This window comes from Halomonas aestuarii (assembly GCF_001886615.1).
Classification (GTDB): Bacteria; Pseudomonadota; Gammaproteobacteria; order Pseudomonadales; family Halomonadaceae; genus Halomonas; species Halomonas aestuarii.
Genome location: NZ_CP018139.1, coordinates 511,113 through 622,119 on the forward strand (window position 1 = coordinate 511,113; position 111,007 = coordinate 622,119).

The following is a 111,007-nucleotide window of genomic DNA, read 5'->3' on the forward strand; positions in this document are numbered from 1 at the left end:
GGAGGCGCTGGATGCCCCGGCGATAACGGGCGGCCACCTCGGCGACATCGCCGGCGAAGTCGCCGCCGCGGCTGGCCATGTCCTTGACGTTGCCCCCGGCACAGAAGGCGCTGCCCTCGCCGGTGATCACCAGCACCGAGACCGCCTCGCAGACATTCACCCAGTCGGCGACGGCGAGGATGTCGTCGACCAGGGCCGTTCCGGTCAGGGCGTTGCGGACGTCATGACGGTCCAGGGTCAGGGTGGCCACCCGCCCCTCCAGGGAGAGGCGGGCGTCGGTCAGTGACGGCAGGGTCACGCTCATCGGTCGGTCCTTGTGCTTGGGATGGGTAACGCTCCGAAGGATGACGTCAGGATGGCCCTCGATCCAGGCCGGGCGGCGATTTCCCTGCCTGACCGCGCGTCAGGGCTCGGCGAAAGGCAGGGGCTCGGTGCTGCGACGCACCTCGAAGACGTTGAGGGTCATGGCCACCAGGGCGTAGTAGCCGAAGACCCCCACCAGTTCGACCACGGCCGGCTCGCCGAAGGACGCCACCGCCTCGGCGTAGAGCGCCTCGTCGACGCGACGCGTGGTGTAGAGTGTCTTGCCCAGGCGATGGACCAGCGCCTCGTCGTCGCGCTCGAAGGCGGGCTCCCGCCCCGCCCGAAGGGCCTCGATCACCGCCTCGCTGACGCCCGCCTCGCGGGCGATGGGGGCATGGATCTGCCACTCGGCCTGGGACTGCCACCAGGCCGCGGTGAAAAGGATCGCCAGCTCCGTCAGCCGCGTCTCGAGCCGGGTCCCGTAGCGGCAGAAGGCGCCGAGTCGCTGGGCGTGATCGGCCAGTTCCGGGCTGTGGATCCAGGCCAGGAAGGGGCCGTCCAGGTTGCCGCGGGGGCCACTCAGGATGGCGTCCAGCACGCGGCGCTGATCGGGCGCCATGGTGGCCTCGTCCAGGGGGGAGAGGCGGGAATCGATCGACATTGGGCTGGGCTCCTTCAGGCGGGGTCGAAGACGGTCTGCAGGGTCGCGTCGAGCTTGTCGACGATCTCGTCCAGGTGGGACTCCTCGAGGATGAAGGGCGGGGCCAGCAGGATATGGTCGCCCCGGCGCCCGTCGATGGTGCCGCCCATCGGATAGCACATCAGGCCGTTGTCCATGGCCGTGCGCTTGACCGCCGCATGCAGCTTGCGCGACGGGTCGAACGGCGTCTTGTCGCCGCGGTCGGCCACCAGCTCGATCCCCCGGAAGAGGCCACGCCCGCGGATGTCGCCGACATGGGGGTGCTCGCCGAAACGGGCCTCCAGGCGCTGCTGGAGTCCCTCGCCCAGGCTGACGACGCGCGACAGCAGGTCACGGCCCTCGACGGCGCGCTGCACCGCCAGGGCAGCGGCGCAGGCGGTGGCGTGGCCGATGTAGGTGTGGCCGTGCTGGAAGAACCCCGAGCCCTCGGCGATGGCCCGGCGGATGGGCTCGCTGACCAGGGTCGCCCCGATCGGCTGGTAGCCGGCCCCCAGGCCCTTGGCGATGGTCATCAGGTCCGGGGTCACGCCCTCCTGTTCGGCGGCGAACAGGCTGCCTGTCCGGCCCATGCCGCACATCACCTCGTCGAGGATCAGCAGGATGCCGTGGCGATCGCAGATCTCGCGCACCCGCTTGAAGTAGCCCGGCACCGAGGGAACCGCTCCCAGGGTCGCGCCCACCACCGGTTCGGCGACGAAGGCCATCACGCTCTCAGGCCCCAGGCGCTGGATCTCGGCCTCGAGTTCCTCGGCCAGACGCTCGCCGTAGGCCTCCGGGGTCTCGCCGGGGGCCTGATCCCGATAGGCATAGCAGGGACTGACGTGACTCACCTGGACCAGCAGCGGCTCGAACTGCTGCCGGCGCCAGGCGTTGCCGCCGGTCGCCAGGGCCCCCAGGGTGTTGCCGTGATAGCTCTGACGACGCGCGATCAGGTGCTTGCGCTGGGGCTCGCCCCGCTCGATGAAGTACTGGCGCGCCAGCTTGAGGGCCGCCTCCACCGCCTCGGACCCGCCCGAGACGAAATAGACGGAGGAGAGGCCCGCAGGGGCCCGCTCGACCAGGAAGTCCGCCAGGGCCTCCATCGGCTCGTTGGTGAAGAAGGAGGTGTGGGCATAGGCGAGCCGCCCGACCTGCTCACGCACCGCCTCGATCACCTCGGCATCGCTGTGGCCCAGGCAGGAGACCGCGGCGCCGCCGCAGGCATCCAGGTAGCGGCGCCCCTCGGCATCGATGAGGTAGGGGCCGTCGCCGCCCACGGCGGTCGGGTACTGTTGATGCAGATGACGATGGAAGACGTGGCTCATGCTGACCTCACACGGGGTTTATGCAAATGACCTTGTCATTTTTATGGAAAGGAAATATTTTTGCAAATAGATTCGACACCCTTCTGACGCCACGACCGACGAGCGCTACAATGCCCCTCCCCGATCGCCCCTCTTCTCTCACTACAGGATGTGCTGAGCCCCTCATGATGACACCCGAGCCCTCTCGACCAGACACCCTCGGCGACCTACAGCGCCTGCTCGCCAAGATCGAGGAGGGCGAGAGTCCGGTACGCCTGGGCAAGCGCTCGCGTCAGGTGCTGACGGCGATGGTCACCGCTCCCCAGCAGGCCGCGGTCTCGTCGATCAGCGACCTGGCGGACCGCCTGGGCGTCAGTCCCTCGACGCTGTCGCGCCTGGCCAGGCGCCTGGGCTTCGACGGCTTCACCGGCCTGCAGGCCGTGTTTCGCCGCAACGTCACGGAGGGCAAGAGCTTCTACAGCGATCAGGTCTCCCGCCTGCTGGACAGCGAGGGGGACGGCGACGCCCTCGCCCGGCTGGCCCGGCTGGGCCGTCAGGAGAGCGCCAATATCGTCGACATGGTGACGGGCATCGACGGCGAGGCCTTCACGGGGAGCGCCCGGCTGCTGGTGGAGGCGCGTCGGGTGAGGGTGCACGGCATGCGCCAGTTTGCCTCGCTGGCCTCGTTCCTGGCCTATGGCCTCGGCATGCTGCGCTCGGATGCGGCACCACTCGACGCCGTCCGGCACGGGGTCGCGGATGCGCTGGCCCAGCTCGACGAGGGCGACGTGCTGGTGGTGGCGAGCTGCTTCCCCTATACCCCCAGCGTGCTGGCCACGGCAGAGGTGGCGGCCCGCCAGGGCATCCGCGTCATCGCCCTGACCGACTCCAGCGGCTCTCCCCTCGCCAAGGTGGCGGAGTACCACTTCGCGGTGCCCAACCACAGCCCCTTCTTCAGCAACAGCATGTGCGCCTTCATGCTGCTGGCCGAGGGGCTGCTGAGCGAGGCGGCGAACCTGCTGGGCGATGTCGGCGTAACCGCCCTCAGGCGGCGCGAGCAGTTGATCAGCGAGCTCCACGAGTCGCTGTGATCGCCGCCCGCGCCGGGAGAGGAATCAGGGCAGCAGGATAGTCGATCCGGTGGTCTGACGGCCCTGGAGGGCCTCCTGGGCCTTGCCGGCCTCCGCCAGGGGGTAGCGCTGGGCGATGTCGACCGTCACCTTGCCACTCTGGAGCATCTCGAAGAGCTCGCCGGCCATCCACTCCAGCCGCTCGCGGGTGTCGGCGTAGCCGTTGAGGCTCGGACGGGTGACGAACAGCGACCCCTTCTGGTTGAGGATGCCGATGTTGACCCCCTCCACGGCGCCGGAGGCGTTGCCGAAGCTGACCATCAGCGAACGCGGCTTCAGGCAGTCCAGCGAGGTCTCCCAGGTGTCCTTGCCCACCGAGTCGTAGACCACGTCGCACATGGCGCCATTGGTCAGCTCGCGCACCCGCTCGACCACGTCCTCCTTGGTGTAGTCGATGGTCGCCCAGGCGCCGTTCTTCTCGGCCAGCGCCGCCTTCTCCGGGGAGCTGACGGTGCCGATGAGCTTCACGCCCAGCGCCTTCGCCCACTGGCAGGCGATGGAGCCGACCCCGCCGGCCGCGGCGTGCCAGAGGATGGTCTCGCCGCCCTTGAGCTCGCGAGTCTGGCGCAGCAGGTACTGGACGGTGAGGCCCTTGAGCATGCTGGCGGCCGCGGTCTCGACGTCGATACCCTCGGGCAGCACCACCACCTTCCCGGCCGGCAGCACGTGCTGCTCGGCGTAGGCGCCCAGCGGCCCCTGGGCATAGGCGACCCGGTCGCCCGCCTTGAGGTGGGTGACGCCCTCGCCCACCGCCTCGACCACGCCGGCCCCCTCGGTGCCGAGCCCGGAGGGCAGCGAAGGCGCCGGATAGAGGCCGGTGCGGAAGTAGATGTCGATGAAGTTGAGGCCGACCGCCTGGTTCCGGACGCGTACCTCTCCGGGTGCCGGCTCGGCCGGCGTGACGTCGACGAGCTCGAGGACCTCGGGCCCCCCGGTACGGGCGAACTGGATGCGCTTGGCCATGGCTGTGGTGTTCCTTGTGCGTCTTTGCGAAATGGGCCCACCAGTCAAGCGCCGCGCGCCCCCCGGGTCAAGTCGTCCCCCGCCTCAGAGGGTGGCGGGGAAGGACTCCAGCCCGCGGATGAAGCGCGCCTTGTAGTCGTCGAAGAGCGCGCGGTCGCGCTTGAACGACTGGATCACCGAGGCCTCGTCGAAGCTCAGCGCGCGGGGCAGGTCCTCCAGGGAGGTGGCCGGGTGCTTGGGGCCGAGCCCGATCCGCACGCCGGCCTTGCCGTCCAGCCAGCGGGTGATGCCCGCCTCGCGGAAGCGCGCCTCCTGCTCGGGCCCCACGGCATCGATGCGCAGGGGCGCCTTGAGGGCCAGCTCGGCGACCAGGCGCTCGGCCGGGCGGGCCACGCTGTCGCTGTCGAGGTCGGCCAGCAGCATCACGGTCATGCTGCTGCCGACCTCGTCGAGCACCAGCAGGGCCAGCGCCACGGGACGTGACTGGTCATCCACCAGCGCCAGCACCCGGGCCGCCTCCTGCTTGACCAGCACCCCGAGGGTGCCGGCGAAGGTCGCCAGGGGCGTCAGGCCGGCGTCCTGGCCGAAGGCCTCGGCGCACAGCCGGGCCAGGCAGGCATCGCGCTGCTCGGGATTCTTGATGTGCACGACTCTCATCTCGGTGTCCTCGCATCGTCGTAGGGGCGGCGCCAGCGCCGGGATCGAAATCGCGCAGCCTACCACATCCTGACCCGATCACCGCGCCCCGGGCGACCCGTCTCCCCGGATCGGCGTTTCCCGCCGGGGGCCGATGGCGATAGGCTGTACACTCCCCTGCCGCCAGTGGACGGCGCCTCGCTGACCCGGATGTATCTGCATGCCCCATCCCGACATCGCCCTGCCCCGCCTGATCGCCCATCGCGGCCTCTCCGCCCATGCCCCGGAGAACACCCTCAGCGCCGTGCGCGCCGCCCATGCCGCGGGCATCTCCTGGGTCGAGCTGGACGTGCAGCTGCTCGGCGACGGGACCCCCGTGATCTGGCACGACGCCTCCGTCCGGCGCTGCTCCGACCGCCGCGGCCGGCTGGCCGACCTGGACCTGGCCGCGGCACGCCGGCTGGATGCCGGCGGCTGGTTCGGCGACGCCTTCCGGGGCGAGCGCATGGCCACCCTCGAGGAGATGCTGGCCCTGCTCGAGGCGCTGGACATGGGGGTCAACCTGGAGCTCAAGGTGAACCGGGGCCGCGATGCCCGGGCGCTGGTGGACGCCGCCCTGCCCCCCGTGAGGGAGGCCCTGCCGCCGTCGCGCCGGGTACTTTCCTCCTTCAACCCCACGGCCCTGGCCCAGGCCCGCACGCTGGCCGGTCCCGAGTCGCTGTCGCTGGGCGTGCTCTTCGAGGGGATCGGCCGTGACTGGCGGCGGCAGTGCGAGGCGGTGGAGGCCTACAGCGTCCACGCCGACTGGAAGCGCCTGAAGGCGCCTCGCGCCCGGGAGGTGACCGAGGCCGGCTATCGGCTGCTCTGCTACACGCCCAACGATCCCGACGCCTTCGCCCCGCGCTGGGCGTGGGGCGTCGATGCCGTGATCAGCGACGACCCGCCCCGCTTCGCGCACTGGCCCCGCTTCGCGCACTGACAGGAGAGGCGGCCATCGCGCGCGGGTAGCCACGCGGGTCGAAGCGCAGGGTGATCAGCAGCATCGCCGCGACGCCCAGCGCCAGCAGCATCCAGGCGGCGAGGAAGTCGCCGGTGGCCTCGCGCAGGGCGCCGCTGATCCAGGGCGAGAGCGCATTGATCATGAAGCCGACGCCCTGCATGAAGGCAGCCAGGCGTCCCGCCGCACGGGGATCCGACAGGTGGTCCAGCGCCAGGATCAGGCCCAGCGAGAAGCAGGCCCCCAGGCCGAAGCCGGCGAAGGCCACCCACAGCGCCGCCCCCGAACCGGGCCAGAGGATCCACCCCAGGTAGCCGATGAGCTGCGCCATCAGGCTGGTGGCCAGCAGCCGGCGACGGTCCGGGCGCGCCTGGCGCTGGGCGAGTGCCGGCATCGCCAGGGCGGCGATCACCTGGAAGACCGTCATCCAGGCCAGCAGCAGGCCGCTGGACGGGGCGCTCCAGCCGAGTTCCCGGTAATAGACCGGCAGCCAGGTGACCACGCTGGAATAGCCGGCGTTGATCACCCCGAAATAGAGCGCCAGCAGCCAGGCACGGGGCAGCCGCCAGGGACGAGGACCGGCCAGGGCCACCCAGGCGGGCTCCGGCGCGCCGCGGCGCCGGGACACCCACCACCAGGCCACCAGGGTTATCAGGGCCGGCACCCACCAGATGCCCACCCCCAGCCGCCACCCGCCCGCCTGGGCGAGCCAGGGGCTCGCCCAGGCCGCCAGGCCGCCGCCGGACATCAGCGCCGCGGAATAGACGCCCATGGCGAGCGGCATGCGCCGGCCGAAGCGGTGCTTGACCAGGCCGGGCACCAGCGCCTGGATCAGGGCGATCCCGACGCCGCCCAGCAGGGCGGTCGCCAGCAGGGTGGCCCCGCTGCCGCTGGCCTGCCGCAGCGCGCAGGCCGCGCCGATGGCCGCCAGGGCCAGGGCGATGCCTCGCTGCTGGCCGAGCCAGGCCTGCAGCCGGCCGCTCGCCAGGGCCACGCCCCCCATGCACAGGAAGGGCAAGGTGGTCAGCCAGGCCAGCACCGCGTAGCCGAGCCCGGTGGCCAGGCGAATCTCCTCCATCAGCGGGCTGGCGGCGGCCAGCAGCGGACGCAGGTTCAGGCCCAGCGCCACCAGCAGCGCCAGCCCTGCGAGGAACCCGCCGGTCGTGGAACCGGGCGGCGGGTAGTCGTTCTCTGCCGTCATCAGGATCTTGCCTCACCCTAGCGTGGAAGCATTATGGTATACATAAATATATAAATATGTATGCAATAAGTTCGCTTGCGCAGGACCCTCGGCAGGGTCTCTCCGTGCGCGACAGGGCGCCGGAGATCAAGGGAAGCTGGCCGTCGAGAGCAGTCAGCGCCGCGGCACGAACACCGGGGCCCCGTCCACCATGGCGGTGGTGAGGGGTTGGCCATAGAGCCGCTCCAGCGCCGAGGGCACCAGCATGACGTCTGCCGGCCCCCAGCAGGCCTGGCCGTCGGGATAGAGCAGCAGCAGGTGATCGCACCAGCGGGCCGCCAGGTTGAGGTCGTGCAGGCACATGATCACGCCGCGGCCCTGGGCGGCCTGCTCGGCGAGCAGCGACATGATCGCCACCTGGTGGTGCAGGTCAAGGTGGTTGGTGGGCTCGTCGGCCAGCCAGATCTGCGGCGACTGGGTCAGCACCGTGGCCAGGCTGACGCGCTGGCGCTCCCCGCCGGAGAGGGTCGACAGCTCCCGGTCGGCCAGGTGCGTGAGCTCCAGCCTGGCCAGGGCCGCCTCGGCCAGGGCCAACTCCTCCGGCCCCTCCTGCTGCCAGGGCGAGAGGAACGGGTGGCGACCGATCAGCGCGGTCTCGCGCACCGTGGCCGGGAAGTCGTCATGGTGCGCCTGGAAGACCACGCCCAGCCGCCGTGCCAGGGCGCGGCGCCCGAGTCGCGACAGGGGCTCACCCGCGAGTCGCACCTCTCCCCCGCGCGGCGCCCGCAGGCCGGCAAGCGTGTGCAGCAGGGTCGTCTTGCCGGCGCCGTTGGGGCCGAGCACTCCCCAGCACTGGCCCGGCGCCACCCGCAGGTCCAGCGGCTGCCCCCCCGCACGCCCGGGAACGTCGATGACCAGCCCGTGTGTCTCCAGGACATCCATCAGCGGCTCCGGTAGAGCAGGTAGAGGAAGCTCGGCACCCCGAGCAGCGCGGTGATCACGCCCACCGGCAGCTGCTGCGGGGCGATCAGGGTCCGCGCCAGGGTATCGGCCAGCGTCAGCAGGGTGCCGCCGGCCAGCAGGCTCGCCGGCAGGATCAGTCGCTGGTCGTTGCCGAGCCGCAGGCGCAGCATGTGCGGCACCATCAGCCCCACGAAGCCGATGCTGCCGGCGGTGGTCACCGCCATGGCCGTCAGCAGGCTGGCCAGCAGATAGAGGGTCCACTCCAGCGGGCGCACCGCCACGCCCAGGGCCATGGCCTGCAGCCCGCCCCGGGCCAGCACGTTGAAGGTGCGCCCGAGCGGCAGCACGACGACCAGGCTGAAGGCGGCCATCGACAGCACCGGCCAGGGACTGCCCGCCCAGGCCATGTCCCCCATCAGCCAGTAGAGCATGCCGGGCAGCCGCTCCACGGGGCTGAGTGCCAGCAGGAAGGTGATCAGCGCCCCCCAACCGGCGGCCATCACCACCCCCGTGAGCAGCAGGCGGGTCGGCGTCCAGCTGCCGGTGCCGTGGGCCAGGCCGAAGACGATCAGCGTCGAGGCGAGCGCCCCGCCGAAGGCCGCGCCGGCCACCAGGGTCGCGCCGAGGCCGGCCAGCATCGCCGCGAGCGCGGCCACCGCGGCGCCGCCGGAGAGCCCCAGCACGTAGGGGTCGGCCAGGGGATTGCGCAGCAGCACCTGCATCAGCGCCCCGGCCAGGGCCAGCAGGGCCCCGGTGCCGAAGGCGGCCAGCGCCCGGGGCAGGCGCAGCTCCAGCACCAGGGTGCGATGCAGGGCCTCGCCCTCCCCCGCCAGCACCTTCAGCAACGACTCGAGCGGTATGTCCACGCTGCCCAGCGCCAGGGAGAGCCCCAGGGCCAGCAGCCCGGCCAGCGACAGCAGTGCCAGGGGCGCGAGACGCGGCCGATGGCCGACGGGCCTAGCGACGCTCACGCACTACCTCCAGGTCCTCGCAGATCGCCCGGGTGCCGGCCAGCAGCCGCGGCGTGGCCCGCTGCACCAGGCTGGGGTCGACGACGAAGAGGTTGTCGCGTCGCACCGCGGTCATCTGGGCATGGTCGCGCCATGCCTCGAGCCAGGTGGCATCGCCCGGGCCCGCCCCCCCGGTGAGGATCGCCTCCGGGTCGCGGGCCAGGACCGCCTCGAGGCCGATACGCGGCACCCGGGAGGGCGCCTCGGCGAAGACGTTCTCGCCCCCGCAGAGGGCGAGCGCCTGGCTGATCCAGTGGTCGCCGTTGACGGTCATCAGCGGCTGCTCCCACACCTGGTAGAACACGCGCACCGGCGAGGCGGCGCGATACTCGGCGCGCAGCGCCCGGGTGCCCTCGCGGAAGGTCGCCGCCGCGGCGGCGGCCGAGGCCTCGCTTCCGGCCAGTCGGCCCAGGCGCTCGAGGCTCTCGGCCACGCCCTCGACGTCCCGGGTCTCGGATAGGAAGAGCGGCACGCCCAGCAGACGCAGGCGATCCAGCTGCTCCCGGGGATTGCCGCTGATCCAGGCCACCACCAGATCCGGCTCGAGGGCCAGCAGCGCCTCGAGGTCGAGACGGTCATGGCGGCCCACCCGCGGAAGCTCAGCCGCCTCCGGCGGGTAGTCGCTGAAGTCGACGGTGCCGACCAGCCGCACCCCTGCCCCGGCGGCGAAGAGCAGCTCGGTGAGGCTCGGCGACAGGGTCACGATGCGGTTCGCGGGCGCCGCCAGGCAGACCTCCCGGTCGGCGTCGTCGATGGCGCAGACCTCATCGGCAGGCGCCTGCCCGGCCAGGCCGCACAGCAGCGCGAGCCAGAACCCAGGCCAGCCGAACAGACGGCGGGGCACTGACGACGCCCTACTGGCCAAAGTGGACGCTGACAAAGGCCGCTCGGCCGGCGCTGATGTAGTCGCGGGCGGTCTCATACTCCTTGTCGAATGCATTCTCCACGGTCAAGCGGGTCGACCACATCGGTGCAAAGTCCCAACCAGCGCGCAGGTTGACGATCCCATAGCCGGGCAGTCGCTGCTGGTTGGCGCTGTCGTTGTAGCGATGATTCTGAGCGATCCAGGAAGCCCCCAACGACCAGTCACCCATTTCGCGGTCGGCATCCAGACGCAAGCTTTGACTGGCCCGACGCTGCAAACGCTTGCCAGAATCTCGGTTCTCGGGATCCGTGTAGGTCAGCGCTGCACGCAGCGTCCACTGTTCAATGTCAGCTCCAGTGGCGATTTCCATACCGCGGATACGGGCACGGCTGACATTTATTGGCGTGTCGACAAAGCCATCACCCGTCGTATCCACGTTGGTGATCAGGTCATCGATATCATTCTGAAATAGCGCCAGATCCCAATAACCTTGACCCACCTGACCACGCAATCCGAGTTCGATGTTCTTTGAGCGTTCTGCAGCGAGATCTGGATTATTGAAGCCTGGATAGTAGAGCTCGTCGAAGCTCGGTGCTCGAAAAGCGGTACCATAGCTTGCACGCAGGGTGTGGCGATCATCCAAAGCGTAGCCAAGCGATAGGCCACCGGTGACTTCATCACCATAAACTTGGTTGTGGTCAAAACGCAGGCTGGCCTGCACGGTGAACGGCGAAAAATCCAACAACCCCTGGGTAAACACGGCCTTGTTATAGCGGCTTTCAACGTCGTAGCTACCGAAGCCCGTATCGCTGCCTTCGATGCTATCGTCGACATACTCGGCGCCCATAATTAATTGGTGAAAACCTAGCGTCAGAGTGTTTTCCCAGAGGGCTGTACGAGTTCTGGTATCGAAAACCGATCCTCCGAAGCTGTCGTGATTGTCGCTCTCATCGCGAGACTCACTGAGCGTCAAGCGGCTGGACCAATCATCGGTAATGGGGAGCTCGCCATAAAGGCCGGCTACCTGCTGTGCATAATCAGTGTCCGCCGGTGTACCGAAGCGGTCGTACTCAGTGTTGCCTCGGGCCCGTAGTCCCAACATGCCGAGTTCTGCGCCGTTGTTGAAAACATGGGAAAGACGAACCAGGCCGGTCGTATTGTCGTAGCCCTTGTCCCCCTCACCATCGACGATCTCATAACCATCAGTGTCCAGGCGACTGGCCGAGAAAACATAGCGGGTTCCGCCCTCGGACCCGGAGAGCGAGGCGCTGGCGCGTTTGGTGTTGAAGGAGCCACCGCCAAAGGAAAACTGTGGCATGGGCTCGCCTTCCCCTTCCGGGGTGAACAGCTGGACCACGCCCCCCACCGCGTCGGCACCATAGAGGCTGCCGCGTGGCCCGCGCACGATCTCGACACGCTCGAACATCCTCGGTTCCAAGTATTGCCAGGCAGCACCGCCGGTAGAAGCCGATCGCAAGCGTATGCCATCAATCATCAACAGACTCTGGTTGTTCTTGGTGCCACGAATGTAGACGCTGCTGGCCTTGCCGAAGCCACCATTGGAGGAAGTATCCACCCCGGGCTGGCCGCGCAGCACCTCGGTGATGCTGGCGGGATCCTGGCGACGCAGGGTCGCCTCGTCGATCACGGTGACGGACGAGAGACTCTGGTCGGCGGTGCGCGGCGCCAGGGCGGCAGTCACGACCATCGGATTGAGCGCGACGGTGACGGCCTCCAGGTCGGCGGCGTTCGACTGGGCGTGGACGGCCAGCGGCAGGGCGGCGAGGCCAAAGGCGGCCAGGCCCCGGGCAGCGTGGTTGGTGTTGGTCATGGTATGTCCCTTGCTCACGGTGCTCACCCGCACGGCGTGATGGCGTATGGAGTACCGGGGCGGCAAGGGGGTCGAGGAAGCGGGAGGAACAAAACGGCGGCACCAGCCCTGCCTCGAGGTCGCCCACCGCACCTCGGCATGAGCTCTCGGGCCGGTCTCCGGGCTGACGAGTGGGTGGCGGGCATGAGGCAGGCCCGACGTACCGAACGACCGCCTTCCCGTGCGCTGGCACAGTGGCGTGATGGCCGTTCTCTCCTCGATCACCGTTGCGGGGGCAGCGTCGGAATGCATTCACCGACTTCCCGTTTCACTGGCGGACGCATCCACCAGCACCTGAGAGTGCGGCTAAGCTAGCAACCCCCCGATGAGGCGTCAACGCGCACCGCCGGCGGAGGGAGGATGCGCAGGCGACCCGCGAGGGGAGGCTGACAGCGCCGACGCCGGCCCATATACTGTCTATATATACAGCAAAGGTATCCCCCGATGGTCCCTACGCCGAACCGCGACGGGGTGGCCCGCAAGGGACGCGGCGCCACTTTCGATCCGCACAACCGCTTCGCCTCGACCACCTCCGAGCCGGTCGACGACGGCTGGTGGCAGGAGGAGGTCCCGGCCCCGCGCGCGACCGTGGTGGCCGAGGAGCATTCACGCAGCGCCCTGGCCTGGAACACATCTCCCGACCTGCCCTTCGACCGCTCGATCAATCCCTATCGTGGCTGCGAGCATGGCTGCATCTACTGCTATGCCAGGCCCAGCCACGCCTACTGGGACCTCTCCCCGGGACTGGACTTCGAGACCCGGCTGATCGCCCGCACCGGACTGGCGGAACGCCTGCGGGACGAACTCTGCCGGCCCGGCTACCGGTGCCGGCCCATCAACCTCTCCGGCAACACCGATGCCTACCAGCCCCTGGAGGCCCGCTACGCCACCACCCGCGCCATCCTGGCGCTGCTGCTCGAGTGCCGCCATCCGGTGACCCTGGTGACCAAGGGCAGCCTGATCCTGCGCGACCTCGACCTGCTGCGGGACCTGGCCAGGCGGCGCCTGGTACGGGTGATGGTCAGCCTCACCAGCCTCGATACCGAGCTGAAGCGCACCCTGGAGCCACGGGCCGCCTCCCCGGCCGCGAGGCTGAAGGTGATCCGCACCCTGGCCGACAACGACATCCCGGTGGGCACCCTGGTCTCGCCAGTGATTCCGGGGTTGACCGACCACGAGCTCGAGCGCCTGCTCGAGGCCGCCTCGAAAGCCGGCGCCACTACCGCCGGCTGGATGCTGCTGCGCCTGCCGCGCGAGGTCGCTCCGCTGTTCGAGGCGTGGCTCGCCACCCACTATCCCGACCGGGCCGGCAAGGTGATGAGCCTCATTCGCCAGTGCCGGGGCGGGGCGGACTACGACCCGCGCTTCGGCAAGCGCATGCGCGGCGAGGGCGTGTTCGCGGAGCTGCTGGCGCAGCGTTTCCGGCAGGCCTGCCGCCGTTTCGGCCTCAATGACCCGACGGCCGCGGCCAGCCGGCCGCTGGACACCTCCGCCTTCCGACCGCCCCATGACCAGGGGGACCTCTTCTATTAGAGAAACGAGTTTGCACCCGGCGAATCACTGCTATGCTGGAATATCGTAAGACCTGGAGTGATGGATCACTCCGACAAGACAACCACAATAATGGCCCGGCGCATGCGCACAGGACGACCCGACTCACGCACGCCAGAGCCCGCCAGGAGTGAAGCCATGACCAAGGTACCACCCGATGCCAAGACCCGCGGCATCCATGAGCTCTATGCCGAGGACCCCGAGGCCGCGGATCGAGAGCTCTGGGACCGGGAAGTCGATCCCGTCACCCGCCGGGGCTTCCTCAAGCGCTCGAGCCTGCTCGCCATGGCCGCCGCCGTGGGTGGCTCCATCCCTTTCGCCGACCGCATGCCCGGCGGCCTGATCCCGGCCGCCCTGGCCCAGAGCGACGAGCCGTTCACCCTGAAGGGCAAGGAGGGCCTCACCGTCCTCAATGACCGGCCGATCAACGCCGAGACGCCGCCCCACCTGCTCGACGACGACATCACGCCCGGCAAATACATGTTCGTGCGCAACAACGGCATCCCGCCGGCGGTGGAGAACATCGACGTGGACGCCTGGCAGCTGGAGATTGGCGGGGAGTCCTGCCAGAACCCTCAGAGCTTCTCCATCGCCGAGCTCAAGGCGAAGTTCGAGCACCACACCTACCAGCTCCAGGTGGAGTGCGGTGGCAACGGCCGCAGCGAGTACGTGCCCTCGGCCAGCGGCAACCAGTGGACCACCGGCGCGGTGGCCTGCCCGACCTTCACCGGGGTACGCCTGCGCGATGTCCTGGAGGCCTGCGGCATCAAGGACGACGCCGTCTATACCGGCTACTACGGCGCCGATGCCCATGCCAGCGGCGATCCCAACAAGGACCCCATCTCCCGGGGCGTGCCCATGGAGAAGGCCCTGGAGGACGAGTCGCTGATCGCCTGGGCGATGAACGGCGAGGACATCCCCTACCTCAATGGCCACCCGCTGCGCGTGGTCTGTGGCGGCTGGCCGGGCTCGGTCTGCGGCAAGTGGCTGCAGCGCATCGTGATCCGCAACCAGAAGCATGACGGCACCAAGATGGGGGCGCCCTCCTACAGCGTGCCCAAGCACCCGGTCGCGCCGGGCAGCAACGTGCCCATGGAGGACTTCGTCACCATCGAGTCAATGCCGGTGAAGTCCCTGGTGACCTTTCCGAAGTCGGGAATCGACCATGCCCTCGGCGAGGCCATGACGGTGCGCGGCCACGCCTGGGCCGGCGACCTGGCCGTCAAGGAGGTACACGTCTCCATCGACTTCGGGGCGACCTGGCAGAAGGCCGAGCTCAAGGCCCCGCCCAACCGGCTGGCCTGGCAGCGCTGGACCACCACGGTGGAGTTTCCCGAGCCCGGCTACTTCGAGGTCTGGGCCAAGGCCACCGACGAGAACGGGCGCTCCCAGCCCATGGTGGTGCCGGGCTGGAACCCCAAGGGCTATCTCAACAACGCCTGCCATCGCATCGCGGTCCAGGTGGCCTAGGAGGTAGCCATGAAACGCTTGCATGTGCTTGCCGTGCCCGCCCTGGGGCTCGCCCTGGCCTGCCTGCCGCTGGCGGCCGGGGCCCAGGAAAAGGACACGAATACCGGCCTGGTCATGGCGGAAGGGTGGGAAACGGTGCGCAACAACTGCACCGCCTGCCATTCCGCCAAGCTGGTCACCCAGAACAGCGGCTCCCGCAACCACTGGCAGTACCTGATCCGGTGGATGCAGGAGACTCAGGGGCTCTGGCAGTTCCAGGCCGAGACCGAGGAGACCATCCTCGACTATCTCGCCGAGAACTATGGGCCCAAGGAGGACGCACGGCGTCCACCTATCCCTAGAGCGCTCATGCCGGACAACCCCTACTCGACGGTGGCCGACTCGGACTGACCCGGAACGTGCCCATCCACGACAGGCCCCTCGCGAGGGGCCTGTCGTCGTTCAGGGGCTGACAGGGCTCAGGGAATCAGCACCGCCGCGCCGGAGAGCCGCCCTTGGCGCAGGTCCTCCAGCGCCTGGTTGGCCTGCTCCAGCGGATAGGCCCGGGTCTCGGTGCGGATCGGCACCTCGGGAGCGAGCGCGAGGAACTCCTCGCCGTCGCGACGCGTGAGGTTGGCTACCGAGCTCAGGCGGCGCTCTTCCCAGAGCAGCCGGTAGGGAAAGGCGGGGATGTCGGACATGTGGATGCCCCCGGACACCACCGCCCCGCCGGGGCGCACCGCGGCCAGTGCCGTGGGGATGAGCGCGCCCACCGGGGCGAAGAGCAGCGCGGCATCCAGGCGCTCGGGCGGGGCCTCGTCGCTGCCACCGGCCCAGACGGCGCCGAGGCGTCGGGCGAAGGCCTGGGCCCGGGTGTCCCCGGGTCGGGTGAAGGCATAGACGGCCTGCCCCCGGGCGACGGCGAGCTGGGCCAGGATGTGCGCCGCGGCACCGAAGCCGTAGAGGCCGATCCGACGGTTCGCCTCGCCGCCGGCCAGCCGCCAGGTGCGATAGCCGATCAGGCCGGCGCAGAGCAGCGGGGCGGCGGCCTGGGCATCCTCGACGGGCAGGGGAAAGCAGTAGCGGGCATCGGCCACGCAGTATTCCGCATAGCCTCCGTCGCGGGTGTAGCCGGTGAACTCGGCCCGCTCGCAGAGGTTCTCGCGGCCGGCCAGGCAGGGCTCGCACGCGCCGCAGGTCCAGCCCAGCCAAGGCACCCCGACCCGCGTGCCCGGGGCCGGTGCCTCGACGCCCTCCCCCAGCGCGGTCACCTCGCCGACGATCTCGTGGCCGAGGATCAGCGGCAGGCGGGGCTCGGTGAGCTCGCCATCGAGCACGTGAAGGTCGGTCCGGCACACCCCGCAGGCCAGCACACTCACCTCGACCTCGCCGGGACCGGGGACGGGACGGGAGACCCACTCCAGGGCGAGTGGGCCTCCCGGGGCATGCAGGCGCATGGCACGCATGGACTCGCTCATCGGCTCTCCTCCCCTCCGGCTGCTCACTCCCCTACTGCCCGCAGGATAGCCCAGGCGTCAGGCCGAGACCCTGACCTCGTACCCGGTGAACTTGCGAAGGTTGATCACGCCGCTGTCGAGGATCAGGTACTGCCCCTTGATGCCCAGCAGGGTGCCGGTGACCAGGGGGTTCTTGTCGAGGTTGTGGGAGACCACCTTGGCGGGAAATTCCAGCACCGGGTAGTCGAAGCTCAACGGGGACTCGTCGAGGACGCGGATGGCATCGGCCCCGAAGCGCTCGCGCAGGTTGGCGAGGCCGCTCCCCAGGCGTCCCAGCAGGCGATCGCGTTCGGCGGCCAGGTCAAGAAGCTCGGTGCTTCCCTTGAGCATGGCCCGCCAGTTGGTGCGATCCGAGACCTCCTCCTTGAAGAGCACCTCGACGAAGCCCGACTGCTGGCGGGTATCGACCTCGAGGATCGGCAGGGCCTGCACCGCGCCCTGGTCGAGCCAGCGCGTCGGCATCTGGCTGGCCCGGGTGATGCCGACCTTGAGCCCCGAGGCGTTGGCCAGGTAGACCACATGGGGCTGGAAGCAGTGGCGCTCGGCCCAGTCGGGCTCGCGACAGGTGCCCTCGAAGAAGTGGCAGAGTTCCGGCTTCATGATGCAGGTGTCGCACTGGGCGAGCCTCTTGAAGCACGGGTAGCAATACCCCTGGGCGAAGCTCTTCCTGGTGGCCCGGCCGCAGTGGGTGCAGGCGATGGCCCCGGTCCACTCCAGCTGCAGCGGCTTGCCGAGGCAGGCGTTGAGCTCGAGCCGGTGCTCGCCGGCCCGCAGCACATAGCGGGCCGGCGCACCGGGCTCGACGGCCATCTTGGTCAGGCAGCCCTGCAGCGTCTGGCCGCTGCCGATCAGTTGCGGCTCAGTCACTGCCGGCATCCCGGGCGAGACCCGCCAGCTCCGGGGGCACGTCGGCCCCGCTGCTGGCGCTGCCGCAGGTGCGACGCTGCAGATAGCCGACCCGCTGCTCCTCGGGCACCTGGTTCTCCAGCTCGTAGCGCATCACCGCCTCCAGGCAGAGTTCGGTCTGCTCGGCCGTCAGCATCCGGCCATCCGGCCACTTGCGCAGCGACACCGCCCGCTTGAGGCTCTCGTAGATGGACGGGGTCATCTGCTGGATCATGCGATCGAAGGACATCTCGCTCATCTCGTGTTCTCTCAGGATTGACGGCGGGCACGGCCGGAATGATACCAGCCCAGTACCAGGCCCACGACCAGCCCGCCGAGGTGCGCCTCGTTGGCCACGTTGCCGAACCCCACCATGGCGGCCATGTCGGTCATGGCGAAGACCAGCCAGCCGAGCATGAAGACCACCAGCATCTGGGGCACGAAGAAGCCGCTGCGTGGCGCACGCCGGGACATCAGCCAGACATAGGCCAGCAGCGCGAAGTCGACGCCGGACATGCCGCCGAACAGCACCGTCCCGGCGGCGTACTGGGCCAGGTTGGCGCCGATGCCGGCGATGAGCAGCAGGGTCAGCATCCTCAGGCTGCCCTGCAGGGCCTCCACCTGGCGGCCGAAGTACCATAGCCAGAGCAGGTTGAAGATCAGGTGCATCCAGCCGAAGTGCAGGAAGGCCGGCGACAGCAGTCGCCACACCTGGCCCGAGGCGAGGGTCTCGCCGAGGTTGCCGAAGGCCAGGGCGCCCTGGGCAACGATCACCGGCACGATGGTCAGGGCCGCGACCACCCGGTCACCCAGCACGCCCATGATGGCAAAGACCACCAGGCACAGCGCCAGGGCGATGGAGGTCACCGGCACCTGAAGGAAGGGGGCGAGTAGCTGACCGGACGGGGCGCGTCCTGCCTGTGGCGCGTCGGCCATCAGGGACTCCCCCCGCCGCCAGCGTTCGATCAGGCGCAGCATCGCGTCGTGCTGCGCGGGGTCGACCAGCCACAGCACCTGCCCCTCGCTCTCCTCGGTGATCCGGTGCCCGATGCGGTGGGCCCAGAGGGCCTGTCGCAACGGGCGGGTATCGACGTCGTGGGGCAGCAGGATTACCCGATACATGTTCTCTCCAACGAGGGTGTCTCCGGCGGTTGACGCAGCCGCCATGACGGCACCTGCCGGTCGCGCAAAGAAAAAGTCCGGCGGAGGGGGCCGCCGGACAAGAGCAAGGGATCATTCAAGGGAACACCTACTCTGATACCGTCGGTCAATGAGAGTTCATCGCGTTCGTCCGCTTTTATCGTAAAGAATTGTATCAATCGAAATCGATCTCCCAGGGCTGGGGTCGGGCCTCTTCCTCGCGGGGCACGCGGATCCACATGAAGTGATCGGCATCGAGCTGCTGCTCGCCGCTCCAGCGGTAGGCCACCAGACGGCCGAACTTGACGGCGCTGTAGTCCAGGCAGGCGATGTTGGCGGCGGGCAGGGCCGGAATCCCCTCGCACCAGTAGTGGCCGATGAAGAGCGGGGGCTGGTCGGGCCCATAGTAGCTGAGTCGCGACCGCTCCTCGTCGGAGAGAGCGCGGCGCTCCAGGTCGCCGGGCAGGTTGTCGGGCTGGAACACCACGTCGCCCCAGGTCCTGGGGTGTCGCGTCCAGAAGTGGGCACGGAAGCTCCGCCGGGTGAAACCGTCTCCCGACTGGATCTCCACCCCCTCGGGGAGCAGCACATGGGTTCCCCGCGTCAGGCGGTCGAGGATCCGGAACTCCCGGGTCCCGGGCCTCACCGAGGCGGCCAGGAAGTCCTCGTCGATGCGCCCGTCGGGATGGTCTCGACGCAGTTCATCGACCAGCGCCGGATCCCAGCAGGCGTGCACCACCCTCAGGCCGTCGAGTTCGAGACACAGGGGAATGTCCAGGAACCAGGCCAGCGTCTCCTCCCACTCCTGGGGATGGTCGCGATACTGCTCGAGGGTCTCCCGGATGATGCGGTTGTGCCGGGGCGTGTGCTCACGCAGCCACTCGCGGTTCATGCCGGCAGGGGCGCGGTGGCAGTAGGCCAGCGCATTGTACTCATGGTTGCCCATGACGATGTGCGCCTCCCCTGCCTCCACCATGCGCCGGGCGATGGTGACGGCCAGGCGGATACGCGGTCCCCGGTCGATCAGGTCGCCGAGGAAGATCACCTTGCGGCGTGGATGCCGATAGACCCCGCCGCGCTGATGGTACCCGAGGCGTTCGAGCAGCGACCCCAGGGTGGCACCACAGCCGTGCACGTCACCGATGAGGTCGTAGCCTTCGAGGGTGCCTTGGGGGGTGACTCGGCGAGTGCCTTGCATGCTTACCTCAGTCGCCCAGGCGATTGCTCCAGCCCAGCTTGCTGCGCAGGACCTCGAAGAAGTTGTGACCCAGCGGATGGACCAGCTGGACCCTGCGGGGCTTGCGACGGATCACCAGGACGTCGTCGGGCTTGGCCACCGCGCGCGTCTGGCCATCGCAGCTGATGTGCGGGTAGGTCTGATTGGTCTCGCCGATATGGATGCGGATCTCGCTGGCGGCATCGATGACGATGGGTCGGCTCGACAGGGTATGCGGGAACATCGGCACCAGGGTGATGACATCGAGCTTGGGATGCATGATCGGTCCACCGCCGGAGAGCGCGTAGGCGGTGGACCCGGTGGGGGTGGCCACGATCAGGCCGTCGCTGCGCTGGCTATAGACGAACTGGTCGTCGATGAACAGCTCGAACTCGATCATGCGCACCGCCTTGCCCGGGTGCAGCACCACCTCGTTGAGGGCATCGCCATTGCCGACCTGGACGCCGTCCCGGTAGAGCTCGGCATCCAGCAGGAAGCGCTCCTCGAGTTCAAAGCGTCCCGCCAGGACCTCGCCGACGCGGGCCTCGAGCTCGTCGGGCGAGATGTCGGTGAGAAAGCCGAGTCGCCCGCGATTGACCCCCAGCACCAGGGTGCCGCTGTGACAGAGGGACCGGGCGGCCCCCAGCAGGCTGCCGTCGCCGCCGACCACGATCACCAGGTCACAGAGTTCCCCCAGGAGCCGGCGACCGGCCTCGGGATGGCCATGGTCGAGCAGCACCGTGGCGGTCCTGTCCTCGATGATGACGTGGTAGCCCCCGTCATCGAGGAAGCGGATCAATCGCTTGAGGGTATCGACCACCTTGGCGCTACCCAGGCGACCGATCAGACCGATGTTCTTGAAGGTTGGCATGCAAGGGCCTCTCGCTTCGCGGCCGCTCATTATGGCGACTGGCCACGAGGCGAGCAAACGCGCTCAGGCGGCGCTGAGTCGGCGACGCTTCAGCCACCACTCGTTGAGGCCCAGGGAGCCGACGATGATGGCCCCGCCCACGCCCAGCCGAAGCAGGTCGGCGTCACGGTTCCAGATCACCAGGTTGACCAGCAGGCCCGCCGGGATCAGGAGATTGTTCATGATGGCCAGGGCACCGGCGTCGACACGAGTGGCACCGAGGTTCCACAGGAAGTAGCCCAGCCCCGAGGCCGCCAGGCCCAGCCACAGCAGGACGCCCCACTGCACGCCGGAGGTGGGCAGGCCCGCGGCATTGCCCAGCAGCGCGAAGGCCGGCACGGCCACTGCCAGGGCGCCGAGGTAGAACCACGCGAACACGCTGTGGCGCGGCAGCGACTCGGGCAGAGTCGCCGACAGCCGGCGGTAGCCCACCTGGCCCAGGGCGAAGCACAGGTTGGCCCCCTGGACGACCAGGAAGCCTGTCCAGAACCCGCTGTCGAGGCCCTGGTAGCGGATCACGGCCGCGCCCAGCACCGCCAGCGACGCGGTCACCAGATAGAAGGGGGTGAAGCGACCGAACAGGGCATCGTCGAGCAGCGCGATGTAGAGCGGGGTGAAGATGGTGAACAGCAGCACCTCCGGCACTGACAGCAGCAGGAAGGACTGGTAGAAGAAGATGTACATCACGCCCAGCTGCACCGCCCCCAGCCCCATCAGGGCCAACCGCTGAGGGCCGCGCAGCAGCGAGGGGCGCAGGAAGGGCAGGAAGACCAGCGTCGCCAGGCCGATGCGCATGAGCACGGAGAAGTAGCTGTCCACCTGGCCGGCCAGGTAGACGCCGATCAGCGAGAACGAGAATGCCCAGAGGACGGTGACGCCGACGAGAAGGCCCAAGGTAAACTCCTGGCGGGAACATGGTTGACGGCAATTATACCCACCCTGGCCGCATAACCAAGGCCTCGTTCTCGGCATGGCGCCTCAGGGCGAGGGGTGCCGCAACCACCAGAACGCATGCACGACCCCGGGCAACCAGCCGAGCAGGGTCAGCGCCAGGTTGACCAGCACGCGGGGGGTGCCCCCCTGAGAGAGCCCGACGGCCAGAGGCGGCAGCAGCACGGCCAGGGCGTGCAGGGCGACCCTGGGCTCGGGGAGGGAGACCAGGTCCCGGGGCTCGCCCGCGTCCTGGCCCTGGTCCGGCTGAGGGGGCTCGATCACCCGCTCGACCCTGACCTGCTCGCCGGCCGCCGGGGTGAAGTGCTGGACGGCCTCCCTGGCCTCGTGTTCCAGCGCCTTGCGATGCGCCTCGTGGTTGATCTTCTGCTCCAGCGACTCGACACCCTCGGCCAGGGTCTCGTGATAGCGCTCCCACTCCTCCCAGTCGAAGGGAGTCCCCGCGCGAGGCCGGTGATCACCGGCCTCCCTGGCGCGCGACCAGGCCTTCTCCTCCAGGGTGTTGGGGCGTTCCTGGTCACGCTCACCATCCAGCCCTTTTCGGGCGATGTATTCCCGGGCATCCATGAGGCCACTCCCTCGTTGGTTCCACGCCGGCAGCGCCGGTGCGTGGGCATGAGTGTGCCATATTGGAACCGGCAAGCGGTCCCGGGTTCCTGACCGACGACGCAAGGCGGCAGCCCGCGGGAGATAGCGTTGGCAGCTCCCTTACCTGAGACGGTCACGAGTCGGCTATGCTGGAGGCGAGACGCGCCTGCGTCACGGGCCGGCCCCGCGGACGCGGGAGGCGGCCCAGGCCATCACCGCCCGGCACAAGGAGACCTGCCATGCCCAACAAGGCCCCCACCATCGTGCGCGAGATCATGTCCCGCGACTGCTACCGGGTCACCGGCAAGACCTCGGTATCCACCCTGGCCGAGGGCCTCGCGCTGCATCGCCTGCCCGGCGTGCCCGTGGTCGACGATCGGGACCACCTGATCGGCTTCATCTCGGAGCAGGACGTGATGGGCAAGGTGCTGGAGAGTTCCTATCTCGGCGATGAGCCGCCGCTGGTCAGCGAAATGATGCGCAACGAGGTGCTGTCGGTGTCGCCCACCAAGAGCATCACCGACCTGGCCCAGGAGATGCTTGGTGCCAAGCCCAAGGTCTATCCGGTGGTGGAACAGGGCCGGCTGGTGGGGATCGTCACCCGCCGTGACGTGCTCAGTGCCCTGCTGCGCATGCGCCATTCCTGATTTCCGCGACAGCCCCCCGACACCCGGCCCAGTGCCGGGTGTCGTCGTATCCGGCCCAGCCGCGGAACCCGGAAGCGTACGCGCAAAGAAAAGCCGCCCCATGAGGCATGGGGCGGCAAGATCGAATGTGCAAGCCAGCAACAGTGTTAGCGACTGCTATCGCGGTGCTGCCTACGCACAATCAGACAGCGGTGTAGAGAAAAGTTCGCCGGTCGGGAAAAAATTATCGGGCCCGCCCTCTCGGCCAGCGGCGACGGCGAGGGATAACGGCCGGCAAGGCAACGGAAAACAGGGACTTAGCGCGGCAGCAACAAAAAAGGGCGCGGGCCGCTTGCAATGCCTAACCACTTGGTTTTACTATCGAAATCCCTCGCGGGTGTAGCTCAATGGTAGAGCAGAAGCTTCCCAAGCTTAAGACGAGGGTTCGATTCCCTTCACCCGCTCCAAGCTTTCCCTGCCACCCTCCATGCCACCCCGGCATGACCGGTATCCCCATCCGTCGCCCCCAGAGGGCCGACCTCCGCCCATGCATGAACGCTCGACCCCGGCACAGGGAAAGAGAAGCGGTGGAACTCAGGACGATCGCGTCACCGATGGGCTACTTTACCGCGTCGCCGACGAGCTGACGGGACACGTTCGACAGGAGGATGTGGTGGCCCGTTTCGGGGGCGATGAACTCTGCATCCTGCTGACCGAGATCACCGACAAGCGCGCTGTCCACGCCATCATCGAGACGATCCACACTGACCGGGGTGCGACCGCAGGCGCTCGAGACGGGCCCGCCAGGCCGGGTTGCCGATGCCCGTCCCGATGCGGCATGCTGACCGGTTGGCGTCACGCGCAACATCCGGCGCAGTCGTTGCCCAGGTGCGGCATCCCGATAGGTCAACCTGCTTACCGAGCCTGCCCAGGGACGGGCCGAACACACGGAGTCGTGAACCATGTCGATGTTCCTGCTGGTCCTTGTCGTCTGCCTGGTCATCTTCGGAGGCATGGTGGCCCTGCTGATGCTCTCCGGCACCCCGCGCTTTCGCACCGAGCCCGAGCACCTGCTGGAACTCTTCGACAAGGCGCTGGAAAGCCATGTCAACGAGACCGAGTGGAATACTGTCATCGGCTACCCGATCCGCCATGACGACTACCTGGAAGGGATTCGGCGCCGGGCCCAGCGGCTGATGGACGAGCATGGGCGCCATGGCCGTGTGACCCGGGGAAAGCCGCTGCTCGATAGCGAGGGCCAGGAGGAGTTGGCGGCGCTGCGTGACCACCTGGCGGCCCACACCGCGCTGCAACGCGGCAAGGAGTGACGCACAGCGTTGAAGCGCCGCCCCTCACGCTGTGGTGTCATGGAAGTCATGCACCTGACATGTCCAGCCGGAGGCCACTCATGACCAGTGCCATCCGCCAGATCCCGCTTGACACCACGATCCACCACCACGCTCACGACTTCCACCAGATCGTGATCGGCCTGAGGGGCGAGGCGCAGTTCGAGATCGAGGGATTGGGAGGGTCCATCTCGGCCTTCTCGGGCTGCATCGTGCCGGCCAACCACCTGCACTCCTTTGCCGGCACCCGAGACAACCACCAGCTGGTGCTGGACATGCCCCGCACGGCCTTCGCCATGACGGGCCACCAGGGCGACCTGGTTCGCCTGTTCGATGCGCCACGCTTCTTTGCGCTCGACAGCGCCCTGCGCCACTACCTGGAGTTCCTGCGCCAGGAACTGCGCCTGCTGGCCCGCGACGGACACGTGCCCCCCCTCCATCAGGAGCGACTGGCCGGCACCCTGCTGGGCGCCCTGCATGCCCGCCTGGCCAGCGAGCCGGCGACCTCCGGGCGCCGCCTTGACCTGGCGGCCCTGGACCGCTTCATCGACCGTCACCTGGGCGACCCGCTTCGCGTCGCCGACCTCGCCGCCGAGGCGTGCCTGAGCGAGGCGCACTTCCGCGAACGCTTCCGCCAGCGCACGGGGCTCTCACCCTGGCAGTACGTGACGCGCCGCCGACTGGAGAGCGCCCGCCACTGGATACAGCAGAGCCGGCTGCCGCTGTCCGAGATCGCCGAGCTGACCGGCTTCACCAGCCTGAGCGCCCTGTCTCGGGCGCATCGCCAGGCCTTCGGCCAGCCCCCCAGCCAGCTGCGTCGGGACCGACGCGGTCGGCTCTCCCAACGGCCCGCTCTCGCAGACGACAACGCTTAGACCAAAGTCGCAATTTCAACCGCGATACGGTCCAAATCCGTGAAATCGTTAAATTCTACCGGGAAATCGACAAGCAGGACGTCACGCGCGCTCCTACCCTCATCGGATGTCCCACGCCCGGCTGCGACAGGTCGCCGCGGGCCGGGCACCGCCCGCTGACGACGGCTCACAACCTGGGGAGTTAGATGTTAAACGCCAACACCATGCTGGCCGGCGAGACCTGGCAGCAGGAACTCGACACCCTCTTCGCACGCATCAGTGATCACTATGTGGTCGACGAAGATGCCTTTGTTCGCGAACTGGTCGACCTCCTGTCGGCCGATGAGGCGGATGTCCAGCGCACCGCCCACCAGGCGGCGGAGCTGGTGCGAGAGGTCCGCGAGATGGACACCGCCGTGGACTCCATCGACGAGCTGCTCCAGCAGTTCAGCCTGGATACCCACGAGGGCCTGATGCTGATGTGCCTCGCCGAGGCGATGCTGCGCATCCCCGACAAGGCCACCGCCGACGCCCTGATCGAGGACAAGCTGGGACCGTCGGACTGGAAGTCGTACCTCGGCCAGAGCGAGTCCTGGTTCGTCAACGCGTCCACCTGGGGCCTGCTGATGACCGGTCGCGTCATCAACATGGACAAGCCCAGGGAGGGCAAGCCCGCCCACTTCATCAACAAGCTGGTCAATCGCCTGGGTGAGCCGGTGATCCGGCGCGCCATGTATGAAGCGATGAAGATCATGGGCAAGCAGTTCGTGCTCGGCCGCGACATCAAGGAGGCGCTCAAGCGCTCCAGGCCGCTGTTCGACAAGGGCTACACCTACTCCTACGACATGCTCGGCGAAGCTGCCCGCACCCGGGCCGATGCCTCGCGGTATTTCGACGCCTATGCCGATGCCATCAGGCGCGTGGGCACGACCAGCAAGGCCCTGCCGGCGAAGACGCCGCCGCCCTCGATCTCCATCAAGCTCTCGGCGCTCCACCCGCGCTACGAGTTCGGTCGGCGCGACCAGGTGCTGGAGGAACTGGTCGGCACGGTCCGCGAACTGGCCACCCTCGCCCGCGAGCACCACGTGGCGATCACCATCGATGCCGAGGAGGTCGATCGCCTGGAGCTGTCGCTGGAGGTCTTCCGGGCCGTCTACGAGAGCCGGACCTGCCAGGGCTGGGGCCACTTCGGCCTGGTCGTGCAAGCCTACTCCACGCGCGCCATGCCGGTGTTGCACTACCTCAACCGCCTGGCCGACCTGCAGGGCGACGAGATCCCCATGCGCCTGGTCAAGGGCGCCTACTGGGACACCGAGATCAAGGAATCCCAGCAGATCGGCGCCGACGGCTATCCCGTCTATACCCGCAAGGCCAGCACCGACGTCGCCTACCTGGTGTGCGCCCGCTTCCTGCTGTCGGAGAACACCCGTGGGCGGATCTTCCCGCAGTTCGCGACCCACAACGCGCATACCATCAGCACCATCCTGGACCTTGCCAATGCGGCCGACCGTCCCTTCGAGTTCCAGCGCCTGCACGGCATGGGCGAGGCCCTCTACGACGTGGCGCTCAAGCGAGCTCCGAAGGGCACCTACTGCCGCATCTATGCGCCGGTGGGTGCCCACAAGGACCTGCTGCCCTACCTGGTGCGCCGCCTGCTCGAGAACGGGGCCAATTCCTCCTTCGTGCACCAGCTGGTGGATCCGCGCGTGCCGGTGGAGTCGCTGTGCGTCCACCCGGTGGAGACGCTGAAACCCTTCGCGACCTACGCCAACAGCAGGATTCCGTTGCCCAGGGACATCTACGGCCCGACGCGCCGGAACTCCAGGGGCGTCAACCTGAACATCAGCAGCCAGTACCGGCCGCTCATCGATGAGATGGCGACCTTCATGGACAGGGAGTACCACACCCGGCCGCTGCTGGCCTTCGATGTCGCTGAAGACGCGAGTGAATGCCACGACGTGCTCTGCCCCTTCGACCGCCAGGCCAGGGTAGGCAGCGTGCAGTGGACCACCAAGGATCAGGCCGCCAAGGCCGTGGACGCCGCCTGGGCCGCCTTCCCTCGCTGGGACGCCACGCCGGTGGCCGAGCGCGCCGCCATCATCAGCCGCCTGGCCGACCTGATGGAGGAAAACCTCGCCGAGCTGATGACGTTGTGCTCGCGGGAGGGCGGCAAGCTGTTGACCGACGGCGTCGACGAGATCCGCGAGGCGGTGGACTTCTGCCGCTATTACGCCGTACGGGCCGAGGAGTGCTTCGCCAGTCCCACCCGTCTGCCGGGGCCCACCGGTGAGTCCAACGACCTGATGATGGGCGGCAAGGGGGTATTCGCGGCGATCAGCCCATGGAACTTCCCGATCGCGATCTTCTGCGGTCAGGTGGTGGCCGCCGCCGTCTCGGGCAACACGGTGCTGGCCAAGCCCGCCGAGCAGACCTCGCTGGCCGCCCACCGCATCATCGAGCTGCTGCAGGAAGCCGGCATGCCGCGTGACGTGGTGCAGCTGCTCCCCGGCGACGGTCCCACCGTGGGCAGCGTGCTGACCGGCGACCCGCGCATCACCGGCGTGGTCTTCACCGGCGGCACCGATACCGCCCAGATCATCAATCGTGCCCTGGCGGCCCGCGAAGGCGCCCCCCTGCCGACGCTGATCGCCGAGACCGGTGGCATGAACGCCATGATCGTCGACTCCACCGCCCTGCCCGAACAGGTCGTGGCCGACGTCATCCAGTCGGCCTTCCAGAGTGCCGGCCAGCGCTGCTCCGCTCTGCGCGTTCTCTACGTACAGGAGGAGGTGGCCGACCGGGTCATCGAGATCCTCAAGGGCGCCATGGACGAGCTGCACGTGGGCGACCCGCGCCACCTGGGCACCGACGTGGGCCCGGTGATCGACGAGGAGGCCCGCCAGGGACTCACCGCGCACATCGACAGGCTGAAGGCCGAGGGGCGCCTGCTGGCCGAGACGCGACTCGATCCCGCCCACACCGCCAACGGCACCTTCGTCGCGCCGGTCGCGTTCGAGATCGATGGCGTCGAGGCCCTGGAGCGCGAACAGTTCGGCCCCGTGCTGCACATCGTGCGCTACAAAGCCAGCGAGATCGACAAGGTGGTCGACGCCATCAATGGCCGGGGCTATGGCCTGACCTTCGGCGTGCACAGCCGGAATCAGTCCTTCGCCAACGAGATCGCGAGGAAGGTCCGTGCCGGGAACGTATACATCAACCGCAACATCATCGGTGCAGTGGTGGGCGTACAGCCCTTTGGCGGCCAGGGGCTCTCGGGTACCGGGCCCAAGGCCGGCGGTCCGCACTACCTGCTGCGCTTCGCCACCGAGAAGACCGTGACGGAGAACACCGCCGCCCTGGGGGGCAATGCATCGCTGTTGACCCTGGGGGCCGAAGAGGGGTGAAGGGCGCCTGCTGTTGAAGCACTGCGGAACGACAATCGGAAACAGGAGGGACGTATCGAGATGGAAAGGCGGGCGTCAAGGGGGGACCCTTTGACGCGAACAGAAGACGACGTACAACAACAAGGTGTGTCACTACCGGATTCAACAAGGAAAATCACTGACCGGTCGGTGCCATTTCCGTCCTGACGAACTGGAGAGTTTTTACATGGCTATTGGTGTCTGGATAAGTCTTTTTGGGTACTTTGCGCTGATGATCGCCATCGGCATCTATGCGATGCGACGGTCGACGTCATCCTCCGAAGACTACGTGCTCGGTGGCCGCAACCTCAGTCCCAAGGTGGCGGCCCTGTCGGCCGGCGCCTCGGACATGAGCGGCTGGTTGCTGCTCGGCTTGCCCGGGGCGCTGTTTGTCTCCGGCCTGGGGTCGGCCTGGATCGGCATCGGCCTGCTGGTGGGGGCGTTCTTCAACTGGACGCTGGTCGCGCCGCGACTGCGTGAGCAGACCGTACACTACAACAACGCTATTACCATTCCGTCCTTCCTGGCCAACCGGTTCCCGACCCAGGCGCTCTCCCTGCGCACGGTGTCCGCGATCGTCATCGTGATCTTCTTCGCGGTCTATACCGCCTCGGGGCTGGTGGCTGGCGGCAAGCTGTTTGAAAGTGCCTTTGCCGGCATCTTCAATTTCGGTGGCCTGAGTGACTACGCCGTCGGCATCGTCATCACCCTGGGCGTGGTGCTGGCCTATACGGTGGTGGGCGGCTTCCTGGCCGTGAGCATGACGGACTTCGTGCAGGGCTGCATCATGATGCTGGCGCTGGTCATCATGCCGGCGGTAGTGCTGTTCGGTGAAGGGGGCGGCGGCTTCTCCCAGGCGTCACAGACCCTGAACGAAGTCGACCCGAACCTGCTGACATGGACTCAGGGGCTGACCTTCATCGGCTGGCTGTCGGCCGTCACCTGGGGCCTCGGCTATTTCGGTCAGCCGCACATCATCGTGCGCTTCATGGCCATTCGTACCCTGAAGGACGTCCCTGTCGCCCGCACCATCGGCATGTCCTGGATGGCCATTTCCCTGATCGGCGCCATCTCACTGGGCATCTTCGGGCGTGCCTATGCCGTGCGCAACGGCATGAACGTCGAGGACCCGGAGACCATCTTCATCATCCTGGCGGACCTGCTGTTCCACCCGCTGATCACCGGCTTCCTCTTTGCCGCCCTGCTGGCTGCCGTCATGAGCACCATCTCCAGTCAGCTCCTGGTATCCGCCTCTTCCCTGACGGAAGATTTCTACCGCCTGTTCCTGCGTAAGGAGGCGAGCGAGAAGGAAAGTGTCACCGTCGGCCGGGCCTGCGTGGTCCTCGTCGGTGCGGTGGCAGCGGTCATTGCCGCGGATCCGAACTCCCAGGTTCTGGCGCTGGTCAGTAACGCCTGGGCGGGCTTCGGTGCGGCCTTTGGCCCTCTGATCATTCTGTCGCTGATGTGGCCGCGCACCAACGGCGCCGGTGCCATCGCGGGCATGGTGGTCGGTGCCACTACCGTCATGATCTGGATCTCTCTGGGCTGGAACGCATCGTTCATGGGTGGCCCGGGCGTCTACGAGATCATTCCCGGCTTCATTGCCGCCTGGATCGCCATCATGGTGGGCAGTCTCGCCACCGCCGATGCCGGCGAGTATCAGCACATCCATCGCTGAACGATCACGTGCCACGCGATCGCCTTCGTCAAGGGGCTCCTGCGGGAGCCCCTTTTCATGCCATGAGGATCGACAAGGGGTCGACGCCCTCAACGAGCGAGGCTATGGTCCGAACGTCTGCGCACAAGGCGGGAACCCGCCCTTCCCCAACAAGATGGCGGGGCCGCTTTGCCACCGGGCAGAGCCTGATGGAGCACACCACCCCCCCGGGTGGCAACACATCATGCGTTGACAGCGGGTACCGAAGCGGTTTGGTGGGCGCCTTGCTATTGAAGCACGGCGGAACAACACTGAAACGGCAGAAGGAAGGTGTCGAGATGGAAAGGCTGGCGTCGAAGGGGCTGTCGCCCCTGGACGTTCACAGCAGAGAGCGTACAAGAACAAGGCGTGCCACTACCGGATTCAACAAGGAAAAGCACTCGGCGGTTGGAGCGGTTTCCGCCCTGACGAACTGGAGAACTGGAGAACTTTCATGGCTATTGGTGTCTGGATAAGTCTTTTTGCATACTTTGCGCTCATGATAGCCATCGGCTTTTATGCGATGCGCAAATCCACGTCCACGTCCGAGGATTACATGCTGGGTGGCCGACAACTCAGTCCACAGGTGGCGGCCCTGTCGGCCGGGGCCTCGGACATGAGCGGCTGGTTGCTGCTGGGGTTGCCCGGGGCGATGTTCGTCTCCGGCCTGGGATCTGCCTGGATCGGCATCGGCCTGCTGGTGGGGGCGTTCTTCAACTGGACGCTGGTCGCCCCCCGCCTTCGCGAGCAGACGCTTCACTATAATGATGCGATCACCATCCCGGAATTCCTGGGAAACCGCTTCCCGACCCAGGCCATCCCGCTGAGGACGGTATCCGCGATTGTCATCGTGGTCTTCTTCGCGGTTTACACGGCGTCGGGCCTGGTGGCAGGCGGCAAGCTGTTCGAGAGCGCCTTCGCCGGCATCTTCAACTTCGGCGGCCTGAGCGACTACTCTGCGGGCGTCATCATCACCCTGGGCGTGGTGCTTGCGTACACGGTGGTGGGCGGCTTCCTGGCCGTGAGCATGACGGACTTCGTGCAGGGCTGCATCATGATGCTGGCCCTGATCGTCATGCCGGCGGTGGTGCTCTTCGGCGAGGGGGGCGGCGGTTTCTCCCAGGCATCACAAACCCTGCGTGAGGTCGATCCCACGCTACTCTCGTGGACGGAGGGACTGACCATCGTCGGCTGGCTGTCGGCGGTGACCTGGGGGCTGGGGTATTTCGGACAGCCGCACATCATCGTGCGCTTCATGGCCATCCGGTCACAGAAGGATGTTCCCATTGCCCGTAACATCGGCATGAGCTGGATGCTCATCTCCCTGATCGGCGCGGTCTCCCTGGGTATCTTCGGACGCGCCTATGCCGTGCGCAACGGCATGAACGTTGAAGATCCAGAGACCATCTTCATCATCCTGGCGGACCTGCTGTTCCATCCGCTGGTCACCGGCTTCCTCTTTGCGGCCCTGCTCGCCGCAATCATGAGTACCATTTCCAGTCAGCTCCTGGTGTCATCCTCTTCCCTGACGGAGGACTTCTATCGCCTCTTCCTGCGCAAGGAAGCGAAAGAGAAAGAGATCGTCGCCGTTGGCCGGCTTTGTGTCGTGGCGGTGGGGCTGGTGGCCATCGTCATCGCGTCCGACCCGAACTCCAAGGTGCTGGGGCTGGTCAGTAACGCCTGGGCAGGCTTTGGTGCGGCGTTCGGCCCGCTCATCATCCTGTCGCTGATGTGGCCGCGCACCAACGGCGCCGGCGCCCTGGCGGGGATGGTGGTGGGTGCCGTCACCGTCATGCTCTGGATTTCACTGGGCTGGAACGCATCCTTCATGGGGGGACCCGGCGTGTACGAGATCATTCCCGGCTTCATCGCGGCCTTCATTGCCATCCTGGTGGTGAGCAGCGTGACGGCCGATGCCGGTGAATACCAGCAGATCACTCGCTGACGCGTGAGAAAAGACGCGTGCGAGGCACGCAATGTCGTGAAAGGGCTCCTGCGGGGGCCCTTTTTGATTTGTGTCGTCTGATGGCCCACCGAATCCCCATGGCCGCCACCGTTATCCGCGTCGTGCCTGGACGAGATCACCACCGTACTCGACAGGCCTGACCCCGCCGGCGCCCGAACCCCGATACGCAAACGCCGCCCTCGGGCGGCGTTTGCGTATCGTGGCCCTCCTGACAGGCCGGGCTTATCCCCAGAGGCCGCGGCCCGCGATCACCCCCGCGAATCCCCACAGGGCCAGGCGGCTCCAGAGCGCACCGGCCTGGCGCCAGAGCCAGCCCTCGCCGACCTCGAGGGTCAGGGGACGCACGAAGGCCGCTCCCAGCGCCCAGGCGCCGAGCGCGATCAGCGGCGCTCGCCACACCAGCGGCATGTCCTGTAGCAGTTCGGGGCGTAACAGGAGCCAGACCGCTACCCCCGCCGCCAGCCACAGCATCGGCAGCGGGCTACCCAGCAGGCCAGGGCGAGGCCCGACGAAGAGACAACGGCCTGTCATGGGCGACTCCGATGGCTTCATCTTCCTACAGTGAAGCCCAAACCCGGCCCGCTGGCGAGGCCTCGGTGGGGAAAAGGAAAAAGTTGTACAAGACCTTTAGTTCGACGCTATTATTGAGCAAAGGCGGTAGCCATATGCCCCCATTAGGCTATCGCTGCCATTGGAAAATGATACAAGACGTGTATAGATCACCTCGCTAGATTGAAAGCTCAGGACACCCCATGTCCGTGGCTGACGGGCGACCGCACTGCAGATGACACAAGGAGCATGTCCATGGCACCCAAGACGCTGAACACCACGGCCTCTCTCGTGACGGCCGGCATCCTCGCCGCCCAGGTGGCCATGGCCTATCAGGGCGACGACCTCCATGGGCGCGAGGCAGTCGCCAAGGGCGAGGTCGCGAACGACCGTGACGCCCTCGAGATAGTCGGGGACCTCGAGGTTTCTGACGAGCGCGGTGCCGCCGGCAGCATGGACCGCATGTCGGTCGAGCCGTTGGTCAACGATTATCCGCCGGGAGTCGCTGCCTCCCGAATTCAGCCGTATGCGGGCGCCGGCCACCGCTACACCCGCCTCTCCGAGGAGGCACTGGACGGACTGGGCATCGACGAACCCTATGGCCTGACCGGATGGCTCGACGCGGATCTGGGCGTCACGTACCACTCGCGGGGCGAGGCCGCCCCCCGGCATGCCGACGTCATTGGCGGCTCCAGCATCGGCGGCATGAAACGCGGCCAGATGGCGATCGACCCGACGACCATCGGCGGCGCAGTCACCTTCCGTTTCTGATCCCCCTGTCAACTGACATAACGCGCCGGGCCATTAGCCCGGCGTCCTGTTTTTGCGCCTTCAATCCCGTGCCGCCCAATTCTTGCGCTGGATCAATGCTGCAATGGCGAGGTATCGATAAACTTCGCTCGATGTCTGACGCGGCCAGTGGCCGCCCTATCGAAGCCAGGAGTCGACCCATGCGCAAGAACGCCCTTCCCACCCTGCTGGCCGCCGGCCTTGCCGCCGCCGCCTTCACCTCCAGCACCCAGGCCTTCGCCTACGGCGCCGGGGACTTCTTCACCCGCGTGGGCGTGGCCAAGGTCGAGCCCAAGAGTGACAACGGCAAACTCACTGACGACGATCTGAAAATCGACGTCGAGGACGATAGCGCCTTCGCCTTTACCCTGGGCTATCGCTTCACCGACAAGATCGGCATGGAGCTGCTGGCCGCCGAGCCCTTCGACCACGGTTTCAGCATCGCCGACGGGGCTGTTACCGGCTCCACCGATCACCTGCCGCCGACCCTGACCCTGCAGTACTACCCGCTGGGCGGCACCGACGCCCGCGTGCAGCCCTATGCCGGCGTGGGCGTCAACTACACCACGTTCTCCGACGAAGAAATCAGCCTTAATCAGAGCCTCGAGCTGGATGACTCCTGGGGCGCCGCCGGCCAGCTCGGCGTCGACCTGCTGATCGACGACAACTGGGCGCTCAACGCCGCCGCCTGGTACCTGGACATCGATACCGACGCGAGCCTGGACGGAACTGATATCGGCACGGTCGAGATCGACCCGGTGGTGGTGATGGCGGGCCTCAGCTTCCGCTTCTGATCGCCCTCCCCACCCGAGACGACAGGGCCCGCCAGATGGCGGGCCCTGTCGCGTCTGGCGCCTGAGTTCGGCGTGAACGGGGTCAGCGCGGCGTGTGCCGCGAGAGGCCGAGCGCCGCCAGGGTCGGCTCGTCGAGCCCGGTCACCGCGTCCACCTCGGCCAGGCGAGCATGGTAATCGGGCGTCAGGAAGGGTTCCCCGGCCAGCAGGTGCTCCAGGTACTCCCGGGCCGGGCGCAGCGCACCGGCCGTCATGCCCGGCGCGGCGATATAGACCCAGGCCTCGATCGCCCCCTCGCACGTCGCGACCGGCAGGCGATGACGGTCGTACTCCTCGGGATAGCCCTCGAAGGGATCCATGTCGCGGATCTGGCCGGGATGCTCGAGCTCGAACAGCGCCCCCTCCACCCGATCGCCGGCCGACGCCGCCACGTTGGCATGGGCGATGCCCGCCACGCGCGAGGCCTTGTCGAAGCAAAGGACATGGTCGTGCAGCACGCCGGCCAGAGCCCGGCGGGTACGGCCGATCCGCGCGGCCACCCGGGTGGGGTTCATGTTGCTGCCATAGGCGAAGTAGTAGGGCATGGGGCGGTCTCAATTCTCGGTGACCAGGCGGTCGATCTCCTCGACCACGCGACACAACAGCAGCCGGTCGCTGGCGCGTGCGCCCTCCTGCGTCAGCCAGGCCTCCACCGCCGGCGCCACGTCGCACGTCGCCGGCATCGGCGCGCGCGCCTCGACCAGCGCCTCCAGGCGCACGATGAAGACGAAGCGCAGCCACTGGGGCAGGCTCATGGTGTCGATGCAGAATGGCTGGACGCTGTCGAAGGCGCCCGGCTCGGGGCGCTCCATGCGCCACAGGCTGGCGGCCTTCATGGTGGCCTCGAGCTCGCGCAGGGCGGTGCCGAGTTCGTCGTGAACGGTCATGGACAACCTCTCTGATGCATTTGGCGCCATTATCCCCGTTCGCCCCCGCCGCTGGCCACCCCGAGGGGTTTCCATCCCGTGAGCCGCCATGATCGCCCGCCTTGTGCACAGTGCACAGTGCACAGATATCCTGAACGCCCCTGTGGATAAACGTTGGAAAGGTGTCGCCTGCCCGCGTCCCATGCGCCCCGGCGTCGACTGGTCAGTAAATGACCAGCGCCTGTACGTCGATGCGACGTCCTCGGGCGGCTGACAGCACCCCGACACCGCGGTAGAGTGCACGGTTCGTGACCCGGAGACAGCATGCAACCGATCAACAGCCTTCATGATTTCTTCCAGCGCAGCGGTGCCGTGGTGAGGCTCTATCACCTGGGACGGCGGGTCGAGCCCTGCGCGCTGGAGACCCTGGCCGCCTTCGAGGCCGGCGACCTGGCCTGGCCGGCCCCCTGGCAGGGAACGGCACGCCTGGCCATGGTCTTCCGCCTGGGCGACATGCAGGATCCGCTCATCTGGTTCCTGGCCCTGCCGCTGGACGAGCAGGGTCACCTGGACCCGGCCCCCCGGGACGCCTTCGTGCAGCGCCTGCTGGAGACCCTGGGCCGCAGCGTGCAGGGCCTGGGCCGTGCCGAGGGCGACCAGATCGACAACCTGATGAAGGACAACCCGCTGGCCTTCAGCCCCTCACTGCCCTTCCAGGCCGTGCTGCATGCCCGCGCCAGCCGGGACGCCGGTCTGCCGGCCAGCGAGCACCTGGAGCCGGCCGAGGCCTATCTGACCGGCCAGCAGGCGATCGACTGGCGCGCCCTGGGGCTGCAGGGACTGGCCGATCTGGTCGTGCGCATGGACGCGGCCACGAGCCGGGCGCTGGCCGCCCGTCTCGACGCCCTGCCCGGCGAGGTCCTCGTCTCCCTGTGCTACTGTCTGGAGCATGTCGACATCGACGCCGAGCTGGCACGGGCACTGCGCCGGCGCGGTGAGGCCGCGGGCGCCGAAGGCGACATCGAGACCTTCTGCGCCTGCGTGCGGGCGATGGGCGGGGCCTCGACCGATGAAGCGGGCGCCTGGTTCGACGTGCTGCTCGACGACCCAGACGCCTGCGGCCCCGACCTGCTGGCGGCCATGGCCGGGCGTGGCTGGCACCACCTGGAGGACGCCGAGCGCCTGCCCCGCTTCCTCACGCGCCTGGCCGAGACCCCCGGGGCCGACTTCACGGCCGTGGCCCGCGACCTGGCGCTGATTCCGCGGCTGCGTCTGCCGGTGCTGATGACGCTGCGCGAGGCCGAGGCGGACTCCGCCATTGGCCGGCGCCTGGCAGGCCTGTCACGCTGAGCGCAGAGACCTGGGAGCGAGATGATGAAAGAACTGCCCTATACGCCCAAGGCGGTGATCGGTCGCCGCGAGATGGTCACCCTGCCGGAGCTTCACCTGACCCTCTGCGCCAAGGCCGATACCGGCGCCCGGACCTCGGCGCTGCACGCCGAGGACATCGAGTCCTATGAAGAGGATGGCCACCTCTGGGTCAGCTTCACCACCCGCAGCGGCGGCCCCGGCACGCCCGCCCACGTCCACCGCATGCACCTGCACGACCGGCGTCGGGTGACCAGCTCCAACGGCCAGGCCGAGTGGCGCTACGTGATCCGCACGACGATGCAACTGGGCACCCTGGAATTCCCGGTGGAACTCAGCCTGACTGACCGCCGCGACATGCGCCACCCGATGCTGCTGGGACGGCGGGCGCTGCGCCGCCTGCTGGTGGCGCCCGGCGTCGCCTTCCTCCACGGCGAACCCTGACCCTCATTCCCCGACCACCGACCCAGGAGCCCCCCTGAATGCATATCGCGCTGCTGTCCCGAAACCGTAACCTCTACTCCACGCGTCGCCTGATCGAGGCGGCCGAGCAGCGGGGTCACAGCGCACGCGTGGTCGACACCCTGCGCTGCTACATGAGCATCGCCTCGCACCACCCCTCGATCCACTACAAGGGGCAGGAGCTCGAGCCCTTCGACGCGGTGATCCCGCGCATCGGCTCCTCGATCACCTTCTATGGCTGCGCGGTGCTGCGCCAGTTCGAGATGATGGGCACCTACGTGCTCAACGACAACGTGTCCATCACCCGCTCCCGGGACAAGCTGCGCTCGCTGCAGCTGCTGTCACGCAAGGGACTGGGACTGCCGATCACCGGCTTCGCCCACTCCCCGGACGACATCCCCGACCTGATTACCATGGTCAGGGGCGCGCCCCTGGTCATCAAGCTGCTGGAGGGCACCCAGGGGATCGGCGTGGTGCTGGCCGAGACCAACCAGGCGGCCGAGAGCGTGATCCAGGCCTTCATGGGCATGAAGGCCAACATCATGGTGCAGGAGTACATCAAGGAGGCGAGGGGCGCGGATATCCGCTGCTTCGTGATCGGCGACAAGGTGGTCGCCTCGATGAAGCGACAGGCCGCCGAGGGCGAGTTCCGCTCCAACCTGCACCGTGGCGGCAGCGCCACCACGATCCGCATCACCCCGGAGGAGCGCTCCACGGCCATCCGTGCCGCCAAGGCCATGGGGCTGAGGGTGGCCGGCGTCGACCTGCTGCGCTCCAACCATGGGCCGGTGATCATGGAGGTCAACTCCTCGCCGGGACTGCAGGGCATCGAGACGGCCACCGGCAAGGACATCGCGGGCCTGATCATCGAGCACCTGGAGCGCAACGCCGCCCCGCGTCACAAGGTCCCGCCCCGCCCCAAGGGATGACCATTCCCCCAAAGGCTAACGGGGAACCCCCGATTTATTGAGCCCCGGGGGTGGCAAATGCAGGGCGACAGCCCCACAATCTGCGTCACCGAAGGAGGTGACCGCTCATGTTTCTCGACAATCGCCAGGTGGCGATGGACAGCGCCCTCGAGGCGATGGCCGACAGCATCGACTACTTTCAGGACAACATCGAGCGCCTGCACCCGACGCTGCGCGACAGCCTGAAGCCCCACTACGAGGCACGGGCCAGGTGCATGCAGGAGCTGCAGGAGCTGTCGCGCAAGCACCTCAACCTGCTGCCCCGCGACGCCGATGTCGAGCGCGACGACTACATGTGGCTGTGGAGCCGCCTGAAGAGCTTCGTCGGCAACGAGAGCCTGGTGGTGATCGGTGAACTGCTGGAACAGGAACGGGTGCTGATGCAGGCTCTCTCCACGCTCTTCACCCATCCCCTGCCCGAGTCTCTCGAGACGGTCATCGAGGAGTGCTGGAAGGGCTGCCGGTCGTTGATTCGCGAGCTGTATCGTCTCCAGAAGGAGCGCCAGAAGCGCTGAACATACCCGGCGGCAACAGCAGGCGATCGCGCTCCCGCGGCATGATGTCCAGCGGCTCGAGCGGCCCCAGGAAGTGCGGCTCGCGCCCCCACACGTAGAGATCCCCCAGGGTCGCCACCCGGGCCACCCACTCCCGCAGCCTCAGCCGCCAGAGCCCGGACACCACGCGCTCAGGTGCCGCACAGCCGCGCACCTCGAGGCCCATCGCCTCGCCGATGAACAGCGCTCGCGGCAGGTGCCAGTCCTGGGTGATCAGCAGCGCCCGTTCCACGCCGAACACGTCCTTCGCCCGCGCCAGGGTGTCGAAGGTGCTGAAGCCGGCATAGTCCAGGGTCATGTCCTCGTCGCGCACGTCGCGGCCGCGCAGGTCACGCCACATGGTGACGGGCTCGTTGTAGTAGCGGGTGCTGTTGTCACCGGAGATCAGCAGGTGATTCACCCGACCGAGATGGATCAGCCGGGAGGCGGCATCCATTCGCCCCTCGAAGTGCGGGTTGCGGCCCCCGCTGCGTGTCCAGTGGGAGGTGCCGAAGACGATGCCCACGGGTTCGCTGACGCACTTCTGCGGATCGTCCTCGATGCGACCGAGGGTCCTCCCCAGTACATAGAAGTTGGCCAGCATGAACATCACGCCCGCCAGGAGCGCGAGCGCTCCCAGCGTCATGAGTATGGCCTTGAAGACCTTCCAGAGTGGCAGGCGCATGGATCTCCCCGGGGAACGGCTAGAACATCCCCAGTTCCAGCTTCGCCTCGTCGCTCATCATCTCACGACTCCAGGGGGGATCGAACACGATCTCGGTATGGACCTTGCTGATCTGCGGGGCGCCCAGGATCTTGTTGCGGGCGTCGGCGGCAATCACGTCGCCCATGCCGCAGCCCGGTGCGGTCAGGGTCATGCGAATGGTGACGATGCGCTCGCCGGTGATCAGCCGCTCGATGCGACAGCCATAGACCAGGCCCAGGTCGACGATGTTGACGGGAATCTCGGGGTCGAAGCAGGTGCGTAGCTGGTCCCACACGAACTGTTCGATCTCCTCCTCCGAGGCCTCCTCGGGCAGCGTCGGGCGAGGCAGCGCCTCGAGGCCCAGGGCATCCAGGTTGGCGCCCTCGACCAGGTAGAGGCGCCCCTCGTAGCCCACGCTGACGGTGCTTCCCTTGGCCTGCATCACGCTGACGATGCTGTCCTCCGGCAGGGTCACGGTCTTGCCGAACGGAATGGAGATCGCCTCCACGTCACGCTGCAGGGGCAGCTCCTGTCCCTTGTGGAGGGTGGCAATCTGCTCGATATCGCTCATGTCGCTCCTTGATAGGCCTCAGCGCAGCATGCCGACGACGCGCTCGAGCCCCTCGACGAAGACGTCGATCTCCTCGGGCGTGTTGTAGGCGGCGAAGGATGCCCGGCAGGTGGCGTCCACCCCGAACTGCGCCAGCAGCGGCTGGGCACAGTGGTGACCGGTGCGGATCGCCACGCCGAGCTGGTCGATCAGCAGCCCGATGTCCTGGGAGTGCGCCCCGTCGACCACGAAGGAGAGCACGCCGGCCTTCTCCGGGGCGGTCCCCAGCAGGCGCAGCCCCTCGATACGCTGCACGCCCTCGGTGGCGTGCTCGAGCAGTCGGGCCTCCCAGGCACCGATCAGCGGAAGGCCGATGTCGTCTACCCACTGCAGGGCACGCCCCAGGGCAATCACCTCCGCAATGGCGGGAGTGCCGGCCTCGAACTTGTGGGGGATGTCGGCAAAGGTGGTCGGCGTCTCGAAGGAAACCGTCCGGATCATCTCGCCGCCGCCCTGCCAGGGGGGCATCGCCTCGAGCAGCTCGGCGCGGCCATGGAGCACGCCGACGCCGGTGGGGCCATAGACCTTGTGGCCGGAGAACGCATAGAAGTCGGCATCGATGTCCTGCACATCGATGGCCTGGTGGGGCGCGGCCTGGGCACCATCGACCAGGATCAGTGCCCCGTGCTCATGGGCCACGCGGGCCATCTCGCGCACCGGGTTGACGGTGCCGAAGGCGTTGGAGACATGGTTCACCGCGACCAGCCGGGTGCGCTCGGTGAAGAGGTCGCGATAGGCCGACAGGTCCAGCACCCCGCGCTCGTCCACCGGAATCACCTTGATCGTGAACCCCAGCTCGCCGGCCAGCAGCTGCCAGGGCACGATGTTCGAGTGATGCTCGAGACGCGAGATCAGCACCTCGTCGCCGGCCGTCAGGTTGGCCCGACCCCAGCTGTTGGCCACCAGGTTGATCGCCTCCGTGGTGCCACGGGTGAAAACGATCTCGCGATGGTCCACGGCATTCAGGAAGGCGCGCACCGTTTCGCGGGCCCCCTCGAAGGCCGCGGTGGCCTCGTCGGCCAGGGTGTGCAGGCCACGATGGATGTTGGCGTTGTAACGGCTGTAATAGTCGTCGAACACCTCGATCACCTGGCGCGGCGTCTGGCTGGTGGCGGCATTGTCCAGGTAGACGAGGGGCTTGCCGTGGACCTCCCGGTCGAGGATCGGGAAGTCACGTCGCAGCTTCGACACATCCAGCGTCAGATCGCTGAAATCGGCCATGCTTACTCCTCGTTCAGGGCCGCGGCGGCTTCCACCAGGCCGGCCAGGTGGAAACGATCGGGCAGCTTGCCGGCGACCGCCAGCTCCACACGTTCGGCCACGACATCGAGATCCACCTGCTCCATCACCTCGCCGGCGAAGGCCAGGGTCAGCAGGCCGCGGGCCGTCTGCTCGTCGATGCCGCGGGCCCGCAGGGCGAACACCGCTTCCTCGTCGAGCTGGCCGGTGGTGCTGCCGTGGGAGCACTTGACATCGTCGGCGTAGATCTCGAGCTCGGGCTTGGTGTCGATCTCGGCGCGGTCGGAGAGCAGCAGGTTGGCGTTGTTCTGGAAGCCCTCGATCTGCTGGCTGTCCCGCTTGACCACGACCTTGCCGTTGAACACGCCATGGGCCCGGTCGTCGAGGATGCCCTTGTAGTTCTCGTTGGAGAAGGTGCGCGGCGCGTTGTGGTTGACCAGGGTGTGGTTATCCACGTGCTGGCGTCCCTGGCCATAGAAGAGGCCGTTGAAGTTGGCCTCGGCTCCCTGGCCATTGAGTTCGGCCACCAGGTCGTTGCGCACCAGGCCACCGCCCAGGTTGAGGTTGAAGGAGGTGTAGCGGCTGTCGCGGGCCTGCTCCACGTGGATGCTGGCCACGTGCAGGTCCTTCAGCGGCGCCTCCTGCAGCTTGTAGTGGGTGAGGATCGCCCCGCGCTCCAGGATGATCTCCTCCACCAGGTTGGTGAAGTTGGCGGCGCCCTCCTCGCCCACGTGATGCTCGATCACCGTGGCCTCGCTGCGGCCGGCCATCTGGATCAGGATGCGCGGATGGCTCATCACTGCCTGGTCGCCCTCCCGGGAGAGGAACTGCAGGACGATGGGCTTCTCCACATGGGTGCCCGGGGCGAGGCGCAGCACGGCGCCCTCCTCCATGAAGGCGGTGTTGAGCGCGGCGAAGGCCGAGAACTCCACCCCGGTCAGACGACCCAGGGGGCCACCCACCGCCTCGTGGTTCTCCTCGAGGGCCGCCGAGAGCGGCACCAGCTGCACGCCATCGGGCAGCTCGTCGAGGCGCGACAGGGCCGGGGCGAAGACGCCGTCGACGAAGGTCAGCCGATGGGCCTCGATGGGCAGCGTCAGCGCCGCCGCGCTGGCGGGAGAGAACTCGGCATCGCCGGCCAGGGCGAAGTCGCCCCGGGCGATGGCGCGCACGTCGGTGTACTTCCAGGCCTCGACACGACGATGGGGAAAGCCCATGGCCTCGAAGCGCGCGGCCCCTGCCTGGCGCCGGGCGGCGATCCAGGTGGGTTCCGGCCCTCGCTCGGCATTGCGCTCGGCCAGGCGGTCGAGAAAGGTCTTCACGTCGTCACTCATGCGGCGGACTCCTCCTGCAGCCAGTCATAGCCGCGGCTCTCGAGCTCGCGCGCCAGATCGGCATCGCCGCTCTTGACGATACGGCCGTCGACCAGCACGTGGACCCGGTCCGGCACGATGTAGTCGAGCAGGCGCTGGTAGTGGGTCACCAGCAGGATGGCCCGGTCCTCGGCGCGCAGGGAGTTGACGCCGTCGGCCACCACCTTCATGGCATCGATGTCGAGGCCGGAGTCGATCTCGTCGAGCATCGCGAGCCGGGGCTCGAGCACCAGCATCTGCAGGATCTCGTTGCGCTTCTTCTCGCCGCCGGAGAAGCCCTCGTTCACGGCCCGCTGCAGGAAGCTGGTGTCCATCTTCATGGAAGCCACCTTCTCCTTGATCAGCTTCATGAACTCCGGTGCCGGAATCTCGCCCAGGCCCTGCGCCTCACGCTTGGCGTTCAGCGCCGCCTTGAGCAGGTAGATGTTCTTCACCCCGGGGATCTCCACCGGATACTGGAAGCCCAGCAGCAGGCCGGCGCGGGCGCGCTCCTCGATCTCCATCTCCAGCACGTCCTGGCCCTCGAAGGTGATCGAGCCCTTCGTCACCTCGTAGCCCTCCTTGCCGGCGATCACCGCGGACAAGGTCGACTTGCCGGCCCCGTTGGGCCCCATGATGGCGTGGACTTCACCGGCATTGATGGTCAGGTCGAGCCCCTTGAGGATCTCGGAACCCTCGACCGTGACGTGCAGATCCTTGACTTCGAGCATGTTGACTACCTTCTGATCTGTCAGCCGCCGCAGCGGCTCGCATAGATAAAATTCGTTTCTCACTCACCCGGAACGCGGCATGCGCGTCATGCCGCCTAGCCGACAGCACCTTCCAGAGTGACGTTGAGCAGCGCCTCGGCCTCCACGGCGAACTCCATGGGCAGCTCCTGGAAGACGTCCTTGCAGAAGCCGTTGACGATCATGCTGACCGCGTCCTCCTCGGAGATGCCCCGGCTCTGGCAGTAGAAGAGCTGGTCCTCACCGATCTTGGAGGTGGTGGCCTCGTGCTCGACGGTGGCGGTGCTGTTGCCGATCTCCTGGTAGGGGAAGGTGTGGGCGCCGCACTGGTCGCCGATCAGCAGGGAGTCGCACTGGGTGAAGTTGCGCGCCCCCTTGGCCCGCGGGCCCACCTTCACCAGGCCGCGATAGGACTGGTTGCTGCGGCCGGCGGCGATACCCTTGGAGATGATGCTGGAGCGGGTGCCCTCGCCGATATGGATCATCTTGGTGCCGGTGTCGGCCTGCTGACGGCCGTTGGTCACGGCCACGGAGTAGAACTCGCCGATGCTGTCCTTGCCGCGCAGCACGCAGGAGGGATACTTCCAGGTGATGGCGGAGCCGGTCTCGACCTGGGTCCAGCTGATCCGCGAGCGGTCGCCGCGGCAGTCGCCGCGCTTGGTGACGAAGTTGTAGATGCCGCCCTTGCCGTCCTCGTCGCCCGGGTACCAGTTCTGCACCGTGGAGTACTTGATGTAGGCATCCTCGAGCGCCACCAGCTCCACCACCGCGGCGTGCAGCTGATTCTCGTCACGCTGGGGCGCGGTGCAGCCCTCCAGATACGACACCTGGGCCCGGTCTTCACAGATGATCAGGGTGCGCTCGAACTGCCCGGTGTTCTCGGCGTTGATGCGGAAGTAGGTGGAGAGCTCCATGGGGCAGGTCACCCCCTCCGGCACGAAGACGAAGGAGCCGTCGGTGAACACCGCCGAGTTGAGCGCCGCAAAATAGTTATCGCCCTGGGGCACCACGCTGCCGAGGTAGCGCTTGACCAGTTCCGGGTAATCGCGGATCGCCTCGGAGATGGAGCAGAAGATCACCCCCGCCTCATAGAGCTTCTCCTTGAAGGTGGTCGTCACCGACACCGAGTCGAAGACCGCGTCCACCGCCACGCCTGCCAGGGCCGCCCGCTCGTGCAGCGGTATGCCCAGCTTCTCGTAGGTCTCGAGCAGTTTGGGGTCGACCTCGTCGAGGCTCTGGGGCTTGTCCTCGTCACGCTTGGGGGCGCTGTAGTAGGAGATCGCCTGGTAGTCGATGGGCGGGTAGTCGAGATGCGCCCAGGAGGGCGGCGTCATCTTGAGCCACTGGTGGTAGGCCTTGAGGCGCCACTCCAGCATCCACTCCGGCTCACCCTTCTTATTCGAGATGAAGGCGATGGTGCTCTCGTCCAGGCCGGGCGGTACCGTGTCGCTCTCGATGTCGGTCACGAAACCTTCCTTGTATTCGCGACGGACAAGCTGTTCCATTTCCTGACTTGCCATGATGTCTCCCCTCCCGGGCGGTTGGGTCAGCGAGCACTGGCTCGCCTCGGGTAGTGAAATGCTCGAATGGTCAGGCCTCGGCGGCCAGACTCACGCTCTGAATGGGCAGCTGCACCGGCAGCTTGATCGGATCGGTAGCGGCCAGGTGCGCCAGGGTCACGCTGTCGAGCAGGGCGCGGATGGCCAGGGACACGCGCTGCCAGTTGTCCGCCACCCCGCAGGTGGCGGCCAGGTCGCAGTCGCCGCCGGCCTGGCTGCACTCGGTCATCGCCACCGGCCCCTCGATGGCCGTGATGATATCGGTGGCGGTGATCCGGGAGGCGGGACGCGCCAGCGAGTAGCCCCCCTGGGCGCCCCGCCGGGACTCCAGTAGTCCGGCCCGAACCAGCATCTTCAGCGTCTTGCTGACCGTGGGGTGCGGCAGCTGGACCGCCTCGGCGAGTTCCGCCGCGGCATGGGGCTGCTCGGGGTGCCGGGCGATCTGCGCCATCACCACCGCCGCGTAATCGGTCAGTCTGGAAAGCTTCAGCAAGGCCTGACTCCCCGGGGCCATGCCCCTCGTGTTCGATTGGGGACCAGTTTAGTCCTGTATGAAAATGATGTGAAGCCCCGCCGCCCGGGAAGCCTCCGGGACGGCAGGATCACGACACGTTTGATGACTTTCGCATACAAACGCCAATCATTCTCACTTCTGGCGCAACCACCTTTCCTCCGGGTCACCGCCTCGGTAGCATGGCCGTAACCCACGGGAGGCAGAACCGATGACGACATCCTTCATGCTGCTGATCGGTGCCGCGCTGACGGTGCTGGCCGTCCTGCACTGGCTGGTGTTTCGCCTGGTCAGGCGGGCGATCGCCCGCTCGTCCGCGGCCGACCGGAGCCTCGACGATTCGCGCCGGGACTGAGCGCTGCCGAGGGCAACGTGCAGGCGAGGCACACCCGGCCCGTTCTTGCAGGCCCGGCGCGGCCTCGCGATATCCTTTGAGCCATCACAGGAGAGCCGATGAGGCGTGAGGGTCCGATCACGGTCTTCGGCGGCACCGGCTTTCTCGGTGATGCCATCGTCCGGGAGCTGGTGGAGGCTGGCCATGTGGTGCGTATCGCCGCCCGCCACCCGGCGCTGCCCGCCTGGGTCGAGGAAGGGGACGTCATCGAGCTGGCCACCGCCGATATCCGCGACGAGACCAGCGTGGCCGCCGCGCTGGCGGGCGCCAGCGCCGTGGTCAATGCCGTCAGCCTCTACGTGGAGACGCGCGAGACCAGCTTCGAGGCGATCCACGTCACGGGGGCCGGGCGGCTGGCCCGCCTGGCCCGGGCGGCCGGGATAGAGCGGCTGGTGCAGGTCTCGGGCATCGGGGCGACCCCCGATTCGCCCTCTGCCTACGTGCGGGCCCGCGCACGCGGCGAGGAGGCAGTGCTGGACGCCCTGCCCAAGGCGATCATCGTGCGCCCCAGCGTGATGTTCGGGCCCCACGATGCCTTCCTGTCGGGCCTGGAAGGCCTCACCCGACTGCCGATGATCCCGCTGTTCGGCCGCGGCACGAACCGGCTGCAGCCGGTGCACGTGGGGGACGTGGCCCGTGCCATCGCGCTGCTCACGGGCCACCCCGCCACCGAGCGGCGCTTCTTCGAGTTCGGCGGGCCCGAGGTGCTGAGCTACCGCGAAATCCTCGAGGCGCTGCTGGCCCACCTTCAGCGCGAGCGGCCCCTGGTGCCGCTGCCCTTCCCCGCCTGGCGGCTCGCCGCCGCCCTGGTAGGCTGGCTGCCCGGGCCGCCGTTGACCCGCGACCAGGTGATCCTGATGCAGGCCGACAACGTCGCTGACGAGGATGTCGGCGGCTTCCGTGACCTGAAGATCCTGCCCCACTCGCTGCGCGAGAGCCTGCCGAGCTGCCTGCCGTCAGCGCCTGCCAAAGCCTGAGGTCAGGCCTTCTTGACGAACTCGGACTTGAGCTTCATCGGCCCGATGCCGTCGATCTTGCAGTCGATGTCATGGTCACCCTCGACCAGGCGGATGTTCTTGACCTTGGTGCCGACCTTCACCACCGACGAAGAACCCTTGACCTTGAGGTCCTTGACCACGGTCACGGTATCGCCGTCGATCAGCGGATTGCCGTTGGCATCGCGGACCACCGCCTCGCTCTCGTCCGGTCCGGCGGCGTCCTTCGACCATTCATGGCCGCATTCCGGGCAGACATGCTGGATGCCGTCGTCGTAGGTGAATTCGGAACCGCACTCGGGGCAGGGGGGCAGATCGCTCATCGATGATGTCCTGGTCAATGGAAGGAAGGCGGGAAGCCTACACTCCGCGCCCGCGATGCTCCAGTCGGTCATCGCCCCGTCGCGCGCGCCCCGGTATGCTCCCGGGGTGGAGTTCCGGAAGGCAGAGGAGATATCGGATGAAGATCGCGATCATGGGAAGCGGGGGCGTGGGCGGCTACTTCGGCGCCCGCCTGGCACAGGCCGGCGAGGACGTCACCTTCATCGCCCGCGGCGAGCACCTGGCGGCGATCCGTCGCGACGGCCTCGCCGTGTCGAGCGTCGAGGGCGACGTGACCATCGCCCCGGCCAGCGCCAGCGATGACCCGGCCGAAGTGGGCGTGGTGGAGGCGGTGATCGTGGCGGTGAAGGCCTGGCAGGTCCGCGAGGCCGCCGAGGCCATCCGTCCGATGGTCGGCCCCGCCACCCTGGTGCTGCCGCTGGAGAACGGCGTGGAGGCCGCCGACACCCTGGCCGAGGTCCTCGGCGAGACCAGCGTGCTCGACGGCCTGTGCGGCATCCTGGCCTGGCGCGAGGGGCCGGGCCGGATTCGCCATGCCGGCGTCTCCCCCTTCGTGCGCCTGGGGCCCCGTCGCCCCGACCAGGCCGAAGGCGCCCGGCGGCTGCAGGCCACCCTGGATCGGGCCCCGGGCATGCATGCCGAGATCCCCGACGACATCCAGGCCGCGGTCTGGAGCAAGTTCCAGTTCATCTGCGCCATGAGCGGCATCGGGGCCATCACCCGGGCCCCCATCGGGGTGACCCGTACCCTTCCCGAGACCCGCTCGCTGACCGAGCAGCTGCTCGACGAGATCACGGCGGTGGCCCGTGCCCGGGGGGTGGCCCTGCCGGAGGACGCCGTGGAGCGTGCCATGGGATTCATCGACGCGCTGCCGGCCGAGAGCACGGCCTCCATGCAGCGCGACATCATGGCGGGTCGGCCCTCCGAGCTGGAATCCCAGAACGGCGCAGTGGTGCGCCTGGGCCGGGAGGCCGGCGTCGACACCCCGGTCAACGCCATGATCCATGCCGCCCTGCTGCCCCAGGAGAGGGCGGCACGAGGCGGCGGGGAAAGCGGGTAGGTCGACGTGTCCTCTCCCGGGCCTGCTGTTACCCTGTCGGGCCATGCCGTGACACTCAGGAGGCCCGATGACCCGGCCGCGCATCACCCTCGATGTCTTCAGCGACTACGTCTGCCCGTTCTGCTACCTGGAAGCGCCCGAGCTCGAGGCCCTGGCCGAGCGCTTCACCGGCGAGGTGGCGATCCGCTGGCGGGCCTTCGAGCTGCGCCCCGAGCCCGAGCCGACCCTCGATCCCGACGGCGACTACCTGCACGACATCTGGGAGCGTGCCGTCTATCCCATGGCGGCGGAGCGCGGCATGACCCTGAGGCTGCCGCGACGCCAGCCCCGCTCGCGGCTGGCCCACGAGGCCAGCGCCTGGGCCGGCGAGCAGGAAGGCGTCCGTCCCGGTGCCGGCGACGCCATGCGCACGGCGCTGTTCCGAGGCTTCTTCGAGGAGAGCCTGGACCTGGCCGATCCCGAGGCACTCGTCCAGGTGGCCGACGGCCTCGGCCTGGACGGCGCAGGACTGCGCCGGGCCCTGGCCGAGGGTGACTACACCGACCGGGTGCTGGCCGACCAGCGACTCGCCGGCGAGCTCGGCATCGGCGGCGTGCCGGGGCTGCGCTTCTCGCTGGACGGCGAGCACGCCGGAGTGCTCGAGGGCGCCCAGCCGCGCCGCCAGCTGTTCCTGGCCATGGAACGGCTTCTGGACCTGATGCGCTGAGGGAATGGGCCATGCTTCCCCCCGAAGGCCGGCCCCCTGATATGCTGTAGCCGGTGGCATGATTCATCTCGCCGTTAACGGCGCGCACAACCAGGAGCCTTCACCGTGGCCGAACCGAACAGCGTGATCGCCTTCTATGACGAGCGGATGCTGGCCCATGAGCCCAACATCGAGGTGCCCTTCCTGCCGGGGCGCATGGACAAGCGAGTCCGCTCATTGCTGTCGGGCCTGGGCGTGCCCTGGAAGTATCCCGAACACCCCGCCCGGCTCACCGCCATCCGACACCTGCTGGACCTCGAGCCGGTGCCCGGCGTGACCTTCGAGACGGGCATGGCCGCCACGCGCGAACAGCTGTCGCGCGTCCACACCAACTCCTATCTCGACAGCATCTACCAACTGCGCGGCAAGAGCGCCTGGCTGGACGTGGATACCACCGCCGTGTCTCCCGGCAGCCTCGAGGCCGCCGAGATCGCCGCCGGCACCGCGATCGCCGCCGTGGAAGCGGTGGTCGAGGGGCGCGCGGAGAGCAGCTTTGCGCTGGTGAGGCCCCCCGGACACCATGCCGAACCGGTGCGCGCCCGCGGCTTCTGCCTGTTCAATAACGTGGCGGTGGCGGCGGCCCATGCGCGGGCCGCGCTGGGCTGCCAGCGGGTCATGATCATCGACTGGGACGCCCACCACGGCAACGGCACCCAGGACATCTTCTGGGCCGACCCGGATGTGCTGTTTCTCGACATCCATCGGGCCTCGCCCTTCTATCCCGGCTCAGGGAACCTCGAGGAGGTCGGGGTGGGCCTCGGGGATGGCACCATCGTCAACGTGCCGCTGCCGGCCGATGCCGGCGACGCCGCCTATCTCAAGGCCTTCCACGAGATCCTGGTCCCGGCGGCCGAGTGGTTCAAGCCCGACCTGATCCTGGTCTCGGCGGGGTTCGACCCCCACAGCCACGACCTGGCGCTGAACGTCTCCTATGACGGCTTTTCCGCCATGACCGGCATCCTGCAGGGCCTGGCACGCCGGCAGTGCGGAGGAAGGCTGGCCTTCGTGCTGGAGGGGGGCTACAACCTGATATCGCTGTCGCGTGGCGTCAGGTCGGTGCTGAAGGTACTGGCCGGCGATGAGCCACCGGAGCCCGGCCAGCGCGGCCTTGCCGAGGTGGAGGCCGCGGCGGCCTTTCATCGCCCCGCCTTCGTCATCGAACCGGAAGCCTCGGATACCCCGCCCGACGCCGGCCAGGATCGGCAGTAAACCCAGGTGAAGGCCTCAGGCTCGCCATGCCGACCAAGCCCTTCGTGGGCTCACTTTATCGGGGATCGCCGGGATGCGGCAGAATCTGATCGATGCCGCGTCCCGTCATCACTTCCCGGTCAACCCTTCCCCGGTCAACCAGAGGGTCACGCCGACCATTGCCGCCCCTCCGTTCTGGCAATCAGGTTCCGGCCACCAGGTCCTTACCCCTACCCCTCTGAGGAAAGGGGCTCCCGGGGGAGTCGCTCCGGAAGGTGTGCCCGGATCTCGTCGCTGCTCAGGGCCGTGAGGTCCTTGTGCAGCTCGAGCAAGACGCGCTTCGCGACATCCTCGGACAGCGTCTCGCGTAGCAATCCCAAGAAATGCGGCGTGGCACTGATGATCAGGTGCCGGTAGGCGCCGTCTTGCAGGCCGGCGGCCAGGCGTTTTCCCACCTCATGCGCGAAGCGAATCGCCTCCTGCTCCTTGGGCGAATGGTGCTTGCCCATGGCATGGCGCCCCTCGCCCATGGAATCGAAGGCACGACCCGGGCTATCGGCATTCAGGTCCCGGTCATGCAGGCGACCCTCGGGATTGACCAGTTCCTCCACCTCTTCCAGGGGCCCTCTCTGGTCCGACGCCGAGAAAAGCCGTGCCCGTGCCTGGTCGGCGACTACCACCCAGGTGATTTCCATTTTCATGCCCTCACGCCAGGGAAACCGGCATGCCGGTTTCCCGGATAGTTACTTGACCTCGAGCTTGCGGCGATTGGCCCGCTTGAGCTTGGGCAGCGTCAGCTCGAGCATGCCGTTCTTGAAGCTGGCTTCGGCCTTGTCGGCATCGATCTCGCAGGGCAGTGCCACCGTCCGGGTGAAGGACCCCTGAGAGATCTCGGAGTGGAAGTAATCGCCCTCCTCCTCCTTGCTCTCCTCGCGGTGTTCGCCCTTGATGGTCACCGCGCCGTCGGTCACCGAGACGTCGAGTTCCTCGCGCTCGAAGCCCGGGGCCTCGGCGCGTACCACCACCTCGGCGTCACGATCGATGACATCGACCTTCGGCATGCCCTTCTCGAAGGCGGCGAACCGCTCCCAGAGGGGGTGTTCCCCGCGCATCGAGGGCATCCATCCTCGATCGAAGAAGCTGTCCAGCATGCGATCGAATTCCCGGAAGGGACTCATCGCGCGCGACGCCTCGGGCGCGGACTTTCCGGCAGAGACGGGGACGTCCCTGGATTCCTTGGTGGATTTCTTTGCCATGACGATACCTCCTCGTGAACAGGTCATAGAGGGCGAGCGAGGCATGGCCCATAAGCCTCGCCAGGGTCACCCCGGCGAGCTTCGTTCGGAAATGCTCGCCCCATGATCAAGATAGCCCCGCCCCGCGCGGCCGACTTGACCCGGATCAAGGGGGATCGCCATGCCCTGACCGGCGGGCGTGAGACGCGACCCGCTCGCCTGTCGCGGGGGTCAGTCCACTCGTGCCTTGAGCACCGATCCCGCCGAGAACGCCAGCATCAGGAAGGCGCAACTGAAGAACATCGTCTCGGCCGAGATCGGCTGTCGCAGCCAGAGCGCCGCCGCGAGGATCGCCGTGATCGGCTCGAAGCCGTAGAGAATGCCCGCCACCGCGGGGCTCAGGGGTTCGCGCCCGCCGCCCTGGGCCACCCCGAACTGCAGCAGAGTGTACCCCAGGCCCGTGCCGACGGCGCCCGCGAGAATGACATCCCCGTTCCCGGCGGCCTCGAGCAGGCCGGAGATCGTCGTGTCGGTGGTCAGCAGCGCCAGCACGGTGGCGATGACGCACCCATAGGCAAGGTACCAGCCGACGGAGGTCAGATCGTCGGCGGACTCCCGGCCGCGCAGCAGCACGGGCAGCAGACCGTAGATCGCCCCGCTGACGACGGCGGCCGATAGGGTCCAGGAGACTTCCGCACGGGCATTGTGCGCCGAGAGGACCGTGGCGATCAGCGCCACCAGCACGGCGGTCAGGATGAAGAGATGCTCGAGGCGCAGGCGCCCGCAGGTCTCCACCAAAAAGCCGACGACGGCAGACGTGCCGACGAGGGTGATGATCACGGGGGTCACGTCGTTGCCCTTCAGGGCCAGGCTGTAGAGAAAGATGGTCGCCCAGCCGATCAGCAGGCCGTTGCGCAGGAGCGACAGATGATCCCGAGGGGTACGCCGAACCGGCACCGCGCCGCGTCTCAGGCTGCAGACCCCGATCACGGCCACGGCGCCCCAGAAGAGGCGACCCGTGACGAGTTCGGCGGTACTGAGACCCTCGGCGAAGGCCTCCTCGGTCGGCACGACCACGAGCCCGATCATCGCGGCGCCTGCCGCGAAGCATAGGGCCCGCGGCATGGGGAGCGTCATGGGGCCCGGGTGGCCGGGCGGTGCGGCACGTCGAGAAGAAGGATGAGCAAGAGGGCTGTCCTGGCGACGTCTGTTCCCACAGACAGGATAGGCGACGTGCCCATGGGCACGGGTCAGGATGGCGGGAGGTCAGGCGTATGGCATGGCGGAGTGATCAGCCGCACTCTTCCGCCTGCCCCCTCGACGGCGACGCATCGTCACCGAAAGGGCACTCCCCCCAAGGTAGCAGGGTCAGCTCGACTTGACCCGGATCAAGGCGGCTCGCCATGCCCCGACCGGCGGGTGCTATTCGCCGATGTCCTCGTGCCAGAGTTCGGGCGAGGCGGCGATGAAGGCCTCCATCAGTGCGATGCACTCGGGATCCTGCAGCACCTGCACGTCGACGCCACGCTCCCGCAGGAGGGCCTCCTCGCCCAGGAAGGTGCAGTTCTCGCCGACCACCACCCTGGGTATGCCGTAGAGCAGGATGGCGCCGCTGCACATCGGACAGGGCGAGAGGGTGGTATAGAGGGTGCTCTCGCGATAGACCTCGGCCGGATGACGGCCGGCATTCTCCAGGGCATCCATCTCGCCGTGCAGCACCGCACTGCCCAGTTGCACGCGCCGATTGCGACCTCGGCCGATGATCACCCCGCGGTGCACCAGCACCGCCCCGATGGGGATGCCGCCCTCGTCGAGCCCATGGCGGGCCTCCTCGAGTGCGGCCTGCATGAAGCGTTCCATTCGCTGACTCCCGGCTGGTGATGGTGCGCTAAAGCCTACGCCGCTCGGCCGGGATCACGCCAGGCCCAGGCGCCGTGGAAGCTCCCGGTCAGGGCCCCAAGCCGAACAGCGCCCGGGCCAGGTGGCCGGTCAGAAAGGCCAGCCCCGCCGCGGCCCCGCCGATCAGCAGGGTCCGCAGCCCCGAGGTCAGCAGGGGCTGGTGATAGACGAGGCTCTTGCCCATGCCGATCAGGAAGAACATCAGCCCGGCCACCGCCAGGCTCGTCAGGAACTGCCGTGTGGGGTCGAGCCACGGCATCGCATAGGGCACGAGCGGCATCGCGCCGACGACCATGAAGGCGATGAAGGTGGCCAGCGCCGAGCGCAGCGGACTCAACGCCACGGTCTGCAGGCCATGCTCCTCGGCGACCATGGTCTCCACCCACACCTCGCGGTCGCTGCAGATGGTCTCCACCACCCGTTCCAGGGTCTCCCCGGTGAATCCCTTGCGCAGGAAGATCTGGCGGATCTCCTCGCGCTCCCCCTCCGGGACCACGTCGATATGGTGGTGCTCGGAGCGACGCACCCCGGCGACATGCTCTCGCTGGGCCTGGATCGCCTCGTAGTTGCTGACCGCCATGCTGAAGCCATCCGCCAGCAGGTTGGCGACGCCCAGCACCAGCGCGACCGTGGAGGAGAAGCCGGCACCGAAGGCCCCGGAGACCACGGCAAAGGTGGTCACGCAGCCGTCGATGCCGCCGAGGATGGCATCGGGCAGGTGTCGGAGACGGGAGGGGGCGCGCAGCCGCCGTTCGATGACCTCCGGTCGATGCTCGTGCTCCAGCGCGTCCCGCCGCCGATCGTTCATGAGGCCTCGCATCGTTGCGTTGCTCATCCCGCTTACAGCTTGGCACAGCGGGCCCGGAGGGGTAAGCCGCCAGACCGACGCCCCCTTCCCCATGGATGCGCCATACTGACAGCGCGACACGACCCGGCGAGGCATCGGCATGACCCAGGACACCTTCAATGGCCTCTTCCGCCGCCGCTACCTCAGTCACGAGGCGCTGACCCGCCAGCTCGAGACCTGGGCCCGGGACCATCCCCGACTGGCCCGCCTGGAAAGCATCGGCGTAAGCCCGCAGGGGCGCGACATCTGGGTGCTGACCCTCGGCCCCGAGCCGGATCGCCGGCGTCCCGCCGTCTGGGTGGACGGCAACATGCACGGCACCGAACTGGCCGGCTCCAGCGCCGCCCTGGCCGTGGCAGAGATGGTCCTGGCGCTGCACCTCGCCCCTGACCGACTGCCAGGCGACTGGCCCGAGCACCAGTGCCGGCTTCTGCGAGAGGTGCTGTTCCATGTCTGCCCGCGGATCTCGCCGGACGGCGCCGAGCAGGTACTGCGCCAGGGCGGCTTCGTGCGCTCCGCCCCTCGGCGAAGCCCCGGCAGCCCCGATCGCCCCCGTTGGCGCAGCGAGGACCTGGACGGCGACGGTCGCTGCCGCTACCTGCGCTGCCAGGACGAGGCGGGCGACTTCGTCGCCTCGCCGGACCACCCGGGCCTGATGCTGCCTCGCCGGGTGGAGGACCCTCCTCCCTACTGGCGGCTCTACCCCGAGGGGGTGATCGAGCACTGGGATGGGGTGACGGTTCCCGAGCCCGACTGGCTGGCCGACACACCGGACTTCAACCGCAACTTCCCCTGGGGCTGGCGGCCCGAGCCGGATCAGGTCGGCGCCGGCCACTACCCCGGCGACGCACCCGAGACCCGGGCCATCATCGACTTCGCCGTCGCCCACCCGAACCTCTACGCCTGGCTAAACCTCCACACCTTCGGGGGGGTCTTCATCCGTCCGCTGGTCGATGCCCCGGACCGTGACATGGACCCCCAGGATCTCGCACTCTACCGACAGCTGGCCGCCTGGGGCGCCTCGCTCACCGGCTACCCTACCGTGAGCAGCTTCGAGGAGTTCAGCTACCAGCCAGAGACCCCGCTGCATGGCGACCTGACCGAATTCGCCTATCACCAGCGCGGCTGCCTGGCCCAGGTCTGCGAGCTCTGGGACCTCTTCCAGCGCCTCGACCTGCCCCGTCCCGAGCGCTTCATCGACCATTACACCGCGCTGGACCGCGAGCAGATGGTGCGGCTCGCCCGGTGGGATCAAGTCAGCAACGGCGGACGGCTGTTCGACGACTGGCATCCCATGACGCACCCTCAGTTGGGCGAGGTGGAGGTCGGCGGGCTGGACCCGTGCCTCGGCATCTGGAACCCGCCGCCTGAGGAACTGCCGGCGATCTGCGAGGGCCTGGGCAGCTACTGGCTGCGGGTCGCCTCGATGATGCCGCGCCTCGTCATCGAGTCGGTGCACTGCACGCCCCTGGGCAAGGGCTTCCATGCCCTGGACGTGACGATCGCCAACCATGGCTACCTGCCGAGCTACGGCGTCCAGGCGGCCCGGAAGCGTCCCTGGAACAGTGGACTGGAGGCCGAGGCCAGCGCCACGGGCTGTCGGCTCCACGACCCGGCCCGGGCACGCCAGCGGCTGGGCCACCTGGAGGGCTGGGGCCGGGGCCTCGGCGACGGTGCCCAGATGCCCTGGTACCAGCGCTCCCGCGGCAACAGCCACCAGGCCCATGCCCGATGGGTGATCCAGGGTGAGGGCGAGGTGACCATCCGCATCGCCAGCCCCCGGCTGGGCATGGTGTCACGCAGCATCCGGATCCCCGTCGACCCATGAATGACCACTCCGCGAGCCCCTCCCCGGGCCGCCCCTGACACTTCCGAGACGATGAGCATCCCATGGACGTAGCACTGCAGAGCATCACTCGCGAGAACTTCGAGGCCGTCATCGCGCTGGAGGTGGCGGCCTCCCAGCGCGACTATGTGGCCAGCAACCTCTACTCACTTGCCGAATCGTCCTTCCAGCCGACCTTCCGGCCCCGCGCCATTCTCTGCGACGGCGAGGTGGTGGGCTTTCTCATGTACGAGTCGTTCGATGAGGAGGGACGGCCGCCCGCCTACAGCATCTTTCGCCTGATGGTCGACCGACACCACCAGGGACGAGGCATCGGGCACCGGGCCATGCGGTGTGTGCTGGACGAGATCAGGGCGCTGGGCCCCTTCGAGCGCATCATGATCTGCTATGTGCCCTCCAACCGTGTCGCCCGGGACTTCTATGCCAGCCTCGGCTTCCGGGAGAGAGGACTGAGCGAGGCCACCGGCGAGATGATCGCAGAGATACGGGGATGACGAGGGACCGTCGCCCACACGCCTTCGCCGACGCGCCCGGTGCACCACAGGCTTGACCACCGGGTGGCCGACGGCCCCAGAATACGGCATGTCCCGAGGATGGTATGGCGGGCCCCGCCTCCCCCAGCGGGAGGCGCGCCACATCGACGGAACGACGAGGAGACCCCATGACCGATCGCCAGCCCCACCCCCGCATCCTGGTCTTCGCCGGCAGCAGTCGCGCCGGCTCGCACAACAAGGCCCTGGCGCGCCAGGCCGCCGAGGGCATCGAGCGGATGGGCGGCCGGCCCACCTTCATCGACCTGCGCGACCATCCGATGCCGCTCTACGACGGCGACCTGGAGGCCGACCGGGGCCTGCCCGAGAATGCCCTGGTGCTGCGTCGCGGCCTGGCCGAGCACGATGGCCTGCTGATCGCCTCGCCAGAGTACAACGGCTTCATCACGCCGCTGCTCAAGAACACCCTCGACTGGCTGAGCCGCCCCCACGAGGGCGAGAGTGGCCTGACCCTCTTCGAGGGCAAGCTGGCCGGGGTAGTCTCCGCCTCCCCCGGCGGGCTCGGCGGCATCCGCAGCCTGGCGCTGGCCCGCCAGCTGCTCACCAACCTCGGCGTGACCGTACTGCCGGACCAGCTCGCCGTGGCGCATGCCGCGAAGGCCTTCGACGAGCAGGGCCGGCTCAGGGACGATCAGCAGCAGCAGAAGCTCGATGCCCTCTGCCGGCGCCTGGTCGACACCCTGCACCGACTGAGGAGCTGACCGACCGGGGCATCCATGTCGCCATTGCCCGTCGACGCACCCGGTCATTTCCGGCGGAAATATCCTTATGATGGCGGGTACAAACGGGACTGATCCAGAGGCATTCGAACGCCTGATTTTCGCAATGAACCTTGATTTCGATGGCGACAACCCACTCCGGATTTTCCGACGCGACCTATACTGAAGTTGCCAGCATCAAGGTCTTCGCTTGCGGTGATCAGGCAGGCCAGGCGCAAAGAAGCTGGGCGTTCAGATGTCAGTCAGGCCCTCCGTCTTCACGCAACCAACCTCTCCCCGAAGCCCGCCTTGACGACCGGCAAGGTTGGTGTCCGTCATCGCCTGACCAGCAAAGCCCGGAATGACGGATCACCTCGGGTCGGAAGGCTCGTCGGCGCACTACCGACCCGACAGCATCAGCGCCAAGACATGACGAGGCATCCCATGAAACTCACAACCCTGACTGCCATCCTGGTGATCAGCCTGTTCTCCGTGAGTGCCTCCCTGGCAGGTGATGGTAATTCCACGTATCTGGAAGAGCACAGTGCCCGCCTGCAACAGGAACTGAGCCAACCGCAGAGCCAACAGATGATGGAGACCCAGCGTCTCCAGCACCGGTCAACACGGCAGACCTCCCGGGGCTTCCAGCAGGAGCAGGATCGCTGGTGGAGGTGACATCGACGGCAACGCAGCGCCTGTCTCGCTAACCTCACGACCATGCGCGAAGGCCAGGGAGGCTCGAGCCGGTCACGACACCCCGTTCGATACGGCCACTGACGAGACACCCTGCATATCCCCTGAAGGCCAGGCCCCTCCCGGGGCCTGGCCTTCAGGATGTCGCTGATCGCCTCCCGGTCGAGCACCCGACCGGCGTGACGTCCTCGAGGGGCGCGGCCACCACGCTAGATGCCGATGTCCTCGTCGTACTCCTTGTCCTCATGGCGCCGCAGCGGCGAGTCGTCGTCGCAGTCGGGATCGTGCAGGAAGGTCTTGGTGACGTCGAGGTAACCGAGGCTCTGGATGGTGCGCCGACCCAGCAGCACGGGATAGTTCATGTCATCGCGGTCCTCGAGGCTGAACTGCTCCTGATAGCGCGTGTCGCCCATGCAGATCGTCATCATCACCGCCGGGCGACGGTCCTTGCCGCCGGCCCCGGTGAGGATCAGCCGTCGGTAGACCTTGCGCTCGAACTGCCTGGCCACCACCTCTCCGGTGGCTTCGTCCTCGACCTCGACCTCGAAGCGCACCCAGTCCTCGCCATCGCGCTCGAACTCTTCGATATGCTCGGCCTGCATGGACGAGGTCAGCGCGCCGCTGTCGAGCTTCGCCTTCACCTCGACGCCCCAGGGCTCGATGGTGGCCTTCTCGACCCATCCCCAGGTCGGCCTGTCGTCGTCGGCCGAGGCGGCGCCCGCCAGCAGGCAGGTCGCCAGGGCGGTGGCCAGGACATGTCGTATCGGCATGGGAACTCCTCCTTGATGAACAACGTACCTCCGCCGGCATCCGATGGACGACGGAGATGACGGATATCGCCGCGGAACATGGACAGCCGCGACGTCCAGGGGGTTCCCCGCCCGTCACGCACCGCCTGTCTCGTCGCCAGGGCAGAGAGGACACGGCGTAGGATAGTAGACTCCAACGGAGAGGTCGTGAGACGCAACAGGTACGCTCCCGCGTCAGAGGCCAGGCGTGTCTCGCGCCACCGCCAGACGACCATGCTTGAGATCACAGGGGACGCCATGCCGACCTGGACACCACGACTCTGGCGCAGCCGCCTGAAGAACGGCCTGCAGACCCTGCTGATCATGGGCGGGCTGGCCCTGGTGCTGGCGGTGCCCGGCTACCTGCTGGCCGGCGGCCTCGGGCTGCTGGTCAGCCTGGGCGCGGTGGTGGCCGGGGCGCTGGCCAGCACCTGGGTGCCGGCCCGGGTGATCCTCGCCGATGCCGGGGCCGGCCTGCTCGAACGCCACCAGGCGCCGACCCTCTACCGCCTGCTCGACACCCTCTACCGGCGGGCCGGCCTGCGTCGCCCGCCGCAACTCTTCTATACGCCATCCGAGGATCTCAACGCCTTCGCCGTGGGCACTCGCCACGACGGCGGCATCGCCGTCACCGAGGGCCTGCTGCGCGTGCTGACGCTCCGCGAACTGGCCGGCGTGCTCGCCCATGAGGTCAGCCACCTGCGCCATGGCGATACCCAGGTGATGTCGATGGCCGCGACCATGACGCGCCTGACCCTCTTCCTCACCACCGTGCTGCAGATCAGCCTGCTGCTGATGCTGCCGATGATCCTGGCCGGCGAGTTCCGGCTGCCCTGGGGGCTGCTGCTGGTCGTGGCGTTCGCCCCGAGCCTCAGCACCCTCCTGCAGCTGGCCCTCTCCCGAAACCGCGAATACACCGCCGACCTGGACGCCATGGCCCTGACCGGCGACCCCGAGGGCCTGGCCTCAGCCCTGGGCGTGCTGGAACGCCACCACGGCCGCTGGCTCGCCACCCTGTTCGGGCGCCATCCGCCCGCCGGGCTCGACTGGCTGCGCACCCACCCCCCGACCCAGGAGCGGATCCGCCGACTGATGGCGGCCCGGGTGCCCGACCACCCTCCCCTGCATGCGCACCATGGGGACCATGCCCACGTGCCCCCGGTCATCATCGAGCGCCCGGGGCCGAAGGGAAAGCGCTACTGGATCCGGCGCCGCTGAGTTGCGCCGTCACGGCGCAAGGCCTCATCCTGTCCGCTCCGTCCCCCATCACGAGAGAGCGTCATGAGCGACACGCCCAAGCCCTGGACCGACCCCATGCCCGACCCGCAGTTCGACCTGATGCGGCGTATCCTGGCCGCGCCCAGCCCGGTGGGGCTGGAGGGCGCGATGACCTACGGCGTCCTGAAGCCCCACTTCGAGGGCTTCGCGCCCGGCGACTGGCAACTGCAGCAGTTCAAGGGCCACGCGGGCGTGGTGCTGGACACCCACCCGGGCCGGGACGACCTCTTCAAGGTGATGATCATCGGCCACGCCGACAAGATCCGCATGCAGGTGCGCTCGATCGGCGAGGACGGCAAGATCTGGATCAACACCGACTCCTTCCTGCCCACCACCCTGCTCGGCCACGAGGTCAAGCTGTTCAGCGAGGACCCGGCGGCCCCGGGGCAGTACCGGGTGATCGAGGGCGGCACCGTGGAGGCGCTGGGCGCCATCCACTTCTCCGACCCGTCGGTGCGTGACGGCAGCAAGGGCCTGAAGAAGGAGCAGATGTACCTGGACCTGCAGATCCACGGCGAGAACAAGAAGCAGCAGGTGCTGAACCTCGGCGTGCGCCCCGGGGATGCCATCCTGCTGAACCGGCCGATCCGCCCCGGCTTCAGCCCGGACACCTTCTACGGCGCCTACCTGGACAACGGCCTGGGCTGCTTCGTCACCGCCGAGGTGGCGCGACTGATCGCCGAGGCAGGCGGTACCGAGCAGGTCCGCGTGCTCTTCGCCATCGCCAGCTACGAGGAGATCGGCCGCTTCGGCAGCCGGGTGCTGGCCGGCGAGCTGCGGCCCGACGCCATCATCGCCGTGGACGTGAACCACGACTACGTGGCCGCCCCGGGCATCGGCGACCGGCGCATGCAGCCGCTGGAGATGGGCAAGGGCTTCACCATGTCAGTGGGCGCCATCGCCAGCGAGCAGCTCAACCGGATCATCGAGACCACCGCCCGGGAACAGGGCATCCCCATGCAGCGCGACATCGTGGGGCCGGACACCGGCACCGACGGCATGGCCGGGGTGCTCGCCGCCGTGGACTGCGCCGCCACCTCCATCGGCTTCCCGATCCGCAACATGCACACCATCTCCGAGACCGGGTACACCAAGGACGTGCTGGCGGCGATCCATGCCATCACCCATACCGTTCGGGCCCTGGATGGCCTGTCGGACCCGCACCGCGAGTTCCTCGACCACCATCCGCGCCTCGACCAGGCCGGGCCGCTGGGCCACCAGGGTGCCGACACGCCCGAGGAGCAGAAATAGGCGCCCTGCCCCGCCCGGCCGACGGCGTCAGCGCTACAGCCGGTACTCCATGAAGACCGCATCGGGGAAGGGGTTGTAGCGATAGGGGGCGGTCTCGGTGAAGCCCAGGCGGCGATAGAGGGCCAGCGCCGGCTCCAGGCTGGCCAGGCTGTCGAGCAGCACGCGGCGGTAGCCGAGCCCGCGGGCCGTCTCCAGGAACGCCAGTGCCAGGGCGTGGCCCACGCCCTGGCCGTGATGGCTCGGCATCACGTACATGCGCTTCATCTCGGCGTCGCCCGGGGCGAACTCGCGCAGCCCCACCACCCCGACGCAGGTCTCGCCGTCGCGGGCCAGCAGCAGGGCCCCGGCGGGCGGCCCGTACATCTCGGCCACCTGCCCGAGCTCCTCCTCGAAGCCCTGGAAGCCGAGATCCAGCCCCAGATGACGGGCGTACTCGCGGAACAGCTCGGCGCCGGCCCGGAACTGGGCATCACGGCTCGCCTGCTCGATGGTGATGGTCACTGCCTTCCTCCATGAAGCACGTCCGCGAGCGCCGCTTCCAGCGCCGGCGCCAGGGCGATGGCGTTGCTCTCGTGATCGATGGCGTCGGTGCTCCATACCTCCCCCACGCCGGCGGCCCGGATCACCGCCAGGGCATCCCCGGCGAACAGCGCATGGGTGACGGCCACGTCCACGGACGCCGCGCCGGCGGCCAGCAGCGCCTCGGCGGCGCGGGCGAGGGTGTGGCCGGAGCTCGCCACGTCGTCCATCAGCACCACCTGGCGGCCCCGGACGTCGACATCGGGCAGCGCGACCACCACGTCCCGGTCGCCATTGCGTGTCTTGCGGCAGGTGCCGTGATCGAACCCGGTGATCCCGGCGGCCTGGCTCACCCACTGCAGCGCCTCCTCGTCGGGCCCCAGCAGGAGGGGATTCTCGCGCCTGGCGGCGATCAGCTCGGCCAGTCGCGGGGCGCCGGAGAGCGCGATGGCGTGCTCGAGGGGGATGGCCTGGTCGAGGCGATCGATGCGGTGAAGGTGCGGGTCCACGGTGATCACGGCGTCGAAGAGCTCGGCGAGAAAGCCACCGATGATGGTCTGGCTGACGATCTCGCCGGGATGGAAGGCGATGTCCTGGCGCATGTAGGCCAGGTACGGCGCCACCAGCACCAGGCGCCTCACGCCGTGGCGCCGCGCGTGGCGGGCCACCAGCAGCAACTCGACGAGCTTGTCGTCGGGACGGTCGAGGCTGCGGTAGAGCACGAGGACCTCCGGGAAGGCCCCCGCCTCGTGGTAGGGGAGCGTGAGCTTGAGCTCCTCGTCGGGAAAACGATGGCGCTCGACGCAGGCCGCGGGCAGCTCGGCGGCCTCGGCCAGGCGGCGGGCGGGGCCCGCCTCGTCGGGAAAATGCAGCAGCGCGGTGGTCATCAGGTCTCCTGGTCAGAACTCGACGTTGAGCCGGGTGATCTCGGCCGGTGAGCCCAGGGTGAAGCCGCTGTCGCGCTCGGTTAAGCGGTGCGCGAAGGTCATCTCGTTGGGATAGGCAGCATAGACCCGGTAGAGCGGCTGGCCGGCCTCCACGCTGTCACCGATGCGCGCCATCAGGTCGACCCCGGCACCGATGGCCTTGGGGGCTCCGGCCAGGCGGGCGATGCGCGCCAGCGTGAGGTTGTCGATGGCGGTGACCACGCCATCCCCCGGGGCCGGCACCTCGAAGCAGTGCGGGGCCAGGGGGGGATGGTCCGGATCGAAGGGCTTCTCGCCCTGGGCACGGATGATGTCCATCATCTTGTCCAGCGCCCGGCCGGAATCGAGGATGTCCCGGGCGATGCCGAAGCCGTCGCCACCGCGCATGTCGGGGTCGAACTCCAGCATGCGCCCGGCCAGGCGCAGCGACTTCAGGCGCAGGTCCACGGGGGCCTCGGGATGGTGAGTGAGCACTCGCATCACGTCCCTGGCCTCCAGGGCCGGGCCGATGCCGCGCCCCACCGGCTGGCTGCCGTCGGTGATCACGACGTCCAGGGTCATCCCCATGCGCTGGGCCACGAACTCGAACAGCTTGCGCAGCCGTCGCGCCTCCGGCATCGAGCGCACCTTGGCGTGCGGCCCCACGGGGATGTCGAGCAGCAGGTGGGTGGAACCGGCGGCCGCCTTCTTGGAGAGGATGGAGGCGACCATCTGCCCCGCCGAGTCGATGGACAGGGGGCGCTCCACCGAGATCAGCACGTCGTCGGCGGGGGACAGCTCGCTGGTGCCGCCCCAGGCGATGCATCCCCGGTGGGTACGGACCAGCTTGCCCAGCTCCTCGAAGGGCAGGTCGACATTGGCCAGCACCTCCATGGTGTCGGCGGTGCCCGAGGGCGAGGTGATGGCGCGGGACGAGGTCTTGGGGCAGAGCAGGCCATGGGCCGCGGCGATCGGCACCACCAGCATCGAGGTGCGATTGCCGGGTATGCCCCCGATGCAGTGCTTGTCCACCACCGGGTGCTCCCGCCAGTCGAGCTGGCGACCGACCCGGCTCATGGCGTCGCTGAGGAAGAAGACCTCCTCGCGGTCGAGCTCGTTCTGGTCACAGGCCACCACGAAGGCCGTGAGCTCGATCTTGGAATAGCGCAGCTCGGCGATGTCCTGGATGATGTGACGGAAGTCCTCGCGGTAGAGCCGCTCCCCTCCGATCTTGCGATGCAGGGCGGGAATCGAGGCCGGGGGCTCGGCCTGGGAGACGCTGACCGGATGGCCCTCCTCCACCCCCAGCATGGTGAAGGCGTCCTCGGAGAGGCCGAGCTGCTGGCAGTCGACGATGGCGGTGTCATCCACCACGTTGAGGCTGGCCAGGATGCGCTGGCCGTTGGCGCGGATCTCCACCTTGGAGAGCGCCTGGAAGCCCTCGGCACGATAGAGGGCGCATTCGCGGTGCAGATAGGCCACGTTCTCGCGGTAGGTATCGATCCCCACACGGCGTAACGTGAGCGGCGTGAGGGTATCCTCCGGCGTCGCGCTCTCGGGGGGGGTATTGTTCATGAGACCTTCCTTGCTCGGCGCCCGGTGAGCCGGGCACATGTCACCCTGGTGACGGATGGCCCCATCCTAGCAGCGCCCCGCGGGGGCGTCATTTGACCCACGACATGGCGAGCCCGTGACGACGGCGCCGAGATCACGCTAGGCTTGGCCGTACGCCCGACGAGAGGATCGCCCACCGTGCTCGCTGCCCCCTTCGATACCGGCCACCTGTGGGCGGTGGCCATCACCACGATCACCGTCCTGGTCTGCATCGTGATGCACTACGAGGTCTCGCTTCGCCTCTGGCAGCGCCTGGAACGGTCGCGCAACTCCCTGCGGACCCGTTTCCTGATGCTGAGCTTCGTGCTGTTCGGCACCCACGTCGCCCAGATCTGGCTCTTCGCCTTCGCCATGGCCCTGCTCGGCACGCATCCACTGACAGGCGGCCTGGAGGGCCTGGGCACCCTCAAGTTCCTCGATTACGTCTACTTCTCGGCGATCACCTACACCACCCTGGGCTACGGCGACCTGATCCCGACCGGGCCGATGCGCTTCGTCACCGGCACCGAGGCGCTGATCGGCTTCATGCTGATCACCTGGTCGGCCTCGATCACCTTCCTCGAGATGCAGCGTCACTGGTCGGCCCGCCGCGAGCGCTGAGGCGACCGAGCCCGGCACGGCCCACGCCGCCGGGTGGCCGGCAGACGGCCGAATGACGGTGCCGATGCCGAGAGGCCCTACCAATAGGCGGGATCATCGAAGGCGGCGACGCAGCGCGGCACCCCGGCCAGGGGCACCATCTCCCCGCCGAGCCCCTGGCCGAGCCAGCCCTCCGGCTGGGACAGCCTGAAGGGCGCCGCGGCCATCGTCTCGGACACGGGCACGAACCCGACACGCGAATAGAAGGCGGGATCCCCATAGGTGAAGGCATGGGTCGCGCCCTGTGCCTTCAGGCTGTCGAGCCCGAAGCGTATCAGGCGCTGGCCGATGCCCCGGCCCTGATGCGCGGGATGCACCGCCACGGGTGACAGCAGGAACGCCTCGGCCGGCGATTCGAACCGGAGCCGCGAGAAGACGATGCCAGCCACGACCCGCCCCTGCTCCATGGCCACGAAGCCCTGCACGTCGCAAGGGTCAGCATCGCGCAACAGCTCCTGCACCAGGCCGCCGACCAGGTTGCCCTCCTCCTGCCCCTCCGCCTCGGCGAAGGTCTCGACGAACAGCGCCTGCACCTCCGCCGCCTGGGACGATTCATACCGAGCCAGTTCCATTGCCTTGCACCTCTCTGGATACGCTACCTCGGGTCAACTGACATGCTGATGGCTGGAGCAGAGTGGTAAGAACACATGCGTATGTCAGCTTTCGGCCAGAAGCAGCCATTGCAGTTTCCCTGATGTGCAAGGCGAAGCGAAGCGGCGGCCCGTCAGGGAGGTGCGACTTACGCGATCTGTTCAGGCTTTCTAGGTAACTGATAACTCTACGTCCAATCACATGAAGGCTACAGCTCCCTAGTCCGCTTGCTATTTAAAACCGCCACCAGCTTACTCACTTCAACGGGAGGCATCGTTCTATGAATAATTGCATGGCAATTAGGGCACAAAGGTTTGAGATCTTTTATAGGGTCGACCTCATACTCTTCCTTAATTTCAGATAACGCCACTTCATGGTGGACATGTATAAAATTACGCCCAATTTTTCCGTAAAAATCTTCAAAATCAAAATTACAAACAAAGCATTTATACCCATAGTAATCCAAACATTTTTTTCTTGCCTTAGGATTTCTTTCATACGAATTTACAGATATCTTCCTTGTAGCACCTTCAATATACTTTTCAGGCTCAAACACCTCTTCTGCTAAAGAAACGCCTGCTTCATCTTCATCACCTAGGGCATACCAGCACCCCGAAACCCCTACCAAAAACTTTTCCTCGAGCACAGGGTCGAAGCTTTTTATCTTAGCGGTCCCACCACTTTTCTCAGAATACTGCATTGGGAAAGTTTTTAACTTATAACCTTCCTCCTCAACTAGACGGATATGCTCTAAGGATTGAGATCGACCAGCCCCCCTCCACTCACTATCAAATATCAAACCATCTTTATGCACATCCCAAAGCCCAAATATGACGAAACGTTCATCATGATTGACAAATGACCAGCTCCAATTCCAATTCTTGCAAGTTGCCCCTACTGATTCTATGAATTTTTTCCTACTAGTCACAACCTACCTCCAGTCATTCGGACACAACCGACCATATCATCTTAACTATTTAAACATGAATATCACCTTGGTATAAAAATCCACTTTTGGCCAGAAGCGGAAATCAAGAATTTTCTCATTTATCTAAAGGCAATAGCCCATGTTTATCCATTCCTAAAAACACATGTAACAGCAGTAAAAATACACCAATCATTTAACAACTATTCCGCCAGCCAAAAAGCCAGGCACAAAACGCTCTTCTTTACTACTCCATAAAAAAGGAAGAAGCTCCTCCGAATCTAAAACCACATACAACCAAACCTCAATATTACTAGCCAGCTGATTAATATGATCATTCATTTTTTGACCAGTATCCATCGGAACCCCTTCTTCTCCGACCCAGTCTTGATAACCATGCTTATTATATACTTGCGGCCACCAAACACGTGTCAAAAACACACTTTCTGAGAAGCCGATATATAATCCAGGCTCCAAAGATGGGATTTTTAATGTGTCTACCTTATTATTTTTTGGCATTTCAATAAAATCATATTCCCACAACATTTTTTTGCCCTCGGATCTAGGATCCTTAAAATCTAGAGGAAACTCTTCATCGATCTTAGCGATCATTCCTATCCGAGAAACAGAGGGGCTAGTGCCTGAAGTGTTTAGCACACAAAATGGGGCCGAAACTAACTGTGGCATATAAAATAATGATTGCTTGTGTGTATCCTCGCTTGGCACTATTCTCAGCGGGAAATCTGATCTGACATCGACTCTAATCTCGTGACTGGCAACACCAACCTTCCCCAACAAGTATTGTTTAATATTCAGACCGCTGGATGCAACAACACTTCTAAAACCTCTAGCTATTTTTTCTTCTACTTCATTATTTTTCTTGTCCTTATAAGCATTCATTTCCGATTGCCTTTTTCGAATGGTATTAGAAATCGCGAATCAAAGAAATCAGGACAAAGGAATTAGTTTTAGCTAGATCTATCAGGCCTTTGGCTCTGGCTTTCTCAGAGTTCTCTAACAGAGTAGACTAACTTTCCCCATCCGGCCAAAAGCGGTCTTTCAGACCGCCCTCATATAACGATTAAGCTAACGGGCAGGCAAAAGCGCAGCTATTGTCTGTCCAGCGAATGAAGTGAGCGGCGTTGAGCGCATTGTTAGCCGTCAGCACGATTGCCGCCCCTATATTGGTTCCAGAATGCAAGAGCGGATCTATCTACTTCGGGGAAGTTTTCCCAGTCAGGAAAATACAGGCAGCTATTTGCAAGTACCTCTAATCTCGATTGGTCTTCTTCTTTTGATGGGTGAAATGGTTGCCAGTACTTCTCTGCTAATCCCACATTTTCTGAGTCTGTAACTAGTTTTTCGTATAGAGCAACGTCCGCATGATGAAAGGCTCCACCGCTGCGGACTATATAGCAGCGTTCCAGTGAGCGGTTATGCCAATTCCAGTCTACTGCTCTGGCTTCAGCTGTGGGTTTGTCATAATTCAAATAGTGGCAGCGAAATCGTGATGGTAGATTTGGATATTTTGCTTGCCGTATTTCTTCAAGAAGGTTCTCTGCCTTCAAAGCTTCGCCCGATTTCATCGAAGCTGGCGCAATGCCGTCTAGCAAATTTTCTTGAGCGAGCACAAGGCCATTAGACATTTTTGCATTGTGCAGCATGAGCCCGAAACTAAGAGGGCCAACATTTCCGTCAGTTGGTACATAGCCTGTTCGAAAAGGGCAGAGTATCCAATATTCATGATTCCATAGCTCATGATGGCTTTCGTCATCACATTTTAGGATGAACTCTGAAAGGTCAGCAGAAACCACTTTTGCCATATGTTGTTATGCCTCTAACTTTGGCGGCTAACGTTGCCAGCACGCGCCGCGTCAGCGCTCGCCGTGCCTGGCATGGTTATGGCGGGCGAATGGGCCCGACCACTATTCACACTTGATGCTTTTAAGAATCCACAAAGACATTGCTTCATCCGGGCGAAACTTACCTTTATTCTGCTCTTGCGCCCAATCAATCGATTGGCAAGATGTGTAATGATCTGGAGCACCGGCCATTTCCCAGAATCCATTTGCAAAAATCCAAATGCAAAACACCGCTACGCCGATAGCTATTTTTTTCAAACCCTATTTCTCCTTTGAATCTAGCGCTTCAGACTGCGTCTTAAAAATGGAAGTCTTATTATAGTCGGGGGCAAACCATAACTTTTCAACCCCAATGAACGAGCCTCCTGAATTTTCCGGCATGTCGGCTTTGGGTCGAAAAAGGCCCCTCATTCGCGCTGAAAGAGACATCCCCACGAACTCCATTACCGCGGGCGGGCTTCAAGCAGAATGAATCGAAAGTGGTTGCTGGCTGTGGCATCCCTGCTGTCCCACTGCATGGCCGGTCATGGCCCCATCGTAGCCGCCATATCCTAATATTGCCCGGCCGATATGACGTTCTTGGCGTTGTTGTCTGCAATGTCTTGTTCGTTGTACGCCATCACCTACAGCCTCCGTCGTGATTGCCGACAGGGGGCAACTTGGAACGAGTCGATCGCTGAGCCGGTGCAGACACGAAGCGGGCCCGCGTCGCTTTGCGACGCGGGCCCGTCTTTCCTGCCGGGGCGCGACAAGGCGCCGCCAACTTCAGCCGCGCTGGTAGGTGCCCACCAGGCGGTTCATGCCGATCAGGTGCGGCTCGATCTGCTTGAGCAGCTCGGGCAGCGAGAGGCCTTCCGGCAGGTCGGTGGCCTTGTCCAGCGCCAGCACCCAGAAGTAGTAGTGGTGCACGCCGTGGCCCTCCGGCGGCATGGGGCCGCCGTAGCCCGGCTTGCCCATGTCGTTGATGCCGGAGGTCCCCTGGCCGCTGTTCTCCTCGAGCGAGGTCGTGGAGGCGGGCAGGTTGTAGAGCACCCAGTGCACGAAGCCGTAGGAGCCGTTCTGCACCAGGGGGGCATCCGGGTCGTGGCAGATCAGCGCAAAGCCCTTCGTGCCCTCCGGGGCGCCCTGCCAGGAGAGCGCCGGCGAGGTATCCTTGCCCTCTCCGGTGTGTTGCGTGGGAATGGAGCCGCCCGCCGCGAAGGCGGAGCTGTCCAGCTGCATGGTCGAGAGTGCAAAGGCCATGATGATCAACCTCCCTGGATGTCGAGTTGTCGGGGTGACGACGCCGACTCAGCGTCGGAGAAAGCCCGGCGCCTGTCAACGCTCCCCGGCCATGGCATGATGGCCGGCAGCCACGAGTTCACCCCGGGAGACCACCATGCCTCGCCTGCTGATCGTCGCCCATGCGCCCTCGCCCAACACCCTCCGGCTGCGGGAAGCCGCGGCGCGCGGCGCCCGCCATCCGGACATCGAGGACGTGGAGGTGGTGGTCATGCCGCCGCTGGAGGCGGGCCCCGAGGACGTGCGGGCCTGCGATGCCATCCTGCTCGGCACCACCGAGAACCTGGGCACCATGAGCGGCGCCCTCAAGGACTTCTTCGACCGCAGCTACTATCCCGTGCTGGAGGAGAAGCAGGGGCTGCCCTGTGCCCTCTACGTGCGCGCCGGCCATGACGGCACGGGTACCCGACGAGCGGTGGAGAGTATCGTCACCGGCCTGCGCTGGAAGTGGGTGCAGGCGCCGCTGATCCTGCGCGGTGACTGGCAGCAGGGGTTCGCGGATCGGGTGGAGGAGCTGGGGATGGCGATGGCCGCGGGACTCGACAGCGGCATCCTGTAGCCCGTATCACACGAAAGTAGGCTTTTCGCGACCAAAGTTGATGGTCTCATTACCCCTTTACACGGACGCATCATGCTATACCTCAAAGGTGTCGCATCAACAGTCGGAAACATAGAAGAAACTGCTGATTGAGCACATACTGAAAAACAACACAGAACTGAAGACGGCACCAAGAAACGACACCAAGAACCAGAACAAACACCGCCATGCAGGCGCAATCCTGTCGGCCAGACATCTCGGGGCAGCCCCTGGCTTCTCCCCCCGGCCCCTCCCTTGGTCCAGGGTTCCCTGGTTGGCTATCTCGCAATGAGGTGCTTCATGAAATCATCCGCCAGACTCCTGGCTGCCTTCCTGGGCAGTCTGCTGCTCTCGGGCCCGGTCGCGGCACAGGACCAGGAGCCCCTGGTCATCGCCACCGCCAGCCCGGCAGGGGTGTACCATGTGGTCGGGCGAGCATTGTGTCGCACCCTGGAGGCGCCCTGTCGGGCGCAACCCACCGATGGCTCCAGCGCCAACCTGAGGGCCCTGCGACGGGGTGAGCTGAAGATCGCCCTGGCCCAGTCCGACCTCCACCTCTATGCCACCCTGGGCACGGAGGGGTTCCTGAAGGATGGGCCGGACCCGAAGCTGCGGTCGGTCTTCTCGCTGCACAACGAACCCTTCTCCCTGGTGGTGCGCCGGGACTCCGGCATCAAGAGCCTGGACGATCTCCCCGGGCACTCGGTGAACATCGGCAACCCGGGCTCGGGACAGCGCGGCACTATGCTGAGGCTGATGGATGCCAGGGGCTGGAGCCGTAGCGACTTCCGCTCGATCCACAACCTGCCAGCCGACCAGCAGGCGCTGGAGCTGTGTCACGGCAACATCGACGCCATGGTCTATACCGTGGGTCATCCCAACGCGTCGGTGGCCAAGGCCATCCGACTGTGCGATGCCGTCCTGGTGGACGTGGAGGGCGACACCATCGACCTGCTGGTGGATGCCTACCCCTACTTCACGCGCGCCTGGATCCCCGCCGACCTCTACGGCGTGGACCAGCCGGCCGTGCACACCTTCGGGGTCAAGGGCACCCTGGTCGCCTCGGCAGACACCGATCCCGACGTGGTCTACCGACTGGTGGCCGCGGTCTTCGAGGACTTCGATCGCTTCAAGGCCTCGCATCCGGCGCTCGGGACACTGACCCCGCAGGAGATGATCCATGACGGGCTCACCGCGCCCCTGCACGAGGGCGCCCTGCGCTATTACCGCGAGCAGGGATGGATCGATGAGGACGAGATGGCCGCCGCGACCGACTGATCGCCCTCACGCCGTGCCGCGGGCCGGGCACACGCACCATGACGCAGGACGGCACCCCGAGGGGTGCCGTCCTGCGTTGTGGCAAGTGTTGTGGCAAGGTCATGGGATGAGGCGTCGAGGCTATCTCAGCCGCTCGAACACCGTGGCCACGCCCTGCCCCATGCCGATGCACATGGTGGCCAGGCCGAGGGTGGTATCCCGCTCCTGCATCACGTTGAGCAGGGTGGTGCTGATGCGTGCCCCCGAGCATCCCAGCGGATGTCCCAGGGCGATGGCCCCGCCGTGGAGGTTGACCTTCTCCTCCATGGCGTCGCGCAGGCCAAGGTCCTTCAGCACCGGCAGGGCCTGGGCGGCGAAGGCCTCGTTGAGCTCCACGGTCTGGATGTCCTCGGTGGTCAGGCCGGCGGCCTTCAGGGCCTTCTTCGAGGCCGGCACCGGCCCGTAGCCCATGATGGAGGCATCACAGCCCGCCACACCGGTGGAGAGGATGCGGGCGATGGGCTCGAGCCCCAGGGCCCGGGCCCGCTCGCCGCTCATCACCACCATGCCGGCCGCCCCCACGGAGAGCGCCGAGGAGGTACCGGCGGTGACCGTGCCGCTGCGCGGGTCGAAGGCCGGCTTGAGTTCGGCCATCTTCTCCAGGCTGGCGTCGGCGCGGATCACCTCATCGCGATCGACCCGGACCCTGAAGCCGCGCGCATCGTGGCCCTCGATCCCGACGATCTCGTTGTCGAAGCCGCCGTTCTCCATGGCCGCCTGCGCCCGCTGGTGTGACCGCACGCCGAAGGCATCCTGCTGCTCGCGGGAGATGCCGTGCATCTTGCCCAGCAGTTCGGCGGTCAGGCCCATCATCATGGCCGCCTTGGCCACGTGCTTGCTGGCCGCCGGATTGACGTCGACGCCATGGGTCATGCCGACATGCTCCATGTGCTCGACGCCGCCGATGAGGTAGACATCGCCCATGCCGGCCTGGATATTGGCCGCGGCGATGTGCAGCGCACTCATGGAGGACCCGCACAGGCGATTGACCGTCTGGCCCGGCACGCTGTGCGGGATGCCGGTGAGGATCGCCGCGTTGCGCGCGATGTTCATGCCCTGCTCCAGGGTCTGGTTGACGCAGCCCCAGATCACGTCGTCGACCTCGGCCGGGTCGAGCCCCGGGTTGCGGTCGAGAAGCGCCTGCATCACCGACGCGGACAGGTTCTCGGCACGCACGTGCCGGAAGGCTCCGTTCCTGGCCTTGGCCATGGCGGAACGGGCACAGTCGACCACCACCACGTCTCTCGGATTCACGTTCATCAATAACTCCTTGGATTTCTGACCGTCACTGCCTGACCGTTCGTGGTGGAATCAGTCCCCTGACCCGGCGGGGTAGAAGCGCTCGCCGGCGGCGGCCATCTCGCGCAACTTCTCGGTGGGCGCATAGAGCGGCCCCAACTCCTCGGCCAGGCGATCGGCCTGCTCGACGAAGGCCGAAAGGCCCATGGCGTCGATGTAGCGCAGGGCGCCACCGCGGAAGGGGGGGAAGCCGATGCCGTAGATCAGGGCCATGTCGGCCTCGGCCGGGCTGCCCACGATGTCGTCCTCGAGGCAGCGCACGGTCTCCAGGCACAGCGGCACCATCATGCGGGCGATGATCTCCTCGTCGGAGAACTCGCGGCTCTCCTTCGCCACGCCCTGGACCAGGGCGATGGCCGCCTCGTCGCGCACCTTCTGCGGCTTGCCCTTCCTGTCTTCCTCGTAGGCGTAGAAGCCCTTGGCGTTCTTCTGGCCCAGGCGGTCGTTCTCGAACATCACCTGGATGGCACTCTTGCCGTTGTCGTCTCCCCGGTCACCGGCCATGCCGGCCATCCGCTCCGGGAAGCCCTCGGCCATCACCTCGCCGGCGTGCACGGCGGTGTCCATGCCGACCACGTCGAGCAGGTAGGCGGGCCCCATGGGCCAGCCAAACCGCTCCATGACCTTGTCGATGCGCTGGAAGTCGGCGCCCTGCTCCACCAGCTGGCTGAAACCGCCGAAGTAGGGAAAGAGCACCCGGTTAACCAGGAACCCGGGGCAGTCGTTGACCACGATGGGGGTCTTGCCCATGGCGCGGGCATAGGCCACGGTCGCCGCCACGGCGGCATCACCGGTCTTCTCGCCGCGGATGACCTCGACCAGCGGCATGCGGTGCACCGGGTTGAAGAAGTGCATGCCGCAGAAGTTCTCGGGGCGCTTCAGGTTTTCGGCCAGGCGACTGATCGAGATGGTCGAGGTGTTGGAGGCGAGAATGGTGTCCTCGGTCACCTGCCCCTCCACCTCGGTGAGCACCGCGTCCTTGACCTTCGGGTTCTCGACCACGGCCTCGACCACCAGGTCGACGCCACCGAAGTCACCGTAGGAGAGGGTCGGGCGGATGTTGGTGAGCTTCTCGGCCATCTGGGCGGTGGTGAGCTTGCCGCGCTCGACCTGCTTGGAGAAGAGCTTGCGCGCCTCCTTGAGCCCCAGCTCGATGGCGTCGTCCTTGATGTCCTTCATCAGGATCGGCGTGCCCTTGGAGGCGCTCTGGTAGGCGATGCCGCCCCCCATGATGCCGGCCCCCAGCACCGCGGCCTGGTTGACCGGACGGGCCTGACGGGCGTAGCGGCTGCCCTTCTTCTTGACCACCTGGTCGTTCATGAACAGCCCGACCAGGTTGAAGGCCACGTCGCCCATGGCCAGCTTGACGAAGGCCTTGCCCTCGATGGCCTGGGCCCGGTCACGCCGCTCGCCGGCGCCCTTCTGGATGACCTTGATGGCCTCCACGGGCGCCGGATAGTGCGGACCCGCCTTGCCGGCCACATAGCCCTTGGCGGTCTCGAAGGCCATCATCTGCTCGATGGCGTCCAGCTTGAGCGGCGAGGTCTTCTCGTCACGGCGGGCCCGGTAGTCGAGCTCGCCGCCGTTGGCACGATTCAGGATATCCAGGGCCGCCGCCTCGAGTTCCTCCGCGGGCACCACCGCATCCACGGCCCCCACCTTCAGGGCCGCGTCGGCCCGGTTCTCGGTGCCGCCGGCGATCCACTCCACCGCATTGTCGGCCCCGATGAGCCGCGGCAGGCGCACGCAGCCCCCCCAGCCGGGCAGGATGCCGAGCTTGGTCTCGGGCAGGCCGATCTTCGCGGACTCGGCCATGACGCGGAAGTCGGTGGTCAGGGTGAGCTCGCAGCCGCCGCCCAGCGCCAGGCCGTTGATGGCGGTGACGGTGGGAAACGGCAGGTCCTCGATGGCGTTGAAGATGCCGTGCACCCGCTCGAGCATCCCCTGCAGCGCCTCGCCGCCCCGCTCGAACATGCCGTGGAACTCGGTGATGTCGGCACCGACGATGAAGGCCTCCTTGGCGCTGCCGATCACCAGTCCCTTCAGGCCCCGCTCGGACCGGATCGCCTCGACGGCCTGGCCCAGCTCCTCGACCACGGCGCTGGAGAGCGTGTTGACGGACTCGTCCTTCAGGTCGATGGTGAGAATGGCGATGTCATCGCCCCCGCCCTCGAGACCACGCGCCACCGTGATGGCATTGCCTTGATAGATCATTCATCCATCTCCATGCAAGAATTCATACGGCCGTTTGATTCTTGACAGCTTGGGACAGTCGAGCGCCAGCGTCAAGCCCGTTCGTCGCGCCTGTCGTCGAGCCGTTCGTCGAGCCGTTCGTCGAGCGTGGCCACTTTCCTGGCGGCTCACCCCACCCGGCGCCGTGCTGATAGGATACCGCCATGACTCAAGCGCCCATGAACGACGCCCCACGCCATCCCGATGGCCCCTCCTCCGACGGCCCCTCCTCCGGCGAGCCGCCCATGCGCATGCCTGCCTGGCAGGCACGCACCGAGCGGCTGGTGGAGCGCATCCGGCCCTGGAGCTGGCTGTGGCCGCCGATGGCCCTCGTGGCCGGCCTGTGCAGCTTCTTCCTGGTGGAACGGCAGCAGTGGCTGGGCGGGCTGCTGGCCCTCGGGATGCTGATGGCCTGGATACTGCTGCTGTCCGAGAGCCTGATCGGCCGGATGCTGGCGCGGCGTGGATATCCGACGCTGCCCCGCGGGGTGACCACCTTCATCGTCCAGCTGATCCACCAGGAGACCCTGTTCTTCACCCTGCCCTTCCTGCTCGCCACCACGGTGTGGCGCAGCGGCCAGGCGATCTTCACCCTGGTGATTCTGGCCATGTCCCTGCTGTCGATCCTCGACCCACTCTACTACCGGCTGGCCGGGCGGCTCCGCTGGCTCTACTTCGCCTTCCACGCCCAGTGCGTGCTCGTGGTGGTGCTGGTCACCCTGCCCACCCTGCTGCACCTGACCACTGGCCAGAGCCTGGTGCTGGCCATCGCCGCCATGCTGCTGTTCAGCCTGCCCAGCCTGATGCAACTGCTGCGGCCGATGACCACGCCTCGGTTCCTGGCGCTGCTGGCCCTGCTCCCCCTGCTGGCCGGCGGCGCCTGGATGGGCCGTGCCTGGGTGCCTCCGGCCAGCCTGTGGATTTCGGGCAGCGCGCTCTCGCCGGGTTTCGATACCGAGGCGCGTCGACCGCAGGGCAGCACGCGCCTGGTGCCGACGGCGCTGACCGGCACGGGGCTCTATGCCTACACGGCGATCCATGCCCCGCGCGGCCTGCATGAGGAGGTCGTGCACGTCTGGCGGCAGGATGGAGTGGAGGTCGACAGCATTCCGCTGGAGATCCAGGGCGGGCGAGCGGAGGGCTATCGGGCCTGGAGTCACAAGCAGAACTTCCCCGAGGACCCGAGCGGTTCGTGGCGCATCGACGTGATGACCGACAGCGGGCAGCGCATCGGGGTGCTGCGCTTCACCGTCAGCGAGGATGGCCAGGCGGCCACCCTGGCCGATGGCACGATCGAGTCGCCTTCGGGCATTCCCGGCCTGGACATCCGCCGGCTCCTGCCGAAGCCCGAGTCGGCCGAGCCCCCGTCCTCCGGCGGCGCGGCCAGCGAACCTGGGGCGGAAACGCCCGACGGCGAGCCCGGGGCGGAAACGCCGGACGGCGAGGCAACCCCCGCCGAGGAGGCGCCGAAAGCTGAAGCGAGCGCCACGCAGGACACACCGGAACAGGCCGATGAGGCCACGACAGCCCCGTCCTCCTCGGCGCAGAAATGACCGGCGCGCGATCATTGGCGTGCACCCCGGGGCCGTTTCACCGGGGGTGAAATGTTAAGCCTGCTTGCATTCCTCGCCGGTGGTTCCGACAATCCGGGCAGGCTTTCCGCGGATGCACAGACCCATGCACCAGAACATCGGCTTCCAGATATCCCGCGTGCCGCGCCTGTGGCGCGCCGTCCTCGACCGCCGCCTGGCCCCCCTGGGCCTGACCCAGACGCGCTGGATCACCCTCTACCACCTGTGGCGACTCGGCGACGGCCAACCCCAGTGCGACCTGGCCAAGGCCATCGGCGTCGAGGCGCCCTCCCTGGTCCGCACCCTGGACCAGCTCTCCGAGCAGGGGCTTATCGAGCGTCGCGGCTGCGAGCAGGATCGCCGCACCAAGCGGATCTTCCTGACTCCCGAGGCCACGCCGCTGCTCCAGAAGATCGATGCGGTGGTCGGCCAGGCCCGTTCCGAGATGCTGGCCGGCCTCGAGGACGAGGACGTGGCGCAACTGGCGAACCTGCTGTCGCGCATCGAGGAGAACGGCCTCAGTATCCAGGCCCGCGAGGCGCAGGACTGACCTGCCTCAGCGCGGCATCGAGGGCGTCCGTTGGCGCCCACCCGGCCGGTCGGGTCGCCCCGAGAGGGCATCGCGAAGGGCGGAGAGGCGCTCCATTAGCCGGGCCAGCTCCTCGACCTCCAGGGATTCCTCCCACCACAGGGTGAGGGCCTGGGCGCCGGACTCCAGCACCACTGCATCCTCGGGGAGCCCGTCCAGGGCTTCCTCGAGTCGCGCCCGGGCCGAGTCCGGCAAAGGACGCAGGGGCTCGATCCGCCAGCGCCAGCCCTCCCGGAGGGGCTTGAGCGAGGGGCTGGCCACCTCGTCGCGTACCAGGACGAAGTCCGGCCCCGGGTGCAGCTGGGCATAGGACCAGCGATAGGCCGCCATGGGGCCGCCCGATTCATGGAGCGGCGGGGTCTCGAGCCTCACCGTCACGTCCGCCTTCCGGGCCGCCGTGCGCAGCCTGCCCATTCGCTCCTGGCCGCGTGACGGCCTCAGCCACATCGCCGGGGCGAAGACCAGGCCGACGATGACGATGATGAGTAACCAGACCATGGTGGTCTCCTTCGTGATTATTGACGCAAGTCGTTGTCTTGTCTTGCCGGGCGTCCTAGAGTTGAAGCATCAACTGACCCGCTGGACGCTGTACGGAGAGTCACACCATGAGCAACGAATATCGTCATGTCCTGGTCGCCGTCGACCTGACCAAGGACTCACACAAGGTCCTCGAGCGAGCGATGCAGATCGCCGATCGCAACAAGGCCAAGCTGTCCATCATGCATACCCTGGAACCGCTGGGATTTGCCTACGGCGGTGATATCCCCATGGATCTCACCAGCATCCAGGACCAGCTCGACGAGCACGCCAAGCAGCGCCTCGCCGAGATCGCCGACCCCCATATCCCCCAAGAGAACCAGCACGTGGTGGTCGGCATGCCCGACACCGAGATCCACCGCTTCTCCGAGGAGCACGACGTCGACCTGATCGTGGTCGGCTCCCACGGCCGTCACGGCTTCGCCCTGCTGCTGGGCTCCACCTCCACCGGCGTGCTGCATGGCGCCCGGTGCGACGTGCTCGCCGTGCGGGTGGGCGAAAAGAGCGAGGAGTAGTCCGCTCCCTGCCCCATCGGAAAGGCGCCCCTCGGGCGCCTTTCTCGTGAAGGGGTCATCCCCCGGGGCGGCGATCCATCCGGCCGAGGCCCGACGTCATGGCCGCGATCACTCGCCGGCGGCCATGGCCTCCAGCTCCATCCACCGCTCCATGGCCGCTTCCAGCTCGGCCTGGGTGTCGCTCAGCGACTGCAGGGTCGCGGTGACGGCCTCGGCATCCTGCTGGTAGAAGGACGGCGCGCCCACCTGCGCCTCGAAGGCCGCCACTTCCCCCTCGAGTCGCTCGATCTCGGCCGGCAGGCCGTCGAGCTCGCGCTGCAGCTTGTAGGAGAGCTTGACCGGCCGCGACGCGGAGGCGGCGCCGGACGATGCCTTCGCCTGGCCCGCGCTTTCGCTCGCCGGCGGGGCCGTCGGCTCGGCGCCCTGGCGCGCCGCCCCTTCCCAGGGGGCGGGCGGCAGCCTGCCCCCCTGGCGCACCCAGTCGCTGTAGCCCCCGACGTACTCGCGCACCCGGCCCTCGCCCTCGAAGGCCAGCACGCTGGTCACCACGTTGTCCATGAAGGCCCGGTCGTGGGAGACCAGCAGCAGGGTGCCGTCGAAGTCGAGCAGCAGCTCCTCGAGCAGCTCCAGGGTCTCGACGTCGAGATCGTTGGTAGGCTCGTCAAGCACCAGCACATTGGCCGGCTGGGTGAACAGCTTGGCCAGCAGCAGGCGGTTGGACTCGCCGCCCGAGAGCGCCTTGACCGGCTGGCGCACCCGGTCCGGGGTGAACAGGAAGTCCTGCAGGTAGCTCATCACGTGACGGTCACGCCCGCCCACGCTGATGCGGTCACTGCCCTGGGCGACGTTGTCGTAGACGGTCTTCTCGGGCTCCAGGCCGGCGCGCAGCTGGTCGAAGTAGGCGACCTGCAGCTTGGTCCCCAGCAGCACCTTGCCCTCGGTGGGCGCAAGCTCGCCCAGCAGGATCTTGAGCAGCGTGGTCTTGCCGGCGCCGTTGCGGCCGATGAAGCCGATGCGATCGCCGCGCTGGATCTCCAGGCTGAGGTCGTCGATCACCACCTCGTCGCCGAAGCGGTGGGTGACGTGCTGGAGTTCCACCACCCGCTTGCCGCTGCGGGCGCCGCTGTCCACGGACAGCGAGGCCTTGCCCTGGCGCTCGCGGCGCTCGCTGCGCTCATGGCGCAGCTGCTGCAGGGCCCTCACCCGGCCCTCGTTGCGGGTCCGCCGCGCCTTGATGCCCTGGCGGATCCAAGCCTCCTCGCGGGCGAGCTTCTTGTCGAACTCGGCGTTCTCCCGCGCCTCGACCTCCAGCTCATGGTTCTTCTGTTCCTGATAGGCCGCGTAGTCGCCCGGATAACGCCCCAGGCGCCCGCGGTCGAGCTCGAGGATCGCCGTGGCGAGCTTGGAGAGGAAGGCGCGGTCGTGGGTGATGAACAGCACGGCGCCGTTGAAGTCGGCGAGCTGCTCCTCCAGCCAGGCGATGGTGTCCAGGTCCAGGTGGTTGGTGGGCTCGTCGAGCAGCAGCAGGTCGGGCTCGGCGACGAGTGCCCTCGCCAGCGCCACGCGCCGGCGCCAGCCACCGGAGAGGTCGGCCATCTCGGCCTCCTCGGGCAGCCCCAGCCGGGTCAGGACGACGTCGATGCGCTGGTGGAACGACCAGCCGTCGATGGCCTCGATGCGGGTCTGCAGCCTGGCCATGCGATCCATGTCCGGCTCGGCCTCGTGGATCAGGTGATGGTACTCGGAGAGCAGCTCACCGGCCTCGGGGAGGCCCTGGGCCACCACGTCGAAGATCGTCTGGCCGGAGGCGTCCGGCAGTTCCTGGGCGAGCACGCCGATCTTCAGCCCCGGCGCGCGCCAGATGCTGCCGCCATCGGCCTGGACCTCCCCCGCCACGATCTTCAGCAGGGTCGACTTGCCGGTGCCGTTGCGTCCCACCAGGGCGAGGCGCTCGCCCTTCTCCAGCACCAGGTCGGCGCCGTCGAGCAGCACATGGGTACCGTAGGCCAGTTGCAGCTGTTCCAGACGTAGCAGGGTCACGCGTTCACCTCTTCAGTCATCAAGGTCGCTAGTGTAACGCATGGCCGGGCCGGCGTGGCCCCACCCCCCCACTCCCGGGTACAATGCGCGCCCGCTTTCACAGGAGTGTTTCGCCGTGGCCGACGCAACGCCCCCCTTCGATGACGTGCTGCCCGAGGCGCTGAGGTTCCGTTCACCGGCCCCGCTGGTCGACATCGGCGCCAACCTGACCCACGAGAGCTTCGCCCGCGGCCTCGAGGCGACGATCCAGCGCGCCCGGGCCGCCAACGTGACCACCCTGATCCTCACCGGCACCGACCGGGAGCACGCCGAGCAGGCGGTGGCCCTGGCGCAACGCCATCCGGGGCTCTACGCCACGGCGGGGGTCCACCCCCACGACGCCAGCCGATGGGAACCGACGCTGGAGGCGGCCATGCGCGAGCTGCATCGCCAGCCCGAGGTGGTGGCGGTGGGCGAGTGCGGCCTGGACTTCAACCGCAACTTCTCCACCCCCGCCGAGCAGGAGCACGCCCTCGAGGCCCAGCTCGGCCTCGCGGCGGAGAGCGGCAAGCCGCTGTTCCTCCACGAGCGGGATGCCGGGCGACGCATGCGGGAGATGCTGCATGCCTGGCGCGACGACATCGGGGACGCCGTGATCCACTGCTTCACCGCCGACCGCGAGACGCTCTTCGGCTACCGGGACCTCGACCTGCACATCGGCCTGACCGGCTGGCTCTGCGACGAGCGCCGCGGCCACCACTTGCGCGACCTGGTGGGCGAGATCCCCCTGGACCGGCTGATGGTGGAGACCGACTGCCCCTACCTGCTGCCGCGCAATTTACCTGCCAAACTCAAGGGCAGACGCCACGAGCCGGCCCTGCTGCCCTGGATCGTGAGAGAGATCGCCCACTGGCGGGGCATGGAGGAGGCCGAGCTGGCCCGCGCCACCACGGCGACCGCCCGCGCCTTCTTCCGCCTGCCGCCTGGCGAGACGCCCCACGACATCGACCACGAGGAATCCTGACATGGCCGGTTCCGGCACGAACGAGACACCCGGCTTCATTGCCGTGGAGACCGGCGATGACGACGGCCTGCCGCTGGCGATCGCCTGGACGCTGCCCGACGGGCGCATAAAGCATACCCTGATCCAGCCCGACGACGACTGGCTCGATGCCGAGATGGTCTCGCTGGGCGGTTACAGCCTGGAGGAGCTCAACAGCATCGGGGTGAGCCCGCTGGACGTGATCCGGGAACTGGAGAACGACCACTTCAACCAGACACTCTACACGGCGGGGGTCGGCGACGACGAGGCGGCCATCTCGCGGCTCTTCGACACCTACGGCCTCGACCCCTTCGTGGAGCTGGCGCCAGCCGAGAGCCTCTACCGCGAGCTGGAGCCCGGCGACTGGTCCCGTGCCCGGGGCGACATGTTCGGCGAGATGGGTCTCGAGCCGCTGCGGCCGGAACACGAGGTGGAGGTGATGCTGCACCTGCACCTGCGCCTCGCCCCCGAGGGCGAGGCCCGAGAGGTCGCGCCCTTCGATGGCCGGCTGATGGATGGCGACGACCCCGAGGAATGAACGGGGGCTATCGTCCCTGCCGTCCCACCAGGCCGAGGGCCCGCTCGACGATCCCCTCCACCGAGGGCAGGGTGACCGTGGCGGCCGGCCCCAGAGGGATAAAGCTGTCCTCGGCGCTCAGGCGCGCCAGGCGCTCCCCCGGGATGCCGCGTTCGACCAGGCCGGTGATCAGCTCCTCGCTGACCGAGCCGCTGCGGCGGCACTCGTCCACCACCAGTACCCGCGCACAGTCGGCCACCCGGTCATGCAGGGCCTCGTGGTCGATGGCGGTGAGCCAGCGCAGGTCGATGATGCGCACCGCGATGCCCTCGGCCTCGAGGCGCACGGCGGCCTGTCGCGACAGGTGGATCCCGTTGCCGTAGCTGACGATGGCCAGGTCACGCCCCTCTCCCCACTGGCCGAGCTCGCCCACCGCCAGGCGGTACTCCGGGCCCGGGTCGGCGAAGCACCAGCGGTCATCGCCCTCCTCCAGCAGGTCCCGGCCGTGGTAGCGGGCGATCGGCTCGAGCACCACCACCACCCGCTGCTCCTCGTCGGCCAGCCGCACCGCTTCCTGCAGCAGCCCTACCGCCTCCTGACCACTGGCGGGACAGGCCACCAGCAGGCCGGGGATATCGCGCAGCACGGCGATGGCGTTGTCGTTGTGGAAGTGGCCGCCGAAACCCTTCTGGTAGCCGAGCCCGGCGATGCGCACCACCATGGGGTTGGTGTACTGGCCGTTGGAGAAGAAGCTCAGGGTGGCGGCCTCGCCCCGCAGCTGGTCCTCGGCGTTGTGCAGGTAGGCGAGGAACTGGATCTCGAGGATCGGCACCAGGCCACTCTGGGCGAGGCCGATGCCGAGCCCCAGGATGCTCTGCTCGTCGAGCAGGGTGTCGATCACCCGATGGGGCCCGAACTGCGCCTGCAGCCGCTGGGTGACGCCGTAGACGCCCCCCTTGCGCCCGATGTCCTCCCCGGCCATCACCAGATGCGGATAGCGGGCCATCAGGCGCTGCAGCGCCTGATTGATCAGCCTGGCCATGGGGGCCGGGGTGGTGTCGACCTCGCCCTGCCAGTCCTTCCGGCGACCGGCCCGTGGCGGCGGCACGATGCTCGCCATGACCTCCTGCGCGCGCGAAAGCTTCGGCCGCCGAATGACCTCCTCGGCCTCGCGGGCCACCCGGTCACCGATCGCCCGGTAGCGCTCGGCGATCTCGTCCACCGAGAGCACGCCGTGACGGCGCAGCAGCCCCGCACTGACCAGCAGCGGGTCGCGCGCCTCGTCGGCCTCGATGCGCGCGGCCGAGCGATAGGCCTGCTCGGCGTCCGACCCGGCATGGCCGTACAGCCGGACACAGCGCATGTGCAGGAACACCGGCCGACGGTGGATGCGGGCGGCGTGGGCCGCCTCGCGGGCCGCCCGCCAGGTGTCCAGGAGGTCGAGGCCGTCGCACTCGAGGTAGTGGAAGCCGGGACGCCCCTGCATGCTGGCCGCGATCCAGCCGGGCGGCGTGGGCATGGAGATGCCGAGGCCGTTGTCCTCGCAGACCATCACCAGCGGCATGGGCATGCCCTGCCAGGCGGCCCAGCCGGCGGCATTGAGGGCCCCCTGGGCGCTGGAGTGGTTGAAGGAGGCGTCCCCGAAGCTGCACACCACCACGCTGTCCTGCGGCCATTCTCCGCCGCCCCCCAGGCGACGCCACAGGCCGAGGCTGTGGGCCGCGCCGACCGCCTTGGGCAGGTGGGAGGCGATGGTGCTGGTCTGGGGCGGGATATGCAGGGCCTTCGACCCCAGCACCTTGTGGCGCCCCCCGGAGATCGGGTCATCGGCGGAGGCGACGAAACTCAACAGAAGGTCGCGGATCGGCGTCTGGTCCGGCACGGCATGGCTGCGCTGGATCAGGAAGGCGGCGTCGCGATAGTGCAGGAAGGCGGGGTCGTCGGGGCGAAAGGCCCTGGCTATGGCCGCATTGCCCTCGTGGCCGGCACTGCCGATGGTGTAGAACCCCTCTCCCCGGGCCTGCAGTCGGCGGGCATGGAGATCGAGGTGGCGACTGGTCAGCTGGGACTCGAAGAGCTCGACCAGCGCCTCGCGGTCGAGCCCGACCTCATCGAGCCGCCGCTCCTGCTCGGGGGCGGGCCAGTCATCATGGCGCAGGGCGTCGAGAAAGCGCTGTTCCTGGGGCAAGGCGTCGGCCACGGGCGGCCTCCGGTCGGCGGAAGATGCCTTCAGCCTAGTCGACCGCTCCGACGACCCGCGACCCGGCCGGTAGCTCCGCTCAGCACGCGACGCCGCTCAGCACGCGGTGCCCCTGGGCCAAGGCGGCCTCCAGGCTCTCGCCCTCCCGGTAGAAGGCGGTCAGGGCCCGGCGGAAGGCCGCCGCGCGAGCCGGCAGGCCCTCGTGAAGGTAGCGCTCGGCTCGCGCCTCGACCCGCGCCCGGAAGCCCTCGCGGTCGACCTCCACCTCGCCCAGGTTGTCGACGCTGACGTTGAAGGGCAGGTCACTGGCCCGCGAGAAGAGCCGCTCCAGCGCCTGGGGCGCCACCTCGACCGCCTCGAACTGGCGCTGCTCGACGGCATCGCGTCCGTCCGGCAGGTACCAGTAGCCGTAGTCCTCGAGTTCCCGCCGACGGGCCCCGGCGATGCACCAGTGACTGACCTCGTGCAGGGCGCTGGCGAAGAAGCCCCGGGCGAAGATCACCCGGTGCCAGCGGCAGGCTTCATCCGCCGGCAGGTAGAGCGGCTCATCGCCTCCCCGGACGAGGCGGGTGGAGAAGGTCTCCTGGAAGAGGCCGTCGAACAGGGCGATGACATCCTCGAGTCGGTGGGTCACGCGGGCTCCCGGCAGTGGCAAAGGGCGCCATTATAGGCGCGGGACGGGCGGAGCGAAAAGCGCCGACGGCTGGTAGACTGAGCGGTCCTTCGGCGCTCGTCACGGACCCGGGCGCCTTTCCCTCTCCTGCCTGCATGGAGCCGTTCCTTGGAGCCGTTTTCCTCACGCCTGCTGGCCACCAGCCGCAGGGAAACCTCCCCGCTGATGCGCCTGGCCCTGCCAATCTGCGGGGCACAGCTGGCCCAGGCCGGCATGAGTGTCGTCGACGTGATGATGACCGGGCGGCTCAGCGCCACGGACCTGGCGGCGGTCTCGGTCGGCTCGAGTCTGTGGCTGCCGCTGATGCTGTTCATGACCGGCACCCTGATGGGGCTGACCCCCATCGTCGCCCACCTGCTGGGCGGCGGGCGCACATCGGGCATCCGGCCCAGCGTGCACCAGGCGCTCTGGGTTTCCCTGGCGCTGGGCGTCGCCGCCGCGGTGCTGCTGTGGAGCGCGGTGATGCCGGTCTTCCGGCTGATGGCGGTGCCGGAGGAGGTCGCCACCCGCGCCGCGGGCTACCTGGCGGCCGTGGCCTTCGGCATGCCCGGGGTGGCGCTGTTCCAGGCGCTGCGCGCCTTCTCGGACGGCATGAACCATACCCGCCCTTCGCTGTGGATCAGCCTGGTCGGCCTCGGCGTCAACATCCCCTGCAACTTCGTGCTGATCTACGGCGGCGAGGGACTGACGGGACTGTTCGGTGAGTGGCTGCCCGCCGCCGTGCAGGGCCTGCCGGCCCTGGGCGCCCTGGGCTGCGGCATGGCCACGGCGATCTCCATGTGGGTGATGTGCCTGGCGATGGTCGCCTACACCCGCCGCTCCCGGGCCTATGGCGACCTCGACCTCTGGCAGGCGCCCACCCTGCCCCGCTGGTCGCTCATCGCCGAACTGCTGCGCGTGGGCGTCCCGATCGGGGTGGCGATCTTCGTCGAGGTGACGCTGTTCACGCTGATCGCCCTGTTCATTGCCAGCCTCGGGGAGGTCACCGTGGCGGCCCACCAGGTCGCGCTCAACTACACCTCGATCCTGTTCATGCTGCCGCTGTCGCTTGCCATGGCGCTGACCGTCCGGGTGGGCAATGTGCTCGGACAGGGCCTCCCCGACCAGGCCCGGCTGGTGGCCTGGAACGGCATCCTGGTGGCCCTGGGCGTGGCGGGCCTGAACAGCCTGCTGTTATGGCTGACTGCCGAGCCGGTGATCGCCCTGTACACTCACAACAGCGAGGTGGCACGCCTCACGCTGTCGCTGGTCGGACTGGCCATGATCTTCCAGGTCTCGGACTCGCTGCAGGTCAACCTGGCCGGGGCCCTGCGCGGCTACAAGGACACCCGGATCATCATGCTGATCACCCTGCTGGCCTACTGGCTGGTGGGGCTGGGGGGCGGCCACTGGCTGGGACGGTACGGCCTGTTCGGGTGGATCGGCCCGCAGGGCGTGCATGGTTACTGGGTCGGCCTGGTCGCCGGCCTGACGACGGCCGCGGTACTGCTGGGCGAGCGACTCAGGCGCATGAGCAAGGCGATGGCCCATGGAGAGATCGAGATTCCCGTCGAGTGATCGCGGGCGTGTGACCTGCCTCGGGCGAGGCATGCTGCTGGCCGTGGTGCTGACGCTGATGGCCGGCTGCGGCGAGGGCGAGAGCGAGGCGCTGCTGGGCGACTACCAGCAGCGCCTGGCCGAGAGCCTGGGCGTCGAGGTACCTGATCGCGCCTCCCCGGACAACATCGGCGCCTTCCCCGAGCAGGACGAGCGGCTGTTCGAGGTCGCCGAGACCCGCGAGGGCATGCTCGACGTCTACGCGCTGCGGGGGTGCCACATCGCCCAGCTGGTGGCGGGGCGCAACAACCAGCTGGGCCGGGTGGCGCCCCCCAGCCAGCGCTGGCTCTACGAGCTCGAGCTGTGGCGACTGCTGAGTGACTGCTGGAACAGCGACGTGCCGTCGACGCTTTCCGGGGACAGCCGGGAACGCCTTTCGCGCCTCACCGCCATCAAGACCGAACAGCTGCCGCGGGTAAGCTGGAATGCCCTGTTCGCCTCCGAGGAGTGGGTCAAGAACTTCTCCCGGGCGAGCTCCCCCCTCGCCCCGGAGGGCCTGGACGAGGCCCGGCAGCGCGGCGCGGCCCTGACCTACCTGCGCGAGGCGACGCTGCACCAGTTCGACCCGGACTGGACCCCCGACTCCGCCACCCTGGAAGGCCATTTCAAGACCCTGCAGGAGCGCCCTTTCTCGGCGGAAATGCTGCGCACCCTGCTGCTGGCCGAACAGCGGCTCGACGAGGCCTCGTCGCTGATCGAGGGGGCGCTGGCGCGCAGCGACGGGGAGACGTGTCCCGGCGCGGTCGCCCCGCTGACCGATTCGACCCCACTGGGGGCGTGGCTGCAGCGTCTCGACCGCTCGGCCAGGCACTGGCTCGGCGCCATCGATGCCCTGCTCGACGCCCAGGTGGCCCCGCCGCCGGCGGTCGCCGAGTATCGACACCGCTGGCTGTCGCTGACCCACCCCGAGGCCCCCCTGCCGGCCTTCACCGAGGCCCGCGAGCACCACGAGGCGCTTCGGGCCCGTCTCGCCCATCGCTGCCAATGAGCCCCCGGGACTTAACCTCGGCAATCACTCTGTGCTATTGATGAGACAACAGTGACGCAGTGCGCTGCAGACCAGGCCGATGCCGTGACCACGCAGCACTTGGAGGGACATCATGGGAATCCCGCAGTCACCCCGCACCGCTCGAGTCATCGACCTCGAGGCCATGCGCCAACGCCAGCTGGCACGGCGACGACTGATTCGCCTCTCACCCGAGTTGGACAACCTGGAGATGGTCTACCGGCTGGCCTCGGATGCCGACACCCTCTACGGCATGCCATTGCTGGCATGGGGGCTGCAGGAGGACGGCGAGGTGGTGGGCCTGGTCCCCTGGATGGAGGCCCTCACCCCCTGCCACCGCCTCGATGATGCCGAGCATGGCCATTTCGTGGGCTATCGCGACCCGGAGACCGAAGAGCTCTTCGAGCAGGCTCCCGAGCACAAGGTGCTGGAGCTCCAGCACGCCGCTGCCTACTTCGACTATGAGGAGACCGACGAGACCACGCTGATCCAGCAGCTCCCGGAGACCCAGGGGACCCATGCCCTCTGCATGGACGAGGGCGATGCGCCCTGGCAGCTCAAGCAGGTCTTCGGCTGGCGCCTCTACAGCGACGGTGCGGTGGAGGCCCTGCTGGCCGACGAGCGGCTCGTCAAGTCGACCCCGATCCTGCCCGGTGATCCCTGTCTCTATCCCGGCCACAGCCAGCACCGGGTGGTCTACTTCTTCCAGCGCCAGATCGCCAACCGCATCCGGCACGAGGACCCCACCACCCTCGAGGCACTGGCCCTGATGGTCATGCCCGGCAGTGACGTTGAACCATCCGCCGAGTGACGGGCTGGCCGCGTCTCAACCGAGACGGATAAGGTAGAGGTAGCTGCCGTCGTCTTCCTGCTGGTACAGCAGCTCATGCCCGAGGAAGCGACAGAACTGGGGGATGTCACGGGTCGTGGCCGGGTCACTGGCCACCACCTTGAGCACCTCGCCGGCTTGCATGTCGCGCACCTTGTTGTGCATCAGCATGATCGGCTCGGGGCAGTAGAGCCCGGTGGTGTCGAGTTGTGCGTCACAGGCCGGCAGGGAATCCGCGGAATCAACCATCGATGACCTCGTTGCAGGACAGGAAAGGTAGGGAGTAACTGGATGATCAAGATCATAATCGAGCGGCGCATCATGCCCGGCCTGGAGGAGGAATACGAGGCGGCGGCTCGGGAAGCCATGCGCCACTCCCTCAGCGCTCCCGGTTTCGTCGGCGGCGAGAGCCTCGTCGAACTCGGCCACAGCGATCGACGCCTGATGATCACCAAGTGGCGCGACCTGCGCGCCTGGAAAGAATGGTACCAGAGCGAGACTCGCGCCCGGGTCATTCAGGACGTGCTGCCGCTGCTGACCGAGGAGGAACGCATCCGGATCTACGAGGCGACGACCCACTGACGCCGGCCATGCTGGCTCAGTCCAGGAGCCTCACGTGCACCGTCACCTCCTCGCGGTCATGGTAGAGGTGGCGACAGGCCACCTCTGCCCGCACACCGGCCTCGGCGAGGGCCGACTCGAGGCGTGACAGGCAGTCGGCGACCTCTTGCCAGCGCCGCTTCATCGGCAGCTTGAGGTTGAACACCGCCTCCCGACACCAGCGCCGTACCAGCCAGCGCTGGACCATCGACATCACGCGCGACGGCTTGTCGACGATGTCGCACACCAGCCAGTCGAGCCGCCCCGGGGGCTCCCAGACGAACCCGTCCTCTCGAAGATGCTCCACCAGCCCGGTGGCCATCAGCCCCTTGTCCATGGGGCCGTTGTCGATTGCATAGACATGCATCCCGCGCTGCACCAGCTGCCAGGTCCACCCCCCCGGGGCGGCGCCCAGGTCGGCCGCCTGCATGCCCTCGCCAAGCCGCGCCTCCCATTCGTCTCTCGGGACGAACTCGTGCCAGGCCTCCTCCAGCTTGAGCGTGGAACGGCTGGGGGCCGCATGGGGAAAGCGCAACCGCCGGATGCCGCCCACAAGCTCGCTGCGGTTGCCGGGAAAGCTCATGCCCAGCTGGACCCGGTCCCCCTCGCTCCACAGCAGGTGCAGCCGTCGTCCGCCCGCCTTTCTCCGCAGGGCACCGCGCTTCTTCAGCAGCGACTCCAGGGGGCGCTTGAGCGCCTTGATCAGGCCGGCCAGGGCCTTGGCATCGTTGGTGTCCGGCGTCTCCTGCCAGACCGAGTCGAAACTCCAGCCGCTGGCCTCCACCTGGTCGAGGATGGGGGTCAGCCGGTCCTCACGGGAGAGCGAGAGCGGGGCCAGCGCCACCAGGCTCTGGCGGGCAAACACCAGGCTGGCCAGCGGCAGGGCCCGATGCAGCCTGTTGGCCGGCTCACCTCCGTCGACCATGAAGCGGACGAAGCCCGCCTCCACCCGGAAATCGGGCGTCCCGGGCCAGCCCAGGGCGGAGGCCTTGTCGGTGATCTCGGCGGCCAGGTCCGGTTCGAAGCCGGGACGGCAGTAGAGCAGCAGTTCACTCGGCGGGGTCATGATCCCCCCTTTTCTCCTTTGCCTGGCGGGAGTCGGAAGCCCGCAGTTCCTCGATGTCCTGCAACTGGACGTTGAGGGCATTGGTGGAGATCTGGATCTCCCAGAGGGAATAGATCAGGGAGATGGACAGCAGGACCAGGCTGGTCCCGAAGAGCACCACTCCCAGCAGCTCAAGCGAGAGAAAGAGGGCAAACATGGAGAGGGTGCAGAGCAGGAAGCTCATCACGCCGGCCAGCTGCATGCGCTTGGTCAGGGAGATCCGCTTGCGCAGCAGCAGGATCTGGGTGGCGTTCGCCTCCTGGTGCTGGTTGCGTTCCTCATCGGCCAGCTTGCGGATCAGCTGGGCCAGGGTGAGGAAGCGGTTGGTATAGGCCAGCAGCAGCAGCGAGATGGCGGGAAACAGCAGGGCTGGAGTGGTCAGCGTCAAGGGTGAGCTCCAAAGGACAGTCGTAACCCCATGATAACAGGTGGCACTTTCAGGGGATGAAATGAAAAAACCCCGAGCTCTGATGAACTCGGGGTTTTCTCGGAATAGGTGCCTGACGATGACCTACTCTCGCATGGGGAGGCCCCACACTACCATCGGCGCTGAGCGGTTTCACTGCTGAGTTCGGCAAGGGATCAGGTGGTTCCCGCACGCTATGGTCGTCAGGCGAAAAACGGTGAATCATGCTGACGAGATCGTCTCGTCGTATCCGTCATGTCGGTCGCCATCGGCAGACCGCTTGGGTGTTATATGGTCAAGCCTCACGGGCCATTAGTATCGGTTAGCTCAACGCCTTGCAGCGCTTCCACATCCGACCTATCAACCAGCTGGTCTCGCTGGGCCCTTCAGGAGGCTCAAGGCCTCGGGGATGTCTCATCTTGAAGGGGGCTTCCCGCTTAGATGCTTTCAGCGGTTATCCCGTCCGCACATAGCTACCCGGCAATGCCACTGGCGTGACAACCGGAACACCAGAGGTGCGTCCACTCCGGTCCTCTCGTACTAGGAGCAGCACTTCTCAAACATCCAACGCCCACGGCAGATAGGGACCGAACTGTCTCACGACGTTCTAAACCCAGCTCGCGTACCACTTTAAATGGCGAACAGCCATACCCTTGGGACCGACTTCAGCCCCAGGATGTGATGAGCCGACATCGAGGTGCCAAACACCGCCGTCGATGTGAACTCTTGGGCGGTATCAGCCTGTTATCCCCGGAGTACCTTTTATCCGTTGAGCGATGGCCCTTCCATACAGAACCACCGGATCACTAGAACCTACTTTCGTACCTGCTCGACGTGTCTGTCTCGCAGTTAAGCACCCTTATGCTCTTGCACTCAATGCACGATTTCCAACCGTGCTGAGGGTACCTTCGTGCTCCTCCGTTACGCTTTGGGAGGAGACCGCCCCAGTCAAACTACCCACCACACACGGTCCTCGATCCAGATCATGGACCTGAGTTAGAACGCCAATGATGCCAGGCTGGTATTTCAAGGTTGGCTCCACCGTGGCTGGCGCCACAGTTTCCAAGCCTCCCAGCTATCCTACACAAGCAACATCAGCGTCCAGTGTGAAGCTATAGTAAAGGTTCACGGGGTCTTTCCGTCTAGCCGCGGGTACACAGCATCTTCACTGCGATTTCAATTTCACTGAGTCTCGGGTGGAGACAGCGTGGCCATCATTACGCCATTCGTGCAGGTCGGAACTTACCCGACAAGGAATTTCGCTACCTTAGGACCGTTATAGTTACGGCCGCCGTTTACCGGGGCTTCGATCAGGAGCTTCGCCGAAGCTAACACCATCACTTAACCTTCCGGCACCGGGCAGGCGTCACACCCTATACGTCCGCTTGCGCGTTTGCAGAGTGCTGTGTTTTTAATAAACAGTTGCAGCCACCTGGTATCTTCGACCGCCTCGTGCTCCGGCCGCAGGGCCTTCACACTAACGCGGCGTGCCTTCTCCCGAAGTTACGGCACCATTTTGCCTAGTTCCTTCACCCGAGTTCTCTCAAGCGCCTTGGTATTCTCTACCTGACCACCTGTGTCGGTTTGGGGTACGGTCCCACTGTATCTGAAGCTTAGAGGCTTTTCCTGGAAGCGTGGCATCGATGACTTCCAGACCGTAGTCTGTTCGTCTCGTCTCTCGGCCTCAGGGAACCGGATTTGCCTGATTCCCCAGCCTACTGACTTTCACCAGGACAACCAACGCCTGGCTCACCTAGCCTTCTTCGTCCCCCCATCGCAATACAGTGAGGTACGGGAATATTGACCCGTTTCCCATCGACTACGCCTTTCGGCCTCGCCTTAGGGGCCGACTCACTCTGCTCCGATTAGCGTCGAACAGAAACCCTTGGTCTTCCGGCGGGGGAGTTTTTCACTCCCCTTGTCGTTACTCATGTCAGCATTCGCACTCGTGATACCTCCAGCAGACTTCTCAATCCACCTTCATCGGCGTACACGACGCTCCTCTACCGCTCGTCATTCGACGAACCCGTAGCTTCGGTACCTGGTTTGAGCCCCGTTACATCTTCCGCGCAGGCCGACTCGACTAGTGAGCTATTACGCTTTCTTTAAAGGATGGCTGCTTCTAAGCCAACCTCCTAGCTGTCTGAGCCTTCCCACATCGTTTCCCACTTAACCAGGATTTCGGGACCTTAGCTGACGGTCTGGGTTGTTTCCCTTTTCACAACGGACGTTAGCACCCGCTGTGTGTCTCCCACGCTTGCACTCACCGGTATTCGGAGTTTGCCTCGGGTTGGTAAGTCGGGATGACCCCCTAGCCGAAACAGTGCTCTACCCCCGGCGGTGATACGTGAGGCGCTACCTAAATAGCTTTCGAGGAGAACCAGCTATCTCCGGGCTTGATTAGCCTTTCACTCCGATCCACAAGTCATCCAAATCTTTTTCAACAGATCCTGGTTCGGTCCTCCAGTTGATGTTACTCAACCTTCAACCTGCTCATGGATAGATCGCCCGGTTTCGGGTCTATTCCCAGCGACTGGTCGCCCAGTTAAGACTCGGTTTCCCTACGCCTCCCCTATACGGTTAAGCTCGCCACTGAAAATAAGTCGCTGACCCATTATACAAAAGGTACGCGGTCACAGAACAAGTCTGCTCCCACTGCTTGTACGCACACGGTTTCAGGATCTATTTCACTCCCCTCTCCGGGGTTCTTTTCGCCTTTCCCTCACGGTACTGGTTCACTATCGGTCAGCCAGGAGTATTTAGCCTTGGAGGATGGTCCCCCCGTCTTCAGTCAAGGTTTCTCGTGCCCCGACCTACTCGATTTCACACCAATCAGATTTCGACTACGGGGCTATCACCCTGTATCGCGTGGTTTCCCAACCACTTCGTCTATCGGTCATGGTGCTTAAGGGCTGGTCCCCGTTCGCTCGCCGCTACTAGGGGAATCTCGGTTGATTTCTTTTCCTCGGGGTAATGAGATGTTTCAGTTCCCCCGGTTCGCCTCCTGACACCTATGTATTCAGTGCAGGATACCCACGTTACCGTGGGTGGGTTTCCCCATTCAGAAATGCCCGGGTCACAGGTTGTTTGCCACCTCGCCGAGCCTTATCGCAGGCTTCCACGTCTTTCATCGCCTCTGGCTGCCTAGGCATCCACCGTGTGCGCTTCATCGCTTGACCATATAACCCCAAGAGGTCTGGTCCGCGATGACAATCGACAATTGCCGGATACGCTTGAGACGTATCTCGTGTCACCTTCCTCTCGGAAGGTAACGTTTGTCAGCATGATTCACATTGTTAAAGAGCACTGTTCAGAGAACAGTGGAAAGCCGTCTGGCTTGCCGCTGGTCTCTGTTCTGGACTGTCGGGAAGGATGGTGGAGCCTAGCGGGATCGAACCGCTGACCTCCTGCGTGCAAGGCAGGCGCTCTCCCAGCTGAGCTAAGGCCCCTCTGATCCTGCAAATTGGTGGGTCTGGGCAGACTTGAAGAACCCCGCGACCTCACCCTTCTCTTTATCGAACATCCGGGGGTGCGCTCTAACCAACTGAGCGATCCGGCCATTCGGAGAATGGTGGGTCTGGGCAGACTTGAACTGCCGACCTCACCCTTATCAGGGGTGCGCTCTAACCAACTGAGCTACAGACCCATTGGTCACGCTGGGCCTATACCCAAACAGTCTTTGCTCTGGTCGATCAGGTAATTCATTGTGGACACTTGCCGAGTGTCGATGATTCGTCGTTTAAGGAGGTGATCCAGCCGCAGGTTCCCCTACGGCTACCTTGTTACGACTTCACCCCAGTCATGAACCACACCGTGGTGATCGCCCTCCGAAGTTAGGCTAACCACTTCTGGTGCAGTCCACTCCCATGGTGTGACGGGCGGTGTGTACAAGGCCCGGGAACGTATTCACCGTGACATTCTGATTCACGATTACTAGCGATTCCGACTTCACGGAGTCGAGTTGCAGACTCCGATCCGGACTGAGACCGGCTTTGTGGGATTAGCTCCACCTCGCGGCTTTGCAACCCATTGTACCGGCCATTGTAGCACGTGTGTAGCCCTACCCGTAAGGGCCATGATGACTTGACGTCGTCCCCACCTTCCTCCGGTTTGTCACCGGCAGTCTCCCTAGAGTTCCCGACCGAATCGCTGGCAAATAGGGACAAGGGTTGCGCTCGTTACGGGACTTAACCCAACATTTCACAACACGAGCTGACGACAGCCATGCAGCACCTGTCTGTGCGCTCCCGAAGGCACCAATCCATCTCTGGAAAGTTCGCACGATGTCAAGGGTAGGTAAGGTTCTTCGCGTTGCATCGAATTAAACCACATGCTCCACCGCTTGTGCGGGCCCCCGTCAATTCATTTGAGTTTTAACCTTGCGGCCGTACTCCCCAGGCGGTCGACTTATCGCGTTAACTGCGCCACAAAGGTCTCTAGGACCCCAACGGCTAGTCGACATCGTTTACGGCGTGGACTACCAGGGTATCTAATCCTGTTTGCTACCCACGCTTTCGCACCTCAGCGTCAGTGTCAGTCCAGAAGGCCGCCTTCGCCACTGGTATTCCTCCCGATCTCTACGCATTTCACCGCTACACCGGGAATTCTACCTTCCTCTCCTGCACTCTAGCCTGACAGTTCCGGATGCCGTTCCCAGGTTGAGCCCGGGGCTTTCACAACCGGCTTATCAAGCCGCCTACGCGCGCTTTACGCCCAGTAATTCCGATTAACGCTCGCACCCTCCGTATTACCGCGGCTGCTGGCACGGAGTTAGCCGGTGCTTCTTCTGTGAGTGATGTCGTCCCTTGGGGGTATTAGCCCCAAGGCTTTCTTCCTCACTGAAAGTGCTTTACAACCCGAAAGCCTTCTTCACACACGCGGCATGGCTGGATCAGGCTTTCGCCCATTGTCCAATATTCCCCACTGCTGCCTCCCGTAGGAGTTCGGGCCGTGTCTCAGTCCCGATGTGGCTGATCATCCTCTCAGACCAGCTACGGATCGTCGCCTTGGTGAGCCATTACCTCACCAACAAGCTAATCCGACATAGGCTCATCCGATAGCGCAAGGTCCGAAGATCCCCTGCTTTCTCCCGTAGGACGTATGCGGTATTAGCCTGAGTTTCCCCAGGTTATCCCCCACTATCGGGCAGATTCCTATGCATTACTCACCCGTCCGCCGCTCGACGCCTCCTAGCAAGCTAGGATCGTTTCCGCTCGACTTGCATGTGTTAGGCCTGCCGCCAGCGTTCAATCTGAGCCATGATCAAACTCTTCAGTTTAAAGTCTGATAGTTCCTAAGGTGGAACCAAACCTGGCTCAAGGTTCAAACGTCTCATTTGACGAGTCGCTTGCCTTGAATGTTTCAGTGACTGGTCACCGACATCCCGACAAGCGCCCACATGAATTACCTGATCGATTGTTAAAGAGCTCTCGCTGTTGCCGTCGTGCCCGGCTCACTTCCGTGAAGTGGCGGTCTCGCCGGCGCCCTGCGAGGAAGGCGTATTCTACGTGATCGGCGTGTCGTGTCAACCCTGCGATGCGTTCCGAAGGAAGCGATCCGGGTGGCCGAACCCTCGATTCGCTCAAGCGATTCGAGTGCCGATGGAGCCCTCAGCGGGTCTCCGTAAAGCGTGGTGCGCATTCTACCGAATGCGGCCTGTTCGTCAAGCGGGAATTTCCAAAGACGCTTCGAAAAACCCAAGTGGAAACAAGCACTTCACCCACTTACCACCGCCTGCAACGTGTGCCCGTCGCCGGCAGCGGATGCGTACTTTACGATCTCGCGCCGACGCATGCAACCCCTGCGCGTCAGAAAAATATAGCCCAGCCTGACACGTCGCGCCATGCGCTTCGTCGGGTTTCCGCCAGGGCCCCGTCGAGGGCACCAGCGGAGAAGCCCAAGGCACTGCGTTGCAGGAATGCCCCGGGCGTGAACCGCGACTTCGGGCAGGGCCTTGAGCGGTCTCAGATCACGAAGAGATCAACGAAGCGGTGCACCGCGGTGTCCTCCAGGAGCGCCTGGTCGCGGCAGAGATCGCTGATCTGCTTACAACGTCCCGCCGGGAAACGGGTCGCGAGGTTGTGCCGGAACTTCTCCTCCAGCAGCGGGATGCCCTCCGCGCGACGGCGGCGATGGCCGATGGGATATTCGACCGCAACCTTCTCCGTGGCACTGCCGTCCTCGAAGAACACCTGGATGGCATTGGCGATGGAGCGCTTGGACGGATCGTAGTAGTCCCGGGAATAGTCCTGGTCCTCGACCACCTCCATCTTCCCGCGCAGCTCATCGATCCGCGGGTGGGCCTCATGGAAGGCGTCCTCGTAATGCTCGGCCGTGAGGTTGCCGAAGATCAGCGGCACGGCGGTCATGTACTGGAGGCAATGGTCCCGGTCCGCGGGATTGGCCAGGGCACCCGACTTGGAAATGATGCGGATCGCCGAATCGTGAGTGGTCAGCACGATGCGGTCGATCTCGTCCAGGCGTTCCTTCACCTGGGGGTGCAGGGTCACGGCCGCCTCGCAGGCGGTCTGGGCGTGGAACTCGGCCGGGAAGGAGATCTTGAACAGGATGTTCTCCATCACGTAGGTACCGAAATCGCGCTGGAAGGTGAACCGGCGCTCCGCCTCGGGCTTGGTGGCCAGGTCCCGGTTGGTGTGGCTGAAGAGGATGTCGTAGAAGCCCCACTGCGGCGCGGTGAGCACGCCGGGAATGCCCATCTCGCCGCGCATGGCGATGTCGGCCAGGCGCACGGCGCGGGACGTGGCATCCCCGGCGGCCCAGCTCTTGCGCGACCCCGCATTGGGCGCATGCCGATAGGTGCGCAGGCTCTGGCCGTCGACCCAGGCATGGGAGAGGGCCGCGAGCAGCTGCTCGCGGTCGGCGCCCATCAGCTTCGCCACCACCGCGGTGGAGGCCACCTTCACCAGCACCACGTGGTCGAGGCCTACCCGGTTGAAGGAGTTATCGAGGGCCAGCACGCCCTGGATCTCGTGGGCCATGACCATGGCCTCGAGCACCTGGCGCATGGCCAAAGGCGGCTGCCCATCGGCGACGCGCTTCTGGGAGAGGTGGTCGGCCACGGCGAGGATGCCCCCCAGGTTGTCGGAGGGGTGACCCCACTCGGCGGCCAGCCAGGTGTCGTTGTAGTCCAGCCAGCGGATGGTGGCCCCGATGTCCCAGGCCGCCTTGACCGGATCCAGGCGGAAGGAGGTCCCGGGCACGCGCGCCCCATGGGGAACCACCGTGCCCTCCACCAGGGGGCCCAGGTGCTTGGTGCACTCCGGAAAGCGCAGCGCCAGCAGGCCGCAGCCCAGGGTATCCATCAGGCAGTGGCGGGCCGTCTCCAGCGCCTCGTCGCTGTCGATCGTGAACCCGAGGACGTAGTCGGCGATCTTCTGCAGCTCGGCGTCGTAGTCCGGCCGCACATTGGATTCCACGGTCGTCGTCATGAGCCTCCTCCTGTCACGAAACTGTCGGTGTCTCCCTCCACTATAGAAAACGCCCCTGGCCCTTGAGTAAAGAGCGGCGACCCGGGGCGCCTGGTGCCCGCCGGAAATCAGAAGCTGTCGCCGGGAATGCGCACCCAGCCTTCCATCAGCACCCGAGCACTGCGGCTCATCACGGCCTGGTCGATCACCCAGCGACCGTCCACCAGGCTCGCCTCGGCGCCGACCCGCAGGGTGCCGGAGGGATGACCGAAGGTCACGGCGTTGCGCTTGCCGCCGCCCGCCGCCAGGTTGACCAGGGTGCCCTCAATGGCCGCCGCCGAGGCGATGGCGACCGCGGCGGTGCCCATCATGGCGTGGTGCAGCTTGCCCATGGAGACCGCCCGCACCAGAAGATCGATCTCGCCGGCCTCGACCGCCTTGCCGCTGGAGGCCGTGTAGCTCGCCGGCGGGGCCACGAAGGCCACCTTGGGGGTGTGCTGCCGGTTGGCGGCCTCGCTCAGGTCATTGATCAGGCCCATGCGCAGGGCGCCGTGGGCGCGGATGGCCTCGAGCCTCTCGAGGGCCCGGGGATCGCCGTTGATCGCCTCCTGCAGCTCGCTGCCGGAATAGCCCAGATCGGCGGCGTTGACGAACACGGTGGGGATGCCGGCATTGATCATGGTCGCCTTGAGGCTGCCCCCCTCCACCACGTCGGCCGGCACCTCCAGGTCGTCGATCAGCTGGCCGGTGGGGAAGATGGCGCCCTCGCCGTCCGCGGGATCCTTGAAGGCCACGGGCACCTCGGCGGCCGGGAAGGTCACGCCGTCGAGTTCGAAGTCGCCGGTCTCCTGCACCTGCCCGTCGGTGATCGGCACCCGCGACACGATGGTCTTGCCGATGTTGGCCTGCCAGATGCGCACCTCGACCTCGCCGTTCTCGGGGATGCGCTCGGGATCCACCAGGCCATTGCTGATGGCGAAGGGCCCCACCGCCGCGGAGAGGTTGCCGCAGTTGCCGCTCCAGTCGACGAAGGCCTTGTCGATGGCCACCTGGCCGAAGAGGTAGTCGACGTCGTGGTCGGGGCTCTCGCTCTTCGAGAGGATGACGGTCTTGCTGGTGCTGGAGGTGGCCCCGCCCATGCCGTCGATCTGCTTCTGGTAGGGATCGGGACTGCCGATCACCCGCATCAGCAGGCGATCGCGGGCCTCCCCGGGTACCTGGGCGGCCTCGGGCAGGTCATCCCGCTTGAAGAACACCCCCTTGCTGGTGCCACCGCGCATGTAGGTGGCGGGAACGCGAATCTGGGCAACATGAACCATGAAAATCGACTCCGGATGGAAAGCTGCCGCGCTGGGCGCGGCAGTGATGAATAGCCCCGGGTAATGACGTCACCCGATCGGCGCGGCCCGGCCAGGAAGCCGGGCCGCGCCACCAGCCCTCAGTCGACCGCCTCGACCTCGGACTCCAGGAAGTCCTGGGCGAAACGCTGCAGGACGCCACCGGCGGAATAGACGGTCACTTCCTCGGCGGTGTCCAGTCGGCAGACGACCGGCACCCGGTCGACCTCGCCGTTCTTGCGATGGATCACCAGCTCGAGGGTGGCGCGCGGTGCCGGCGTGCCCTCGACGTCGTAGGTCTCGGTGCCGTCGAGCTGCAGCGTGTGGCGGGTGGTGCCCTCCTCGAACTGCAGGGGCATCACGCCCATGCCGATCAGGTTGGTGCGGTGGATGCGCTCGAAGCCCTCGGCGACGATCGCCTCCACCCCGGCCAGTGCCACCCCCTTGGCGGCCCAGTCCCGCGACGAGCCCTGGCCGTAGTCGGCGCCGGCGACGATGATCAGCGGCTGCTTGCGGTCCATGTAGGTCTCGATGGCTTCCCACATGCGGGTCACCTTGCCTTCCGGCTCGATACGCGCCAGCGACCCCTGCCGCACCTCGCCGTTCTCGTCACGCACCATCTCGTTGAACAGCTTGGGGTTGGCCAGGGTCGCCCGCAGCGCGGTGAGGTGGTCGCCGCGGTGGGTGGCGTAGGAATTGAAGTCCTCCTCCGGCAGGCCCATCTTGTGCAGGTACTCGCCGGCCGCGCTGTCCATCATGATGGCGTTGGACGGCGACAGGTGGTCGGTGGTGATGTTGTCCGGCAACACCGCCAGCGGCCGCATCCCCTTGAGGGCACGAACGGCCGCCATGTTGCCTTCCCAGTAGGGCGGGCGACGGATATAGGTGCTTTGCGGGCGCCAGTCGTAGAGCGGGCTCTCGGCCTTCTCGAAGGCGTCCAGGTCGAACATCGGGATATAGACCTGCTTGAACTGGTCCGGCCTGACGAACTCGGCGACGATCGCATCGATCTCCTCGTCGGAGGGCCAGAGGTCCTTGAGGGTGACCGGGTTGCCGTTCTGGTCGGTGCCCAGCACGTCCTGCTCGATGTCGAAGCGCACGGTGCCGGCGATGGCGTAGGCCACCACCAGTGGCGGCGAGGCCAGGAAGGCCTGCTTGGCGTAGGGGTGGATACGGCCATCGAAGTTGCGATTGCCGGAGAGCACTGCGGTGGAGTAGAGATCGCGGTCGATGATCTCCTGCTGGATCTCGGGGTCCAGGGCGCCGGACATGCCGTTGCAGGTGGTGCAGGCGTAGGCGACGATGCCGAAACCGAGCTTCTCCAGCTCGGGCAGCAGCCCGGCCTCCTCCAGGTAGAGGCGTGCCACCTTGGAGCCCGGCGCGAAGGAGGACTTCACCCAGGGCTTGCGAATAAGCCCCAGCTCGTTGGCCTTCTTGGCCAGCAGGCCTGCGGCCACCACGTTGCGAGGGTTGGAGGTGTTGGTGCAGCTGGTGATGGCGGCGATGATCACCGCGCCGTCGGGCATCCTGCCCGCCCGCTCCTCCGCCTGGGCCTTGTCGTAGTTCACGGCGATACCGCGATCGTGCAGGGCACTGGTAGGCAGGCGACGGTGCGGATTGGACGGGCCGGCCAGATTGCGCTCCACGGTGGACAGGTCGAAGGTCAGCACCCGCTCGTACTTCACCTCGGTCAGGCTGTCGGCCCACAGGCCAGTCTGCTTGGCATAGGTCTCGACCAGCTCGACCTGCTCCGGCTCGCGACCCGTGATCCTGAGGTAGTCGAGGGTCTGGTCGTCGATGTAGAACATCGCCGCGGAGGCCCCGTACTCGGGCGTCATGTTGGAGATGGTGGCGCGGTCGCCGATGGTCAGGCTCGCGGCGCCCTCACCGAAGAACTCCAGGTAGGCGCCAACCACCCGCTCCTTGCGCAGGAACTCGGTGATGGCCAGGACGATATCCGTCGCGGTGATGCCGGGCTGACGCTTGCCGGTCAGCTCCACGCCGACGATGTCCGGCAGGCGCATCATGGAGGGACGGCCCAGCATCACGGTCTCGGCCTCCAGCCCCCCCACACCGATCGCGATCACGCCCAGGCAGTCGATATGCGGGGTGTGGCTGTCGGTCCCCACGCAGGTGTCCGGGAAGGCCACGCGCTTTCCATTCTCGTCTGGGCGGGCCTGCACCACCGGCGACATCTTCTCGAGGTTGATCTGGTGCATGATGCCGTTGCCGGCAGGGATCACGTCGACGTTCTCGAAGGCCGTCTTGGTCCACTCGATGAAGTGGAAGCGATCCTCGTTACGCCGATCCTCGATGGCGCGGTTCTTGTCGAAGGCATCCTTGTCGAAGCCGGCGTGCTCGACGGCCAGGGAGTGGTCGACGATCAGCTGGGTCGGCACCACCGGGTTGACCTTGGCCGGGTCGCCGCCCCTCTCGGCGATGGCGTCGCGCAGGCCGGCGAGGTCCACGAGGGCCGTCTGGCCAAGGATGTCGTGGCAGACCACGCGGGCCGGATACCAGGGGAAGTCCAGGTCGCGCCGGCGCTCGATCAGCTGCTTGAGCGAATCGGTCAGCATGGCCGGGTCGCAGCGTCGCACCAGCTGCTCGGCCAGCACGCGCGAGGTGTAGGGAAGGGTGTCGTAGGCACCGGGCTGGATCTCGTCGACGGCCGCACGGGTGTCGAAATAGTCCAGCTCGGTACCGGGTAGGGGCTTGCGGTAGTCAGTGTTCATGGCGTCCGTCGGGAAGTCGTCGAGTGATTAGAGGAAAACGGGGCGACCGCCGGACGGTCGCCCCGACTGGCCGGGTCAGTCGCGCTCCTCGATGGGCACCCATTCGCTCTTCTCGGGGCCGACGTAATCGGCACTCGGGCGAATGATGCGGTTGTTGGCGCGCTGCTCGAAGACATGGGCACACCAGCCGGTGACGCGCGAGCAGACGAAGATCGGCGTGAACAGCTTGGTCGGGATGTCCATGAAGTAGTAGGCACTGGCGTGGAAGAAGTCGGCGTTGCAGAACAGCTTCTTCTCGCGCCACATCACCGCCTCGACGCGCTCGGAAACCGGATAGAGCACGCTGTCGCCCACATCCTGGGCGAGCTTCTGGGACCAGTGCTTGATGATGGCGTTGCGCGGGTCGGACTCGCGGTAGATGGCATGGCCGAAGCCCATGATCTTGTCCTTGCGCTCGAGCATGCCCATGATCTCGCGCTCGGCCTCGTCCGGCGACGTCCAGTTCTCGATCATCGCCATGGCCGCCTCGTTGGCCCCGCCGTGCAGCGGACCGCGCAGCGAGCCGATAGCACCGGTCACGCAGGAATGCATGTCCGACAGGGTGGAGGCACAGACGCGGGCGGTAAAGGTCGAGGCGTTGAACTCGTGCTCAGCGTAGAGGATCAGCGAGACGTTCATCACCCGGGCGTGGAGCTCGGAGGCTGGCTCGTCGCGCAGCAGGTGCAGGAAGTGCCCGCCCACCGACGCGTCGTCGGTCTCGGTCTCGATGCGCACGCCGTCGTGGCTGAAGCGGTACCAGTAGCAGATGATCGACGGCAGCGCGGCCAGCAGGCGGTCGGAGACGTCCTGCTGCTGGTCGAAGCTCTCCTCGGTCTCGAGGTTGCCGAGCATCGAGGCGCCGGTGCGCATCACGTCCATGGGATGCGCGTCCCTGGGGATCTGCTCCAGCACGGTCTTCAGCGCCTGGGGCAGGCCGCGCAGGCCCTTGAGCTTGGTGATGTAGGCGTCGAGCTCGGCCTGGTTGGGCAGCTTGCCCTTGAGCAGCAGGTAGGCCACTTCCTCGAACTTCGCCTTCTCGGCCAGCTCCTTGACGTCGAAGCCGCGATAGGTCAGCCCGGAACCGGTCTTGCCGACGGTGCACAGGGCCGTGGTGCCTGCACTCTGGCCGCGCAGGCCGGCGCCGCTGGAGGGTTTATCTGCCATGTCGTGTCTCCTTGTGAGTCGATTCTTATCGGTATGGGGTGCCGGGCCGCGTCACGCGTCGCCGCCCTTCTCCGCGAACAGCGCGTCGAGCTTGCGCTCGAAGTCGTGGTAGTTGAGGAAGTCGTAGAGCTCGTCGCGGGTCTGCATCAGCTCGACCACGTCGCGCTGGTGCCCGTTGTCGTGGATGCTCTGGTAGACCTTGAGGGCCGCGGCGTTCATGGCGCGGAAGGCCGACAGCGGGTAGAGCACCATGCGGCATCCCACCTCGCCGAGCTCCTGCTGGGAGAAGAGCGGCGTGGCACCGAACTCGGTGATGTTGGCCAGGATCGGCGCATCGACGCGCTCGCAGAAGGCCCGGTAGTCGTCCAGGGTGTGCACCGCCTCGGCGAAGATGGCGTCGGCCCCCGCCTCGATGCAGGCGTTGGCCCGCTCGATGGCCGCATCCAGGCCATCCTTCTGGAAGGCGTCGGTGCGGGCGATCAGGTAGAAGTCCGGATCAAGCTTGGCGTCGGCGGCGGCCTTGATGCGGTCGACCATCTCCTGCTTGGTGACAATCTCCTTGTTGGGACGGTGGCCGCAGCGCTTCTGCGCCACCTGGTCCTCGAGATGGACGGCGGCCACGCCGGCGCGCTGCATCTCCTTGACGGTGCGGGCGATGTTGAAGGCGCCGCCCCAGCCGGTATCGATGTCCACCAGCAGCGGCACGTCGGTGGCGCCGCAGATGCGGTGGGCATCCTCGACAACGTCGTTCATGGTGGTCATGCCCAGGTCCGGCAGGCCGTAGGAAGCGTTGGCCACCCCGCCGCCGGAGAGGTAGATCGCCTGGTGGCCGACCCGCTGGGCCATCATGGCGGTATAGGCATTGATGGTGCCGACGATGGGCAGCGGACGATTGGCCTCGAGGGCGGCGCGGAAGCGAGCGCCGGGAGTCGGTTGAGTCATGGATGGTCTCCGTATGTTGTCCGAGCGCCTCAGGAGGACGTCTCGCTTTCCTGCGGTTCAAGGGATGCCGCATAGCGCTCGACGACGTTGGTCCGGGAAGCGCTGACGTGGCGTCGCATCAGCAGCTCCGCCAGTTCGGCGTCACCGGCCTCGATGGCGTCGACGATGCGGTGGTGTTCGACGAAGGCACGCTGCGGGCGCGTGCCGCTGGCACTGAACTGGGTACGATAGAGCCGCACCAGGTAGTAGAGGTCGTCGCAGAGCATGCCCATCAGCATCTTGTTGTGGCTGCCCTGGACGATACGGAAATGGAAGTCCAGATCCCCCTCTCGCTGGTAGTAGGCCTCGCCACTACGCAGGTCGGCCTGGCGCTCGTGGACGGCGAGCACCTCGCGCAGCCCGGCGATCTCCGGGGCGGTCATGTGCTCGGCGGCGAGGCGTGCGGCCATGCTTTCCAGGGCCTCGCGCACATCGAACAGCTCGAGCAGCTCCTGCATGGAGAGCTTGACCACCCGCGCGCCGACGTGGGGCACCCGCTCGATCAGCCGATGCGACTCCAGCCGACGCATGGCCTCGCGCAGGGGCCCCCGCGAGATCCCGTAGGTCCGCGAGAGACCCGGCTCGGTGATCTTGCTGCCGGGGGCCAGCTCGCCCCTGACGATGGCGTCCTGCAACTGCTGGAAGACACGCTCCGCCAGGGTGCGGACTTCGGGGACGGCGGCCTGTTCCGATGCGACTGAGGTCATGGCGATTGTCGACAATTAAATGATAGAAGAACTTTAGGCGCTGCCTTTCCCGGGGTCAATACACCATCAGGCGGAATGCATACACCTTTGGTTGTAGACAACCCGAGCCATGATCCGGCGTGTGTCGACAATGTGTGCTCTCCGGCCGGGGGGCAGGATCGAGGATGGTGCAGCGTCGGGAGGGACAAGCCGGCTCGCGATGCCTAGAATGGACGCCCTGTTTCGGGAAGACGCCTTGATGACACCTCCGCTCGAGATCACCCCCCTGCCCTATCACGAGGACCCGCTCGGCTATTTCGCGGTGCTGCGCGACAGGCCGGGTGCCGTGCTGCTCGACAGTGGGCGACCGACGGCGCCGGGCGGTCGCTACGACATCCTCAGCTGCGACCCCCTGGCCCTGCTCGAGGTCGATGGCGACGGGCGCGTCAGTGGCGACCCGGCCCTGGCGGATCTCTCCCCCTTCGACGCCCAGCAGGCGCTGCTCGACCGACTGCCCGGCGAGGTCCCGGACAGCGACCTGCCGTTCCTCGGCGGGCTGATCGGCTACTGGAGCTACGACCTGGGACAGCGGCTCGAGCCGGTGGCGGGTCGGTCGCAGCCGGCCGTCGGGCTGCCGGCCAGCCGGGTCGGCCTCTATGACTGGGCGCTGATCCAGGACCACGACCGCCGACAGAGCTGGCTGGTGGCCCGTGCCGCGCGGCGCGCCCAGGTGCTCGCGTGGCTCGAGACGGCGGCTCGCCCCGCCGGCGCCTTCCGCCTGACCGCGCCCTTCACGGCCGAGCTCAGTCGCGACGACTACCTGGCCCGCTTTCACACCGTGCAGGCCTATATCCGCGCCGGCGACTGCTACCAGATCAACCTCGCCCAGCGTTTCAGCGCCCCCTTCGAGGGCGATCTCTGGGGGGCCTATCGTCGACTGCGGGAGGCCACTCCCACCCCCTACGCCGGCTACCAGGCCTGGGGCGACAGGGCGATCCTCTCGCTGTCGCCGGAGCGCTTCCTGCTCTGCCGGGAGGGCCAAGTCGAGGCCCGGCCGATCAAGGGCACTCGGCCGCGCGGCGCCACGCCCGAGGAGGACCGGCGCCTGGCTGGCGAGCTCGAGGAGAGCCTCAAGGATCGGGCCGAGAACGTGATGATCACCGACCTGCTGCGCAACGACCTGGGCCGGGTCTGCCGGCCCGGCAGCGTGCGGGTGCCGCAGCTCTGCGGCCTGGAGAGCTACGCCAACGTCCATCACCTTGTCAGCGTGATCACCGGCAACCTGAAGGCCGGCCAGCGGCCCCTGGACCTGCTGGCCGCCGCCTTTCCCGGGGGCTCCATCACCGGCGCCCCCAAGGTCCGCGCCATGCAGATCATCGACGAGCTGGAGCCCAGCCGGCGCAGCGCCTACTGCGGGAGCCTGGGCTATGTCGACGTGCGCGGCCGGATGGACACCTCCATCGCCATCCGCAGCGTGGTGGCCGAGGGAGGACGACTTCACCTGTGGGGCGGGGGCGGCCTGGTGGCCGACTCACGAGGCGACGACGAATACCGGGAGACCCTGGACAAGATCCTCCACCTGATGCGTGCGCTGACGACGCCCGAACCTGGTGACAAATGGAATAAGAAAGACTTCCAATTAGTCAATTCAGGAATAGATATCCAATGAATCAGTATTGGGGAAGGGATCGGCGGCTCTGCTAGGGTAGCGGCAATATCGACATCCGAGATCGCCATGACGTCCTTCGACCCCAACCGCTTCGTCCTCGAACACGACCGGGAGCACCCCAAGGAGATCCTGCGCGCCGCCTACAAGGCCTTCGGCGAGCTGACGATCTCCTTCTCCGGTGCCGAGGACGTGGTGCTGATCGACCTGGCCCTGAAGGTCGCGCCCAAGGAAGACGTGCACGTCTTCTCGCTGGACACCGGTCGGCTGCATGCCGAGACCTACGCCTTCATCGAGCGGGTGCGCGACCACTACGGCATCGACATCGACGTGCGCGTCCCCGACACCGAGGCCGTGCAGGCCCTCGTGCGCGAGAAGGGGCTGTTCAGCTTCTATCGGGACGGGCACCAGGAGTGCTGCGGGGTGCGCAAGGTGGCCCCCCTGCGCCGTCGCCTGGCGGGCCTGCCGGTGTGGGTCTCCGGTCAGCGCCGCGACCAGAGCCCGGGTACCCGTTCAAGCCTCCAGGTGGCGGAGCGCGACAGCGCCTTCGGCAGCGAGGCCGCCCCGCTCGTCAAGATCAACCCGCTGACCCACTGGACCAGCGAGGACGTCTGGACCTACATCCGCATGTTCGACGTGCCCTACAACGCCCTGCATGAGCGCGGCTACGTCAGCATCGGATGTGAGCCCTGCACCCGCCCCACCCTGCCCGGCCAGCACGAGCGCGAGGGTCGCTGGTGGTGGGAGGACCAGGACGGCAAGGAGTGCGGCCTGCATGCCGTGAACCTGACACCGCAGGCCACCACGACCTCCTGAGTCGTCCGCTTCCCTTTCCACTCTCCTTTTCCGCTCCCCCATGACGTGACAGGGCGCCCCTCGGGGCGCCCTGTCGTCGTCGAGGCCCGTCGTCCTGACGACAGGCGACCCCGTCAGAGGTCATGGCCGGCATGCAGCGCCGGCATGCGCACCTCGGTACCCTCCAGCAGGGTGGCGAAATGGGCCATGGCGTCCTCGTCACCGTGCACCAGGTAGGTGATGCTCGCGCCCCCCGTCCGGCGGTACCAGTCGAGCAGCTCCCGCTGGTCGGCGTGGGCGGAAAAGCCGTTGATGGTATGCACACTGGCCTGGACGGGGATCTCCTCGCCGAAGAGACGGATGGTGGAGGCACCATCGATGATGCGTCGTGCCAGTGTCCCCTGGGCCGCGAAGCCGACGAAGATGATGCTGCTGTCCCGGCGCCACAGGTGATGCTTGAGATGGTGACGGATCCGCCCCCCGGTGCACATGCCCGACCCCGCCATGATCACGGCACCGCCCCCGATCCGGTTGAGGGACATCGAGGCCGCGGTCTCGCGGGTGAAATGCAGGCCGGGAAGCTGGAAGGGGTCCTCGCCCGACTGGAATAGCGCCGCCGTCGCGTCCCCGTACGCCTCCTGATGGCGCCGGAAGATCTCCGTGGCGGATATCGCCATGGGCGAATCCAGGAAGACCTGCGTGGACTGGGAGAGGCGCCCGCTCTCGACCCCCGCGCGTAGGAAGTAGAGCAGTTCCTGGGCGCGCTCCATGGCGAAGGTCGGAATGATCACGTTGCCGCCGCGCCGGAAGGTCTCGTTGATGACCTCGTAGAGCTCATCGACGGTGGGCTGCATGGCCTTGTGATCGCGATCCCCGTAGGTGGTCTCCATCACGATGACGTCCAGGTCCGTGGCCACCTCGGGATCATCCAGCAGGGGACGTCCACCATTGCCGATATCCCCGGAGAAGAGGACCCGGCGTCGCTCGCCCTCCTCCTCCAGCTCCAGCAGGATGCTGGCCGACCCCAGGATATGGCCGGCATCGAGGAAGGTGGCATGGATGCCCGGCGCCAGGGACAGGCGCTCGCCGTACTGCGCGGATCGCCCGAAGGCATCCAGGCTGTTCAGGGCATCCAGGACGGTGAAGAGCGGGACCTCCTCCTTGCGCCGCTTGCGACCATGCCGCGACGCGCGGCGATTGTTGCGCGCCGCCTCCTCCTCCTGGAGACCGGCCGCGTCGAGCATCACGAGCCTCGCCAGCTCGCGGGAGGCGGGGGTCGTGATGATCTCCCCCTCGAAGCCCCGGCGGACCAGCAGCGGAATCCGTCCACAATGATCCAGGTGGGCGTGGGTCAGCAGCAGCAGGTCGATATCGGCGGGATCGAAGCCGAAGGGCTCGGCATTCTCCTCCTCCAGGGAGTGTCCCCCCTGATAGAGCCCGCAGTCGATCAGCAGGCGCGTCCCCGCGCACTCCACCAGATGGCAGGAGCCGGTCACCCCCCGATCGGCCCCATGGAACGAGATCCTCATGCTGCACCCTCCTTGCCGTCCAGACGCCTCGTCTCCACAACAGCATACGTCGGGAACGCCATGCGCGCGTCGGGATGCCGCGCGCATGGTCGCGGCGAGGAGGGAAGGAGAACCGAAGGACTGGAAGGCGGGGCCCGGCGGGGCTCAGCGAACCGGCAGCTCGATATTGTCGAACAGCCCCTGCTCGTGGCGGGGGCCGGCCACCAGTGCCGCGTCCACCAGGTCCCGGTCGAGGTGGCCGGCGAAGCCCTCCAGGAAGTCGTACATGTAGCCGCGCATGAAGGTGCCGCGACGGATACCGATCTTGGTGGTGGAGCTCTCGAACAGGTGACCGGCCTCCAGCGCCACCAGGTCGGTGTCATGTTCGTCATCCACGGCCATGTGCGCCACGATGCCCACGCCCATGCCGAGCCTCACGTAGGTCTTGATCACGTCGGCATCGGCGGCGGTGAGCACCACGTTCGGCGTCAGCCCGCGAGCGCGGAAGGCATCGTCGAGCTGGGAGCGTCCGGTGAAGCCGAACACGTAGGTGACCAGCGGGTACTCCGCCAGGGCCTCCAGCGTCAGGGTCTCGAGCTCGGCGAGCGGATGCCCCTGGGGAACCAGCACGCAGCGGTTCCAGCGATAGCAGGGCAGCAGGACCAGGTCGTTGAAGAGCTCGAGGGATTCGGTGGCGATGGCGAAGTCCGCCTGGCCGTCGCTGACCATCTGGGCGATCTGCTTGGGGGTGCCCTGCTGCATGTGCAGGGCCACATCGGGGTACTTCAGGGTGAAGTCGCGGATCACCGGCGGAAGCGCATAGCGCGCCTGGGTATGGGTGGTGGCGATGGACAGGCTGCCGCGACGCTCGTCGCTGTGCTCTTGCGCGACCTCCTTGATGTTCTCGGCAAGCCTCAGCACCTGCCCGGCGAGTTCGATGATCGCCTGCCCCGCCGGGGTAATGCGGGTCAGGTGCTTGCCGCTGCGGGCAAAGATCTCGACACCGAGTTCATCCTCGAGCAGGCGGATCTGCTTGGAGATGCCAGGCTGAGAGGTAAAGAGGCTCTGGGCAGTGGCCGAGACGTTGAGGTTGTGGCGCGACACCTCCCAGATGTAACGCAGCTGCTGAAGCTTCATGGCCGCCCTCCCTCGCGTGTCATGATGCCCTTGGAATACCCAAAGGACATAAGTAAATTACCCACAATCACTTTATAGCATAACCTGCCAGGGCCGGCACAACCGCGACCCGGCGCCCGAATGACCCGCGGGAATTTGCCAGCACTCCCGACGACCGCTAACATCGTCCGACCGGGCGTGCCCTGCGCGCCCCACCATCCGCTCGATGTAGCGCAACGAAACTGGAGAATCACATGGCCAACAACGTCGATGTCACCAATGCCAACTTCGAGCAGGAAGTCCTGAAGGCGGATGCGCCGGTACTGCTGAAGTTCTGGGCCCCGTGGTGCGGTCCGTGCAAGGTGATGGCACCGGTGGTCGACGAGGTCGCCGAGGAGCGCGACGGCAACCTCAAGGTCGTCAGCATCAATGTGGACGACGCCCCGGAAATCGCCGCCGAGCAGGGGGTGCGCGGTGTGCCCACCGTCATGCTGTTCAAGTCCGGCACCAAGGTCGCCTCCCTGGTCGGTGCCCAGTCCAAGTCGCAGCTGACCCAGTTCATCGAACAGAACGCCTGATCAGGCGCTGTTCCGACGCCTCGTCGCCCCGGCCACGGCCGGGGCGACGTCGTTTCGGCCCCTACTCCTCGCCCTCGTCGTTGCGTTCCGAGATCGGCCGGTCGGCCTGGTCGAGCGGCGACCCGACCGCCGGGCCCAGCAGGTGGGCGATCCAGCGGGTCTGCGGATGACTGTCCAGGGCGATCTTCAGGGTCATGGTCAGCACCACCGAGAGCAGCATGCCCGCGGCGCCGAAGACCCAGCCCCAGACCACCAGGGAGAGGAAGGCCACCGAGGTGGAGAGCCCCAGGGCACGCCCCATGACCCTGGGCTCGATGATGTTCCCCATCACGAAGTTCACGCCCAGGTAGGCCGCGGAGAGGACCAGGGCGTCGAACAGCCCGCCCTGCGGGGAGACCAGCAGCAGCAGGACCGGCGGCACAGCCGCGATGGCCGAGCCGATGTTGGGGATGTAGTTCAGCGCAAAGGCAAGCACCGCCCACAGCAGGGGGAACTCCACCCCCAGCAGCTTGCAGGAGAGCCAGATCAGGGCACCCGTCGCCAGGCTGATCAGCGTCTTCACGGCCAGATAGCGCTTGAGCGTGCGGCTGAACTCGCTGAAGCGCCTGAGGCTCGGGGCCGGGTTGACCAGGGCGCGCGAGATCTTGTCCCGGAAGTTCAGGGTCTCGAAGAGCAGGAAGATCACCAGCAGCGCCACGACGACGCTCTGCATCATCAGGTTGCCCACCTGGCCGATCAGCGCGGGGATCCAGTTGCTGAACTTGTCGGCATCCAGCAGTTCCGCCAGCCGGTCGGTGTCGATGGCCAGGCCCACGGCGGAGAGCCCGTCGAGCAGCCCCAGGTAGTACTGATAGAGCTTCTGCTCGATGCCCGGCAGCGCGTCGATGAAGGTATCGAAGCTGTTGACCAGCAGCACCCCGAGCAAGGAGAGGAAGCCGCCGATCACCACCAGGGTCAGCCACACCGATAGGCGCAGGCTCAGGCCGAGGCGATTGAGCCACTGCACCGGCGCCGTGCAGATCACGGCGATGAAGAGCGACAGCAGCAGGGGCACCAGCAGGCTGGCGCCCGCTCGCATGCCGGCCACGATCA

At 66.6% G+C, this 111,007-nt stretch carries 105 protein-coding genes, 3 tRNA genes, 3 rRNA genes, 1 pseudogene and 1 riboswitch (2 of these 113 only partly in view); of the genes and pseudogenes, 45 read left to right on the forward strand and 67 right to left on the reverse strand.

Translation table 11 applies throughout. The features are described 5' to 3' along the window. From BOX17_RS02315 to BOX17_RS02325, 3 genes are all read right to left on the reverse strand, one after another. Positions 1-304, reverse strand: the 5' end (the start) of a protein-coding gene (locus BOX17_RS02315) for an enoyl-CoA hydratase-related protein (protein ID WP_071941879.1). 503 nt of this gene lie to the left of the window's left edge; 304 of the gene's 807 nt are visible here — the first part of the coding sequence; its start codon is at positions 302-304; its stop codon lies off the left edge, out of view. A 99-nt stretch (positions 305-403) separates the two neighbouring features. Further along, entirely contained in the window at positions 404-964 is a 561-nt protein-coding gene (locus tag BOX17_RS02320; RefSeq protein ID WP_071941880.1) for a carboxymuconolactone decarboxylase family protein, read from the reverse strand. 14 nt (positions 965-978) lie between these two features. Further along, positions 979-2,307 carry an aspartate aminotransferase family protein gene (locus BOX17_RS02325; protein WP_071941881.1) on the reverse strand — a complete coding sequence of 443 codons (1,329 nt, stop codon included), beginning with the start codon at positions 2,305-2,307 and terminating at the stop codon, positions 979-981. 164 nt (positions 2,308-2,471) lie between these two features. On the opposite strand from BOX17_RS02325, the gene BOX17_RS02330 reads away from it, so the two are divergent. Beyond that, entirely contained in the window at positions 2,472-3,377 is a 906-nt protein-coding gene (locus tag BOX17_RS02330; RefSeq protein WP_071941882.1) for a MurR/RpiR family transcriptional regulator, read from the forward strand. Between the two features lie 24 nt (positions 3,378-3,401). Here the strand turns inward: BOX17_RS02330 and BOX17_RS02335 are convergent, their stop codons facing one another. Next, positions 3,402-4,379: an NADPH:quinone reductase gene (locus BOX17_RS02335; protein ID WP_071941883.1), complete on the reverse strand. Its 978-nt coding sequence runs from the start codon at positions 4,377-4,379 to the stop codon at positions 3,402-3,404. A gap of 84 nt (positions 4,380-4,463) precedes the next feature. Next, positions 4,464-5,036: a hypothetical protein gene (locus BOX17_RS02340; protein WP_071941884.1), complete on the reverse strand. Its 573-nt coding sequence runs from the start codon at positions 5,034-5,036 to the stop codon at positions 4,464-4,466. A 199-nt stretch (positions 5,037-5,235) separates the two neighbouring features. Between BOX17_RS02340 and BOX17_RS02345 the strand changes: the two genes are divergently transcribed. Beyond that, positions 5,236-5,994 (forward strand): glycerophosphoryl diester phosphodiesterase, encoded by a 759-nt coding sequence (locus BOX17_RS02345; RefSeq protein WP_071941885.1) that lies wholly within the window; start codon positions 5,236-5,238, stop codon positions 5,992-5,994. Here the strand turns inward: BOX17_RS02345 and BOX17_RS02350 are convergent. From BOX17_RS02350 to BOX17_RS02370, 5 genes are all read right to left on the reverse strand, one after another. Beyond that, positions 5,945-7,213 (reverse strand): CynX/NimT family MFS transporter, encoded by a 1,269-nt coding sequence (locus BOX17_RS02350; protein ID WP_071941886.1) that lies wholly within the window; start codon positions 7,211-7,213, stop codon positions 5,945-5,947. The two genes, BOX17_RS02345 and BOX17_RS02350, sit on opposite strands and share 50 nt — an antisense overlap. A gap of 153 nt (positions 7,214-7,366) precedes the next feature. After that, on the reverse strand, positions 7,367-8,134 hold the full coding sequence (locus BOX17_RS02355; protein ID WP_071941887.1) for an ABC transporter ATP-binding protein: 768 nt from the start codon (positions 8,132-8,134) through the stop codon (positions 7,367-7,369). Then, entirely contained in the window at positions 8,134-9,126 is a 993-nt protein-coding gene (locus tag BOX17_RS02360; protein ID WP_083582042.1) for a FecCD family ABC transporter permease, read from the reverse strand. Before BOX17_RS02360 ends, BOX17_RS02355 begins: the two co-directional genes overlap by 1 nt. After that, the gene (locus tag BOX17_RS02365; RefSeq protein ID WP_244272192.1) at positions 9,113-10,009 is read right to left on the reverse strand and encodes a cobalamin-binding protein; all 897 of its coding nucleotides are present in this window, start codon (positions 10,007-10,009) and stop codon (positions 9,113-9,115) included. Before BOX17_RS02365 ends, BOX17_RS02360 begins: the two co-directional genes overlap by 14 nt. A gap of 10 nt (positions 10,010-10,019) precedes the next feature. Beyond that, entirely contained in the window at positions 10,020-11,861 is a 1,842-nt protein-coding gene (locus BOX17_RS02370) for a TonB-dependent receptor domain-containing protein (protein ID WP_071941888.1), read from the reverse strand. A 132-nt stretch (positions 11,862-11,993) separates the two neighbouring features. Next, positions 11,994-12,213: riboswitch (cobalamin riboswitch) on the reverse strand. 131 nt (positions 12,214-12,344) lie between these two features. Between BOX17_RS02370 and BOX17_RS02375 the strand changes: the two genes are divergently transcribed. From BOX17_RS02375 to BOX17_RS02385, 3 genes are all read left to right on the forward strand, one after another. Continuing rightward, positions 12,345-13,433, forward strand: coding sequence for a PA0069 family radical SAM protein (locus BOX17_RS02375; RefSeq protein ID WP_071941889.1), 1,089 nt, complete (start codon positions 12,345-12,347; stop codon positions 13,431-13,433). Between the two features lie 156 nt (positions 13,434-13,589). Beyond that, a complete protein-coding gene (locus tag BOX17_RS02380) occupies positions 13,590-14,921 on the forward strand; it encodes a sulfite oxidase (protein WP_071941890.1) in 1,332 nt (443 codons plus the stop codon). A gap of 9 nt (positions 14,922-14,930) precedes the next feature. Further along, entirely contained in the window at positions 14,931-15,311 is a 381-nt protein-coding gene (locus BOX17_RS02385) for a hypothetical protein (protein WP_071941891.1), read from the forward strand. A 68-nt stretch (positions 15,312-15,379) separates the two neighbouring features. Here BOX17_RS02385 and BOX17_RS02390 read toward each other — a convergent pair whose 3' ends face one another. From BOX17_RS02390 to BOX17_RS02425, 8 genes are all read right to left on the reverse strand, one after another. Then, positions 15,380-16,378, reverse strand: coding sequence for a zinc-dependent alcohol dehydrogenase family protein (locus BOX17_RS02390; protein WP_086830683.1), 999 nt, complete (start codon positions 16,376-16,378; stop codon positions 15,380-15,382). 57 nt (positions 16,379-16,435) lie between these two features. Next, positions 16,436-17,293, reverse strand: coding sequence for a DUF2797 domain-containing protein (locus BOX17_RS02395; protein ID WP_071941892.1), 858 nt, complete (start codon positions 17,291-17,293; stop codon positions 16,436-16,438). Beyond that, positions 17,277-17,561 carry a YeaC family protein gene (locus tag BOX17_RS02400; RefSeq protein WP_071941893.1) on the reverse strand — a complete coding sequence of 95 codons (285 nt, stop codon included), beginning with the start codon at positions 17,559-17,561 and terminating at the stop codon, positions 17,277-17,279. The genes BOX17_RS02395 and BOX17_RS02400 overlap by 17 nt, the downstream gene beginning before the upstream one ends. An 11-nt stretch (positions 17,562-17,572) precedes the next feature. After that, positions 17,573-18,424 (reverse strand): rhomboid family intramembrane serine protease, encoded by an 852-nt coding sequence (locus BOX17_RS02405; protein ID WP_071941894.1) that lies wholly within the window; start codon positions 18,422-18,424, stop codon positions 17,573-17,575. A gap of 193 nt (positions 18,425-18,617) precedes the next feature. Next, a complete protein-coding gene (locus BOX17_RS02410) occupies positions 18,618-19,640 on the reverse strand; it encodes a metallophosphoesterase (protein ID WP_071941895.1) in 1,023 nt (340 codons plus the stop codon). A 7-nt stretch (positions 19,641-19,647) separates the two neighbouring features. Next, positions 19,648-20,529, reverse strand: coding sequence for an NAD(+) kinase (locus BOX17_RS02415; protein WP_125925501.1), 882 nt, complete (start codon positions 20,527-20,529; stop codon positions 19,648-19,650). Between the two features lie 63 nt (positions 20,530-20,592). Next, positions 20,593-21,462: an EamA family transporter gene (locus BOX17_RS02420; protein ID WP_071941897.1), complete on the reverse strand. Its 870-nt coding sequence runs from the start codon at positions 21,460-21,462 to the stop codon at positions 20,593-20,595. A gap of 84 nt (positions 21,463-21,546) precedes the next feature. Then, complete coding sequence (locus tag BOX17_RS02425; protein WP_071941898.1) at positions 21,547-22,086, reverse strand: YqaE/Pmp3 family membrane protein; 540 nt, start codon at positions 22,084-22,086, stop codon at positions 21,547-21,549. Between the two features lie 260 nt (positions 22,087-22,346). Between BOX17_RS02425 and BOX17_RS02430 the strand changes: the two genes are divergently transcribed. The 8 genes and pseudogenes from BOX17_RS02430 (at position 22,347) to putP (BOX17_RS02465) (ending at position 31,996) form a co-directional block, all read left to right on the forward strand. After that, the gene (locus BOX17_RS02430) at positions 22,347-22,754 is read left to right on the forward strand and encodes a CBS domain-containing protein (protein WP_071941899.1); all 408 of its coding nucleotides are present in this window, start codon (positions 22,347-22,349) and stop codon (positions 22,752-22,754) included. Between the two features lie 372 nt (positions 22,755-23,126). Further along, positions 23,127-23,200 (forward strand) — tRNA-Gly (locus BOX17_RS02435). An 80-nt stretch (positions 23,201-23,280) separates the two neighbouring features. Continuing rightward, a pseudogene (locus BOX17_RS17265) lies at positions 23,281-23,442 on the forward strand (diguanylate cyclase domain-containing protein); the annotation flags it as partial. A 253-nt stretch (positions 23,443-23,695) separates the two neighbouring features. Further along, on the forward strand, positions 23,696-24,061 hold the full coding sequence (locus tag BOX17_RS02445) for a hypothetical protein (protein ID WP_071941900.1): 366 nt from the start codon (positions 23,696-23,698) through the stop codon (positions 24,059-24,061). An 80-nt stretch (positions 24,062-24,141) separates the two neighbouring features. Beyond that, positions 24,142-24,954, forward strand: coding sequence for an AraC family transcriptional regulator (locus BOX17_RS02450; RefSeq protein WP_071941901.1), 813 nt, complete (start codon positions 24,142-24,144; stop codon positions 24,952-24,954). A 185-nt stretch (positions 24,955-25,139) separates the two neighbouring features. Continuing rightward, complete coding sequence (gene putA, locus BOX17_RS02455) at positions 25,140-28,337, forward strand: bifunctional proline dehydrogenase/L-glutamate gamma-semialdehyde dehydrogenase PutA (protein WP_071941902.1); 3,198 nt, start codon at positions 25,140-25,142, stop codon at positions 28,335-28,337. A gap of 205 nt (positions 28,338-28,542) precedes the next feature. Further along, the gene (putP, locus tag BOX17_RS02460; RefSeq protein WP_071941903.1) at positions 28,543-30,033 is read left to right on the forward strand and encodes a sodium/proline symporter PutP; all 1,491 of its coding nucleotides are present in this window, start codon (positions 28,543-28,545) and stop codon (positions 30,031-30,033) included. A 472-nt stretch (positions 30,034-30,505) separates the two neighbouring features. Then, entirely contained in the window at positions 30,506-31,996 is a 1,491-nt protein-coding gene (gene putP / locus BOX17_RS02465) for a sodium/proline symporter PutP (protein ID WP_071941904.1), read from the forward strand. 243 nt (positions 31,997-32,239) lie between these two features. On the opposite strand, the gene BOX17_RS16695 is transcribed toward putP (BOX17_RS02465), so the two are convergent. Continuing rightward, positions 32,240-32,548: a hypothetical protein gene (locus BOX17_RS16695; protein ID WP_125925503.1), complete on the reverse strand. Its 309-nt coding sequence runs from the start codon at positions 32,546-32,548 to the stop codon at positions 32,240-32,242. Between the two features lie 273 nt (positions 32,549-32,821). On the opposite strand from BOX17_RS16695, the gene BOX17_RS02475 reads away from it, so the two are divergent. Together BOX17_RS02475 and BOX17_RS02480 are read left to right on the forward strand one after the other, a co-directional pair. After that, the gene (locus BOX17_RS02475) at positions 32,822-33,337 is read left to right on the forward strand and encodes a hypothetical protein (protein WP_071941906.1); all 516 of its coding nucleotides are present in this window, start codon (positions 32,822-32,824) and stop codon (positions 33,335-33,337) included. A 179-nt stretch (positions 33,338-33,516) separates the two neighbouring features. Then, positions 33,517-34,149 carry an OmpW/AlkL family protein gene (locus BOX17_RS02480; protein WP_071941907.1) on the forward strand — a complete coding sequence of 211 codons (633 nt, stop codon included), beginning with the start codon at positions 33,517-33,519 and terminating at the stop codon, positions 34,147-34,149. A gap of 82 nt (positions 34,150-34,231) precedes the next feature. On the opposite strand, the gene BOX17_RS02485 is transcribed toward BOX17_RS02480, so the two are convergent. After that, positions 34,232-34,732 (reverse strand): gamma-glutamylcyclotransferase family protein, encoded by a 501-nt coding sequence (locus BOX17_RS02485; RefSeq protein WP_071941908.1) that lies wholly within the window; start codon positions 34,730-34,732, stop codon positions 34,232-34,234. Positions 34,733-34,741: 9 nt separating this feature from the next. Next, complete coding sequence (locus tag BOX17_RS02490) at positions 34,742-35,074, reverse strand: YqcC family protein (protein WP_071941909.1); 333 nt, start codon at positions 35,072-35,074, stop codon at positions 34,742-34,744. 303 nt (positions 35,075-35,377) lie between these two features. On the opposite strand from BOX17_RS02490, the gene BOX17_RS02495 reads away from it, so the two are divergent. The 4 genes from BOX17_RS02495 (at position 35,378) to BOX17_RS02510 (ending at position 38,366) form a co-directional block, all read left to right on the forward strand. After that, the gene (locus BOX17_RS02495; RefSeq protein ID WP_071941910.1) at positions 35,378-36,403 is read left to right on the forward strand and encodes a DUF3549 family protein; all 1,026 of its coding nucleotides are present in this window, start codon (positions 35,378-35,380) and stop codon (positions 36,401-36,403) included. A 24-nt stretch (positions 36,404-36,427) separates the two neighbouring features. Beyond that, entirely contained in the window at positions 36,428-36,865 is a 438-nt protein-coding gene (locus tag BOX17_RS02500; RefSeq protein ID WP_071946567.1) for an ATP-dependent zinc protease family protein, read from the forward strand. 38 nt (positions 36,866-36,903) lie between these two features. Beyond that, positions 36,904-37,812 carry a 30S ribosomal protein S6--L-glutamate ligase gene (rimK, locus tag BOX17_RS02505; protein ID WP_071941911.1) on the forward strand — a complete coding sequence of 303 codons (909 nt, stop codon included), beginning with the start codon at positions 36,904-36,906 and terminating at the stop codon, positions 37,810-37,812. Between the two features lie 107 nt (positions 37,813-37,919). Then, positions 37,920-38,366: a hypothetical protein gene (locus BOX17_RS02510; RefSeq protein WP_071941912.1), complete on the forward strand. Its 447-nt coding sequence runs from the start codon at positions 37,920-37,922 to the stop codon at positions 38,364-38,366. Here BOX17_RS02510 and BOX17_RS02515 read toward each other — a convergent pair. The 7 genes from BOX17_RS02515 to BOX17_RS02545 all read right to left on the reverse strand — a co-directional run bounded on the left by BOX17_RS02515 (position 38,287) and on the right by BOX17_RS02545 (position 45,092). Next, on the reverse strand, positions 38,287-39,069 hold the full coding sequence (locus BOX17_RS02515) for a SanA/YdcF family protein (protein WP_071941913.1): 783 nt from the start codon (positions 39,067-39,069) through the stop codon (positions 38,287-38,289). The two genes, BOX17_RS02510 and BOX17_RS02515, sit on opposite strands and share 80 nt — an antisense overlap. A 19-nt stretch (positions 39,070-39,088) precedes the next feature. Continuing rightward, entirely contained in the window at positions 39,089-39,661 is a 573-nt protein-coding gene (sufT, locus tag BOX17_RS02520; RefSeq protein WP_071941914.1) for a putative Fe-S cluster assembly protein SufT, read from the reverse strand. A gap of 18 nt (positions 39,662-39,679) precedes the next feature. After that, positions 39,680-40,921 carry an aminotransferase class V-fold PLP-dependent enzyme gene (locus BOX17_RS02525; protein WP_071941915.1) on the reverse strand — a complete coding sequence of 414 codons (1,242 nt, stop codon included), beginning with the start codon at positions 40,919-40,921 and terminating at the stop codon, positions 39,680-39,682. Between the two features lie 2 nt (positions 40,922-40,923). After that, complete coding sequence (sufD, locus tag BOX17_RS02530; protein WP_071941916.1) at positions 40,924-42,273, reverse strand: Fe-S cluster assembly protein SufD; 1,350 nt, start codon at positions 42,271-42,273, stop codon at positions 40,924-40,926. After that, positions 42,270-43,022 carry a Fe-S cluster assembly ATPase SufC gene (gene sufC, locus BOX17_RS02535; protein ID WP_071941917.1) on the reverse strand — a complete coding sequence of 251 codons (753 nt, stop codon included), beginning with the start codon at positions 43,020-43,022 and terminating at the stop codon, positions 42,270-42,272. The genes sufD and sufC overlap by 4 nt, the downstream gene beginning before the upstream one ends. 95 nt (positions 43,023-43,117) lie before the next feature. Beyond that, positions 43,118-44,560: a Fe-S cluster assembly protein SufB gene (gene sufB, locus BOX17_RS02540; RefSeq protein WP_071941918.1), complete on the reverse strand. Its 1,443-nt coding sequence runs from the start codon at positions 44,558-44,560 to the stop codon at positions 43,118-43,120. Between the two features lie 70 nt (positions 44,561-44,630). Beyond that, positions 44,631-45,092: an SUF system Fe-S cluster assembly regulator gene (locus BOX17_RS02545; RefSeq protein WP_071946568.1), complete on the reverse strand. Its 462-nt coding sequence runs from the start codon at positions 45,090-45,092 to the stop codon at positions 44,631-44,633. Positions 45,093-45,321: 229 nt separating this feature from the next. On the opposite strand from BOX17_RS02545, the gene BOX17_RS16915 reads away from it, so the two are divergent. Continuing rightward, a complete protein-coding gene (locus BOX17_RS16915) occupies positions 45,322-45,465 on the forward strand; it encodes a hypothetical protein (RefSeq protein ID WP_164508622.1) in 144 nt (47 codons plus the stop codon). Positions 45,466-45,563: 98 nt separating this feature from the next. Beyond that, the gene (locus tag BOX17_RS02550) at positions 45,564-46,481 is read left to right on the forward strand and encodes a complex I NDUFA9 subunit family protein (protein ID WP_071941919.1); all 918 of its coding nucleotides are present in this window, start codon (positions 45,564-45,566) and stop codon (positions 46,479-46,481) included. A 2-nt stretch (positions 46,482-46,483) separates the two neighbouring features. Here the strand turns inward: BOX17_RS02550 and BOX17_RS02555 are convergent, their stop codons facing one another. Then, positions 46,484-46,822 (reverse strand): zinc ribbon domain-containing protein YjdM, encoded by a 339-nt coding sequence (locus BOX17_RS02555; protein ID WP_071941920.1) that lies wholly within the window; start codon positions 46,820-46,822, stop codon positions 46,484-46,486. 137 nt (positions 46,823-46,959) lie between these two features. Between BOX17_RS02555 and BOX17_RS02560 the strand changes: the two genes are divergently transcribed. The 3 genes from BOX17_RS02560 to BOX17_RS02570 all read left to right on the forward strand — a co-directional run bounded on the left by BOX17_RS02560 (position 46,960) and on the right by BOX17_RS02570 (position 49,855). Further along, positions 46,960-47,901: a 2-dehydropantoate 2-reductase gene (locus BOX17_RS02560; RefSeq protein WP_071941921.1), complete on the forward strand. Its 942-nt coding sequence runs from the start codon at positions 46,960-46,962 to the stop codon at positions 47,899-47,901. Between the two features lie 67 nt (positions 47,902-47,968). After that, positions 47,969-48,607: a DsbA family oxidoreductase gene (locus BOX17_RS02565; protein ID WP_071941922.1), complete on the forward strand. Its 639-nt coding sequence runs from the start codon at positions 47,969-47,971 to the stop codon at positions 48,605-48,607. Between the two features lie 105 nt (positions 48,608-48,712). Next, on the forward strand, positions 48,713-49,855 hold the full coding sequence (locus BOX17_RS02570; protein WP_244272195.1) for a histone deacetylase family protein: 1,143 nt from the start codon (positions 48,713-48,715) through the stop codon (positions 49,853-49,855). A gap of 209 nt (positions 49,856-50,064) precedes the next feature. Here the strand turns inward: BOX17_RS02570 and BOX17_RS02575 are convergent, their stop codons facing one another. From BOX17_RS02575 to BOX17_RS02595, 5 genes are all read right to left on the reverse strand, one after another. Further along, positions 50,065-50,535: a host attachment protein gene (locus tag BOX17_RS02575; protein WP_208858083.1), complete on the reverse strand. Its 471-nt coding sequence runs from the start codon at positions 50,533-50,535 to the stop codon at positions 50,065-50,067. Positions 50,536-50,577: 42 nt separating this feature from the next. Further along, positions 50,578-51,090: an Hsp20/alpha crystallin family protein gene (locus tag BOX17_RS02580; protein WP_071941924.1), complete on the reverse strand. Its 513-nt coding sequence runs from the start codon at positions 51,088-51,090 to the stop codon at positions 50,578-50,580. A 210-nt stretch (positions 51,091-51,300) separates the two neighbouring features. After that, positions 51,301-52,194 (reverse strand): EamA family transporter, encoded by an 894-nt coding sequence (locus tag BOX17_RS02585; protein WP_125925505.1) that lies wholly within the window; start codon positions 52,192-52,194, stop codon positions 51,301-51,303. 297 nt (positions 52,195-52,491) lie between these two features. Continuing rightward, the gene (locus BOX17_RS02590) at positions 52,492-52,929 is read right to left on the reverse strand and encodes a nucleoside deaminase (RefSeq protein WP_071941926.1); all 438 of its coding nucleotides are present in this window, start codon (positions 52,927-52,929) and stop codon (positions 52,492-52,494) included. A gap of 88 nt (positions 52,930-53,017) precedes the next feature. Beyond that, complete coding sequence (locus BOX17_RS02595; RefSeq protein ID WP_071946570.1) at positions 53,018-53,776, reverse strand: VIT1/CCC1 transporter family protein; 759 nt, start codon at positions 53,774-53,776, stop codon at positions 53,018-53,020. Between the two features lie 139 nt (positions 53,777-53,915). Between BOX17_RS02595 and BOX17_RS02600 the strand changes: the two genes are divergently transcribed. From BOX17_RS02600 to BOX17_RS02615, 4 genes are all read left to right on the forward strand, one after another. Next, positions 53,916-55,643 carry a M14 family metallopeptidase gene (locus tag BOX17_RS02600; protein ID WP_071941927.1) on the forward strand — a complete coding sequence of 576 codons (1,728 nt, stop codon included), beginning with the start codon at positions 53,916-53,918 and terminating at the stop codon, positions 55,641-55,643. A gap of 62 nt (positions 55,644-55,705) precedes the next feature. Next, on the forward strand, positions 55,706-56,155 hold the full coding sequence (locus BOX17_RS02605) for a GNAT family N-acetyltransferase (protein WP_071941928.1): 450 nt from the start codon (positions 55,706-55,708) through the stop codon (positions 56,153-56,155). Between the two features lie 167 nt (positions 56,156-56,322). After that, entirely contained in the window at positions 56,323-56,913 is a 591-nt protein-coding gene (locus BOX17_RS02610) for an NADPH-dependent FMN reductase (protein ID WP_071941929.1), read from the forward strand. Positions 56,914-57,354: 441 nt separating this feature from the next. Then, entirely contained in the window at positions 57,355-57,585 is a 231-nt protein-coding gene (locus tag BOX17_RS02615) for a hypothetical protein (RefSeq protein ID WP_071941930.1), read from the forward strand. Between the two features lie 227 nt (positions 57,586-57,812). On the opposite strand, the gene rloA3 is transcribed toward BOX17_RS02615, so the two are convergent. Next, on the reverse strand, positions 57,813-58,373 hold the full coding sequence (rloA3, locus tag BOX17_RS02620) for a retropepsin-like aspartic peptidase RloA3 (protein WP_071941931.1): 561 nt from the start codon (positions 58,371-58,373) through the stop codon (positions 57,813-57,815). Between the two features lie 276 nt (positions 58,374-58,649). Here rloA3 and BOX17_RS02625 point away from each other — a divergent pair, with 276 nt between their 5' ends. Both BOX17_RS02625 and BOX17_RS02630 read left to right on the forward strand, forming a co-directional pair. Next, on the forward strand, positions 58,650-59,609 hold the full coding sequence (locus tag BOX17_RS02625) for a zinc metalloprotease HtpX (RefSeq protein WP_071941932.1): 960 nt from the start codon (positions 58,650-58,652) through the stop codon (positions 59,607-59,609). Between the two features lie 63 nt (positions 59,610-59,672). Next, on the forward strand, positions 59,673-60,920 hold the full coding sequence (locus tag BOX17_RS02630) for a M20/M25/M40 family metallo-hydrolase (RefSeq protein WP_071941933.1): 1,248 nt from the start codon (positions 59,673-59,675) through the stop codon (positions 60,918-60,920). Between the two features lie 33 nt (positions 60,921-60,953). On the opposite strand, the gene BOX17_RS02635 is transcribed toward BOX17_RS02630, so the two are convergent. From BOX17_RS02635 to BOX17_RS02645, 3 genes are read right to left on the reverse strand one after another with little or no spacing between them, the layout of a single operon-like run. After that, the gene (locus tag BOX17_RS02635) at positions 60,954-61,421 is read right to left on the reverse strand and encodes a GNAT family N-acetyltransferase (protein ID WP_208858084.1); all 468 of its coding nucleotides are present in this window, start codon (positions 61,419-61,421) and stop codon (positions 60,954-60,956) included. Continuing rightward, on the reverse strand, positions 61,418-62,326 hold the full coding sequence (locus BOX17_RS02640; protein ID WP_071941934.1) for a ribose-phosphate diphosphokinase: 909 nt from the start codon (positions 62,324-62,326) through the stop codon (positions 61,418-61,420). Before BOX17_RS02640 ends, BOX17_RS02635 begins: the two co-directional genes overlap by 4 nt. A 12-nt stretch (positions 62,327-62,338) precedes the next feature. After that, entirely contained in the window at positions 62,339-63,919 is a 1,581-nt protein-coding gene (locus tag BOX17_RS02645) for a thymidine phosphorylase family protein (RefSeq protein WP_071941935.1), read from the reverse strand. Positions 63,920-64,096: 177 nt separating this feature from the next. On the opposite strand from BOX17_RS02645, the gene BOX17_RS02650 reads away from it, so the two are divergent. Then, entirely contained in the window at positions 64,097-64,558 is a 462-nt protein-coding gene (locus tag BOX17_RS02650) for a potassium channel family protein (RefSeq protein WP_208858085.1), read from the forward strand. A 77-nt stretch (positions 64,559-64,635) separates the two neighbouring features. On the opposite strand, the gene BOX17_RS02655 is transcribed toward BOX17_RS02650, so the two are convergent. The 6 genes from BOX17_RS02655 to BOX17_RS02665 form a co-directional block, all read right to left on the reverse strand. After that, positions 64,636-65,169 carry a GNAT family N-acetyltransferase gene (locus BOX17_RS02655; protein ID WP_071941936.1) on the reverse strand — a complete coding sequence of 178 codons (534 nt, stop codon included), beginning with the start codon at positions 65,167-65,169 and terminating at the stop codon, positions 64,636-64,638. A gap of 227 nt (positions 65,170-65,396) precedes the next feature. Continuing rightward, entirely contained in the window at positions 65,397-66,116 is a 720-nt protein-coding gene (locus tag BOX17_RS17110) for an HNH endonuclease (protein WP_071941937.1), read from the reverse strand. A gap of 189 nt (positions 66,117-66,305) precedes the next feature. Further along, positions 66,306-67,013 carry a hypothetical protein gene (locus tag BOX17_RS16700; protein WP_125925507.1) on the reverse strand — a complete coding sequence of 236 codons (708 nt, stop codon included), beginning with the start codon at positions 67,011-67,013 and terminating at the stop codon, positions 66,306-66,308. Between the two features lie 254 nt (positions 67,014-67,267). Further along, positions 67,268-67,936: a DUF2441 domain-containing protein gene (locus tag BOX17_RS16705; protein ID WP_125925508.1), complete on the reverse strand. Its 669-nt coding sequence runs from the start codon at positions 67,934-67,936 to the stop codon at positions 67,268-67,270. A gap of 102 nt (positions 67,937-68,038) precedes the next feature. Next, positions 68,039-68,233 carry a hypothetical protein gene (locus BOX17_RS16710; RefSeq protein WP_125925510.1) on the reverse strand — a complete coding sequence of 65 codons (195 nt, stop codon included), beginning with the start codon at positions 68,231-68,233 and terminating at the stop codon, positions 68,039-68,041. A 507-nt stretch (positions 68,234-68,740) separates the two neighbouring features. Next, the gene (locus BOX17_RS02665; protein WP_071941938.1) at positions 68,741-69,217 is read right to left on the reverse strand and encodes a YbhB/YbcL family Raf kinase inhibitor-like protein; all 477 of its coding nucleotides are present in this window, start codon (positions 69,215-69,217) and stop codon (positions 68,741-68,743) included. Between the two features lie 136 nt (positions 69,218-69,353). Here BOX17_RS02665 and BOX17_RS02670 point away from each other — a divergent pair, with 136 nt between their 5' ends. Both BOX17_RS02670 and BOX17_RS02675 read left to right on the forward strand, forming a co-directional pair. Next, on the forward strand, positions 69,354-69,815 hold the full coding sequence (locus tag BOX17_RS02670; protein ID WP_071941939.1) for a flavodoxin family protein: 462 nt from the start codon (positions 69,354-69,356) through the stop codon (positions 69,813-69,815). A gap of 318 nt (positions 69,816-70,133) precedes the next feature. Further along, complete coding sequence (locus tag BOX17_RS02675) at positions 70,134-71,111, forward strand: TAXI family TRAP transporter solute-binding subunit (protein WP_071941940.1); 978 nt, start codon at positions 70,134-70,136, stop codon at positions 71,109-71,111. Between the two features lie 120 nt (positions 71,112-71,231). Here BOX17_RS02675 and fadA read toward each other — a convergent pair whose 3' ends face one another. Next, complete coding sequence (gene fadA / locus BOX17_RS02680) at positions 71,232-72,410, reverse strand: acetyl-CoA C-acyltransferase FadA (RefSeq protein WP_071941941.1); 1,179 nt, start codon at positions 72,408-72,410, stop codon at positions 71,232-71,234. Positions 72,411-72,461: 51 nt separating this feature from the next. Beyond that, positions 72,462-74,663 carry a fatty acid oxidation complex subunit alpha FadB gene (gene fadB, locus BOX17_RS02685; RefSeq protein WP_071941942.1) on the reverse strand — a complete coding sequence of 734 codons (2,202 nt, stop codon included), beginning with the start codon at positions 74,661-74,663 and terminating at the stop codon, positions 72,462-72,464. 182 nt (positions 74,664-74,845) lie between these two features. Here fadB and BOX17_RS02690 point away from each other — a divergent pair, with 182 nt between their 5' ends. Then, positions 74,846-76,234 (forward strand): DUF5924 family protein, encoded by a 1,389-nt coding sequence (locus tag BOX17_RS02690; RefSeq protein WP_425268702.1) that lies wholly within the window; start codon positions 74,846-74,848, stop codon positions 76,232-76,234. Positions 76,235-76,358: 124 nt separating this feature from the next. Next, a complete protein-coding gene (gene slyA, locus BOX17_RS02695) occupies positions 76,359-76,802 on the forward strand; it encodes a transcriptional regulator SlyA (RefSeq protein WP_071941943.1) in 444 nt (147 codons plus the stop codon). A gap of 6 nt (positions 76,803-76,808) precedes the next feature. Here the strand turns inward: slyA and BOX17_RS02700 are convergent, their stop codons facing one another. After that, the gene (locus tag BOX17_RS02700) at positions 76,809-77,339 is read right to left on the reverse strand and encodes a preprotein translocase subunit YajC (RefSeq protein WP_071941944.1); all 531 of its coding nucleotides are present in this window, start codon (positions 77,337-77,339) and stop codon (positions 76,809-76,811) included. 107 nt (positions 77,340-77,446) lie between these two features. Between BOX17_RS02700 and BOX17_RS02705 the strand changes: the two genes are divergently transcribed. Then, complete coding sequence (locus BOX17_RS02705; protein WP_071941945.1) at positions 77,447-77,893, forward strand: universal stress protein; 447 nt, start codon at positions 77,447-77,449, stop codon at positions 77,891-77,893. A 108-nt stretch (positions 77,894-78,001) separates the two neighbouring features. Here the strand turns inward: BOX17_RS02705 and BOX17_RS02710 are convergent, their stop codons facing one another. Further along, complete coding sequence (locus BOX17_RS02710) at positions 78,002-79,933, reverse strand: ATP-binding cassette domain-containing protein (protein WP_071941946.1); 1,932 nt, start codon at positions 79,931-79,933, stop codon at positions 78,002-78,004. A gap of 115 nt (positions 79,934-80,048) precedes the next feature. Between BOX17_RS02710 and BOX17_RS02715 the strand changes: the two genes are divergently transcribed. Next, entirely contained in the window at positions 80,049-80,936 is an 888-nt protein-coding gene (locus BOX17_RS02715) for a TatD family hydrolase (protein WP_071941947.1), read from the forward strand. Between the two features lies 1 nt (position 80,937). Further along, positions 80,938-81,492 (forward strand): hypothetical protein, encoded by a 555-nt coding sequence (locus BOX17_RS02720; protein WP_244272197.1) that lies wholly within the window; start codon positions 80,938-80,940, stop codon positions 81,490-81,492. Positions 81,493-81,499: 7 nt separating this feature from the next. On the opposite strand, the gene BOX17_RS02725 is transcribed toward BOX17_RS02720, so the two are convergent. Both BOX17_RS02725 and BOX17_RS02730 read right to left on the reverse strand, forming a co-directional pair. Further along, on the reverse strand, positions 81,500-83,671 hold the full coding sequence (locus tag BOX17_RS02725) for a thiamine pyrophosphate-dependent enzyme (protein WP_071941948.1): 2,172 nt from the start codon (positions 83,669-83,671) through the stop codon (positions 81,500-81,502). Positions 83,672-83,750: 79 nt separating this feature from the next. Continuing rightward, entirely contained in the window at positions 83,751-84,305 is a 555-nt protein-coding gene (locus tag BOX17_RS02730) for an elongation factor P hydroxylase (RefSeq protein ID WP_071941949.1), read from the reverse strand. 204 nt (positions 84,306-84,509) lie between these two features. Between BOX17_RS02730 and BOX17_RS02735 the strand changes: the two genes are divergently transcribed. From BOX17_RS02735 to BOX17_RS02745, 3 genes are all read left to right on the forward strand, one after another. Next, the gene (locus BOX17_RS02735) at positions 84,510-85,901 is read left to right on the forward strand and encodes an MATE family efflux transporter (protein WP_071946574.1); all 1,392 of its coding nucleotides are present in this window, start codon (positions 84,510-84,512) and stop codon (positions 85,899-85,901) included. Next, positions 85,873-86,928, forward strand: coding sequence for a DUF3080 family protein (locus BOX17_RS02740; protein WP_244272199.1), 1,056 nt, complete (start codon positions 85,873-85,875; stop codon positions 86,926-86,928). The genes BOX17_RS02735 and BOX17_RS02740 overlap by 29 nt, the downstream gene beginning before the upstream one ends. A 112-nt stretch (positions 86,929-87,040) precedes the next feature. Continuing rightward, positions 87,041-87,757 carry a hypothetical protein gene (locus BOX17_RS02745; RefSeq protein ID WP_071941951.1) on the forward strand — a complete coding sequence of 239 codons (717 nt, stop codon included), beginning with the start codon at positions 87,041-87,043 and terminating at the stop codon, positions 87,755-87,757. A gap of 15 nt (positions 87,758-87,772) precedes the next feature. On the opposite strand, the gene tusA is transcribed toward BOX17_RS02745, so the two are convergent. Then, positions 87,773-88,024 carry a sulfurtransferase TusA gene (gene tusA, locus BOX17_RS02750; RefSeq protein ID WP_071941952.1) on the reverse strand — a complete coding sequence of 84 codons (252 nt, stop codon included), beginning with the start codon at positions 88,022-88,024 and terminating at the stop codon, positions 87,773-87,775. Between the two features lie 42 nt (positions 88,025-88,066). Between tusA and BOX17_RS02755 the strand changes: the two genes are divergently transcribed. Then, positions 88,067-88,357, forward strand: coding sequence for an antibiotic biosynthesis monooxygenase family protein (locus BOX17_RS02755; protein ID WP_071941953.1), 291 nt, complete (start codon positions 88,067-88,069; stop codon positions 88,355-88,357). 16 nt (positions 88,358-88,373) lie between these two features. Here the strand turns inward: BOX17_RS02755 and rlmM are convergent, their stop codons facing one another. The 13 genes from rlmM to BOX17_RS02820 all read right to left on the reverse strand — a co-directional run bounded on the left by rlmM (position 88,374) and on the right by BOX17_RS02820 (position 104,273). Beyond that, positions 88,374-89,441 (reverse strand): 23S rRNA (cytidine(2498)-2'-O)-methyltransferase RlmM, encoded by a 1,068-nt coding sequence (rlmM, locus tag BOX17_RS02760; RefSeq protein ID WP_071941954.1) that lies wholly within the window; start codon positions 89,439-89,441, stop codon positions 88,374-88,376. Beyond that, positions 89,425-89,868 (reverse strand): DUF2721 domain-containing protein, encoded by a 444-nt coding sequence (locus tag BOX17_RS02765; protein ID WP_071941955.1) that lies wholly within the window; start codon positions 89,866-89,868, stop codon positions 89,425-89,427. Before BOX17_RS02765 ends, rlmM begins: the two co-directional genes overlap by 17 nt. A 110-nt stretch (positions 89,869-89,978) precedes the next feature. After that, positions 89,979-90,094, reverse strand: a 5S ribosomal RNA gene (rrf, locus tag BOX17_RS02770). A gap of 83 nt (positions 90,095-90,177) precedes the next feature. Next, a 23S ribosomal RNA gene (locus tag BOX17_RS02775) occupies positions 90,178-93,065 on the reverse strand. 194 nt (positions 93,066-93,259) lie between these two features. Further along, positions 93,260-93,335, reverse strand: a tRNA-Ala gene (locus tag BOX17_RS02780). Positions 93,336-93,455: 120 nt separating this feature from the next. Further along, positions 93,456-93,532: transfer RNA gene (locus BOX17_RS02785), tRNA-Ile, on the reverse strand. 94 nt (positions 93,533-93,626) lie between these two features. Further along, positions 93,627-95,164, reverse strand: a 16S ribosomal RNA gene (locus BOX17_RS02790). The 16S, 23S and 5S rRNA genes sit together here with 2 tRNA genes alongside, the layout of an rRNA operon. Positions 95,165-95,849: 685 nt before the next feature. After that, complete coding sequence (locus tag BOX17_RS02795) at positions 95,850-97,334, reverse strand: bifunctional 2-methylcitrate dehydratase/aconitate hydratase (RefSeq protein ID WP_071941956.1); 1,485 nt, start codon at positions 97,332-97,334, stop codon at positions 95,850-95,852. Between the two features lie 107 nt (positions 97,335-97,441). Then, positions 97,442-98,632, reverse strand: coding sequence for a 2-methylaconitate cis-trans isomerase PrpF (gene prpF, locus BOX17_RS02800; protein ID WP_071941957.1), 1,191 nt, complete (start codon positions 98,630-98,632; stop codon positions 97,442-97,444). Between the two features lie 119 nt (positions 98,633-98,751). After that, positions 98,752-101,382 carry a Fe/S-dependent 2-methylisocitrate dehydratase AcnD gene (gene acnD, locus BOX17_RS02805; RefSeq protein ID WP_071941958.1) on the reverse strand — a complete coding sequence of 877 codons (2,631 nt, stop codon included), beginning with the start codon at positions 101,380-101,382 and terminating at the stop codon, positions 98,752-98,754. Positions 101,383-101,457: 75 nt separating this feature from the next. Further along, positions 101,458-102,585 carry a bifunctional 2-methylcitrate synthase/citrate synthase gene (prpC, locus tag BOX17_RS02810; RefSeq protein WP_071941959.1) on the reverse strand — a complete coding sequence of 376 codons (1,128 nt, stop codon included), beginning with the start codon at positions 102,583-102,585 and terminating at the stop codon, positions 101,458-101,460. A 51-nt stretch (positions 102,586-102,636) separates the two neighbouring features. Next, entirely contained in the window at positions 102,637-103,527 is an 891-nt protein-coding gene (gene prpB, locus BOX17_RS02815; protein WP_071941960.1) for a methylisocitrate lyase, read from the reverse strand. Between the two features lie 29 nt (positions 103,528-103,556). Continuing rightward, positions 103,557-104,273 carry a GntR family transcriptional regulator gene (locus BOX17_RS02820; protein ID WP_071941961.1) on the reverse strand — a complete coding sequence of 239 codons (717 nt, stop codon included), beginning with the start codon at positions 104,271-104,273 and terminating at the stop codon, positions 103,557-103,559. A 238-nt stretch (positions 104,274-104,511) separates the two neighbouring features. Between BOX17_RS02820 and pabB the strand changes: the two genes are divergently transcribed. Both pabB and BOX17_RS02830 read left to right on the forward strand, forming a co-directional pair. Further along, a complete protein-coding gene (pabB, locus tag BOX17_RS02825) occupies positions 104,512-105,921 on the forward strand; it encodes an aminodeoxychorismate synthase component I (RefSeq protein ID WP_071946576.1) in 1,410 nt (469 codons plus the stop codon). 66 nt (positions 105,922-105,987) lie between these two features. Beyond that, the gene (locus BOX17_RS02830) at positions 105,988-106,734 is read left to right on the forward strand and encodes a phosphoadenylyl-sulfate reductase (RefSeq protein ID WP_071941962.1); all 747 of its coding nucleotides are present in this window, start codon (positions 105,988-105,990) and stop codon (positions 106,732-106,734) included. A 113-nt stretch (positions 106,735-106,847) separates the two neighbouring features. Here the strand turns inward: BOX17_RS02830 and BOX17_RS02835 are convergent, their stop codons facing one another. Then, complete coding sequence (locus tag BOX17_RS02835; RefSeq protein WP_071941963.1) at positions 106,848-108,242, reverse strand: MBL fold metallo-hydrolase RNA specificity domain-containing protein; 1,395 nt, start codon at positions 108,240-108,242, stop codon at positions 106,848-106,850. Positions 108,243-108,386: 144 nt separating this feature from the next. Next, positions 108,387-109,358, reverse strand: a complete 972-nt coding sequence (cysB, locus tag BOX17_RS02840) for an HTH-type transcriptional regulator CysB (protein WP_071941964.1) — start codon at positions 109,356-109,358, stop codon at positions 108,387-108,389. Between the two features lie 233 nt (positions 109,359-109,591). Here cysB and trxA point away from each other — a divergent pair, with 233 nt between their 5' ends. Then, complete coding sequence (gene trxA, locus BOX17_RS02845; protein ID WP_071941965.1) at positions 109,592-109,915, forward strand: thioredoxin; 324 nt, start codon at positions 109,592-109,594, stop codon at positions 109,913-109,915. 61 nt (positions 109,916-109,976) lie between these two features. Here trxA and BOX17_RS02850 read toward each other — a convergent pair whose 3' ends face one another. After that, positions 109,977-111,007, reverse strand: the 3' portion of a protein-coding gene (locus BOX17_RS02850; protein WP_071941966.1) for an AI-2E family transporter. Its footprint extends 73 nt past the window's final position; 1,031 of the gene's 1,104 nt are visible here — the last part of the coding sequence; its start codon lies beyond the right edge, outside the window; it ends in the stop codon at positions 109,977-109,979.

What these genes read in the sequence shown, in the direction of transcription:
- BOX17_RS02320 (WP_071941880.1), bottom strand. Translation starts at nt 964, where the DNA reads ATGTCGATCGATTCCCGCCTCTCCCCCCTGGACGAGGCCACCATGGCG.
- BOX17_RS02325 (WP_071941881.1), bottom strand. Translation starts at nt 2,307, where the DNA reads ATGAGCCACGTCTTCCATCGTCATCTGCATCAACAGTACCCGACCGCC.
- BOX17_RS02330 (WP_071941882.1), top strand. Translation starts at nt 2,472, where the DNA reads ATGATGACACCCGAGCCCTCTCGACCAGACACCCTCGGCGACCTACAG.
- BOX17_RS02335 (WP_071941883.1), bottom strand. Translation starts at nt 4,379, where the DNA reads ATGGCCAAGCGCATCCAGTTCGCCCGTACCGGGGGGCCCGAGGTCCTC.
- BOX17_RS02340 (WP_071941884.1), bottom strand. Translation starts at nt 5,036, where the DNA reads ATGAGAGTCGTGCACATCAAGAATCCCGAGCAGCGCGATGCCTGCCTG.
- BOX17_RS02345 (WP_071941885.1), top strand. Translation starts at nt 5,236, where the DNA reads ATGCCCCATCCCGACATCGCCCTGCCCCGCCTGATCGCCCATCGCGGC.
- BOX17_RS02350 (WP_071941886.1), bottom strand. Translation starts at nt 7,213, where the DNA reads ATGACGGCAGAGAACGACTACCCGCCGCCCGGTTCCACGACCGGCGGG.
- BOX17_RS02355 (WP_071941887.1), bottom strand. Translation starts at nt 8,134, where the DNA reads ATGGATGTCCTGGAGACACACGGGCTGGTCATCGACGTTCCCGGGCGT.
- BOX17_RS02370 (WP_071941888.1), bottom strand. Translation starts at nt 11,861, where the DNA reads ATGACCAACACCAACCACGCTGCCCGGGGCCTGGCCGCCTTTGGCCTC.
- BOX17_RS02375 (WP_071941889.1), top strand. Translation starts at nt 12,345, where the DNA reads ATGGTCCCTACGCCGAACCGCGACGGGGTGGCCCGCAAGGGACGCGGC.
- BOX17_RS02380 (WP_071941890.1), top strand. Translation starts at nt 13,590, where the DNA reads ATGACCAAGGTACCACCCGATGCCAAGACCCGCGGCATCCATGAGCTC.
- BOX17_RS02385 (WP_071941891.1), top strand. Translation starts at nt 14,931, where the DNA reads ATGAAACGCTTGCATGTGCTTGCCGTGCCCGCCCTGGGGCTCGCCCTG.
- BOX17_RS02390 (WP_086830683.1), bottom strand. Translation starts at nt 16,378, where the DNA reads ATGAGCGAGTCCATGCGTGCCATGCGCCTGCATGCCCCGGGAGGCCCA.
- BOX17_RS02395 (WP_071941892.1), bottom strand. Translation starts at nt 17,293, where the DNA reads ATGCCGGCAGTGACTGAGCCGCAACTGATCGGCAGCGGCCAGACGCTG.
- BOX17_RS02400 (WP_071941893.1), bottom strand. Translation starts at nt 17,561, where the DNA reads ATGAGCGAGATGTCCTTCGATCGCATGATCCAGCAGATGACCCCGTCC.
- BOX17_RS02405 (WP_071941894.1), bottom strand. Translation starts at nt 18,424, where the DNA reads ATGTATCGGGTAATCCTGCTGCCCCACGACGTCGATACCCGCCCGTTG.
- BOX17_RS02410 (WP_071941895.1), bottom strand. Translation starts at nt 19,640, where the DNA reads ATGCAAGGCACTCGCCGAGTCACCCCCCAAGGCACCCTCGAAGGCTAC.
- BOX17_RS02415 (WP_125925501.1), bottom strand. Translation starts at nt 20,529, where the DNA reads ATGCCAACCTTCAAGAACATCGGTCTGATCGGTCGCCTGGGTAGCGCC.
- BOX17_RS02425 (WP_071941898.1), bottom strand. Translation starts at nt 22,086, where the DNA reads ATGGATGCCCGGGAATACATCGCCCGAAAAGGGCTGGATGGTGAGCGT.
- BOX17_RS02430 (WP_071941899.1), top strand. Translation starts at nt 22,347, where the DNA reads ATGCCCAACAAGGCCCCCACCATCGTGCGCGAGATCATGTCCCGCGAC.
- BOX17_RS02445 (WP_071941900.1), top strand. Translation starts at nt 23,696, where the DNA reads ATGTCGATGTTCCTGCTGGTCCTTGTCGTCTGCCTGGTCATCTTCGGA.
- BOX17_RS02450 (WP_071941901.1), top strand. Translation starts at nt 24,142, where the DNA reads ATGACCAGTGCCATCCGCCAGATCCCGCTTGACACCACGATCCACCAC.
- putA (WP_071941902.1), top strand. Translation starts at nt 25,140, where the DNA reads ATGTTAAACGCCAACACCATGCTGGCCGGCGAGACCTGGCAGCAGGAA.
- putP (WP_071941903.1), top strand. Translation starts at nt 28,543, where the DNA reads ATGGCTATTGGTGTCTGGATAAGTCTTTTTGGGTACTTTGCGCTGATG.
- putP (WP_071941904.1), top strand. Translation starts at nt 30,506, where the DNA reads ATGGCTATTGGTGTCTGGATAAGTCTTTTTGCATACTTTGCGCTCATG.
- BOX17_RS16695 (WP_125925503.1), bottom strand. Translation starts at nt 32,548, where the DNA reads ATGACAGGCCGTTGTCTCTTCGTCGGGCCTCGCCCTGGCCTGCTGGGT.
- BOX17_RS02475 (WP_071941906.1), top strand. Translation starts at nt 32,822, where the DNA reads ATGGCACCCAAGACGCTGAACACCACGGCCTCTCTCGTGACGGCCGGC.
- BOX17_RS02480 (WP_071941907.1), top strand. Translation starts at nt 33,517, where the DNA reads ATGCGCAAGAACGCCCTTCCCACCCTGCTGGCCGCCGGCCTTGCCGCC.
- BOX17_RS02485 (WP_071941908.1), bottom strand. Translation starts at nt 34,732, where the DNA reads ATGCCCTACTACTTCGCCTATGGCAGCAACATGAACCCCACCCGGGTG.
- BOX17_RS02490 (WP_071941909.1), bottom strand. Translation starts at nt 35,074, where the DNA reads ATGACCGTTCACGACGAACTCGGCACCGCCCTGCGCGAGCTCGAGGCC.
- BOX17_RS02495 (WP_071941910.1), top strand. Translation starts at nt 35,378, where the DNA reads ATGCAACCGATCAACAGCCTTCATGATTTCTTCCAGCGCAGCGGTGCC.
- BOX17_RS02500 (WP_071946567.1), top strand. Translation starts at nt 36,428, where the DNA reads ATGAAAGAACTGCCCTATACGCCCAAGGCGGTGATCGGTCGCCGCGAG.
- rimK (WP_071941911.1), top strand. Translation starts at nt 36,904, where the DNA reads ATGCATATCGCGCTGCTGTCCCGAAACCGTAACCTCTACTCCACGCGT.
- BOX17_RS02510 (WP_071941912.1), top strand. Translation starts at nt 37,920, where the DNA reads ATGTTTCTCGACAATCGCCAGGTGGCGATGGACAGCGCCCTCGAGGCG.
- BOX17_RS02515 (WP_071941913.1), bottom strand. Translation starts at nt 39,069, where the DNA reads ATGCGCCTGCCACTCTGGAAGGTCTTCAAGGCCATACTCATGACGCTG.
- sufT (WP_071941914.1), bottom strand. Translation starts at nt 39,661, where the DNA reads ATGAGCGATATCGAGCAGATTGCCACCCTCCACAAGGGACAGGAGCTG.
- BOX17_RS02525 (WP_071941915.1), bottom strand. Translation starts at nt 40,921, where the DNA reads ATGGCCGATTTCAGCGATCTGACGCTGGATGTGTCGAAGCTGCGACGT.
- sufD (WP_071941916.1), bottom strand. Translation starts at nt 42,273, where the DNA reads ATGAGTGACGACGTGAAGACCTTTCTCGACCGCCTGGCCGAGCGCAAT.
- sufC (WP_071941917.1), bottom strand. Translation starts at nt 43,022, where the DNA reads ATGCTCGAAGTCAAGGATCTGCACGTCACGGTCGAGGGTTCCGAGATC.
- sufB (WP_071941918.1), bottom strand. Translation starts at nt 44,560, where the DNA reads ATGGCAAGTCAGGAAATGGAACAGCTTGTCCGTCGCGAATACAAGGAA.
- BOX17_RS16915 (WP_164508622.1), top strand. Translation starts at nt 45,322, where the DNA reads ATGACGACATCCTTCATGCTGCTGATCGGTGCCGCGCTGACGGTGCTG.
- BOX17_RS02550 (WP_071941919.1), top strand. Translation starts at nt 45,564, where the DNA reads ATGAGGCGTGAGGGTCCGATCACGGTCTTCGGCGGCACCGGCTTTCTC.
- BOX17_RS02555 (WP_071941920.1), bottom strand. Translation starts at nt 46,822, where the DNA reads ATGAGCGATCTGCCCCCCTGCCCCGAGTGCGGTTCCGAATTCACCTAC.
- BOX17_RS02560 (WP_071941921.1), top strand. Translation starts at nt 46,960, where the DNA reads ATGAAGATCGCGATCATGGGAAGCGGGGGCGTGGGCGGCTACTTCGGC.
- BOX17_RS02565 (WP_071941922.1), top strand. Translation starts at nt 47,969, where the DNA reads ATGACCCGGCCGCGCATCACCCTCGATGTCTTCAGCGACTACGTCTGC.
- BOX17_RS02575 (WP_208858083.1), bottom strand. Translation starts at nt 50,535, where the DNA reads ATGAAAATGGAAATCACCTGGGTGGTAGTCGCCGACCAGGCACGGGCA.
- BOX17_RS02580 (WP_071941924.1), bottom strand. Translation starts at nt 51,090, where the DNA reads ATGGCAAAGAAATCCACCAAGGAATCCAGGGACGTCCCCGTCTCTGCC.
- BOX17_RS02585 (WP_125925505.1), bottom strand. Translation starts at nt 52,194, where the DNA reads ATGCCGCGGGCCCTATGCTTCGCGGCAGGCGCCGCGATGATCGGGCTC.
- BOX17_RS02590 (WP_071941926.1), bottom strand. Translation starts at nt 52,929, where the DNA reads ATGGAACGCTTCATGCAGGCCGCACTCGAGGAGGCCCGCCATGGGCTC.
- BOX17_RS02595 (WP_071946570.1), bottom strand. Translation starts at nt 53,776, where the DNA reads ATGAACGATCGGCGGCGGGACGCGCTGGAGCACGAGCATCGACCGGAG.
- BOX17_RS02600 (WP_071941927.1), top strand. Translation starts at nt 53,916, where the DNA reads ATGACCCAGGACACCTTCAATGGCCTCTTCCGCCGCCGCTACCTCAGT.
- BOX17_RS02605 (WP_071941928.1), top strand. Translation starts at nt 55,706, where the DNA reads ATGGACGTAGCACTGCAGAGCATCACTCGCGAGAACTTCGAGGCCGTC.
- BOX17_RS02610 (WP_071941929.1), top strand. Translation starts at nt 56,323, where the DNA reads ATGACCGATCGCCAGCCCCACCCCCGCATCCTGGTCTTCGCCGGCAGC.
- BOX17_RS02615 (WP_071941930.1), top strand. Translation starts at nt 57,355, where the DNA reads ATGAAACTCACAACCCTGACTGCCATCCTGGTGATCAGCCTGTTCTCC.
- rloA3 (WP_071941931.1), bottom strand. Translation starts at nt 58,373, where the DNA reads ATGCCGATACGACATGTCCTGGCCACCGCCCTGGCGACCTGCCTGCTG.
- BOX17_RS02625 (WP_071941932.1), top strand. Translation starts at nt 58,650, where the DNA reads ATGCCGACCTGGACACCACGACTCTGGCGCAGCCGCCTGAAGAACGGC.
- BOX17_RS02630 (WP_071941933.1), top strand. Translation starts at nt 59,673, where the DNA reads ATGAGCGACACGCCCAAGCCCTGGACCGACCCCATGCCCGACCCGCAG.
- BOX17_RS02640 (WP_071941934.1), bottom strand. Translation starts at nt 62,326, where the DNA reads ATGACCACCGCGCTGCTGCATTTTCCCGACGAGGCGGGCCCCGCCCGC.
- BOX17_RS02645 (WP_071941935.1), bottom strand. Translation starts at nt 63,919, where the DNA reads ATGAACAATACCCCCCCCGAGAGCGCGACGCCGGAGGATACCCTCACG.
- BOX17_RS02655 (WP_071941936.1), bottom strand. Translation starts at nt 65,169, where the DNA reads ATGGAACTGGCTCGGTATGAATCGTCCCAGGCGGCGGAGGTGCAGGCG.
- BOX17_RS16700 (WP_125925507.1), bottom strand. Translation starts at nt 67,013, where the DNA reads ATGAATGCTTATAAGGACAAGAAAAATAATGAAGTAGAAGAAAAAATA.
- BOX17_RS16705 (WP_125925508.1), bottom strand. Translation starts at nt 67,936, where the DNA reads ATGGCAAAAGTGGTTTCTGCTGACCTTTCAGAGTTCATCCTAAAATGT.
- BOX17_RS02665 (WP_071941938.1), bottom strand. Translation starts at nt 69,217, where the DNA reads ATGGCCTTTGCACTCTCGACCATGCAGCTGGACAGCTCCGCCTTCGCG.
- BOX17_RS02670 (WP_071941939.1), top strand. Translation starts at nt 69,354, where the DNA reads ATGCCTCGCCTGCTGATCGTCGCCCATGCGCCCTCGCCCAACACCCTC.
- BOX17_RS02675 (WP_071941940.1), top strand. Translation starts at nt 70,134, where the DNA reads ATGAAATCATCCGCCAGACTCCTGGCTGCCTTCCTGGGCAGTCTGCTG.
- fadA (WP_071941941.1), bottom strand. Translation starts at nt 72,410, where the DNA reads ATGAACGTGAATCCGAGAGACGTGGTGGTGGTCGACTGTGCCCGTTCC.
- fadB (WP_071941942.1), bottom strand. Translation starts at nt 74,663, where the DNA reads ATGATCTATCAAGGCAATGCCATCACGGTGGCGCGTGGTCTCGAGGGC.
- BOX17_RS02690 (WP_425268702.1), top strand. Translation starts at nt 74,846, where the DNA reads ATGACTCAAGCGCCCATGAACGACGCCCCACGCCATCCCGATGGCCCC.
- slyA (WP_071941943.1), top strand. Translation starts at nt 76,359, where the DNA reads ATGCACCAGAACATCGGCTTCCAGATATCCCGCGTGCCGCGCCTGTGG.
- BOX17_RS02700 (WP_071941944.1), bottom strand. Translation starts at nt 77,339, where the DNA reads ATGGTCTGGTTACTCATCATCGTCATCGTCGGCCTGGTCTTCGCCCCG.
- BOX17_RS02705 (WP_071941945.1), top strand. Translation starts at nt 77,447, where the DNA reads ATGAGCAACGAATATCGTCATGTCCTGGTCGCCGTCGACCTGACCAAG.
- BOX17_RS02720 (WP_244272197.1), top strand. Translation starts at nt 80,938, where the DNA reads ATGGCCGGTTCCGGCACGAACGAGACACCCGGCTTCATTGCCGTGGAG.
- BOX17_RS02735 (WP_071946574.1), top strand. Translation starts at nt 84,510, where the DNA reads ATGCGCCTGGCCCTGCCAATCTGCGGGGCACAGCTGGCCCAGGCCGGC.
- BOX17_RS02740 (WP_244272199.1), top strand. Translation starts at nt 85,873, where the DNA reads ATGGAGAGATCGAGATTCCCGTCGAGTGATCGCGGGCGTGTGACCTGC.
- BOX17_RS02745 (WP_071941951.1), top strand. Translation starts at nt 87,041, where the DNA reads ATGGGAATCCCGCAGTCACCCCGCACCGCTCGAGTCATCGACCTCGAG.
- tusA (WP_071941952.1), bottom strand. Translation starts at nt 88,024, where the DNA reads ATGGTTGATTCCGCGGATTCCCTGCCGGCCTGTGACGCACAACTCGAC.
- BOX17_RS02755 (WP_071941953.1), top strand. Translation starts at nt 88,067, where the DNA reads ATGATCAAGATCATAATCGAGCGGCGCATCATGCCCGGCCTGGAGGAG.
- rlmM (WP_071941954.1), bottom strand. Translation starts at nt 89,441, where the DNA reads ATGACCCCGCCGAGTGAACTGCTGCTCTACTGCCGTCCCGGCTTCGAA.
- BOX17_RS02795 (WP_071941956.1), bottom strand. Translation starts at nt 97,334, where the DNA reads ATGACGACGACCGTGGAATCCAATGTGCGGCCGGACTACGACGCCGAG.
- prpF (WP_071941957.1), bottom strand. Translation starts at nt 98,632, where the DNA reads ATGGTTCATGTTGCCCAGATTCGCGTTCCCGCCACCTACATGCGCGGT.
- acnD (WP_071941958.1), bottom strand. Translation starts at nt 101,382, where the DNA reads ATGAACACTGACTACCGCAAGCCCCTACCCGGTACCGAGCTGGACTAT.
- prpC (WP_071941959.1), bottom strand. Translation starts at nt 102,585, where the DNA reads ATGGCAGATAAACCCTCCAGCGGCGCCGGCCTGCGCGGCCAGAGTGCA.
- prpB (WP_071941960.1), bottom strand. Translation starts at nt 103,527, where the DNA reads ATGACTCAACCGACTCCCGGCGCTCGCTTCCGCGCCGCCCTCGAGGCC.
- BOX17_RS02820 (WP_071941961.1), bottom strand. Translation starts at nt 104,273, where the DNA reads ATGACCTCAGTCGCATCGGAACAGGCCGCCGTCCCCGAAGTCCGCACC.
- pabB (WP_071946576.1), top strand. Translation starts at nt 104,512, where the DNA reads ATGACACCTCCGCTCGAGATCACCCCCCTGCCCTATCACGAGGACCCG.
- BOX17_RS02830 (WP_071941962.1), top strand. Translation starts at nt 105,988, where the DNA reads ATGACGTCCTTCGACCCCAACCGCTTCGTCCTCGAACACGACCGGGAG.
- BOX17_RS02835 (WP_071941963.1), bottom strand. Translation starts at nt 108,242, where the DNA reads ATGAGGATCTCGTTCCATGGGGCCGATCGGGGGGTGACCGGCTCCTGC.
- cysB (WP_071941964.1), bottom strand. Translation starts at nt 109,358, where the DNA reads ATGAAGCTTCAGCAGCTGCGTTACATCTGGGAGGTGTCGCGCCACAAC.
- trxA (WP_071941965.1), top strand. Translation starts at nt 109,592, where the DNA reads ATGGCCAACAACGTCGATGTCACCAATGCCAACTTCGAGCAGGAAGTC.